This window comes from Cellvibrio sp. BR, assembly GCF_000263355.1.
GTDB lineage: Bacteria > Pseudomonadota > Gammaproteobacteria > Pseudomonadales > Cellvibrionaceae > Cellvibrio.
This window is the reverse complement of record NZ_JH668200.1, coordinates 576715-692057: the sequence shown is the minus strand read 5'-3', so window position 1 is coordinate 692057 and position 115343 is coordinate 576715. Positions and strand designations below refer to the sequence as shown.

The 115343-nt window shown below is 50.8% G+C and carries 93 protein-coding genes (1 of these 93 running past the window's edge); 23 read left to right on the top strand and 70 right to left on the bottom strand.

From position 1 onward, the window contains the following. The 4 genes from coaBC to slmA form a co-directional block, all read left to right on the top strand. A protein-coding gene (gene coaBC, locus O59_RS02865) for a bifunctional phosphopantothenoylcysteine decarboxylase/phosphopantothenate--cysteine ligase CoaBC (protein ID WP_007639318.1) crosses the window boundary here: on the top strand, positions 1–487 show its 3' end. 722 nt of this gene lie to the left of the window's left edge; 487 of the gene's 1209 nt are visible here — the last part of the coding sequence; the start codon falls outside the window, past its left edge; it ends in the stop codon at positions 485–487. Positions 488–516: 29 nt separating this feature from the next. Next, entirely contained in the window at positions 517–3027 is a 2511-nt protein-coding gene (locus O59_RS02860; RefSeq protein WP_007639316.1) for a phosphomannomutase/phosphoglucomutase, read from the top strand. A 64-nt stretch (positions 3028–3091) separates the two neighbouring features. Then, positions 3092–3997 (top strand): acetylglutamate kinase, encoded by a 906-nt coding sequence (argB, locus tag O59_RS02855; protein ID WP_007639314.1) that lies wholly within the window; start codon positions 3092–3094, stop codon positions 3995–3997. 57 nt (positions 3998–4054) lie between these two features. Continuing rightward, the gene (gene slmA, locus O59_RS02850; RefSeq protein WP_007639312.1) at positions 4055–4669 is read left to right on the top strand and encodes a nucleoid occlusion factor SlmA; all 615 of its coding nucleotides are present in this window, start codon (positions 4055–4057) and stop codon (positions 4667–4669) included. Positions 4670–4721: 52 nt separating this feature from the next. On the opposite strand, the gene O59_RS02845 is transcribed toward slmA, so the two are convergent. Both O59_RS02845 and pyrE read right to left on the bottom strand, forming a co-directional pair. Continuing rightward, complete coding sequence (locus O59_RS02845) at positions 4722–5324, bottom strand: hypothetical protein (protein WP_007639308.1); 603 nt, start codon at positions 5322–5324, stop codon at positions 4722–4724. Positions 5325–5369: 45 nt separating this feature from the next. Next, on the bottom strand, positions 5370–6020 hold the full coding sequence (pyrE, locus tag O59_RS02840; protein ID WP_007639306.1) for an orotate phosphoribosyltransferase: 651 nt from the start codon (positions 6018–6020) through the stop codon (positions 5370–5372). 212 nt (positions 6021–6232) lie between these two features. Here pyrE and O59_RS02835 point away from each other — a divergent pair, with 212 nt between their 5' ends. Then, the gene (locus tag O59_RS02835; protein ID WP_007639305.1) at positions 6233–7003 is read left to right on the top strand and encodes an exodeoxyribonuclease III; all 771 of its coding nucleotides are present in this window, start codon (positions 6233–6235) and stop codon (positions 7001–7003) included. A gap of 93 nt (positions 7004–7096) precedes the next feature. Here O59_RS02835 and O59_RS02830 read toward each other — a convergent pair whose 3' ends face one another. The 19 genes from O59_RS02830 to O59_RS02740 form a co-directional block, all read right to left on the bottom strand. Further along, entirely contained in the window at positions 7097–7510 is a 414-nt protein-coding gene (locus O59_RS02830; RefSeq protein WP_007639303.1) for a Dabb family protein, read from the bottom strand. A 161-nt stretch (positions 7511–7671) separates the two neighbouring features. Next, a complete protein-coding gene (gene hemW / locus O59_RS02825; protein WP_007639302.1) occupies positions 7672–8880 on the bottom strand; it encodes a radical SAM family heme chaperone HemW in 1209 nt (402 codons plus the stop codon). Next, complete coding sequence (locus O59_RS02820; RefSeq protein ID WP_007639301.1) at positions 8880–9482, bottom strand: XTP/dITP diphosphatase; 603 nt, start codon at positions 9480–9482, stop codon at positions 8880–8882. Before O59_RS02820 ends, hemW begins: the two co-directional genes overlap by 1 nt. Before the next feature lie 73 nt (positions 9483–9555). Then, on the bottom strand, positions 9556–10017 hold the full coding sequence (locus O59_RS02815) for a DUF4426 domain-containing protein (protein WP_007639299.1): 462 nt from the start codon (positions 10015–10017) through the stop codon (positions 9556–9558). A gap of 71 nt (positions 10018–10088) precedes the next feature. Continuing rightward, the gene (metW, locus tag O59_RS02810) at positions 10089–10676 is read right to left on the bottom strand and encodes a methionine biosynthesis protein MetW (RefSeq protein WP_007639297.1); all 588 of its coding nucleotides are present in this window, start codon (positions 10674–10676) and stop codon (positions 10089–10091) included. Then, on the bottom strand, positions 10676–11818 hold the full coding sequence (locus tag O59_RS02805) for a homoserine O-acetyltransferase (protein ID WP_007639294.1): 1143 nt from the start codon (positions 11816–11818) through the stop codon (positions 10676–10678). Before O59_RS02805 ends, metW begins: the two co-directional genes overlap by 1 nt. A 105-nt stretch (positions 11819–11923) precedes the next feature. Beyond that, positions 11924–13948 (bottom strand): dynamin family protein, encoded by a 2025-nt coding sequence (locus O59_RS02800; protein WP_040391084.1) that lies wholly within the window; start codon positions 13946–13948, stop codon positions 11924–11926. A 283-nt stretch (positions 13949–14231) separates the two neighbouring features. Then, entirely contained in the window at positions 14232–14822 is a 591-nt protein-coding gene (locus O59_RS02795; protein WP_007639288.1) for a PEP-CTERM sorting domain-containing protein, read from the bottom strand. Between the two features lie 210 nt (positions 14823–15032). Next, positions 15033–17108 (bottom strand): TonB-dependent receptor, encoded by a 2076-nt coding sequence (locus tag O59_RS02790; RefSeq protein WP_232283024.1) that lies wholly within the window; start codon positions 17106–17108, stop codon positions 15033–15035. 7 nt (positions 17109–17115) lie between these two features. Then, on the bottom strand, positions 17116–18249 hold the full coding sequence (locus O59_RS02785; protein WP_007639283.1) for a HupE/UreJ family protein: 1134 nt from the start codon (positions 18247–18249) through the stop codon (positions 17116–17118). 2 nt (positions 18250–18251) lie between these two features. Then, positions 18252–19385, bottom strand: a complete 1134-nt coding sequence (locus O59_RS02780) for a lipopolysaccharide assembly protein LapB (RefSeq protein WP_007639282.1) — start codon at positions 19383–19385, stop codon at positions 18252–18254. Between the two features lie 133 nt (positions 19386–19518). Next, positions 19519–20019 carry a cadherin-like domain-containing protein gene (locus tag O59_RS02775; protein ID WP_007639280.1) on the bottom strand — a complete coding sequence of 167 codons (501 nt, stop codon included), beginning with the start codon at positions 20017–20019 and terminating at the stop codon, positions 19519–19521. Between the two features lie 9 nt (positions 20020–20028). Beyond that, positions 20029–21618 carry a DUF4331 domain-containing protein gene (locus O59_RS02770; protein ID WP_007639279.1) on the bottom strand — a complete coding sequence of 530 codons (1590 nt, stop codon included), beginning with the start codon at positions 21616–21618 and terminating at the stop codon, positions 20029–20031. 172 nt (positions 21619–21790) lie between these two features. Continuing rightward, a complete protein-coding gene (locus tag O59_RS02765) occupies positions 21791–22633 on the bottom strand; it encodes a Bro-N domain-containing protein (RefSeq protein ID WP_007639278.1) in 843 nt (280 codons plus the stop codon). 111 nt (positions 22634–22744) lie between these two features. Further along, the gene (locus tag O59_RS02760; RefSeq protein WP_007639277.1) at positions 22745–23455 is read right to left on the bottom strand and encodes an anti-sigma factor domain-containing protein; all 711 of its coding nucleotides are present in this window, start codon (positions 23453–23455) and stop codon (positions 22745–22747) included. After that, the gene (locus tag O59_RS02755; RefSeq protein WP_007639276.1) at positions 23452–23994 is read right to left on the bottom strand and encodes a sigma-70 family RNA polymerase sigma factor; all 543 of its coding nucleotides are present in this window, start codon (positions 23992–23994) and stop codon (positions 23452–23454) included. Before O59_RS02755 ends, O59_RS02760 begins: the two co-directional genes overlap by 4 nt. Before the next feature lie 247 nt (positions 23995–24241). Beyond that, the gene (locus O59_RS02750) at positions 24242–24841 is read right to left on the bottom strand and encodes a YggT family protein (RefSeq protein WP_007639275.1); all 600 of its coding nucleotides are present in this window, start codon (positions 24839–24841) and stop codon (positions 24242–24244) included. Positions 24842–24928: 87 nt separating this feature from the next. Beyond that, on the bottom strand, positions 24929–25777 hold the full coding sequence (proC, locus tag O59_RS02745) for a pyrroline-5-carboxylate reductase (protein ID WP_007639274.1): 849 nt from the start codon (positions 25775–25777) through the stop codon (positions 24929–24931). 29 nt (positions 25778–25806) lie between these two features. Further along, on the bottom strand, positions 25807–26508 hold the full coding sequence (locus O59_RS02740; RefSeq protein ID WP_007639273.1) for a YggS family pyridoxal phosphate-dependent enzyme: 702 nt from the start codon (positions 26506–26508) through the stop codon (positions 25807–25809). 75 nt (positions 26509–26583) lie between these two features. On the opposite strand from O59_RS02740, the gene O59_RS02735 reads away from it, so the two are divergent. After that, positions 26584–27618 (top strand): type IV pilus twitching motility protein PilT, encoded by a 1035-nt coding sequence (locus O59_RS02735; RefSeq protein WP_007639272.1) that lies wholly within the window; start codon positions 26584–26586, stop codon positions 27616–27618. A gap of 90 nt (positions 27619–27708) precedes the next feature. Next, positions 27709–28854, top strand: coding sequence for a PilT/PilU family type 4a pilus ATPase (locus O59_RS02730; protein ID WP_007639271.1), 1146 nt, complete (start codon positions 27709–27711; stop codon positions 28852–28854). Between the two features lie 123 nt (positions 28855–28977). Here O59_RS02730 and O59_RS02725 read toward each other — a convergent pair whose 3' ends face one another. The 13 genes from O59_RS02725 to O59_RS02660 form a co-directional block, all read right to left on the bottom strand. Next, positions 28978–29703: a 16S rRNA (uracil(1498)-N(3))-methyltransferase gene (locus O59_RS02725; RefSeq protein ID WP_007639270.1), complete on the bottom strand. Its 726-nt coding sequence runs from the start codon at positions 29701–29703 to the stop codon at positions 28978–28980. A gap of 40 nt (positions 29704–29743) precedes the next feature. Continuing rightward, positions 29744–30829 (bottom strand): hypothetical protein, encoded by a 1086-nt coding sequence (locus O59_RS02720; protein WP_007639269.1) that lies wholly within the window; start codon positions 30827–30829, stop codon positions 29744–29746. Continuing rightward, positions 30826–31539, bottom strand: a complete 714-nt coding sequence (locus O59_RS02715; protein ID WP_007639267.1) for a class I SAM-dependent methyltransferase — start codon at positions 31537–31539, stop codon at positions 30826–30828. The genes O59_RS02720 and O59_RS02715 overlap by 4 nt, the downstream gene beginning before the upstream one ends. After that, positions 31526–32911, bottom strand: coding sequence for a glycosyltransferase family 4 protein (locus O59_RS02710; RefSeq protein ID WP_007639266.1), 1386 nt, complete (start codon positions 32909–32911; stop codon positions 31526–31528). The genes O59_RS02715 and O59_RS02710 overlap by 14 nt, the downstream gene beginning before the upstream one ends. Before the next feature lie 90 nt (positions 32912–33001). Beyond that, positions 33002–34090, bottom strand: coding sequence for a DUF5924 family protein (locus tag O59_RS02705; protein ID WP_007639265.1), 1089 nt, complete (start codon positions 34088–34090; stop codon positions 33002–33004). Positions 34091–34751: 661 nt separating this feature from the next. Then, positions 34752–35786 carry an alpha-L-glutamate ligase-like protein gene (locus O59_RS02695; RefSeq protein ID WP_007639262.1) on the bottom strand — a complete coding sequence of 345 codons (1035 nt, stop codon included), beginning with the start codon at positions 35784–35786 and terminating at the stop codon, positions 34752–34754. Then, positions 35783–37366: an inactive transglutaminase family protein gene (locus O59_RS02690; protein WP_007639261.1), complete on the bottom strand. Its 1584-nt coding sequence runs from the start codon at positions 37364–37366 to the stop codon at positions 35783–35785. The genes O59_RS02695 and O59_RS02690 overlap by 4 nt, the downstream gene beginning before the upstream one ends. 66 nt (positions 37367–37432) lie before the next feature. Continuing rightward, a complete protein-coding gene (locus O59_RS02685; protein ID WP_225318518.1) occupies positions 37433–38227 on the bottom strand; it encodes a RimK/LysX family protein in 795 nt (264 codons plus the stop codon). A 95-nt stretch (positions 38228–38322) separates the two neighbouring features. Continuing rightward, positions 38323–39210, bottom strand: a complete 888-nt coding sequence (locus tag O59_RS02680) for a lysophospholipid acyltransferase family protein (RefSeq protein WP_007639259.1) — start codon at positions 39208–39210, stop codon at positions 38323–38325. A 143-nt stretch (positions 39211–39353) separates the two neighbouring features. Beyond that, positions 39354–42782 (bottom strand): glycosyl hydrolase, encoded by a 3429-nt coding sequence (locus tag O59_RS02675; protein WP_007639258.1) that lies wholly within the window; start codon positions 42780–42782, stop codon positions 39354–39356. Between the two features lie 420 nt (positions 42783–43202). Continuing rightward, the gene (locus O59_RS02670; RefSeq protein WP_007639256.1) at positions 43203–43769 is read right to left on the bottom strand and encodes a CBS domain-containing protein; all 567 of its coding nucleotides are present in this window, start codon (positions 43767–43769) and stop codon (positions 43203–43205) included. Positions 43770–43975: 206 nt separating this feature from the next. Further along, on the bottom strand, positions 43976–44521 hold the full coding sequence (locus O59_RS02665; RefSeq protein WP_007639255.1) for a cytochrome b: 546 nt from the start codon (positions 44519–44521) through the stop codon (positions 43976–43978). A 62-nt stretch (positions 44522–44583) separates the two neighbouring features. Beyond that, on the bottom strand, positions 44584–45195 hold the full coding sequence (locus tag O59_RS02660) for a hypothetical protein (RefSeq protein ID WP_040391080.1): 612 nt from the start codon (positions 45193–45195) through the stop codon (positions 44584–44586). A 334-nt stretch (positions 45196–45529) separates the two neighbouring features. On the opposite strand from O59_RS02660, the gene glyQ reads away from it, so the two are divergent. The 4 genes from glyQ to O59_RS02640 all read left to right on the top strand — a co-directional run bounded on the left by glyQ (position 45530) and on the right by O59_RS02640 (position 49983). Further along, the gene (gene glyQ / locus O59_RS02655; RefSeq protein ID WP_007639249.1) at positions 45530–46480 is read left to right on the top strand and encodes a glycine--tRNA ligase subunit alpha; all 951 of its coding nucleotides are present in this window, start codon (positions 45530–45532) and stop codon (positions 46478–46480) included. Beyond that, a complete protein-coding gene (gene glyS, locus O59_RS02650) occupies positions 46480–48558 on the top strand; it encodes a glycine--tRNA ligase subunit beta (protein ID WP_007639247.1) in 2079 nt (692 codons plus the stop codon). The genes glyQ and glyS overlap by 1 nt, the downstream gene beginning before the upstream one ends. Before the next feature lie 79 nt (positions 48559–48637). After that, entirely contained in the window at positions 48638–49225 is a 588-nt protein-coding gene (gmhB, locus tag O59_RS02645; protein WP_007639236.1) for a D-glycero-beta-D-manno-heptose 1,7-bisphosphate 7-phosphatase, read from the top strand. An 11-nt stretch (positions 49226–49236) separates the two neighbouring features. Further along, positions 49237–49983, top strand: a complete 747-nt coding sequence (locus tag O59_RS02640) for a 1-acyl-sn-glycerol-3-phosphate acyltransferase (RefSeq protein ID WP_007639235.1) — start codon at positions 49237–49239, stop codon at positions 49981–49983. A 4-nt stretch (positions 49984–49987) separates the two neighbouring features. Here the strand turns inward: O59_RS02640 and O59_RS02635 are convergent, their stop codons facing one another. From O59_RS02635 to pilG, 9 genes are all read right to left on the bottom strand, one after another. Then, positions 49988–50326, bottom strand: coding sequence for an FKBP-type peptidyl-prolyl cis-trans isomerase (locus O59_RS02635; protein WP_007639234.1), 339 nt, complete (start codon positions 50324–50326; stop codon positions 49988–49990). Between the two features lie 50 nt (positions 50327–50376). Then, positions 50377–50862, bottom strand: a complete 486-nt coding sequence (locus tag O59_RS02630; protein ID WP_007639233.1) for a chemotaxis protein CheW — start codon at positions 50860–50862, stop codon at positions 50377–50379. A 47-nt stretch (positions 50863–50909) separates the two neighbouring features. Continuing rightward, positions 50910–51827, bottom strand: coding sequence for a chemotaxis protein CheB (locus tag O59_RS02625; protein ID WP_007639232.1), 918 nt, complete (start codon positions 51825–51827; stop codon positions 50910–50912). Between the two features lie 12 nt (positions 51828–51839). Further along, the gene (locus O59_RS02620; protein WP_007639231.1) at positions 51840–58577 is read right to left on the bottom strand and encodes an Hpt domain-containing protein; all 6738 of its coding nucleotides are present in this window, start codon (positions 58575–58577) and stop codon (positions 51840–51842) included. Between the two features lie 40 nt (positions 58578–58617). Then, positions 58618–59475 carry a protein-glutamate O-methyltransferase CheR gene (locus O59_RS02615; RefSeq protein WP_007639229.1) on the bottom strand — a complete coding sequence of 286 codons (858 nt, stop codon included), beginning with the start codon at positions 59473–59475 and terminating at the stop codon, positions 58618–58620. A 57-nt stretch (positions 59476–59532) separates the two neighbouring features. Beyond that, positions 59533–61692, bottom strand: coding sequence for a methyl-accepting chemotaxis protein (locus tag O59_RS02610; RefSeq protein ID WP_040391078.1), 2160 nt, complete (start codon positions 61690–61692; stop codon positions 59533–59535). Between the two features lie 99 nt (positions 61693–61791). Then, positions 61792–62334, bottom strand: coding sequence for a chemotaxis protein CheW (locus O59_RS02605; RefSeq protein WP_007639224.1), 543 nt, complete (start codon positions 62332–62334; stop codon positions 61792–61794). Positions 62335–62458: 124 nt separating this feature from the next. Continuing rightward, a complete protein-coding gene (gene pilH / locus O59_RS02600) occupies positions 62459–62821 on the bottom strand; it encodes a twitching motility response regulator PilH (RefSeq protein WP_007639222.1) in 363 nt (120 codons plus the stop codon). 156 nt (positions 62822–62977) lie between these two features. Next, positions 62978–63373: a twitching motility response regulator PilG gene (pilG, locus tag O59_RS02595; protein ID WP_007639219.1), complete on the bottom strand. Its 396-nt coding sequence runs from the start codon at positions 63371–63373 to the stop codon at positions 62978–62980. Positions 63374–63729: 356 nt separating this feature from the next. Between pilG and gshB the strand changes: the two genes are divergently transcribed. The 4 genes from gshB to ruvX all read left to right on the top strand — a co-directional run bounded on the left by gshB (position 63730) and on the right by ruvX (position 66762). Then, positions 63730–64683 carry a glutathione synthase gene (gshB, locus tag O59_RS02590; RefSeq protein WP_040391073.1) on the top strand — a complete coding sequence of 318 codons (954 nt, stop codon included), beginning with the start codon at positions 63730–63732 and terminating at the stop codon, positions 64681–64683. A gap of 61 nt (positions 64684–64744) precedes the next feature. After that, entirely contained in the window at positions 64745–65665 is a 921-nt protein-coding gene (locus O59_RS02585) for an energy transducer TonB (protein ID WP_050976932.1), read from the top strand. A 61-nt stretch (positions 65666–65726) separates the two neighbouring features. Beyond that, positions 65727–66323: a YqgE/AlgH family protein gene (locus tag O59_RS02580; protein ID WP_007639211.1), complete on the top strand. Its 597-nt coding sequence runs from the start codon at positions 65727–65729 to the stop codon at positions 66321–66323. Positions 66324–66339: 16 nt separating this feature from the next. Then, the gene (ruvX, locus tag O59_RS02575; protein ID WP_007639209.1) at positions 66340–66762 is read left to right on the top strand and encodes a Holliday junction resolvase RuvX; all 423 of its coding nucleotides are present in this window, start codon (positions 66340–66342) and stop codon (positions 66760–66762) included. A 33-nt stretch (positions 66763–66795) separates the two neighbouring features. Here the strand turns inward: ruvX and O59_RS20850 are convergent, their stop codons facing one another. The 6 genes from O59_RS20850 to O59_RS21920 all read right to left on the bottom strand — a co-directional run bounded on the left by O59_RS20850 (position 66796) and on the right by O59_RS21920 (position 74239). After that, on the bottom strand, positions 66796–67560 hold the full coding sequence (locus O59_RS20850) for a GNAT family N-acetyltransferase (RefSeq protein WP_007639207.1): 765 nt from the start codon (positions 67558–67560) through the stop codon (positions 66796–66798). A gap of 15 nt (positions 67561–67575) precedes the next feature. After that, positions 67576–68016, bottom strand: coding sequence for a DMT family transporter (locus tag O59_RS02565; protein ID WP_007639205.1), 441 nt, complete (start codon positions 68014–68016; stop codon positions 67576–67578). After that, positions 68013–68639: an NAD(P)H-dependent oxidoreductase gene (locus O59_RS02560; RefSeq protein ID WP_007639198.1), complete on the bottom strand. Its 627-nt coding sequence runs from the start codon at positions 68637–68639 to the stop codon at positions 68013–68015. Before O59_RS02560 ends, O59_RS02565 begins: the two co-directional genes overlap by 4 nt. 76 nt (positions 68640–68715) lie before the next feature. Next, complete coding sequence (locus O59_RS02555) at positions 68716–69306, bottom strand: Crp/Fnr family transcriptional regulator (RefSeq protein WP_007639197.1); 591 nt, start codon at positions 69304–69306, stop codon at positions 68716–68718. 141 nt (positions 69307–69447) lie between these two features. Then, positions 69448–72030, bottom strand: a complete 2583-nt coding sequence (locus O59_RS02550) for a CBM35 domain-containing protein (RefSeq protein ID WP_007639196.1) — start codon at positions 72028–72030, stop codon at positions 69448–69450. A gap of 100 nt (positions 72031–72130) precedes the next feature. Continuing rightward, positions 72131–74239, bottom strand: a complete 2109-nt coding sequence (locus tag O59_RS21920; protein ID WP_007639195.1) for a CBM35 domain-containing protein — start codon at positions 74237–74239, stop codon at positions 72131–72133. A gap of 143 nt (positions 74240–74382) precedes the next feature. Here O59_RS21920 and O59_RS21655 point away from each other — a divergent pair, with 143 nt between their 5' ends. From O59_RS21655 to O59_RS02520, 5 genes are all read left to right on the top strand, one after another. Continuing rightward, complete coding sequence (locus O59_RS21655) at positions 74383–74670, top strand: hypothetical protein (RefSeq protein ID WP_157152439.1); 288 nt, start codon at positions 74383–74385, stop codon at positions 74668–74670. A gap of 161 nt (positions 74671–74831) precedes the next feature. Further along, positions 74832–76553, top strand: a complete 1722-nt coding sequence (locus O59_RS02535; RefSeq protein ID WP_007639193.1) for a DUF3592 domain-containing protein — start codon at positions 74832–74834, stop codon at positions 76551–76553. Positions 76554–76975: 422 nt separating this feature from the next. Beyond that, the gene (locus O59_RS02530) at positions 76976–78184 is read left to right on the top strand and encodes an RtcB family protein (protein WP_007639191.1); all 1209 of its coding nucleotides are present in this window, start codon (positions 76976–76978) and stop codon (positions 78182–78184) included. 19 nt (positions 78185–78203) lie between these two features. Beyond that, complete coding sequence (locus tag O59_RS02525; protein WP_157152438.1) at positions 78204–79130, top strand: hypothetical protein; 927 nt, start codon at positions 78204–78206, stop codon at positions 79128–79130. Positions 79131–79142: 12 nt separating this feature from the next. Further along, entirely contained in the window at positions 79143–79424 is a 282-nt protein-coding gene (locus O59_RS02520; protein ID WP_040391070.1) for a hypothetical protein, read from the top strand. An 82-nt stretch (positions 79425–79506) separates the two neighbouring features. On the opposite strand, the gene O59_RS02515 is transcribed toward O59_RS02520, so the two are convergent. The 3 genes from O59_RS02515 to O59_RS02505 form a co-directional block, all read right to left on the bottom strand. Then, positions 79507–79866 carry a VOC family protein gene (locus O59_RS02515; RefSeq protein ID WP_007639186.1) on the bottom strand — a complete coding sequence of 120 codons (360 nt, stop codon included), beginning with the start codon at positions 79864–79866 and terminating at the stop codon, positions 79507–79509. A gap of 19 nt (positions 79867–79885) precedes the next feature. Then, positions 79886–80605, bottom strand: coding sequence for a KHM family subclass B1 metallo-beta-lactamase (gene blaKHM / locus O59_RS02510; protein WP_007639185.1), 720 nt, complete (start codon positions 80603–80605; stop codon positions 79886–79888). Positions 80606–80683: 78 nt separating this feature from the next. Beyond that, positions 80684–81565, bottom strand: coding sequence for a LysR family transcriptional regulator (locus tag O59_RS02505; protein WP_007639182.1), 882 nt, complete (start codon positions 81563–81565; stop codon positions 80684–80686). Between the two features lie 101 nt (positions 81566–81666). Between O59_RS02505 and O59_RS02500 the strand changes: the two genes are divergently transcribed. The 3 genes from O59_RS02500 to O59_RS02490 are packed head-to-tail and all read left to right on the top strand — an operon-like array spanning position 81667 to position 83253. Further along, on the top strand, positions 81667–82293 hold the full coding sequence (locus tag O59_RS02500; protein ID WP_040391068.1) for an NADPH-dependent F420 reductase: 627 nt from the start codon (positions 81667–81669) through the stop codon (positions 82291–82293). Positions 82294–82326: 33 nt separating this feature from the next. Continuing rightward, the gene (locus tag O59_RS02495; protein WP_007639178.1) at positions 82327–82995 is read left to right on the top strand and encodes a hypothetical protein; all 669 of its coding nucleotides are present in this window, start codon (positions 82327–82329) and stop codon (positions 82993–82995) included. Positions 82996–83004: 9 nt separating this feature from the next. After that, positions 83005–83253: a 2-hydroxymuconate tautomerase gene (locus tag O59_RS02490; protein WP_324257552.1), complete on the top strand. Its 249-nt coding sequence runs from the start codon at positions 83005–83007 to the stop codon at positions 83251–83253. 8 nt (positions 83254–83261) lie between these two features. Here O59_RS02490 and O59_RS02485 read toward each other — a convergent pair whose 3' ends face one another. From O59_RS02485 to O59_RS02400, 18 genes are all read right to left on the bottom strand, one after another. After that, positions 83262–83606, bottom strand: coding sequence for a Na+/H+ antiporter subunit G (locus tag O59_RS02485; RefSeq protein ID WP_007639175.1), 345 nt, complete (start codon positions 83604–83606; stop codon positions 83262–83264). Positions 83607–83616: 10 nt separating this feature from the next. Then, the gene (locus tag O59_RS02480) at positions 83617–83886 is read right to left on the bottom strand and encodes a K+/H+ antiporter subunit F (RefSeq protein ID WP_040391064.1); all 270 of its coding nucleotides are present in this window, start codon (positions 83884–83886) and stop codon (positions 83617–83619) included. Next, on the bottom strand, positions 83868–84410 hold the full coding sequence (locus tag O59_RS02475; RefSeq protein ID WP_007639173.1) for a Na+/H+ antiporter subunit E: 543 nt from the start codon (positions 84408–84410) through the stop codon (positions 83868–83870). Before O59_RS02475 ends, O59_RS02480 begins: the two co-directional genes overlap by 19 nt. Continuing rightward, positions 84407–85972: a monovalent cation/H+ antiporter subunit D gene (locus O59_RS02470; RefSeq protein ID WP_007639172.1), complete on the bottom strand. Its 1566-nt coding sequence runs from the start codon at positions 85970–85972 to the stop codon at positions 84407–84409. The genes O59_RS02475 and O59_RS02470 overlap by 4 nt, the downstream gene beginning before the upstream one ends. Further along, positions 85969–86361 carry a Na+/H+ antiporter subunit C gene (locus O59_RS02465; protein ID WP_007639170.1) on the bottom strand — a complete coding sequence of 131 codons (393 nt, stop codon included), beginning with the start codon at positions 86359–86361 and terminating at the stop codon, positions 85969–85971. The genes O59_RS02470 and O59_RS02465 overlap by 4 nt, the downstream gene beginning before the upstream one ends. After that, positions 86361–89186 carry a monovalent cation/H+ antiporter subunit A gene (locus O59_RS02460; RefSeq protein WP_007639168.1) on the bottom strand — a complete coding sequence of 942 codons (2826 nt, stop codon included), beginning with the start codon at positions 89184–89186 and terminating at the stop codon, positions 86361–86363. Before O59_RS02460 ends, O59_RS02465 begins: the two co-directional genes overlap by 1 nt. Before the next feature lie 706 nt (positions 89187–89892). After that, on the bottom strand, positions 89893–92712 hold the full coding sequence (locus O59_RS21915) for a pectate lyase (RefSeq protein ID WP_232283023.1): 2820 nt from the start codon (positions 92710–92712) through the stop codon (positions 89893–89895). Positions 92713–92859: 147 nt separating this feature from the next. Beyond that, entirely contained in the window at positions 92860–97041 is a 4182-nt protein-coding gene (locus tag O59_RS20840) for a hypothetical protein (RefSeq protein WP_050976931.1), read from the bottom strand. A gap of 681 nt (positions 97042–97722) precedes the next feature. After that, positions 97723–99690 (bottom strand): polysaccharide lyase family 1 protein, encoded by a 1968-nt coding sequence (locus O59_RS20835; RefSeq protein WP_081489621.1) that lies wholly within the window; start codon positions 99688–99690, stop codon positions 97723–97725. A 98-nt stretch (positions 99691–99788) separates the two neighbouring features. Then, positions 99789–103142, bottom strand: a complete 3354-nt coding sequence (locus O59_RS02440) for a pectinesterase family protein (RefSeq protein ID WP_007639155.1) — start codon at positions 103140–103142, stop codon at positions 99789–99791. Between the two features lie 123 nt (positions 103143–103265). Next, on the bottom strand, positions 103266–106067 hold the full coding sequence (locus O59_RS02435; RefSeq protein WP_007639154.1) for a fibronectin type III domain-containing protein: 2802 nt from the start codon (positions 106065–106067) through the stop codon (positions 103266–103268). An 87-nt stretch (positions 106068–106154) separates the two neighbouring features. Further along, positions 106155–109109 carry a TonB-dependent receptor gene (locus O59_RS02430; RefSeq protein ID WP_007639153.1) on the bottom strand — a complete coding sequence of 985 codons (2955 nt, stop codon included), beginning with the start codon at positions 109107–109109 and terminating at the stop codon, positions 106155–106157. Between the two features lie 691 nt (positions 109110–109800). Next, a complete protein-coding gene (locus O59_RS02425; protein ID WP_007639151.1) occupies positions 109801–111093 on the bottom strand; it encodes an ATP-binding protein in 1293 nt (430 codons plus the stop codon). A gap of 6 nt (positions 111094–111099) precedes the next feature. Further along, positions 111100–111801 carry a winged helix-turn-helix domain-containing protein gene (locus tag O59_RS02420; protein WP_007639146.1) on the bottom strand — a complete coding sequence of 234 codons (702 nt, stop codon included), beginning with the start codon at positions 111799–111801 and terminating at the stop codon, positions 111100–111102. A 66-nt stretch (positions 111802–111867) separates the two neighbouring features. Further along, a complete protein-coding gene (locus O59_RS02415; protein ID WP_007639144.1) occupies positions 111868–112593 on the bottom strand; it encodes a hypothetical protein in 726 nt (241 codons plus the stop codon). An 11-nt stretch (positions 112594–112604) separates the two neighbouring features. Next, positions 112605–113762 (bottom strand): hypothetical protein, encoded by a 1158-nt coding sequence (locus O59_RS02410; RefSeq protein WP_040391061.1) that lies wholly within the window; start codon positions 113760–113762, stop codon positions 112605–112607. Positions 113763–113807: 45 nt separating this feature from the next. Continuing rightward, entirely contained in the window at positions 113808–114233 is a 426-nt protein-coding gene (locus O59_RS02405; RefSeq protein WP_225318519.1) for a DUF3019 domain-containing protein, read from the bottom strand. A gap of 19 nt (positions 114234–114252) precedes the next feature. Then, a complete protein-coding gene (locus O59_RS02400; protein WP_007639141.1) occupies positions 114253–115170 on the bottom strand; it encodes a MipA/OmpV family protein in 918 nt (305 codons plus the stop codon). Positions 115171–115343: the final 173 nt, after the last annotated feature.

Below are 115343 nucleotides of genomic sequence, written 5' to 3'. Positions count from 1 at the left end.
AACACCGCCGCGGGTGCAGCGCATTGATGTCACCAGCGCGCAGCAAATGTTCGACGCCAGCATGGCCGCTGCCGACAGCTGCGATGTGTTTATCGCCGCTGCCGCCGTGGCCGATTATCGCCCCGCGCAGGTTGCGCCCCAAAAGCTTAAAAAAGGTGCTGATGAAAGCATCACCCTGACCCTGGTCAAAAATCCGGACATAGTCGCCAGCGTTGCCGCTCTGCCCAAGCGCCCTTTTACCGTCGGTTTTGCCGCCGAGAGTGAAAACCTGCTGGACTATGGCCGGGCGAAGCTGGTGCACAAAAAGCTGGATCTGGTGATTGCCAACAATATCAGCGACAGCCGCATTGGCTTTAATAGTGATGAGAATGCCGTAACGGTGATTGATGAACACTCAAACCACGAACTGAGCCAGCGCAGCAAACAGCAGCTGGCACGGGAATTGATTGCACTGATCGCACGCAAAGTGACAGCACCTACACAATAACGACGACTGAATTAGCAAAAGGTAACTACGTGAAACCACGGGATATCACTATAAAAGCAACAGGTACGGCGCCCCTATCACGCAGCGCCCAACGTGCACTGGAGCAAGCCAAACGCAAAGCAGCGGTGCAGCAAAAAATCCTCCTCACCCTGCTGGGAATTGCGCTAGTGGTTAATTTGTTGGCTGCCTATTTCCTGCACCAGCAGCTGGTAGTGGTAAAAAATCACGAAAACCTGCAACGGCTTACCCAGGAAACGGTCAATGAGCGCAAAAGTGCGCTTGAAAACCATTTGCGCGAGCAGGCCAATGCGGTTGAATTGCTGGCCAATAACCCGGCCTGGCTGGCAGCGCTGGATAGCAGCAACCCGGACAATAGCGATGAAACGCGCCAACAATTAACGCAGCGCCTGGCGGCCGACAACCCGGGGATCCTGCATATCCGCCTGACCCCGACGGGAACAGCGGCCCTTGATCGAGAGGCTGAATTCCCGGTGCGCTATCTGGAATTGGACTTGATCCAGCGTGCCGAGCAGCGCAAACCCGCCCTGCCTGAATTGATCGAACTGGATAACCGCTGGATGCTGCAATGGGTAAAACCGCTGGCAGCCAACCCTGAGTCCGCCCCCTTGGGTACGCTCCTCATCACCACTGATGCCAGCCAACTGGTGGAACTGTCAGCCGGTGGGAACCAAAGTGTGGGCGAGACAATATTGTTACAACAGTTCAGCGGCAGCCCGGTGCAGACCATTCGCAAATCCGGCAGCGGCAACGCGGGAGCCAAAGCGAGCGCCAATATCGACCAAAGCCACCTTGTGGTGCAATTTACCCCTTCTGAACAACTTAAAAACACCGCCGAAGAAATGCCAACACTCTGGCTGCTGGTTGTCAGCCTGATCGCCGCCGCCAGTTTGGCGCTCTGCTGGTTCCTCAGCAAAGTGATTACTCGCGCCACATTTAAAGATACAGATAGCCCAACACCTAGCCTGCAAGACACAGTGAAAGCCAGTAAAGATTCTGTGGACGAAGAAAACCTTATCAATCCACTGTTCCAAACCCAGGACATTCTGGATATTGCGGTTATCGATGAAGATGAGGATATCCTCGGGCTGAGCGAAAACTCGGGCAAAAAAGCCAGCAGTGCCAAACGCAGCAGCCTCACCGAGAGTGATGTGCCTCTGGAGATCTTCCGCTCTTATGACATTCGCGGTTTGGTAAACAGCCAAATTACGCCGCAGCTGGCACAGCTAATCGGCCAGGCAGTGGGAAGCGAAGCAATCGATCAGGGTGAACACAGCATTGTGGTCGCACGCGACGGTCGCACTCACAGCGAAGCACTCACCCAGGCGTTGATTAAAGGTATTTTGCGCACCGGCTGTAATGTAATTAATGTGGGCGTGGTCCCGACGCCGCTCATGTACTTCGCCACCTTTCATTTTGACGATACCCACAGCGGTGTGATGGTGACCGCCAGCCACAACCCCAAGGAATACAACGGTTTTAAAGTGGTGATCAACAATCGCGCGCTGGCCGATGACGCGGTAGTGGAATTGCGCTCGCGTATTATCGCGCAGCGCTTCCATCAAGGCTTGGGTGAGGAGACTCCGCGCGCAATTATACCCGACTATATCGAACGCATTTTTTCCGACGTGGCGCTGGCGGGAAATATCAGCATCGTGGTGGACGCCGGCAATGCGGTGCCCGGTTTGGTCGCACCGCAATTATTTGAAGAATTGGGCTGTGATGTCACATCGCTTTTTTGCGATCTGGATGGCGAATTCCCCAATCACAATCCCGATCCAACCATCGAAGAAAACTTGCAAGCACTGATCGCCAAAGTCAAAGAGGTCAAGGCCGATATTGGTGTCGCTTTCGACGGTGATGGCGACCGCTTGGTGGTGGTCACTCCCAAGGGCGATATTATTTGGCCCGACCGTTTATTGATGTTATTTGCCAAAGATATTCTCGCGCGCAACCCCGGCGCCGATGTACTGTTCGACGTAAAATGCTCACGCCAGTTGAACCAGGTAATCAGCAGTTATGGCGGCCGGCCGATCATGTGGAAAACGGGTCACTCACCGATGAAAGCGAAAATGGAAGAGACGCAAGCGCTTATCGGCGGCGAATATTCCGGCCATATTTTTATCAAGGATCGCTGGTACGGCTTCGACGACGGTATCTACGCCATGGCCCGTCTGTTGGAAATTATTACCCTGCGCGATCAAAACATCGATGACATTTTTGCCGGTTTCCCGCAGTTGCATGCAACACCGGAAATCAAGATCAACATCAGTGATCAGGACAAATTTGGCTTGATTAAAAAACTCGCCGAAACCGGCGATTTTGCCAATGGTGCACTCACCACTATCGATGGTTTACGCGTGGATTACACCAAGGGTTGGGGCTTGGTGCGCGCGTCAAATACCTCACCCGCACTCACCCTGCGCTTTGAAGCGGAATCACCCGAAGCACTGGAAAAAATACAACAGATTTTCAAACGCGAATTAATTAAAGTTGATGCCAATCTGCACATCGATTTTTGAATTATTAGCGGTTATCAAACACTTTTCATCAACGACTTTTTATTATTTACAGGATATTTGAGTTATGTCTTTAAACCGCGAATCGGCAATGAATATCGCCAACGTATTAACCGAAGCCCTGCCCTACATCCAACGTTTTACCGGCAAAACGGTGGTGGTGAAATTTGGTGGCAATGCGATGGAAGGCGAAGAGCTGCAAAACAGTTTTGCGCGCGACATAGTATTGATGAAACTGGTGGGTATGAACCCGGTAGTGGTTCACGGCGGCGGGCCACAAATTGGCAGCCTGTTGGAAAAACTCAATATTAAATCGGAATTCATCAATGGTATGCGCGTGACCGACAGCGCGACGATGGATGTAGTCGAAATGGTATTGGGCGGTACAGTCAATAAACAAATCGTCAGCTTGATCAATCGCAATGGCGGCCAGGCGATTGGTTTGACCGGTAAAGATGGCAAATTAATTCGCGCAAAAAAACTCACCGTTACCCATAAAACACCGGAAATGTTAGCGCCGGAAATTTTGGATATAGGTCACGTAGGTGAAGTGGAGCATGTCAATACCTCGGTCATTGATATGCTGATCAACAGCGATTTTATTCCGGTGATTGCACCCATTGGTGTGGGCGAAGACGGTGCTTCCTACAATATCAACGCCGATTTGGTCGCGGGAAAAATCGCAGAATTTTTGCGCGCCGAAAAATTAATGCTACTCACCAACGTGTCTGGCCTGCAAGACAAACAAGGCAATGTATTAACCGGCTTGAGCACTGAACAAGTAGACGGCTTAATTGCCGACGGCACGATCTACGGTGGCATGCTGCCAAAAATCGCCTGCGCACTGGATGCCGTAAAAGGTGGTGTCACCAGCGCCCACATTGTGGATGGTCGCGTCAATCACGCCGTGCTGTTGGAAATTTTCACCGACGCCGGTGTGGGTACACTAATTACCAATAAAGCCAAAGCGTAATGAAATGGCAGGCTGCATTGGCAAAAGCAGGTGCAGCCTGCGATGAATGGAGGCTCTATGATTAAAACCCCAAACACAACAACACCGCGCCGTCAGCAAATATTGGAATGTCTGGCGCGGATGCTGGAAGCCAGCCCCGGCGAGCGCATTACCACGGCGGCACTGGCGAAAGAAGTCGGCGTGTCGGAAGCGGCGCTCTATCGCCACTTTCCCAGCAAATCCAAAATGTTTGAGGGTTTAATTGAATTTATTGAAGAGACGATTTTTTCGCGTATTACGCTAATCTTGGCAGATGAAAAATCCACCCTTAAACGCTGCGAAAAGATTCTTTCCCTGCTACTTAATTTTGCCGAGCGCAATCCGGGCTTAACACGCTTGCTCACCGGCGATGCTCTCACCGGTGAAACCGAGCGACTGCGCACACGCATCGAACAATTTTTTGATCGCATCGAAACCCAACTCAAACAAATTTTGCGCGAAGCAGAATTGCGTGAGGGCGTGCATCCCCAATTGCCCATCGCCGCTGCGGCCAACTTATTAATCGCCTTGGTGGATGGCCGAATCGCCGAATTTGTACGCACCGGTTTTCGACGCCGCCCTACCGAGCACTGGCAAGAACAGTGGCAATTAATCGCCCAGGGATTTTTAGTGTCCAGTGCAGTACAGGCGTAAAAAAACCGGCAATTGCCGGTTTTAATTACTACTAGATGAAGATGCAAAATACTTATTGGGTAATTTCAATAAACCGTTTGCGATCTTCATCAAACTTTTTAGACATCTCACTGTATTCCTGCTCGCGCTGCTGGATTTGCAACTGAATATCCTTTTCTTCCTGGGTGAGATTGTTAATGCTTTTAAGCAGGTCTTCCGGTAGTTGACGGCCGCTGCGCTCAACCGCTGCCGCTTGCGATTGATAATCCTGCAAGCGTTTATTAGCTGAGTGTAAATTGGCTTCCAGAATGCTGATATTGCCGCGCAAACTCTCAAGGTTACGCTGCTTGGCAGCATCTATATCACCGACATTGCTATAGCTGCGGCGCAACTGTATATCCTCGCGCTCGCGCTGTTCGCGCAATTGCTTTTCGTGCAGCGCACGCTTGGCAGCATCGCCCTCGGGAGCGGGCGGCACCACTTCAATCACCTTGCCGCTAATACTGACAACTTCATAACCCTTACTGACAAACTCAGCGGGAATATTACTGTCCATCACGGTGACACCTTCGCTGTTTTTGTAGCGATAGATTACCTTGGCTGATTTGTTAGCCTGTGCCGCAACACCCTGCGCAAACATCACTCCAATAGCAAACACCACCAACAGTTTACGCATCTGGATTCATCACCTCGTTAGCGTTATCGACAACAGAATGGTAGATCACGCCAGATCCACACCGTAGGTTGCACGATAAGTTTTAATTTTTTCCACCATCGCCTCTTGCCCTGCCTGACCTTGCAGATAATCGATGATGTGATTCAAATTGATAATGCTAATGACCGGAATCCCAAAGGTCTGTTCCACTTCCTGAATGGCCGATAACTCACCCTGGCCTTTTTCCTGACGGTTCAAACCAATCAATACGGCCGCTGGTTTGGCACCGGCCCCATTAATAATAGTCATCACCTCGCGCACCGCGGTGCCTGCGGTAATTACATCGTCCACAATCAGAACTTTTCCCTGCAGCGGCGCTCCTACCAAGGTGCCGCCTTCGCCGTGATCTTTGGCTTCTTTGCGGTTATAGCAGTAGGGCAAGTCGCGTCCGTGCTGGTCAGCCAAGGCAATCGCGGTGGTGGCTGCCAGAGGGATGCCTTTATAAGCCGGGCCAAAGACTATATCGAATTCCACGCCAGATGCCGTGATCGCCGCCGCATAGTAACGTCCCAACTCAGCCAGTGCCTGACCGGTTTGAAAGCGGCCGGCATTAAAGAAGTAAGGGCTGGTGCGCCCGGACTTGAGCAAAAACTCACCAAAGCATAGGGCTTGATGTTTGACTGCCAGCTGAATGAAGTCAAATTGGTATTTTTCCATGCAAAGTATCCGACTATGAACTAAGTTTGAGGTGACAAAAATAAATACAACGAGGTCTCAACCATGAGTGAGACCCGCATTTGGATCAACCCGCCGAGCCAAATGTAAGGATGTGAAAAATAGTAACACCTACCACAAAAAACCCAACCGTAGCGGTAACACAATCACACCAAGCTCGGGTATGATACACAGTCCGTAATCAAGGGGCTAACATGAGAGTTATCAGTCTTAGCGTCGATGGCATTTTTCAGGCGGCGCAACGCGGCCTATACACTTGGCTCGCGAATCAGGATGCAGATTTCATCTGTCTACAAGATCTTCGCGCGCTTGAGCGTGAACTGGAAAAACCCGAGTTCCAACTCAAGGGCTACCACGCCTATTTTTTCGATTCAGGTACCAAACACTACAACGGTGTCGCTATTTATTCGCGTATGCAACCCAAAGCACTAATTTACGGGTTAGGTTTTGCGTCGGGCGTGGATATGGAAGGCCGCTATTTACAAGTCGATTTTGAGCAGTTGAGCATTGGCTCACTGCTCGCGCCAAGCGCCAGCTCGGAATTGGAATCGCAAGAAGTCAAAATCAAATTTTTTGACGACTTCCAGGCCCATCTGGACAAAATTACCCGCAAACGCCGTGAATATATTTTCTGCGGCAACTGGCAAATGGCCCACACGCCCAAAGATGTGAGTAACAGCGCGGAAAACCAACACAACTCCGGGTTTTTACCCCACGAGCGTCAATGGTTGAGCCAACTGTTTAACCAAATTGGTTACGTCGATGCCTTCCGCAAGGTCAACAAAGACAGCGATGAATACAGCTGGTGGCCGAATGGTTTAAAAGATGATGGCGACGGTTGGCGCACCGATTTTCAAGTGGTGTCCAACAGTCTCGGCGGCAAAGTGGAGTATGCGGCAATTTATAAAACCCAGCAGTTCTCCAGCCATATGCCGGTAATTATCGATTACGACATAGAGCTGTAAATCGCACCCAATTAAATACCGTAAAATGTAAAAAAGCCCGCTGCGGTAATCCGAAGCGGGCTTTTTTATTATCTGCCATTTGGCAAAAATGGTTTAAACCGCAAGTGCGTCGTACACCACAACTTTGCTCCACAGGTGTTTATGCTCATCGATAAACTTTTGATGCAGTGGATGAACCTGATAAATATCCTGCCCCGCCACATCATCAAAACCGAGCAATTCGGAAACATGGTAGGAGTTATCCACCACGTCACGCTTTTCCGTAGAGGCAGGCACACCCACGTGGATGCTGCGCACGGTTTCAATCGCCGCAAGTGATTTCACCCCAGCTATTAATTTTTCCAGATCTTCTTTTGAATCCGGATTTTTCAACCAGAAAAAAACATGGTGCAACAATTTCGGCATAGCATTGGCTCCGGCTACAGGTTTGGCGAGTGCATCGCCCGCCACCAACGCGGCACCGGCGATAGCACTGGTGGTAAGAAAATCACGGCGTGTAGTTGTCATAGTCGCTCCTTTTTATCGATTCATTGTCATTAACGAATGTGTTTTGATAGAGCAGTAAAGTTGCCGCGAATCCCCCTTTGACGCAAAGTTATTTACGCAAGATTACCCAATCAGCACCACAACACAGCTTACCAAACCCGCACAGGTGCGAGCGGCTGTGTTTATTCACTGATAAAAGTTTGCAATACCCGATTTAAAAAGCGACGCCCTAAAGCGGTTGGGCGCGCGCAGCCTTGTGCAATTTCTACCAAACCTTGTTGCGTTAATGTGTGCCACTGGGGCTCAAGTTGTTGCCAATCAAGGCCGGTGCGCTCAGTGAAATAATTTACTGGCACTCCCCCGTGCAAGCGCAGTGCATTCATCATAAATTCCAGCGGTAGCGCTGCAGGCAGCAACAAATCGCTGCCGCCGCCAAATGTATTTTGATGACCGCCAAGATTGGTGGAGATTTTTTGGGAAGTGACCGCATCCAAATAATGTTTGGGTAAGCGGGTTTTCCATAAGCGCAGAATTTTATCTTCGGCAGGTAAAGTAATTTTGCCGTGAGCGCCCGCCCCTATTCCTAGATAATCGCCAAACTCCCAGTAATTGAGATTGTGGCGTGCGTATTTTTTAGCGCGCGCATAAGCAGAAATTTCATATTGCGCGTAGCCAGCCGCAGCTAATAATTCCACCCCTGCATCCTGAATATCGGCGAGGATTTCCTCTTCCGGCAATACCGGCGGTGCGGAATAAAAGGCGGTGTTTTGTTCGATGGTGAGTTGATACCAGGAGAGATGCTCCGGCGCCAAGTCAATCGCCTGTTGCAAATCCGCCTTGGCAGCAGCAACGGATTGTTCCGGTAAACCGTGCATTAAATCCAGATTGATATTGTCGAACCCGGCAGTGCGTGCAACACCTACAGCGCGCAGTGCTTCTTCACGACCATGTACACGGCCGAGCAATTTTAATTGTTGATCATTAAAACTTTGAATGCCGATGGATAAACGATTCACCCCTGCCGCGCGAAAACCGGAAAATTTTTCCTGCTCAAACGTACCGGGGTTTGCTTCGAGGGTAATTTCTATATCAGGTTCAAAACCGATAATTGTTTCTGCATCTTTTAATATCTGCCCAATCGCCTGCGCCGACAACATACTGGGTGTACCGCCGCCAAAAAAAATGCTGGTGAGTTTGCGACCTTGCGCGAGCACTTGATCCTGTTGTAAATCCAAACGCAGTGCATTTACATATTCTGCTTCAGGAATATCATTGTTGGCTTGATGTGAATTAAAATCGCAATAAGGGCATTTGCGAATGCACCAGGGCACGTGGACATAGAGCGCTAGTGGTGGTAATTGTAGTGATAGCGACGGCAGTATCAGTGACATTATTGGCTCTTCAGTGCAGATAATTTTTGTAACATTTCCTGCATGGCTTTACCGCGATGACTGATGCGATTTTTTTCGGCTTTATCCAATTCAGCCGATGCACAATTGTGGCTGGGCACAAAAAATAACGGATCATAACCAAAACCACCGTCGCCGCGCGGTTCAGTAAGAATCACGCCCTCCCACACGCCGTGACATAAAATCGGCGTTGGATCTTCTGCATGGCGCATAAACGCCAGCACCGCATGGTAGCGCGCCGTGCGTTTTTCTGTAGCAACGCCATTTAATTCCTGCAAAAGTTTTGCATTGTTGTCTGCGTCTTTTGCAGCTTCACCCGCATAGCGCGCGGAATAAATGCCGGGGCGACCATTAAGCGCATCAACTTCAATACCCGAGTCATCAGCAATGGCTGGCAAGCCGGTTTTGGCGCAGGCATAACGCGCTTTGATAATCGCATTTTCAACAAAAGTTAAACCGGTTTCTTCCGCGTTTTCACTAAAAAAATCAGATTGCGGTACCACCTCAAAACCGCAGCCATTGAGTAACTGCTGGAACTCACGCAATTTACCTGCATTGCCACTGGCCAATACTATTTTTTGCATTGCATTTTTTCCTGAGAATCATCATTAGAAACAAAAGGCGCCCGCAGGCGCCTTTGTCATTCAATAGGTGCTGTTATTTATCCGCATAAAGTGTGCGATTAAAAGTAATCTTAAGCGGCCGCGCCGCGCCATCCACATTTAATTCGATATCAAAATGCAATAACTCTTCATTGTTAAAAACAAAGGGGGCTAAATAATAGGTGGCGTCACCTTCGCTCACTTCAATAAATTTTAGCGTTTGTTTTTGCTGCATTAAATTGCGACGCACACCACTGACCTGTGCTGGCAAACCCAAACTCGTTGCACCATTTTCAGTTTTGGTCACACTGATATTGACCAGCGCCCGATCCTTACCGCGCACCAACTTATAGGCTTCCGCTACGTTTGCCGGAATATCAGTGCTGTTAAATACGTTGTAATGCACGGTGTAAACACCAAACTGCTGCTGGGTAGCGATTTCTTTGGGTTGATCAATTTGGGCCTGAGCTGTTAGGGCAATCAGGCTTAACAAAAAACCCTGTAGTAACTTTTTCATAACAACACTCCTGTAATGAATGAATCACGACGGTACAGGTAAAAATGCAAAGTAGTATTTGCCTGAAGCCATTATTTACTTAAATGATAAATCGCCGTCTCACCGAACAGATTGGGCATAAAATCTTTGAGCGTCTGACCGGACTGTTCGTTCACCACCTGGCGATGGATCACTTTGATATTACGCTCGCGGCACAGCACTTCAAAGTCTTTAAACGTACAGAAGTGAATGTTGGGTGTGTCGTACCACTCGTAGGGCAGCAAGTCTGATACCGGCATACGGCCGCGCGTCGCTAAATAGAAGCGCGCTTTCCAGTGGCCAAAATTGGGGAAGGTGACAATACATTCTTTGCCCACGCGCAACATTTCATCCAATACCAAATGGGGGAAATGCAGGGTTTGCAGCGCTTGGGTCATGAGCACTGTATCAAAACTTTTATCGGCGAAATTGCCGAGGCCGCGATCCAGGTTTTGCTCGATTACATTCAAGCCTTTATCGATACAGGTATTGATTTGCTCTGCATCAATTTCCAAACCATAACCTTGCACTTGTTTGGTATCGATTAAAAATTTTAGCAGCGTGCCATCGCCGCAACCCAAGTCGAGAATGCGGCTGCCTTGGGTGATCCAGTGTTGGATTTCATTGAGATCAATACGCATCAGATTTCCACTCCGGCAAGGTAGCGACTAAACACTTGCTTGTAGCGTTCGTCCGGCAATAAAAAGGCATCGTGGCCGTGTTTGGATTCAATTTCCGCGTAGGTCACTGCACGATTAGCGCCCACCAATGCGTTGACAATTTCGTGCGAACGTTCGGGTGCAAAACGCCAGTCAGTACTGAAGGAAATCACCAAATAGTTTGCCTGGGTTTGTTTAAAGGCGAGCACCGGGTCGTCGTTGTATTCGCGCGCCAAGTCAAAATAATCCAGCGCTTTGGTAATGCGGATATACGAATTGGCATCGAAGGCATTGGCAAAACTATCGCCCTGATAACGCAGGTAACTTTCGATTTGAAATTCCACCGGCTCCGCGATGCCCAGTTCAAAACTGCCGCTGCGCAAATCGCGGCCGAATTTTTCACCCATCGCATAATCCGACAAGTAAGTGATGTGGCCAATCATGCGCGCGACTGCCAAACCGTTTTTGGGAATGGTGTTGTGCGCGAGGTAATCGCCGTCAAAAAAGTTGGGGTCGCTAACAATCGCTTTGCGCGCCGCTTCGTTGAACGCGATGTTTTGCGCCGAGAGTTTCATTGCCGAGGCGATCACCACTGCATGGCGAATCCGCTGCGGGAAATCCAGCGCCCAGCGCATCACTTGCATACCGCCGAGGCTGCCACCAATCACGGCGGCCCAGACATCAATACCCAATACATCGGCCAAACGCGCCTGACTGGCGACCCAATCGCGCACGCGGATCATCGGGAAATCTGCGCCCCAGGCTTTGCCTGTTGCGGGGTTGATGGAGCGCGGCCCGGTGGAGCCATGACAGCCGCCGAGATTATTGAGCGCAACGACAAAAAATTTGTTGGTATCAATCGGTTTGCCAGGGCCGATATAGGCATCCCACCAGCCGGGGCGTTTGTCGTCCATGCTGTGATAACCTGCAGCGTGATGATGGCCGGAAAGCGCGTGGCAAATCAGTATCGCATTGGATTTTGCCGCATTTAACTGGCCGTAGGTTTCGTAGACCAATTCATACTCATCGAGCGTGCGCCCGCAGGCCAGCAACAGCGGCGCCGTGAAGTGATGAGTCCGGGGAGTAACAAGACCCACCGAATTGGCGGGTAGTTCGTTTGGCATGGTGATCTCTTACCGCAAGCAGTGGGCGCGCCAGTGGCGGCGCGCTCATCGACATTAAATGATGCGACAGTCTAAAGAGAGCACCTGCCTGCTGCAAGGTAGAGTTTATGAGTTGCCCTGCAACACCGCTTTGCTTTTGGCAAAGGGCAGCACACGCGCGCCGGTGGTGTCGGTGGTGGCAGGTAGATCATCCATCAATTCTGGCTCCAGGGGTTCGGCCAGAATTTCGCGGTAGAGCGGTTCGATACTCATCAGCGCCGATTGCAACTGGTAAAGGTTGGTCTGCAGGGTTTGCAACTGCTCGGCGTGACTATTGCGCTGGGACTGCATTTGCGTCAGCCGCAGCATGTGGTGTTCCAGCAGCTGCTTTTGATATTGGTTTTGATGGAACAGCGGCGCCAATGCTTCCTGCATCCAGTGATTGATGTGCTGATGCAGATCCATATATACCGCGCGCACCTCCTGCACCAACGTATTGATAAAACGGCTGATCAGCGCACTTTTATGGGTGAGTACGGTAGTGAGCGACTTGCGGAACTCCTCGGCGCGGGTCTGTAACTGACGTAACTGGCGGCGCTGCTTCTGGATTTTAAGCAGGTGCCGCATCATCAAATCATCACCCGACAGGCTGTGCTCCGGGCGTTCGTAAATGGAGGTGAGCACGCGGTTACAGCGCTCAATCTCCCGCTCAAGGTGATTAATGTTGCTGTCCACCGCGTCAAAGAAACTGGCGATGGCGCGCGCTAACCCCAAGGTTGTCCAACTCTGGGCGAGGTTGCTGTGCGCCTCCTCGATTTGCCGGTCCAGTGACGGCATGCCAATCGGGCTTAACAGCGACAATTGCTGGGATTCCAATAAGCGCTGACTGGTGCGCAGCGACAGTGCTTGTTTATGGTATTCGTGATGGGTGCGCCGAATAGTGTCGCGCAAAGCCTGTAACTTTTCGTTAGCTTGCTCGGGTGCGGTAGTCCGCAAACTCTCCAACTCTGCCTCGCACTCGGCGATGCGTTTGGCCAACCCGCTGCGGGTATTGATCACCATGGCGTAGCTGTCACCAATCAGCGCGTGGCCGATAATTTGTTGCTGGTTGCGCAATACCGCTTCCGCAAGCATGGATTCCAACTGCGGGAAGTTGCTGCGCGCCAGTTGCGCCTGATTGCGCCCGACTTTGCCGAGCAGCCCCTGTTTGGCCGACACCGCCACCACATGCTGTGACGCGAGGCCAAGCTGATGCGCCGTGAGCTGACGCAGGCGATCGATGCTCGCCGCCACTTCATCGGCGGGAGTAAGGTCGTCCCACAGGCTATCGATTTTGTTGAGCAGGGCGATGACGGCGGTGCAGTTATTGTCGCGCAGGCCCTGAATATGCTCGCGCCAGATCTCCATATCGCTCGCAGTCACGCCAGCATCGGCAGAGAGCAAAAACAGAATCGCCTGGGCATCGGGCAGGGTTTTTAAGGTGAGTTCAGGTTCGTTGCCCAGCGCGTTCAGGCCGGGGGTGTCCACAATGCGCAGACCTTGGCGCAGCAATGGGTGATCGAGGCTAATCAGCGCGTGGCGCCAGGCCGGGAGAGTGACCATGCCCTGGGCATCGCGCTCACCCAGCTCGTCCTCGGCAAAGCCTAATTTAATTGCATCGGCCACGCTGACCTGTTTACTGGCTGAGACTTGATTGATCGCCGCGCGGGTCTGTTCGTAATCCCTGGCATCAAACTGAATAGTCACCCACTTTTGCGGGATTCGCTTGAAACTCTGCAGGCTGGTATTACTGCGGCGGGTTTCGATGGGGAGCAGGCGCACGCAATTGGCGGGCTGGCTAGCATCCCAGAAAATTTCGGTCGGGCACATGGTGGTGCGGCCCGGTTGCGATGGCAACAGGCGACGACCGCCGCCAGCGTAGAGCAGCGCGTTAATCAGCTCGGTTTTACCGCGCGAGAATTCGCCGACGCAGGCGATGGTAAAACTCTCGCCGCGCAACAGCTGACGGGCGCGGTGCAGGGTTTTGTCCATGCTCTGGCCAAACAGGCTGTGCGCCTTGCCCCAATGCTCAAACCGCTGCAGGCGCTCATCCAACTGGCGCTTCCAACGGTTGTAATGGGTCATTTGGCGATGCAAGGATCTGACGTCCATAACGCGAATCTCGTCTGTTGTTAGTAATAACCCAGCGAAATAACCAAAGGGTGATTACATAATTATTTTAGGTAGAGAAGCATTAAAGCCGAAAAACGCGCCATTGGCTAGAAGTTGAGCAGCCAGCGGTTAATTGCGGGGGCTGAGTGGCGGCTAAATTGCGACTTTACAACATCTTTCTGTCAGGGAATTGCGAAGCGCACCGCTCGCGATGAGGGAATTGTTGGGGCAAAAAAAACGCAGCGAGCTGCTGCGTTTTTCAGGGTTTGCAAAGCTGTCTTACTTAGACATTTTGCTTGCGACGACGCAGGCAGACCAATCCAGCCAATGCAATCGCCATTAACACCAGGGAGGATGACTCTGGCACGCTGGTGCTATTAATCTGGATATCATCAACCAGAAAATAATAGCTGGAGGTGATTTGCAAGGTATCGATATTGGCGAAGTTCAGCGCCACGTTCTGCCAGGGGCTACTGAAACTGACTTCAACCATATCTACCAGGCTACCATTGAACCAGCCGATAACAGCGCCGGTTTGCCATTCAGCTTGCCAACCGTGCAGCCACAGGTCCTGCACGCTGAAGCTACCGCCGCCCTGCTGGGTCATGAACATATCATCGCCATAGTTGTTCAACGCAGCAAACTTGCCACTGTGGCCACCACCGGTACCAGTACCCCACCAACCACCGGTTTCACTTACATCAATCACATCCATATTAGTGCTGAATACAAAACCTGAGTCCACAAAACCAGCACCGGAACTTGGCCCAAAAGTACCAGGCGCGACCTGGCTGTCAAAATCAATAATGGTGGCGCTGGCGCTAATGCTGACCAACAACATAAAGGGAATTAATAAGAGCTGCTTCAGTTTCATAGGTATGTCCGTTTATAAGCATCTAAATAGAATAGTTAATATTTCTACTAACTATAATGAACCCCCTTTTATATGCAAAAAATGATCCACGCGCCAAATTCGGTTTTCTAGATAAAATAAATCCTTAATAATCATTAAGTTAAATAAATTTCACTGCAGTGGATAAAAGCTTGAAATATCACAATCTGTAAAAAAAACCGACACCCGCAATCAAAAATCCAGCTGCACCGACACGCGTAGGCTGCGCGGTTCGAGCGGATGAAAATGCACATCCTCCACCCCCTCGTCCACCTCGCCCGGCAGGCGCGAGGGGTAAAAATAGGTGATGTCGTGATCGCGGCTGTTGGCCAGATTGAGCAGATCCAACCCCAGCGACCACTGCGCCCAGCGATAGCCTAGACCCAGGTTAACCACACTGGTGGACGACGCGCGCTGCTGATTAAAACTGTCCAAAACCCGCGCGCCAAAATAGCGGTAGCGCAAATTGCCATGAAAGCCCTGTGCCGCCGGCGCATAACTCACACCGGCACTGGCGACAAACGGCAGCGAACCATCCACATACTTGCCCTGCCCGGTTTGTTGTTCGCTAAAACGCGAGTGGGTCCAGGCCAGTTCGGTATCCAGGCTCCAACCCTCGGCAAACCAGACATAGCTGGCGATTTCGATACCCGAGCGCTCAGAGGCGCGACTCGCCTCGGTATTGCCCGCATCGCCCACAAACAATAATTCTGAATCCAGCGCCAGGTACCAAATCGATGCGGAAATACTGTAGCGCCGGTTATCGAATAATTTTGCCCCCAACTCTGCCCCTTGTGAGCGCGATAATAAATCCACCGGTTCACTCAGCTCACCCGATAGCGGATCAATCACAATTGTTGCACCGCGTGCATCGTTGGAATGAAAACCCTGACCGAGGTTTAAATAGGTTTCAACATTATCGCTAAAGCTATAACTCACACCCGCTTTAATATTAGTGATGTCATCTGATGCCCTGCCGGAGTTTTGTGCAAGATCGCTATCTACCTCCACTTGCAGATAATCATGACGCAAGCCCAGATGAGCACGAATTTTCTCGCTTAGTTGAATATCACTCTGCGCAAAAAGCGCCAGCGATGTTTCATCAATTGCATCCACGCGTGTCGCTGACAAACGTTCGCGCGCGCGGGTTTTATACAAGCCCACTTCATCGATCGCATCGTGGCGAATTTGCACACCGAGTTTATGGGTTGCGGATTTTCCGGCGAGGCTGGTTTGCCAGTTGCGCACCAACTCACCGCCGAGCAGTTGCCGATCATCCACTTGCTCAAACTCATCACCGTTAACCGGGTCATCCAAAAAATAGGTGAAGTTGGAAAATAAATGTAATGTTGAATCAACAAGGTAAGCGCTGATCGACCAATTGGAGTTCAGCCATTGTGTTGACAGACTGTAACGGCTGGCATCACCGCCCACATGGGTATCCAGCGAGCCTAGTGCATCAATCATGCCCTGCTCCACCGCGCGCTGTGGAATTTGATCGGCCGAGTTCCAACGATTGCGATAGCCCATCGCTGTAAGTGAAAATTCACCGCCGGCAAGGCGCGATGAATAACGCGCAAGCAGATTGGTTTTGCGCAGGTCTTCATCAATATCTTTCCAGGGGCCCGCGTAAGCTTGCGCCTCTATTCCAACTAATAAATGCCCATCATCAATAATGATTGGTGTCGCGCTGTATAAACGCTGATAGCCGTAATCACCTGCGGTAAGCGCGAGTTCACTGTTATCCAAGGTATTTTTTACTACAAACACTGCCGCTCCTGCACCGGAAAAATCACCGACCTCGGCGTAATAAGTGCCTTTGCGATAATGAATGGTGTGAATTAATTCAGGGATAATAAAATTTAAATCCGTATAGCCCTGACCGTGACCGTGGCTGCGCATATTTACCGGCATAGTGTCGATGCTGGTGGCAAAATCAGTGCCGTGATCCAAATTAAAACCGCGCAAAAAATATTGGTTCGCTTTACCGGAACCACTGTGCTGGGTAACCACCATACCGGGAACCATTTCCAGAATTTCACCGGTGCGCGCAAGTGGTCGGTTGGCAATTTCAGCACTGCCGATAACACCCTCTGCGGCCGCCAAGCTGCTGCCCACTAAATTCAGGCGATGGCCGTAGACCACTAAATTCTCCAGTGCTGGCATTGGCCTTGTCGCGGTGGCAAGCGCAAGTCGCTCCGGCTCACTGGCGCTGCCGTAAAGTGGAATAACAATCGCTGCAAAAAAATACTGTATTTTTTTCATCATCACTTTCCTAGGCTGCCCAGCGCTGCAAAATCCATTGCACTGCCACCAACGCAATCACTGCCGAGGTGCCTCCCAAGGCATAGCGCGCATACCAAAAGTAATGGCGCAATAACATCAACACCGGTAACAGCAGTAATACGATTGTCATTTGCCCCAACTCCACGCCCAGATTAAAGGCCAACACCGCCAACAGTTGTTGATCGGCAGGCAAACCCAATTCACCTAACACGCCGGCAAAACCCATCCCGTGTAGCAAACCAAACCCAAAGGTGAGCCAACCCAAACGCAGCAACAGCGGGAAAATATTATTGAGGGCAACCAGCAATACCGAGACTGCAATACCCAATTCCACCCAGCGGCTCGGCAGTTGAATAATGTGTAGCGCCGTAAGTGTCAGGGTGATGGAATGCGCGAGGGTAAATGCAGTGACAATCCAGCAAGCGTTAATAATAATTTGCCGATTATTGCTGACCGCCTGCCAGCGATGGTTGCGCCGCTCCACCACACAGGCGACTAACAACAACAGCAAAAATAAAATATGGTCCAGTCCAATCCAAATATGCAGCACGCCCTGATAAATAAATTCACCCAGCGTCGCAAGTTTACTGCCCTGCTCCGCCTGCCAGTTTATCTGGCGCTGTGTATCGTCCAGCACTCTGATACTGGATGATTTGTTATTGCTGGTACTGGAAAGTGTCAGCAATAATTTATGGTCGGCATCGTCTTTAAACATTGCGCTGTAGTGAACAGCTATATCGCCAGCAAGTGAACACTGCGCACGCAGCGGAATTACCACATAAGCTTCATTAAAATGCGCATCAATTTGCCAGTCATCACCCAATACCACCGGGCACTCGCTGCCGCGCGTCAATTGCAAGTGGTTGGTTAAATATTTTTTTACGGCATCTGCACGATTTTGTAATTCTTGCCAGCGCAATTGGCCGTCGCCATCCACATCCACCAGTAGCGCACGCTCCAAATCATACAGGCGCACTTGCAGCTCACCGGTTACTAATCCCTGCGAATTAATTTGCACATTCGCGTAGGCGGTACTGAGTTGGTGGGCCGCAGCGTGGTTGGTAAAAGCCCAGCTGATCAACAGCAATACAAAAAATCGATGCAACATTTTTATCTGCGTCATGCTTAACCCTCCTGCTGCAAATGAGTCAGGTCAAGCGCAACGGCTTGTTGCGCACGTTCCAGCAATAATTTATCGCTTGCTTCCCGCGCCAGTTGCCAATTGCGTTCAGCCCAGTAGAGCGCTTGTTGTGCATCCGGTTGCACTTGCAAAAAAAACAGTGCCACTTCAGCGGCATGCGCTTGATCATCGCGTGCAATACGCAACTGCATTCGCTGCGCAAGCTGTTCGTGTATTGGTGAATCCTGCAGCAGATTTTTTTCCGCTATCACTAGGCGCAACAACAGCGCATCATCCTGCTGCGGCGCATTATTTATTAAAGGCGTTAATTGCTGGATTACCGCAGGCGAATCGCCCAGCGCCAGATTAATATCAGCCCACTGCACCCAATAGCTGAGGGAATTTTTATTACTAACCTGCTGTAAATGCTGCAAGGCGCGCTCGGGTTGATTCAAACGCAGCGCCATATCCGCCAACATTTGTAATAGCCAGAGGTTGCGTTCATCCGTGGGTAAACCTTGGCTCACAATTAATTGTTGTAACTGCGCATAGCTTTCGCGCAATGCCTGCTCACTTTCACTGCTGCGTACTTCCAAACTGCACGCACCCAGGGACACTAAATCCACTTTGCCGAGTAAGGCCATACAGGTTTTTTTGGCGGCGGATAATTCGCCCTGAATTAAATGCAAGCGCGCTTTTAATAACAGCGCCGTTGGTTGTGCTGCGTCTTGCTGCAAAATAAGGCTGAGGGTTTGCTGCGCCAAACTAAAACGATGTTGATGTTGTTGTACCTGCGCCCAGGCCAGGAGTATTGGCAAGTGATTACTGCCGGATTCAACCTGCGGCTTTAACACTGCTTCAGCTATACCGTAAAGATGGCTATAACCCGGTTGTGATGCTTTGCTTAAATAATCATTCGCTAATTGGCTGATGCTATCAGCATTCATCACCCGCGTTGTGTTAGTTACTTGCGCGGCAGTTGTATCCCAACGCGCAATAATTTGCTCTGGTGAGTGGGGTTGATAACGTGCGTTTGATTGGGTCAATGTTTGTGCATTTGTTGTCGCCAACACATTGGCGGTTGGCAACAATAGGGCAAGATAAAATCCAACCCAGATTAACAAAGATAATGTTTTCATCGGTCACACCCGCTGCAATTCAGCTAATAAAATAGAGTCGTTTTTAACGGAGATATTTTTATGAATTTTAAAAAGCCTGCCATCCATAGCGGGCATCAAGGTAAGGAACTTTTTAATCAACAACTATTTCACGTTAAGGCGCCAACAGATCATCAAACGCGTTCTCATCACTTACATCTTGCGTGATGTTGCGGCTGTTGAGTGACAAGGGTGTATCGTTGGGCTGTTGATTAAATACCGTGCGGGTATAACTGCTCATGGCAACCGTCAGTAAATCAATAGTGATATTGACTGTGGCTACCGCCGAGCTGGTTTTGCCATCGCTCACACTAAAGGTAAATTGATCAGCACCCACAAAATCCGGCGCCGGGGTGTAACTAAAACTACCGTCGGTTTGCAGGCTAAGCATGCCGTTTTGTGGTGCTGTCACCACTGCAAAACTGAGCATGTCTTTATCCAAATCACTCGCCATTAATTTTCCGGTAAATGGCGTGTCGGCCTTGGTACTGAGCGCCGCATTATTTGCCGTGGGTGGCGCATTGACTTTTGGTTTTTTAGCGCCGTCACCACCACAAGCCGTGATGAATAAACTGCCCGACAAAATCAGCGGTAAGAGTGCGTTAGAAATTTTCATGACAACTCCTTAGTTAGAACCGGGCAGTGGATCGGCCAGATAAGGGAAGGAATTTTTCATCATCATCGCGTTAAGTGGTGCACCGTCGGTGAAAGGCACATTACCCACATTGGCGTCTTCGGGTTTACACAATCCCAAATCGGTATCTACACCGCCAACAGGAATTGGATAACACAAACGCCCCATAACAACGCGCAACGCAATATCCACCACATCGTCACCCGGGCGACGGCCATTGGGGAAACCGGCCAAGTCATTTCCCGCCACACCAAAATTGGATTGCTCCGCTTGTGCCGTTGCAGTAATGCCAGTGTTCAAGCGCAACATTTCTGACGGCGTAACGGTTTTTAACTGATTGACGCCGGGGAAACCGGTGAGAAAAGCAGTGACTAAATCCATGCGCGGGAAATTAGTGGGCGCAAGCGTGGGCAAATTGGCACCGAGCGTGGTGTTAACCGCATCTTTAAATAAAATATTTAATAATTCAGGTAGCGAGGGATGTGTAACGTAATCGGCAAACTGACCATCATTTTTTGGTTCGGCAGTGGAAAAGCGATCCTTATCTTTTAAACCAATCACCAATTCATTCACCAGTGGGTTGCCCAAACGCGACACCTGGGTGAGCGCACCGCCATTTACTTCCGTTTTATTAAACGATGCCTGCGGATTTAAAATACGCGCCTGTGGCAAGCTTGCAGTTGTCCAGGTACCTATCACACCATTGCCACTGCCCACCAAACAACTTTTGGGAATTTCGAGCGAAATGGCGGTGACATTTTTATCGAGCAAATCATCATTCATTGCCGATTGGGTAATACCACCGGGGAAGCCGCCGCCGTCGCCAGCACCGGCGCTGCTATCGCCCTCCACAGGAACATAATTGACTAAATCAAAAGTTTTTCCGAGATTGACCACAAAGGGATCTTTGCGCTGACCGACAAATACTTTGCCGTTGGCACTACAGCCGGGAATCGCAATTTCATAAATAAAACTGTTGGCGTAGCTTGCATATTCTGCCGGTGAAGTGAAGGTTTTATTACCGATAAAATCCAGTGGTTTGTTAAATGTCATACCCATGCCCGACGCCATAGTGACATCGGCACGCATACCGGTTTTACGATCACCTGTGCGCAATTTAACGGTATAACTTTCACTGAAATTAGCAGCAGCCATATCGCTTGCAGAAATGCCGCCGACATTTTTCAAAGGAACCGCAACTGAACGGCTGTTACCTTCCGGCCCTACCGTCAGCTTTACACCTTCACCGCCTGCCAGTGCCTGGCTGAAACGAAATTCAAAGGTCAGGTCTTCTACTGCATCGCCGGTGTTATCCACGTGGATGCTATACACCGCGTGTGGGTCCATCGCAAAATAATTGGGGCCGCCGTAAGCATCCTGTAGCGGAATATAGTTGGCGATCAGCGTGACATAATCTTCGCGCCCGCTTTCATAGGAATTAAACGCGTAAAAATCGGTTGAATCGAGCGCGGGTGCGCGGGTGATATTCGGCGCTTCGCGGTGGGACGATGCAAAACTGCCCGTGGCAAGCAGGCTTGCACAGAGGGTACCAATAACGGCCGATAAATAATTATGTTTCATGATGACTCCGTTGGTTGTTGTGACATTCACAACAGCAAACGGCTCAAGTTGATTTTTGGATTCAACTTTTTGTGATTATTTTTTAATTATCGTGTAAGTGCGCAAAAATATTTTTTAGCGGGCATAAAAAAACCCGCGCGGGGCGGGGTTTGGATACAACAAAATCAACACACTATTCTTTTTTGGGCTTGGTATTAATAGTTTTAGCAGTAGGCGGTAAAAAATTGGTATCGCTAATTACCGACTTACCGGTCTTTTGCTCCAGTGCAATACGCGCCTGTTTGGCAATGCCACCGCCCTGACTGGCTGCGGCTTTATTTTCATCCATACCGGTTGCATCTTCTGCTTCCGCTATTTGGCGAGTAGATAATTCGGCCAGTGCGGTAAAAATCAGTTCGGCTTCACTCATATGATCGCGCAGATTTTGGCTTTCCAAACCTTTCAGCGCTTTATGCTCCTTGACATTCACATCGGCCCACTCGCGGTGAATAATATTCGTCAGGATGGCAAATTCATCACCTTTATTAACACCGTGACTTGCCCAATAATCAGTGAGTTTATTGCGCGTCTCCTGCCCCGTCATGCGCTGCTGAATCCACTTTTCGCTGCGCCCCTGCTGCTGCCAGGTTTCGCGGGCACGATTTAGCGACAGCCCCGGATCTGACATTTCCTGCATACGTTCGTAACCGACCTTCGCCAGCCAGAGTTTGATGGGTTCGGCTTTAGGGCTGGGAATGGATTGCACAATGCGCAGTAAGCTTTTTGCAGTTGCCGCGTCAGTCAGGCGTTGCTTGCCATCAGAAGCAGGCATTTTCAACTGTCGACAAAATGTCGACAGTTCAACACCGTCCTCTTGATGTACACGCAGCTTCATTTTGAACCAGTAATCCCGGGCATTGACGCTATCAGTCAGCACCTGCACCACATCAATCACCGAGAACCACCAGGTTTCAGTTTCTTCGTCGTAAACGCGACGAATAGGTTTTCCATCAAATTCTGTTGGTAAGATTTTCATCTATTAACATCCTGTAAATTGTTGTTAGCACATCGAAATACTGTCCGGTTGATAAGCAAGATCACCAACCGGACAAATCAGGAGTCTAACTTTTTATCCCTGCAAAAACACTTACATCGCCACCAATTCCGCCGTGTACAACACTGTTGTCGGTTGGCCCGTAGGCGAGCCGCCCAGCGGTTCCAAACTCACTGCGAGTGCGGCGACTTGTAGCTGATCGAACAGTGCCGAACGCGGCAAACTCAACTTGCCAGTTTTGGGGAGCAGGCCGAGTGAGATTGGCGCGCGACCATCGGCGGCGACCATCCACAATTCATAGTCCTGATTGTCCAGCGGGGTGAACTTGTCGGTGGCGCTCACCACTAGTTGGTCCTCGCGTAATTCAATCAACCACAGGGCTTGGGCTTTTTCGCTTTGCACCACGGCGATTTGGGCCGGCGATAAAGGTTCGACCGGTTGCAGATTCACCAGCAAGACCGCCATCAGGATTGCCGCGGCGGTGGCTAACCCGGCGAACCATTGCAAGGCGCGTGGTTTGCGTTGCGGCAGTGCCAGCACATTACTGACCCTGTCGGTGCTAGCACCGGTGCTGACAAAACCCAACTGCTGTTGGATACGCTCCCACACCTCGGGCGCGGGCTGGACATTGGGCAGTGCAGCACCCAACTCATTCAGGCGACTCTCCCAGCGCCACAGGCTGGAGCGCAGGCTTGGGTGTTGCATCAGCAGTCGCTGGTAGCGAATACGCGCAGGGCCTTGCAAGCTGCCGAGCACATATTCCGCCGAGAGTGCATTTTGACGTTCATCGGTAAGGTAATTCATGATTCAAGGCACCTCTTTAAACGTTCCAATCCGCGACGAATCCAGGTTTTGATGGTGCCTAGTGGCAGCTCCATCCGGGCGCAGACTTCCACGTGGGTCAAACCGCGAAAATAGGCCAGTTCGATGGCGCTGCGCTGGCTGTCTTCCAACCGATCCATGCAGCGGTCGATGCGCACCCGGTCGCGCTGCTCATACAACTCTTGCTCGGGTGTCTGATGATGAACTGCCTCTTCCAATTCCTCGGCGCCAGTCTCGCGCCGACTCTTGGTGGCGCGCAGCATATCCAGCGCGCGGTAGCGCACTATGCTGATCATCCAGGTGAGCACTTCGCCCTTCTCCTGCTGATACTCGCCCGCGTTGTGCCATATCCGCACAAATGCCTCCTGTACCGCCTCTTCCGCCAAATCGCGACGGCGCAACATCTGCAGGCTGACGGCGTAAAGTTTGCCCGCACTGCGCTGGTAGAGGTTGGCGAAAGCCTGCCTATCGCCCTGCGCGGTGGCGCTGAGCAGCTGCAAAAACTCCTGATTCGGATCCATAGTCATTCTCGTTGTTATCAACCGTTAAGGATTCATCGGGCCACTGGACTCCGCCAGAATGTGGCCCATTCAGTTGCTTTACGGCCTGCCGCGGGTTTTGGATTCAATTTTTTTACAGAATTGCTGAAGTGAGACGCCCTGCGCACTCGCAAGGCAGTATCGGAGGAATAGAAAAGAAGGGAGATAGCCGCTGGCAGTTGCATAAGCGCCACTGCCAGCAGGTAATGAGGGAGCAACAAGAAAGAAACTAGTACCAGTAACCCAGCACCACTTGCGGGTTGAGTTGCAGCCAAATGGCCAGTTCACGGATCAGGATTTTCTCCACGATCTGCAGGCCGAGCAGCACGACAATCGGCGAGACATCAATCACCCCACCTAGCGGTGGAATCACTTTGCGGATAGGTTTGCAGAGCGGATCGATAATTTGATTGGCGAGGCTGAGCAGCGGGTGATGGCTCATGGGCGCGATAAAACTGCCGATGATGCTGATAATCATGCACCAGAAGAACACGTTTACGATGATGGTGAGCGCGCCCACAAACCCCCAGGTCAGCAAGATATGCGGCAGCGCAATCAAACCGGTTAAGCCCATAATCAGGCACAAAATCGCACTGGCAATAAATTGCACCAGCAGGATCAACACCACCGAAGCGGTATCTATACCCAAAATGCTGGGAATCACTTTGCGCAGCGGGCGCAGCAGCGGCATGGTGACTTTTACCAGCGCCTGGGAAATAGGGTTATAAAAATCGGCGCGCACCAGTTGGAGCAAAAAACGCAGCACCACAATTAACAGAAACAGCGACAAGAGGCTGTAGGCAATCAAATGCAAAATATTGGCAAACATGCAAAGCTCCGGTGATGAAAGAAATTCTGGCCTGACAACAGACGCTGTTACTTACCTACAGGCGCCGTTACTTACCTACAAGCGCCGTTACTTACCTAATAGTTCCGATAATTCCACCGCGCGATTGCTGCAGGCCGTCATGGCGCGTGCGACAACGGCGCGGATATTATCCTGCTCAAATGACAATATCGCCTGCTCGGTAGTGCCCTTGGGCGAGGTAACGCGGCGGCGCAGCTCGGCCACATCATACTCACTTTCCTTGGCGAGCATGGCGGCACCCAGCGCGGTTTGCAAGGTCAACTCCGTCGCACATTCACGGCTCAACCCCAGCTCCACACCGGCATCAATCATGGCTTCCATCATTAAAAAGAAATAGGCGGGGCCGGAGCCGGAGACGGCAGTGACCGGGTTTAATAAGGCTTCGTCATCCAACCATTGCACTATGCCAACAGCACCCAAAATCGCATTGGCGAGGGATTTATGTTCATCATTCACACGACTGTTAGCAAATAAACCACTGGCACCGGCGCGCAATTGTGAAGGCGTGTTGGGCATGCAGCGCACGATGGGCAAGTCGCCGTCCAACCAAACGCCGATACTGTCGGTGGTAATGCCCGCCGCGAGCGAAATAACCAGCGGCTGATGCGACAGCGAATCGCGCAGCGCCAGAGTCACTTCTTTAAGCATTTGCGGTTTAACCGCCAGCACTATTACATCCGCCCAGGCCGCCGCCGCGTTATTGTCAGTGGTGGTTTCAATAGCAAATTCCTGCTGCACTTTATCCAGCGTTTCCTGACGCGGGCCGGCAGCGAGAATCTGGCTGTGATTAAAACCTTCGGCAAGCAGGCCGCCGATAATGGCCTTGGCCATATTGCCCGCGCCGATAAAGGCAATCTTGGGTGCTGTCTTGGGTACTGCGATTTTTGGTGTAGCCACAATAAATCCTTAACAAAAAGTAAAAGTAATCACGCGGTCGCCGGTTTGGCGCGCGCGCCAAAAATATCGGTGCCGACCCGCACATGGGTCGCGCCTTCGGCAATGGCCGCTTCCATATCGCCGGACATGCCCATGGACAGGCAATCCAGCCCATAGCCCTGCTGGTTCAATGCTTCCAGCGCCAGGCGCAATTTGGCAAAGGCCACACGCTGCTGATCGGTATTATTCGTCGCCGCCGGAATTGCCATCAAACCGCGCAGCTTTAGGCGATTCAACGGCGCTATGGCGGCAACTAACGCGGGTAATTCGATGAGGCTGATACCCGACTTGGTGGTTTCATCGTCTATATTCACCTGCACACAGATATTCAGCGGCGGCAGGGATTCAGGCCGCTGCTCATGCAAACGCTGGGCGATTTTAAGCCGGTCGACCGAGTGCACCCAGTCAAAGTGCTCGGCAATCGGGCGGGTTTTGTTGGATTGAATCGGGCCGATAAAGTGCCATTCGATATCCGTCAAACCCGCCAGCTGGACTTGTTTGTCCAGCGCCTCCTGCAGGTAGTTTTCACCGAAGGCGCGCTGGCCCCAAGCATAGGCTTCGCTCAAGGCTTGTGCAGGTTGGGTTTTGCTCACAGCGATCAACTGCACAGTTTGCGGATTTCGCCCGGCAGCTGTGGCAGCTTGATGAATTCGTGCGGTGACTTTCGCGAGCTGGTCGTCTATCTTGTGCATATTCCGTTTTCTTAAAAATCGCTGAAATTGCCCACAAACGTCTGCGGCGCAGACGAATAACAAAAGGTTGCTCTGATGGATATCACCGAACTGCTGGCGTTTAGTGCCAAACAAGGCGCGTCTGACTTGCACCTCTCGGCGGGTTTGCCGCCGATGATTCGTGTCGACGGCGACGTGCGCCGTATCAACCTGCCGCCCATGGAGCACAAGCAGGTGCACGGCTTGATTTACGACATTATGAATGACAAGCAGCGCAAGGACTACGAAGAATTTCTGGAAACCGACTTCTCGTTCGAAGTGCCCGGTGTGGCGCGCTTCCGGGTTAACGCCTTCAACCAGAACCGCGGTGCCGGCGCCGTGTTCCGTACCATTCCCTCCAAAGTATTAACCATGGAAGAATTGGGCATGGGCAATGTGTTCCGCGATATCTGCGCGGTACCGCGTGGATTAGTGTTAGTGACCGGGCCGACCGGTTCGGGTAAATCCACCACGCTCGCAGCGATGATCGACTACATCAACGACAACAAATACGAACACGTACTCACCATTGAAGACCCGATTGAATTCGTACACGAATCCAAAAAGTGTTTGATCAACCAGCGTGAAGTTCACCGCGATACCCACGGTTTTAACGAAGCACTGCGCTCGGCACTGCGTGAAGACCCGGACATTATTCTCGTCGGTGAGATGCGCGATTTGGAAACCATTCGTTTGGCACTCACCGCCGCCGAAACCGGCCACTTGGTATTCGGTACCCTGCACACGACCTCGGCGGCCAAAACCATCGACCGTATCGTGGACGTATTCCCCGCGAACGAAAAATCCATGGTGCGTTCAATGTTGTCGGAATCGCTGCAAGCGGTAATCTCACAAACCCTGATGAAGAAAAATGGCGGCGGCCGTGTCGCGGCGCACGAAATTATGCGCGGCACCTCGGCGATCCGTAACCTGATTCGCGAAGACAAAGTGGCGCAAATGTATTCGGCAATCCAAACCGGCGCATCGCTCGGTATGCAGACCATGGATCAGTGCTTGGCCGATTTGGTCGCGCGCCGTATTATCAGCCGCGATGCCGCCAAATCCAAAGCCAAATTCCCGGAAAACTTCTAACTAAAATCCCCTGAAAACGTCTAGTTAGAAACAAAAGGTTTAATCATTTTTTGCGGCACAACTTTTCAATAATATTTAAGGTGCATTGTTATGGATTTTGATCGGTTATTGTCCTTGATGGTAGAAAAAGGCGCGTCGGATTTATTTATCACCGCCGGTGTACCGCCTTCGATCAAAGTCCACGGCAAGGTTGTGCCCGTGACCGCCACACCACTCGCGCCAGAAAAAGCGCGCGAGCTGGTGCTGAGTGTAATGAATGAAAAACAGCGCAATGAATTTCTGGAGAAAAAAGAACTCAACTTTGCGGTAAGCGCACGCGGTATTGGCCGTTTCCGCGCCAGCGCGTTTTACCAGCGCAACCTCGCGGGCATGGTATTGCGCCGTATTGAAACCAAAATTCCGCAAGTGGATGAATTGGGCCTGCCAGAAATTATTAAAGAATTGGCCATGACCAAACGTGGCCTGATTATTTTTGTAGGCGCGACCGGCACCGGTAAATCCACGTCACTCGCTTCCATGATTGGCCATCGCAACCAGAATAGCAAAGGCCATATTATTTCCATCGAAGACCCAATTGAATTTATCCATCAGCATCAAGGCTGCATCATCACCCAACGCGAAGTGGGTATTGATACCGAATCCTTTGAGGTTGCACTGAAAAATACCCTGCGCCAGGCGCCCGATGTGATTTTGATTGGCGAGGTGCGCTCGCGCGAAACCATGGACCACGCCATCGCCTTTGCGGAAACCGGTCACTTGTGTTTGTGTACGCTGCACGCCAACAACGCCAACCAGGCGCTGGACCGTATCATTCACTTCTTCCCGGCGGATCGCCATCGCCAATTGTGGATGGATTTATCACTGAACTTAAAAGCGATTGTGGCGCAGCAATTAATCCCCACACCCGACGGCAATGGCCGCCGCGCCTGTCTGGAAATTATGATCAACACCCCACTGGCGCAGGATTTAATTCGCAAAGGGGAAGTATCAGAATTAAAAGAATTGATGAAACGCTCCACCGAATTAGGAATGCAGACCTTCGACCAAGCGCTTTATGCACTCTACGACGCCGGTGAAATCACCTACGAAGACGCGCTGCTGCACGCCGACTCACCCAACGACTTGCGCCTGATGATTAAACTCGCCTCGGAAACCGATTCAAATTATTTGTCCCATGCGGCAGATAGTTTGTCGATCCAATCTGACGATCAAAATAATCGCGGGAAAATGTTTTAGCCTTCCACGCTTACATAATTATTTTTTTGTAATAACCCCGCTAGGATTTTCCGGCGGGGGAGTTAACTCGATAGCCTACATTCGATAACCAAAAAAGTAGTTATTATCCACCCAGATCGATTACTAAAAATCCCCCCACAAATACTGCACCAAACTAATTGCCGCAACCGGCGCAGTTTCTGTGCGCAATACTCTTGGCCCGAGGGTGAGCGCGTTAAAATTTTTCGCCAAGGCCTGTTCGATTTCACTCTCGCTTAATCCACCTTCTGGACCAATCAACAAGGTAATGTTTTGCGGTTTTTGTTCAGCGGGTAGCGTTTTGCTGTCGCGGTGATGTAAGACAAAACGCAAATCGGAATTGACGCTAGGAAGCCAATCGGAAATCTGGATTGGGGCGGATAATTGCGGCAATAAATTGCGTTGGCACTGCTCGCAGGCGCTGATGAGAATATGTTGCCAGCGATCATGCATTTTTTCCTGGCGGTCACCATTCACTTTGACTTCGGTGCGTTCAGTAATTAACGGGGTGATTTTTGTTACGCCCAACTCGGTAGCTTTTTGTAGCACCCATTCAAACCGTTCACCGCGCGAAATACCAATCGCAAGCTCCAGTTTCAATGGCGATTCACGGTTGTCGGCGCTGTGTTCTTGCACACTGACGATAACGTGTTTTTTAGTGACTTCATGAATGGTTGCAGCGAATTCTCCACCGGCGCCGTTGAATAAAATCAATTCGCGCCCGGCTTGCATGCGCAGAACTTTGCTTAAATGGTGCGAAGCGGATTCTTCCAGTTCGATCTGTTCGCCGCTCAGCAAATTTTGTTCGGTAAAAATTCGTGGGATTCGCATAGTCGCTAGTTTCTTAAAAGATCAATTAATTTCGCAAAAATCAATGCTCGGTTTTGGCATGCAGTGATTGGTCTGTATCATCCAATACAGATTCCATTAATGCAGATTGAATAAATAAGCGCGCCGCGCCTGTGTGTTCGGTGAGCGCATCGGCGGCTAATAAAATTGCGCCGGTGGTCCAGGTAGTTTTTTCGCGCGGCCAGATTACGTCATCGCGGAAATTGTAGCCGGTCCAGTAGCCACCATCTGCGTCCATAAATTGGAATAACCAGCTAAATAAATTTACCGCTTTGGCGTGTTCGCCTGCTGCTAATAATGCGAGTGTTAATTCACAGGATTCTGCAACGGTTACCCAGGGTTCATCGCTTACGCAGCGGCAGCCGATATTGGGTTCAACAAAAGTATGCCATTTACTGTCGATGCGTTGCTGCGCAGATTTGCCCTGCACGATTCCCGTGAGAATCGGATAGAACCAATCCATGGAGAAACGGGTTTTGGGTTCCCAGGTGCGGTCAAAACATTCGGGATGATGACGCAATGTATTTCCGAGATGTTGATACGCTTTATACCAATGCGTCGGTTCTTCGCCGAGCGTTCGTGCAATTAAAACGGCGCATTCAAGACTTTTATAAATTGAACTGGACGCTGTTACCAACGCATCTTTTTTTGCGCTGCCATCTTCAGCGACTGCCCAATAGATTTCGCCCGTCGGTGCCTGGTAGCGCAAGACAAATTCAATCGCTTTTTTTACCGTCGGAAAAAATTCGCGCAGAACGCTTGCATCTTCCGTCACTAAATAATAATGCCAAACGCCAGTGGCGATATAGGCAATAAAATTGGTTTCGCGATGATTTTTATCGACAAGCTTTTCATCTAAATAATTCGCCCACCAACTGCCATCTTCCAGTTGTTCTTGCGCAAGCCATTGATAGGCGCGGCGCGCAGCTGCTAATTCACCGCCAATGGTTAAACCCATGGCAGCTTCAATATGGTCCCAGGGATCAGCTTTGCCGCCGGTGAACCAGGGAATACAGCCGTTCGGCAATTGCGTTTGCAGAATATAATTAACCGTGGGGCGCAGAAGCGACTCGGGGAAAAATCCTTTAGTGAGTAATAAATTTTTCATTGTGAATTCTCTTTCCTGAAATACATCACCACACTTTTTCCCATAATCGGATTCAGCCATTTTTCCAGGGTTTGTGTTAGCAAGGGTTTTTCCATTAAATCCCAAACTAATAAACGATGATAGCTTTTGATCAGCGGATTGGTATCCTGGGTTTTCCACCAGAGGCATTTTAGCCACCAAAAAGGTGAATGCAGTGCATGCGCCCAGTGGCGTTTATAAAATTGAAATGATTGTTTTTCTATTTCGCGACGCAGATGTGATCCATTAAAAATGCGGATATGGCCACCTTCGACTTGATGGTATTCATGACTTAACCACCAGCAAATTCTTTCCGGCCAGGCGCGTGGTACGGTGATAGCCAACAGGCCGCCGGGTTTTAAAATGCGTTCGATTTCGGTTAGCACACCTTGGTAGTTGGGAATATGTTCCAGTACTTCGCTGCAAATAATTTTATCGATACTGTGATCGGCAAATGGCAATTGGGTTGCATCGGCTTGTTGCAGATAAAATTGTTTATTACCTGAAGCTTGTGCAAAAGGTAAAAAGCGTTCGCGGCTGGTGAGTAAATCGCGGTGATTTAAATCGACACCGATGGCGGTGACATCGCCGTGCAAATAGGCGTTGATCACATGACGGCCTTCGCCGCAGCCGAGATCCAACACCAGATCGCCGTCATTGAGCGGAAAATCGCGAAAATTAATCGTAAGCATTTTGTACCTGCCCGCGCGATAATTGACGATCTTCTACTGCTTCACCCTGTGCTTGTTGCTGCAAGACCTGATAGTAATAAGCTTCCATTTTTTTACCAACGCAATCCCAACTCAGTTGTTGCAGTATATGCGCACGACCCTGGGCACCTAATTGCTCACGTGCATTTTCGTCGATTAATAATTCGTGCAGCGCGGTTTGAAGATCATCCACATTGCCAGCGCGCACCAACCGCGCTGCATTACCTACCACTTCCGGTAACGCGCCACCGTCGCTGCAAATTAATGGCACGGCACAGGCCATAGCTTCTGCAGCGGGCAAACCAAAACCTTCATAAAGCGAAGGTACTATAGCTATACTTGCCTGCGCATATTCTTCGACTAGTTGTTGGTTACTGATGCCGGATTTAAATTGCACCACGTCTTGCAAATTTAGCGCCTGCAACTCCTTTTGTGTTTCACCATTTTCTTTTAATTTTCCGATCACGATTAAATGCAGCTCGGGAAATTCACTGCGCAATTGCGCCAGCGCACGCAAAAGTACACTCAAGCCTTTTAAGGGTTGATCCGATGAGGCGGTGGTTATTAAACGAAAAGGTGTGCGCGAAATATTGTCGAGCGGTTTAAAAATACGGGTATCCACACCGTTGGGAATCACCTGAATGTTTTGCGCCGGGCGATCAAATGCGGCGGCGATATCGCGCTGCGATTGCTGCGATACGGTGATCACATGGCTGAGTTGCTGCACCACGTTTTTTTGCATCGCAAGAAAACTGTACCAACGATTGATCAACCAGCGCTGGCCTTTTTCCGTCGCCGCGGCCAGTGCAAGATCGCGGTCTTGCGTAATGGGGTGATGCACGGTGGCGACAATATTCACTCCGCGTTTTTGCAAATCTAACAAACCATAACAAAGGCTTTGATTGTCGTGGACGATATCGTACTGCGGTTTATGTTGCTTAAAGTGCGCGCACAACCGGCGACCAAAACTATAAGGCTCACCAAAAGCGCCACTCAATTTGCTCCACCACTCGTAAAAATCCGCGAGCGATAAAAAATGTTGTGGCCGCAACGCGCGCGTGGGATTGGGGTGTGCGTATAAATCGAGACTTGGCAATTGGATCAAGCGCACACGCGGATCTAATTCAGGATAGGGTGGGCCGGAAATGACATCAACGCTGTGCCCCAGCTCCACCAGCGCTTTGCTCAAATACTGCAAGTAAATCCCCTGCCCGCCCACATGCGGATGACTGCGATAGCCCAATAACGCAATACGCAAGGCACGCGGTTTAGCCGGCGAAACATCGGCGCGTGCTGCAGACGGCGCTGCGCCAGTAGTTTTGGGCTGGTCATTGGTGACGGGGAAATAAGACATGGACAACAGACACCTGAATGTTTTGTGCATTATAGGTGTTTGTTGCCAACAGGTGTTTGTCGGTGCTGCCCGACAGTTTTCTGGCTGGTGCTATTCGCTGGGTAGAGATTCGGGCGCGGTAACAGGTTCCTTACTCGGTAATTTCGTAGCAGGGGCTGCAACAACCCGAAAGCGCAGGATACCAATGACCTGATTGGCTTCTGTTACCACCCGGATATTCCAACGCCCGACGGAATCCTCGGGGAAATTTTCTTTACGCGACCAGGAGCGATAGCCCGCCTCGCGCGCACCGCTGATATGCAGCGCCACTTTATCAATGACTTTGCCGTTATGAGTCCACACATGGTAAATGCGCTCATTTAACCCGCGCGGAGCGTGGATCGCCGTGTAGGCATAAATACCGTTACGCAGCTGCTCAGCGGACACCTTTTTATAGACACGCATCGGTACGCGATCTTCGGTATTCATTTCATCGGTAATCGCCACCTCGGTGAGCCAAAGCGTCGCCGGTGGAATCCAGGGGCGCATCAATAATCCCAAGGCACCAGCGGCAGCCGCCAGCAAGATCACCGCAAAAAAGCGCTTCCACCACACTAATTGCAGTGAGCGCGCCACATTGGGCAGGGTGAGCGCTACCGCAATAAGTAGCGAATAGAGATACGCCTTGGGTGTTGGCAGTTGGAAAATAATCGGCAAGGCGGTGAGCGATACCGCAAAAATCGTAACGCCGTGATAAATAAAATACAGCCAACGACGCGGCGCCAGCCAGCGATAGTAAATAGGGTCAACAATCGAGACGAACGCGGCGACGATTAAAAATGCAGTAAATACCATCTGCCCGCTATTCCAGGCAGTGGTGATAAAAAAGAAGGGAACAACAAAGAACAGGCTTTCCTGATGCACCATCTGCGTGGCAAAACTGACCAACGCGGGCGGTAACTTAAAACCAAACCAATGAAATATGCCGCGCGTTAACAACACCTCTGATGCCAGCCATACCCAACTCACCAGCATCAGGATGGCAATGACTTTCACCAACTCCTGATTGCGCTCCACCATCACAAAACTGAGCACACCTGAGACAAAACCAAACAGCGCTATCGCAAACGGATAGCGCTGCGCAAACGCAAATAGCCACTCAACTAGCGCTGTAATTCTCGCACGCACCGACAACATCATTCGCTATTACTCGTTGTTATCGACAAAATAGCCAATAAGTCACTGCAGTGTATAGGTTAACCGCTGCCGGGCTGTGAACTATCGCAAAAGTTAGTGCTCGCGCCCCGCATCAAAATGTTTATCCACCGCCGCAAGCGCCAAACCGCCTACCAACAAGAGTACCAACACAGCCACTAAGGATGCAGTTGCAACAATACCTGAAATTAACATGGTGATTTCTCCATCGGTTATTGCACTGGTCTGTTAATGGAAAGACAGTGCCTTCAGGAGTAGATTGCGCGCGTCAGGACCGGGTGTTGTTGATCTCGATCAATTGTGCGTGGCCGCACTTGCACGCGCGCAATATTATTTGATCCAGCACAAATTCCACTTGTGCCAGTATTGCGCAGAGCATTTGGTGGAATTTAATTTGCGCATAAAAAAACCGGGCTTAAATGGCCCGGTTTTTTATCTATCACTTGTGTTCAATCGCACATGCATATTAATGCTCGCGCTTTGGCTCCAGGCGTTTTTCAACGAATGAGAGAGCAAAACCGATGAGGATGATAAGTGCAAACGTACCCATTAACAGGCCAGGCCCAACAATAGCGGATGTCGCCATGATTACTACTCCAGTCAGGTTTAGGGCGATAGTCGCCGCTGATTAAAAAATTACGCCAGATTACAAACCATCTGCCGTAAACGTCTTCATTACATAATCCACCCGCTGTTCGGCGGTGCGGTGCATGCGTTCTTTGAGCGATTCAACATGGCGCAGGCGCGGCAATAAACCGCGGCCATTGGCTACTTGAATTGCGAGACCCGGGCGAGCGTTGAGTTCAAGCAGTTGCGCGCCGCGCACTTTGTCCAATACCAGATCGGTGCCGATATAGCCGAGGCCGGTCATTTCGTAGCACTTGGAGGCCAGCAACAGCCAGTTGCGCCAATCGGCAATCTGGATCTCGTTGAGTGCGCGCTTGGTATCCGGGTGATGGGTTACCGGTTTGGAGTGCTGCACCGCTTTGAGTGCGCGGCCAGTGGCGATATCCAAACCCACGCCCACCGCACCTTGGTGCAGGTTGGCTTTGCCGTCGGACTTGTGGGTCGCGAGGCGCAGCATGGCCATTACCGGGTAACCTCTGAAGATGATGATGCGGATGTCCGGCACACCTTCATAGGAGTAATCCTTGAAGTAGTCATCGAACTGGATCAGGTCTTCAACGATCACCACATCCGGCTTGCCGCCCAATGAATAGAGGCCAGCAAGGGCATTGGTCATATGGCGGCGAATATCTTCGATGGTGATTTCCACACCCGACGATTTGATGAACTTGTCGCCACGGCGGCCAATGATGACCAAAATCCCCTTGCCGCCCGAACCCTTGGCGGGTTTCACCGCAAAAGCTTCCAACGCCATCAGTTTGTTTTCAATGGTGGCGATTTCATGCTGCGCATTGACCACAAAAAACAGCTGGGGAGTGGCGACTTCGTACTCTTCCGCGAGCAGTTTGGTTTTGAGTTTGTTATCCACCAAGGGAAACAGACTGCGCGGGTTGTAGGTAGCAATAAAGTCGTGGTTGCGGCAATTCATGCCGAGTATGCCCATGCGCTTTAAACGCCAGGGGCTAACCCAGGAGTTCCACCAGCGCTTGATACCGTTAGGTGCTGCCGGTGCCAGTGGTGTAGTGCTGCTTGGTGCAGTGGGAGCCTGACTCATGCATCGGCTCCTTTGGCTGGGTCAGCGGCTTTGGTTGGCTCGTTTAATTTGCCCACCTCGGCGTTATCCACCATGGCGCGGAAACGACGCAATTCGGAAAGTTTGTAGCCGGTGTATTGACCCATCAACATAATCAGCGCGAGTGCCACCAAATTCAGTTCGGGGAAGTTGAAGGTCAGGTGCCCCACCAGCGACAGCTGCATCAGTGCATAGGCCAAGACTGCTACCAGCAAGCTGCCACCGCCCTGCACCAATACTTCTTTGGGGCCCTCTTCTTCCCACAGGATCGACATACGCTCAATCGTCCAGGCGATGATGATCATTGGGAAGAAAGTGATGGTCATGCCGGTATTCAGGCCCATTTGATAGCCGACCAAACTGAGCACCGAGATGATAAAAATCACCAGCACTACCAGCGTCGCAATCCGCGAGATCAATAACAGGTTGAGCCGTGACAAGTAGGTGCGCAGCACCAAACCCATGGCCACCACCGTCACAAAACTGACCACCCCCAATACCAATGAAGTCTGCAAAAAGGCCATGGCGATCAGGATCGGCATAAAGGTGCCCGAGGTTTTAAGGCCGATAATGATGCGCATAAACACCACCACCAACGCGCCCATAGGCAAGAGCAGCAGCAGTTTAAACATGCTCTGCTCTTCAATCGGCAAGTGCTGGATGCTGAGCACACTGAAAGCGCTGTCCTTATTCTGTGCATTGACAAGATCCAGCGCCGGTACGGTCTGGTGGATCATGGAGAAGCTGACCCGCGAACGGTTGCCGCCGGCCACATCCAGAATCGATTCACTGCCGGTGTGCCACAACAGCAGGTTGTGGGGCACGCCTTGCTCCCCGGTATAGGGATTGAACAGCACCCAATGTTTATCATCGTAAACCTGCACCAGACGGGTCAGGTTCTGGTGGCGGCGTGCGTCTTCCAGATACAAACCCAGCGCCGGGCGCGCGGGTATGCCCGCTTGATTGAGCAGCTTTTCCAGCAGCTGGGACTTTTCACTCTGGGCAGCCAGCAACAGGGCGGCATTTTGATCCAGGGTTTCGCTATTGAGCAGTTTGATCAGTTCCCGTGCCAGGCTGCGCGGGCTGCTGGATTTTGCCCAAGCGGTATCCAATACCTGCTGGGCTGCGGTCTCCTGCGATGAACCGTCCCAATCAACCAGTCGGCTCAGCGGCTCCTCCAGCACTTCATCGGCCTGGGCGTCTTCCGCTTCCATAAATTGGGTTTTGTAGTAAATGGTCTGCGGGCCCACGGCTTCGCGCTTGGACCACTCCCCGCGGCGCACACCATTTTCACTCACTACCGAATAGCCATAACCCGGTGCAGCCGCTTGCTCACTGAAGCTGCGATAGCCGGGTGGGCTGTCGGGCAGACCCAAGCGCGCCGTCACCGGTTCGCCAGTGGCGTCAAAGTCGATACGCGCCTCAATCAACCACACCGGTTTTTGCACACCCGGCACAAAGGGGATTTCCATTTGGCTATGGCGCATCCAGGCGGTTACCACACCGACCAGAACTAACAGGCCGATCACGGTGTAAAAGGGAGCACGGGAAGGTTTTTTCATTGGGGGATCCTTAACAGGCGGGTCTTGCACGGCCGGTGCGGTGCACCGGCCTGGGATTAATCGGTATTAGTTTTTCCCGGCGTCATCGCTGCGCTGGAGTGGTGCGAGGTTATTGCCACTCACATCTACCAGCATCACATCGCGCAGCAAGTTGCGGCCAATCAGGATGGGAAACTCAGAGTCGCTGCGATCTGCCAGCACAAATTCACCGCGCTGGCTGAGCTTGCCAATGGTGAAACGGATCTCTACCACCGGACGGCGGTCAGGGTTAGCACTGGTGGCGGTTTGCACAGTTTGGAAACGCAGACGTTTACGTTCCAGTACATGGGGCTCTTTGGTGTCGGGGTTGTAGATGGTAAAACGCACCCACTCTTCGCTGTTGCGCTCAAACATTTGGATGTTGCGCGCATCTATCACCGAGTGCGGCACATTGGTACTGATGCGCGCCTGCATCACCACGTTCAGACCGGCGATGAGCGCTTGCTCGCGCAGACCGACAATTTGTTTATCGCTCAACGGCGGCTGGCTGCTGAGGAACTTTTCGGGCGGTGGTGGTGGCGGGCAATCGGTTTTGGGCTGCGCCGCCATTTGGATCACTTGTGGACGCTCTGCCAGCATAGTCTGCTGTACGTTGAGTTGGGTTTGTACTTTCTGCAGCTGTTCCATTAGCGTCGCCTGTTGCGACACCATCAACTGGCCCTGCTGTTCCTGTTTGACAAGGCACTCGCGCGCGCTGGTTAATTCAGTTTGGGTTTGCACCAGTTTTTGCTGGGTGCAAGCACTTAGGGATACCACCGCCATCGCGGCCAAGGTCAAGGTGCGCGCCGAGCGACCTGCCATCAACAGAGTTTTTTTATTCATCACCACAACCGGAAGTTTTTAGAAAAGCGTTATTGAGATTACAAGTGCGCTAATTGTAGCCGCTGGTGTTTGCTAAAACACCCTCGCCACAGGATTTATCCTTTAAATCTATAGTGTTTGGGGTACTCGGGCGGCAGGCGACGAAAGCGTTTGTATTCCCATTGATACTGGGCCGGAGCGCGCTGCACACAGGCCGCCACGCTGGCATTCAAACCAGCCACCGAGGTGAGCTGATCCTCGCTGTAAATCGCCGGGTCAGCTTCCATCACCACCATTTTGAACCCCCCGGCAACACGCTCGGCATAACATGAACACACCGCGCAGCCGGTACGCTGGATTAACCCGTGCACCAGCGTCATGGTCAGCGCAGGCTGCCCCATAAAAGGTGCCACTTCGCCGCCGGCATCAGCAGCGGGCACTTGATCGGGCAAAATACCCACAATAGTGCCGCCCTGCAGCGCCTTGAATAACATCATTACACCTTTGCGATTGGTGGGCGCCATGGAGATGTTTAACTTGCTGCGCCCCGCCAGAACCAGCGCATCCATTTTGGGATTTTCCACCGGTTGATACATGGCCGTAAGCCGTGCCACGCTCGCCAAATAGGGTGCCACCACTTCCCAGTTGCCATGGTGCGGAGCGAGTACTAATACGCCCTTCCCCTCCGCCAATTTACGGCGCAGCAAATCGTCGCCCTCTTTGGTGACAATTTTGCTATCCAGCCACTCCCAGGAGTTGCGCCAGATAGCGCCAGCTTCCATCGCTGTTTTGGCAGTTTCCTGCAAACTTTGTTTGGCCAGTAAACGCTGCTCGGCAGGCGATAATTGGGGGAAACACAAACGGATATTTTCAGTAGTGATTTTGGCAGCGCGACCATTCACCAGCCACCAGCAGCGCCCGAGTGTGGCGCCGATAACACGCAAAAATCCCAGCGGCAGCAGCGCAAATAATTTAATTAACAATGGAGCTATGTTGTCTTTCATGGTGCAACTACCCGATCAACACAAAGTGCGCGCAGCTTACCGGAAAAACACCGCAGGTACATTATTCCGCCAGAAACGAGGCGCATAAAAAAACCGGCGCTGTCATGCGCCGGTCAAGCGGTTGGAGGAGAAAACTGAAGGGCTTACTGCACAATCCACTGATGTGGCTGATTGTTATTGTTTGCCTCACCGCGGGTGGCGGTGCTTACCGTGAAGTAATAGCTGATCGCTGTACCCGGAGCCACATTGGGGATAGTCACCTCAAAGCTATTGCCTTGTACCCGTGTCATGTTGTTCCAACCGGGGGTGAATACCCATGCCCAGTTGAGGTTTTCACTGGTAGTAAAGGTGATTTTCACCCCGCCGTTGCTGTAGTTCGCAGTAGTGGTGTAAGCCACTGGCGCGCCATTCGGCATTACCGCGTTCGCCGAGTAGCCGGTGGTGGCGGAGGACGAGGAGCTGGAACTGCTTGATGACAGCGATGAGCTGGAAACGCTGGAGGGTACCGATGAACTGGATACACTCGAAGGTGCCGACGAACTGGAGCTGGATACACTCGATGCCGAAGAAGCTCCCGCGTAGGTCATTGCCGTCCAACTATTTTCGATTGGCCCCGGGTAGAACAGCTGGCCGCTCGCTGGCGTGAAGGTATAGAAGCGCGCCTCGACCAAATCACCTGCCGCATACACACCACTGCGGCTGGCTTGGTAGGTGTAGGTGCCATCGCCATTATTGATTTCACCACCAGCTTGCGCATGCAGGTCAATTCTCACAAAGTCCTGCGCACCATTGCGACGGGCAAATAAATGCACTTGTTGTTTACGCTCTGGCAGACGGATGCTGAATTGCATACCGCCGCCCGCCAACGCGGTCATTTGCACCACACCCGTTGTCACTGCCGATGAAGACGAACTGGAGACGGATGAAGTTGACGACATACTGGAGGCAGACGATTCGCTGGATGAGCTGCTCATTGAGGTGGCCGAACTGCTACTTACCGAAGACAAACTGCTCGCTGACGACAGGCTGCTCAGGGAAGACGCACTGCTTGGCGCCGAACTGCTGCTGGAAGATACAGGTACTACCACCCCGGTATAAACCTTCAGCTCACCCGGGCTGACCAGCAGGCTGGTGCCATCGTTAAAAGTCACGTTTTTGGCATCGGTAGCACTGGCGTTGTAGGCCACGTAGGTGCGCTCATTGTCCTTGCGGAACACCGCAAAGGTGGCGTGATTGGTGGCAACTACCTCGTTGTCGATACGACCAAAGCGGTGGAAGGTTTTGATCCAGGCAAAGGTATTGGCCAGTGAGTTGCCTTCCTCGGTGTAAGACGCCGGGCCAGCAACCGAATTGCGCATCCGCCCTTCGTTGGCATTAAAGTTAGCCAGCGCAGTGGTCGGGTCATACACCGCTTGGTAGGCATAGAAAATCGCATCCCACATAGTAAACATGGTGCGACCGTTTGCCATGTAGTCAAAGTTTTTGCGCGCATACTCGGGGTATTGGCCCAGATAGAGCGAACCAGACTGGATCGGCAGCAGAATAATGCCGTGCATGGCTTCTGCCAGCGGGCTGAACCAGGTGGCGTAATCTGTTTTGCCGCCCCACACCAGCGACGCCATGGGGCGTTTGTAGGCGGGGTGGTAGTTCTCTTCGTGCACGTTGTTCCAGTATTCCTGGATGGCAGTCATCTCGGTGGTATAAAGGAAGATACCGGCATCACGCACAGCGGTATTACCGGTTTCTTCGCCCCAGAGGATCATCGCAGTCCAGGCATTCATCGCTTCAGAGGATGACTCGTTGTTATTGCCCGCACCAAAACGCGCATGGCCTGAAGCCCAGGAATGGCCGGCATAAATATCGAAGTTGCGCAGGAAGGGAAACATTTTACCGGTAGTGCCGGTAGCCGGATGACGTGGACGCTCCCAGTTGCCGTAGTCGCGCATCAGCAATTCAATCATGCCGCCAAACTGTTGGGGTTGCGCCCAGTTTTTGTCGTTGCGTGCCACTTCAGCCGCCGCTCGCACAAAGTAACCATAGTGGAAGTGGTGATCGTTCAGCTCTTTTAAACTGCCGAAGCTGCCATCAATACCAAGCAAAGTGCCCCAGTTACTGTTGTAGTAGAACAGGTTTTTGGCGAAGGGCGATGGCTCCAAATCATCGATCACATCCGCCTTTAACCAGCCTTCCAACCGCCACTTCAACTCATCTTTAAATTGGGTTTCGGCGGCGGTATTGCCCGCCTGTTGTGCCAGTGGGATAAGGGTTGCCACCTTGCCCAGGCGCTTACCGGTGTAATAGGTGTCGCGGTTGCTGAATACTTCCGAGCGCACATTGTTAACCAGACCGGATAAACGGGTTTTGTCCGCCTGATCGGTCAGGGCTGGCAGCGAGGGAATCACCCCCTGGTAGGTAATGGCGGTAGTGAACGAAGCACCCTCAGCCAATTTCATATAACCGCGAGGAGTGAAATAGCTGTCGCCCGTCAGGCTGGCGCCACCGGCCAGTTTGCGCCACTGGTGCGGGTACAGGCCCATCAGGGTGCCAGTGCCGGTTGATTCGGGGTAGTTGTTGGTTGTTACCGCATAGGTACTAAGCAACTTGCTATTGCTCGCTTGATAGTTCCAGCTCACTTGCGATCCGGTCACGTGGTTGTAGGCATATTTGCTCACCACAGGCAGAGCCGCACGACTGGGAAGCGCCGCCACCGAGAAGTATTTTTTACCTGCTGGCAGGTTGGCGGTGATTTTGGAGGTGCCAAGCCCGGACCAAGTGGTGCCAGCCGGAGCAAAAGCAGCGTAGTTGCGGCCCTGTACCGAGAAACCGATAACCGCCGAACTGCTATTGCCCGACCAGATTTCCGGTGTGCTCGCGGCGACCGGGGCGGTGCTGTGGGTGGCAAAACTCAGGGTGGGATTACCGTTGCTATAGTTAGCAAACACGTAGGGCGAGCCATGACCAAAGGTCACATCCATCGCCGCCGTACCCGCCTCCATACGGGTGGTGACATACCAGTCGCTGTAGTCGTGCACCTTGGCCGTAAAGTTGCCGCTGGCCGCGCTGTTACCCAGCACAAAATCGAGTTCTTTAAAGTAAACCGTGTCGTGCATAGGCTGTTCTACACCGTTTACCCACTGGGTGGCCGGTGCCGGCATGGTGCCCACAAATGCGTAATCGATAGCCCAAAAATCCTCCAAGCGTGGCGAATAGAGACGAATACCGTTGATTTCCGGCTTAATCGCAAAGGGGTGGGCGTAACTCACATTGTGTGAGCCACGGGTGCCCCAATCCTGCCAGGGGGAGTTGGTGCCTTCCCACAGAATCGAGCTCCACCAGGAATTGGTGGGCATGGGTTGGTTGGCCAGGTTGCTGGTGATGTGTTTGGTGGTTTGCACATCGCGGTTATCGGGAATCGCCAAATCGATGCGGCCATCCCAATTGGTCAAATAGCTACCGCTTCCCACCGCTACCGGGTTAATGGTCGGGGTAGTGCTGGGTGGTGGGTTGGGTACTTGCGCTGTTAATTGTGTTGCCGTCAGCAAAAGCGCTGCAGCCGAAATGATTGCTTTCATGTTCACCTCATCAGTGACAGGGAGTCGTTATCTATTATTTGAATACACCGTAAGGGGTTATCGCGCCCTGTGAGCCTGTCGCAGTGGCTGCTGCGACCTGTTGTTATGGGTGGAATGACTCACGAATCAATAACCCTGTGTTAGCAGAATCTACCTCTGCCGCACCAGCGTCGTCCCAGTTTTGAACTGCACCCCAAGGTGGCATTGGCAAGCTGCAGAAATGGAAAAATAGACAATAAAATCAAAAAGATAGGCTAGTTACCGGGGGTAACAGCCGGTAGCAATATGGCATCGGTCTCAACCCACGCCAGAGGCGCTTACCGCCTTTAGGACGAGTGCTGCACAAGTTGGGACAAAAAAAGAGCGCCTTGCGGCGCCCGTAAAGGAGTATGCGAACCGAGGGAAGTAAAATGCGGGGGTTTAGTGCGCTTTGACGGCGGAGAAAATATCCATAAAGGTGAGTTCTTTTTCGATCTCCACCGGTACATGCAAACGGCTGGCGATGTCGCGCGCCGCAACTATGCCGCGAATATGGTGCGCCTCTTTGTCCACCACCAGCAGGTATTCCTGATGGGATTTTTTAAGGGTAGAAACCACATCGCCCACAGTGCATTTTTTGAATTGGTCAAAATCGATGGCGCGAATCTCGCCGCGGGGGTGCATTAAATCGCGAACCAGCAGCTCATCGTGTTTCAATTGCAGCGCCATTTGTTTCAGCAGCATTTTGTGATGTGACAGGTCATCCACACTGATCACCCCCACAAACTCTTTATGGTCATCTACCACCAGCTTGATCCGGACATCCTCCGCACGCATCAGCTCCAACGCTTCAGCGGCTTCCAGATGGCTATCCACCATATGCGGTTTGTGGCTGCGAAAGTCCGTCAAAATGGCCAGTGCCGGCGTGGCCGGTTTAATGTCTTCAAACTCTTCTGGTTGAACCAGGTGATCGTTAAACGCCAATGCAAACACAGATAAATTTTTCATGATAAGTCCCGAAGTTCCAAGGGCGCGCCTGTTGTTTGGCGCCGTAATACCAACATAGGCGCTCATCACCCCAATTAAAACCCGCCCAACCCGGCTTTTACGCGCCCTTTACTCGCACTTTACGAGGCGTTTACTGTGTTTACGCGGCTGTTACTCGCTGTTTACGCGCGTTTTACTCACCCGGACTTTTACTCACAAATTTCCGTTTAACGCCCGACCATGCGCAGCAAGGTGCGATCCTTATCAAACAGATGATGCTTGAGCGCGCCCGCAATATGCAGTACGACCGCCACCACCAATAAATAGCCCAACCATTCATGGGTAAAGGCGCCCAACTGCGCTAGACCGGCGTGGATGGGTTCGGTCTGGCCGGTAGCGGGATTTTTGTTGCCTGCCACCATCACCCAGCCAAACACTTTGATGCCGTATCCCCCCAAACCGGAATACATCATGCCCGAGATCGGCATCAATACTGTGCCCACAATCAGCACCCAATGGGTCGCCCGCGCCAGCCGATGTTCCAGCGCCGGATAAGCACGCACCGGCACCGGCCAACCGTTTCTCATCCGCCACCAAACCCGCAGCAATATCACCGCAAAAATCACTACGCCGATGGATTTATGCCAGTCGTACAGCGGGTAATACTCGTTGATCGACATATAAAAACCGATGCCAAGCATGGCGATTATGGTTAACGCAATCACCCAATGCAGGGCGATGGTCAGGGGGCTTAGGGTTTGTTGGGTATCCATAATTGTTACTCAATGACAGGTAAGGATGCGGACCAAAAGCCCGCAGCAGAAAATAGAAACGCCTAACGGACATCCCAAATAGCTAACAGCCGGGATTCATCAAAAATGGCGAAACCGCCAACTAATATTCCATCAATAATCTGTGCCTCTACTAGAACTTGTGCGTTTTTATCAGTCACCAGTAACAGCGGAACTCCATCTACAAGTTCCGTTTTTCCAGCGAGAGCTTCCTGTAGGCGCGACAATGTTGCTGGCGGGTTTTGCAGGTCAATAGCTCCCGTTGCAAGTGGATAGATCACTAAACCAGTGCCTTTTTGCTCGATTAACCCGGGGAATAACCATGGAAAATCCAATGGGGTTTGCCCATCAATATCAATGGTCAGATCTTGCTTTATATCCCTTGCCGTAAACGTTTCAATCAGAGAGTCACCGCGCGCGCCCAAATTACCGGATGCAAACCCTCGATAAATTCTCAGCTCCGCTGGAGCAAAGAGTTCTACAAATTTTTCCCGTTCTTTATTTGCAAGCACATCACTAAATTGCCTGATAACTGTCACATCTGCTTTTTGCAGGGTTACCGGCTCTTTTTGCCCCCCTTGTTGCTGTGAAAAACAGCCCGTTGAAGCTAGTGCTAAGGTGACATACAAAAATAGTCCTAATATTTTTTTCATCATTTTAAATTCCACTTGTTCATTATCGTGATTAATTTCTCCAAAAATTGGTTCTTGCCGGTTTATCTACCGAATAACTCAATTCATAACCCTTCTGCTTGTTAATTTCAAATTGATCAAAAACTTACGATCATCGCCGAAAATATGTGCTGAGGAGCCAAGTTTCATTTTAAACAGGAAATTGCTGTCCATTTATCCCATATACGCAAAGACAAGCCCCTACAGGAAAGAACTAGTGATAAACCTCCGTTTTTGAACATACAAACCCCCTTCTAATACCGCTATAATCGCCGCCATTTTCCAATTTCTTCGATCACTTTTCTTAACTGAGTCTGCCATGTCTGACAAACGCTATGACGTAAGCACCTTCCAGGGTTTGATTCTCGCCCTGCAAGATTATTGGGCGCGCCAGGGTTGCGTGATTCTGCAACCGCTCGACCTTGAAGTCGGCGCCGGTACTTTTCACCCTGCGACTTTCCTGCGCGCTATTGGCCCGGAAACCTGGAATACCGCCTACGTGCAGCCCTGCCGCCGCCCGAAAGATGGCCGCTACGGTGAAAACCCCAATCGCTTACAGCACTACTATCAATTCCAGGTGGCGATGAAACCCTCGCCCGCCGATATTCAGGATTTGTATTTAGGTTCACTGCGCGAAATGGGTATCGACACCAACGTGCATGACATTCGCTTTGTGGAAGACAACTGGGAATCGCCCACCCTCGGCGCCTGGGGTCTGGGTTGGGAAGTCTGGTTGAACGGAATGGAAGTAACGCAATTCACTTACTTCCAACAAGTTGGCGGCCTTGAGTGCTTCCCGGTGACTGGCGAAATCACCTACGGTATCGAGCGTATCGCCATGTACCTGCAAGGTGTGGATTCAATTTTTGATCTGGTATGGACGATTAATCCTAACGGCGACAAAGTTACCTACGGCGATGTGTTCCATCAAAACGAAGTGGAGCAATCCACTTACAACTTTGAAGAAGCCGACACCACATTCTTGTTCAATAATTTCGATTTCTACGAAAAAGAAAGCCAGCGCTTGATGGAAAAAAACCTGCCGCTGCCCGCTTACGAAATGGTGATGAAAGCCTCGCACGCCTTTAACTTGCTCGACGCGCGCCACGCAATTTCCGTTACCGAGCGCCAACGTTTTATTTTGCGCGTGCGCACACTGTCCCGCGCTGTTGCTCAAGCTTACTACGATAGCCGCAAAGCCCTCGGCTTCCCACTTGCGCCTGAAGCCCTGCGAAACGAAATGCTCGCTGCAATTGCGGAGGAAAAATAATGTCTGCCGATTTTTTAGTTGAACTGGGTACCGAAGAGTTACCGCCAAAAGCATTGAAAAATTTGATGACTTCGTTTGCTGAAACTATCGAAGCGAATTTAAAAGCGGCTGAATTATCGTTCACCGCAATTAAACCTTTTGCTGCACCGCGCCGCTTAGCCGTGCTGGTGGAAAATCTCGCCAGCGAAACCCCATCAAAAGAATTGGTTGTTTGGGGCCCACCAGCAGCCATCGCGTTTGATAAAGAAGGCCAGCCCACCAAAGCAGCGCTCGCCTTTGCTGAAAAAAATGGCATCGCTGCTTCTGAATTAAAAGCCGAGAACGATGGCAAAGCGGAAAAACTGGTTGCACGGATTACAGCCGAAGGTAAAAAAACCGTTGAATTGCTTGAAGCCGTTGTCGCCGATGCCTTGGCAAAATTGCCCATCGCCAAACGCATGAAATGGGGCGCAAAACGCGAAGAGTTTGTACGCCCGGTTCATTGGTTGGTGATGTTGTTTGGTAGCGATGTAATCAACGCATCCATTCTTGGCTTAACGGCTGGCCGCACCACACGCGGCCACCGCTTCCATTACAACAACACCATCGACCTTGCTAAAGCGAGCGATTACGCTAGCGTATTAAAAAATACCGGCTTTGTTGTCGCTGATTTTGCTGAGCGCGGCGCAACCATCAAACAACAAGTGGAAGCCGAAGCGAAAAAAGTCGGCGGTGTAGCGGTTATCGACCCTGCCCTGCTCGATGAAGTTACTGCCTTGGTTGAATGGCCAGTCGCGCTGACCGGAAAATTTGAAGAGCGTTTCCTCGCTGTTCCAGCGGAAGCATTAATTGCTTCCATGAAAGAACACCAAAAGTATTTCCATGTGGTAGATGCCAACGGCAAGTTGAAAAACAATTTCATCACCGTAGCCAATATTCAAAGCAAAGACCCGTCGCAAATTATCGACGGTAACGAGCGCGTTATTCGCCCACGTTTATCCGATGCGGCCTTCTTCTTTGAAACTGATAAGAAAACCACGCTCGCTTCATTGCGTGATCGTTTAAAAACGATCGTGTTCCAAGCGCAGCTCGGCACCATTTACGATAAAACCGAACGCGTCGCTGGCCTGGCAAAATTAATTGCCGGTAAATTAAATGCTGATGCCGCATCAGCAGAACGTGCCGCACAATTGTGTAAGTCTGATCTGGTCACCAATATGGTCGGCGAGTTTGACGATATGCAAGGCATCGCCGGTTACTACTACGCGGTTAACGACGGCGAAAATGCCGAAGTCGCCGCGGCGATGAACGAACAATATATGCCGCGTTTTGCGGGCGACCAATTACCGGCAACCACCACCGGCGCGATTATCGCGCTTGCAGATCGCCTCGATACCATCACCGGTATTTTTGGAATTGGCCAACAGCCTACTGGCTCAAAAGACCCGTTTGCTTTGCGTCGTGCGAGTATTGCTGTTTTGCGCATTCTTGTTGAGAAAAATCTCGCGTTGGATTTGCGTGATCTGCTGACCTTCGCTAAAAACCAACACAAAAATCTTACCGTCGGCGACGAGTTGGTCGAGCAAGTATTGGCTTATATGTTGGAACGTTTCCGTGCCTTCTTTGAAGATGCCAATATCCCTGCCGAAGTTTTCCAATCGGTAACCGCAAAACAATTGTCGCAACCTTTGGATATCAACCAGCGTGTACTCGCGGTCAATGAATTCAGCAAATTGCCGCAAGCACAGGCGCTCGCTGCGGCGAACAAACGTGTATCCAATATTCTTGCTAAACAAAATGCGACGCTTAGTACGGAAGTTAATGCTGCACTCTTGCAAGAAGATGCAGAGAAAACTCTCGCTGCAGCAGTAAGCGCAAAAGCCGCTGTAGTGGCTCCGCTGTTCGCTGCACGTGAATACACCAAAGCACTCGCGGCACTCGCCGACTTGCAACAACCGGTAGATGCATTTTTTGACAGTGTGATGGTGATGAGCGATGACCCAGCGCTGCAACAAAACCGCTTGGCGTTGTTGCAACAATTGCGCGGATTGTTTTTGGAAGTGGCGGATATTTCGTATTTGGTTCCGGCGAAAAATTAATTGGCATTAAATCTGGGCGTGATAAATCACGCCCCTACGTAAGGGCGCAATTTATTGCGCCCTATACATTGGGAACGGCATGAAACTAATTATTCTCGACCGCGACGGTGTGATTAATCACGACCGCGATGACTATGTAAAATCCGCCGATGAATGCGTGCCGATTGAAGGTAGCATTGCAGCAATTGTACGTTTAAATAAAGCGGGGTTTACGGTAGTTATTGCAACGAATCAGGCTGGCCTCGCTAAAGGTAAATTTGAACTGGAAGACCTGGAGGCGATGCACGAAAAAATTACGCGCCTGGTTGAAGAACAAGGCGGCGAGTTGGGTGGTATTTTTTATTGCCCGCATCATCCGGATGATAAATGTAAATGCCGCAAGCCTATGCCGGGCATGCTCGATGCGATTGAAGCGGAGTTTAATACCTCGGTGGAATCGAGTTATTTTATAGGCGATAGTTTGCGCGATTTGCAAGCGGCAATTACCAAGGCGTGTAAACCTGTTTTAGTACGCACCGGCAATGGCATAAAAACGCTCGCACAGCTCGCCGATGCCAAACTGCAAACAGACGCGCCCCTGCTCTCTCCAGATCATGTACAAGTTTTTGATAATCTTGCTACCGCTGTCGATTTTATTTTGGCCGAATCTCTCTCACCAAATGCATAACAGGATTTAACGTGCTCAAACTTCGCAGTTTACTTTTTACTATCGGCTACAACGTTAGCAGCGTATTAATTGGTTTTATCGGTGTGATTATTTGGCCGATTTTTCCCTACGCCTGGCGTTGGCGAATTGTGACTCTGTGGAATCGGTTTGTGATGTTTTGGCTGCGGGTGTGCTGCGGGATTCGTTTTGAAATTCACGGCGAGCGCCGCCGCGATGTGTTTCCCTGTGTGGTTATGGCCAAACACCAAAGCACATGGGAAACCATGTTCTTGCAATATTATTTTGGCCCGGTCAGCACCATCCTGAAAAAAGAATTGTTCCGTATTCCTTTTTTTGGTTGGGGCCTCGCCAGCTTGCGCCCGATTGCAATTGACCGCAGCAACCCTATGCAGGCATTAAAAGACATTAAACGTATTGGCCTGCGTCGTTTGCAGCAAGGCAATAATTTACTGATTTTCCCTGAAGGCACACGCACCCCTGTAGGCCAAATTGGCAACTACGCACGCAGCGGTGCCGATATTGCCATCAGCGCCGGTGTACCTATTGTCGCCATAGCGCACAATGCCGGTGAATGTTGGCCAACCAAACATTTTATTAAATATCCCGGCACTATCCGGGTGGTGATCAGCGAACCTTTTGAAACAGCAGGCAAGGATCGCAAACAACTGACCGAAGACGTGAAAAACTGGATTGAAAGCGAAATCGCCAAAATGCCACCGGCTAGAAAAGATGGTGTGCGGGTATTGGCAAGCGAATAATCACTTAATCTTCCCGCGTTAATACTTCCAAGAGTTCAATCTCGAATACCAGATTCGAATGGGGTTTGATATGGGCGCCGATCTGGCGCTCGCCATAGGCTAGATGGGCGGGAACGTAAAGTTTACGTTTACCGCCGACTTGCATGCCAATGAGGCCTTGATCCCAGCCTTTAATCACTCGACCGGTGCCAATCACACATTGGAAGGGTTTGCCTTTGCGGTGGGAGGAATCGAATTCGGTGCCGTCTTCAAGCCAGCCGGTGTAATGAGTGGTGATCAGCGCGCCTTTGACCAGGGTTTTGCCGTCGCCTTGGTGCAAGTCTTCAATAATCAATTCGTTCATAAACTTTCGTATCTGCTGCCCGCAGGCATAGCAGTAGTTATCCAATAGGCTTAATTGTCTAAATGCAGGTAATCCAAAAACGCGCGCTCCATGGCTTCCACATTAGGGATCACCGCTTCTTCGCCCGCCCAGGAGACGTGCATTAGCTCAAAGGCTTTGTTATCGGCGTCTTCACGCGCGGTGATTTCCTCTTCCGTCACACGTGCAAGACGCGGCAAGCCCTGGGTGAGAATGGCGATAAAGGGCAGTGACTCGTTGACGCCGGTGGTGTTGATTACGGCAAAACGCGAGCGCTGGGCAACACCGGGTTTGTCTTCGCCGTTCATGACTTCAAACGACAGCAGGGGAATAGTCTGTTCGCGCCAGGTGCAGTTGCCCAAATACCAGGCCGGGGCGTTTTCTACCGGGACAACCTGTGCCACCGGTACGATTTCGGCGATGGTGACGTTGGGGGCGAGCAGCATGCGGCCCTGTAGCGGGATTAGCAGGCTGGCGACTTCCTCAATTTTTTTCTCAATGCGTTGCGGCGCTCTCATGAAAATAATGTCCTGCGGTCAATTGGTCTTGATCAATTATTAGGAATTCAGGCCAAGCGGCGAGTTTGCACCAGCGCCTTGGCCAGATATTCGGGTGTGCCGCTCAAGCTGACACAGCCAGTGGCCAGCGCCGATACGGGCATGGAATCGCTGGTGCAGTCATCCGGGCTTTGTACCCAGACTTTGCCGCCAACCTGTTTGATCAGGCGACAACTCGCGGCACCATCATCCCCCATGCCGGTAAAAATTATCAGGTTACAGCGCTCGCGGTAAATTCGCGCGGCGTTGGCTGTTATCTGGTCGATGGAAGGTGCGTAGCTGCCTTTCCAATGCTGGCCGTAGTTGAGCATGAGCGTACCGTTGTCGAGCAATTCCACCGGGTCGCGCGCGGTAATCAGTGTCAAGCTGTTGGCCGCTAGCACTAGCCCCTGGGTTGCCACCATCGCCGGATAGTGCCCAGCGTTGCTCATCATGCGATTAAGCGTGACGGCTTGCTGGGCATCGATATGCTGTACATACAAAAAAGCGACCCCCAGATTGGCAGGCAATTCTGCCAAAAACCGCTTCACTGCGGCTGGCCCACCGGTGGAGGCGGCGAGCAGCCAGAGTTCGCTGGCGGGTGTACTCTGCTGCAGGTTGATATCGCTACGCAGCCGTTGCAGGCGCATGCCTATGCGACGCAGCCAAGCCGTATGCCCCTCGGAACCAACCGCGAATTCACTGCTATCGCTGAGGATAATAGGTATCCGACTCTGGGCGAATAAGGTATCCAGATGCTGCCCGTCGTGGCTCTCTTCAGCTACATCCACTAGCCAGGCATCCAGCTCCGCGTGGGCTTCAAGCGGGGCGTCGGTATTACCTTCCAACACCACACTCAACCCCACTTTATGGCCTGCCTGTGCGACCAGTTGCGCCAAGGCTTTTTGTTTGGTGGTGTTATCCACCAGTAACCCCAAGCGCAGCATGGCAGCCCTGCCTTATTTGGTGCGAATGTGCAGCAATTCCTGGATGTTGCTCAGCAGCAGATCTTCCTGATACGGCTTACCCAGATACTTGTTCACGCCCAGACTAAAGGCGCGCTCGCGGTGTTTTTCACCGGTACGCGAGGTGATCATAATGATCGGCAAATCTTTCAGGCGCGAGCTGGTACGGATATTTTTGGCCACTTCGAAACCATCCATACGCGGCATTTCGATATCGAGCAACATCACATCCGGCATATGGTCTTGCAATACTTGCAGCGCCTCTACCCCGTCTTTGGCGGTGATTACGCGGAAACCTTCGCGCTCCAGGAAACGGCTGGTTACCTTGCGTACTGTTACCGAGTCGTCCACCACCATTACCGTCTTCTCGCTCAGGTCTTCGTCTTTGAGCGCTGCCAAACTGAGCGGTTCGAGCTGGATAGCGTTTTGCAGGCCCAATGCCAGTTGTTCGCGGATCATGGCGTGCAAATCGAGAATTACTACCACATTACCATCGCCCATGACTGTGGCGCCGGATACTCCGCGCACCGCACTGAACTGGGCGCCAAGGGTTTTTACCACAATCTCGCGCGAGCCCAGCAGGCGATCCACCTGCAGCGCTACGGTGTGTTCGGTACTGCGCACCAATACCACCGGTAGCGGCAGCATCTGGCCATCGAGCTTGGGTTGGGCGCTGGAGTCCAGCAGGCTGCCGAGGTAGCGCACCAGATACTGCTCGCCCGCGTAATCAAAACGCGCGGTTTCGTCCTGGTAATAATGCTCCAGCTCAAAGGGGCTGACGCGCACAATACCTTCAATCGAGTTGAGCGGGATGGCGTAGAGGTCATCGCCAATCTGCACCATCAGCGCGCGGTTAACCGATACGGTAAACGGCAGGCGGATGGTAAATTCAGTGCCTGAACCCCAGTTGGAGTCGATAAACATGGCGCCGCCGAGCTGTTTGATCTCGGAGTGCACCACGTCCATGCCTACGCCGCGACCGGAAATCTGGGTGACTTTGTCGGCGGTACTGAAACCGGCGTGCAGGATGAATTGAATCACGTCCTGATCATTGAGCTGGGCGTCAGCAGACATCAAACCGCGCTCGATGGCTTTTTCACGCACGCGCTTGAGGTTAATACCGCGACCGTCGTCGATCAGGCGCAGGATAACATCGCCCCCTTCGCGTCCGAGGGTAAGCAGAATGCGGCCATTCGGATTTTTGCCGGCAGCGATACGCTCATCCGGCATTTCAATACCGTGGTCAACCGCGTTGCGCAGCATATGTTCGAGCGGCGCAACCATACGCTCAAGTACACTTCTATCCAGTTCGCCTTCGACGTTGTCCAGCTCAAAATCCACCTCTTTGCCCAGTTCGGTGGCGGCTTGGCGCACGATCCGGCGCAGGCGCGGCACCAGGCGCGAGAAAGGCACCATGCGCGAGCGCATGAGACCCTCTTGCAGGTCGGTGTTAATGCGCGACTGTTGCAACAACAGGGTTTCGGTGTCGCGGGTTTTATCCGCGAGGGTGAATTTCAAGTCCATCAAATCCGAGGCGGACTCAATCAGCGAGCGCGACAGTTGTTGCAGCTGGGAATAACGGTCCATCTCCAGCGGGTCGAATTCTTCGTGTTGCGCCATCTGCTCCTGGCGGAACAATACTTGCGCTTCAGTTTCAATATCGAGTCGACGCAGCTGTTCTTGCAATCGCTGGATGGTGGCATCCATCTCTTCGATCGAGCCGCTCAAGTCGCTAACCTGCTGTTCCATACGGCCGCGGCTAATGGAGGTTTCACCGGCGAGGTTAACCAATTCTTCCAGCAATTCGGCGGAGACTTTAACCACTTCCTGCGGGCCGGTGCGGCGCGCTGCCAAATGCTGTACCTGGGCAGGGCCGGTATTACCGGAGCGCAGGCCACCACCATATTCACTGCCGGGAATCTGTGGCAGGTTGCCCGTGGCCGGTTTGGCCTTGGGCGCAAAAGTCAGCACATTCGGTTTTTCACTGGGTGTGCCGTCGGTTTCAAATGCGCGAATTTGGTCGGCGCGGGTATTGTCGACCACCACCGTGGGTTTGCTGTAAACCGGCTGAGGTTCATCGGCATCGCTAACCGTATAACCCTGGGTCAACTCATCCGCCTCATCGCCCAGTTCAACACTGGTATCGAGCAGTGGAATATCCAACTCTTGCGCTTCGCTGGCCGTGGGCGCTGCGCCCATTGCCGCCGGAGTAGTGGCAGCTGTGCCATTCAGAAGTTTGCTCGCCTGTTCCACGCCACTGTGCATGCGATCCTGGAAGTCGTGCAGGCGCGCAAAAAAGGCCTGATCCAACTCGGCGTCCTGATCCATCTCGATCAGCATGGTCTCAAAGTCGTGGGACAGATCACCCAGCGCCATCAAGCCAGCCAGACGCGCGCCACCTTTGAAAGTGTGCAGCGAGCGTTTTAGCTGCTCAACACAGTCGCTATTGTTCCAATCGTCCTGCCATTCGTTGAGTGAACCGTCGATTTCCTCAAGGATTTCGCCCGCTTCCTCAATAAAGATTTCCACGATTTCGGGATCGTAATCCTCGTCGAACCCGGCAGCATTTTCCGCATCGTGAGTGGTTGGTTCTGGTTCTGGTTCTGGTTCTGGTTCTGGTTCTGGTTCTGGTTCTGTTAGTAATTCTGGCTCGGCCCCGATTTCCACCAGCGGTAAATCGAGAAGGTCCGACGTATCTGCAGCCATGTCATAACCGGCCACAGCATTTTCCAGCGCAGGGTAATCGTAATCTTCTTCGGCTTGCGCAACCTCCACCGGAGGGTAATCAATCAGCTCGATGCTGTCTTCGTCGCTATCGCCAGTGTCGTCAACCAGCTCTATCCCGGTGTATTCGCTGTCAGTGTCGGTTTCGGTGTGGCTATCTATTGCGGTATAGCTGTCTAGCCCGGTATAGGTATCTACAGCATCGCTATCGATTAAATCTTCTTCCACCGCTTCCATGAGCGGAATTTCTTCGTCAAATCCACCCAGTTCGTGGGTGCTCAGGGCCGTGAGCGTCACAACTTCGGTGCTGAGCAAATCGTCCAGGGCATCGTTGATGCTGTCGGGGATGCCATTGAGATTCTGGCCGGCGGCGATGGCGTCCACCATATCCAGCAGCGCAACATGAGCCAGGTTGAGTGAACTGCAAACCTGTGCTGAACAGCTGAGCTGATCGGCAATGATCGCTTCATAGACACTGTGAATCTTCTCGCTCAGCTCCGCCATAGCTGGCAAGTAAGCATGGGCCGCCGCTTTGGTGAGCTTGCCCAGCTCATCCATCACGGGAATCAGCTCAACTGTGTCCGCCGGGTTGGCTTGCCACTGGGCAATAATCTTGTCTGCATCCAGCAGCAGGTTCATTTCCTCGGCCATAAAGATAGCGAGTAATTCCGGGTCAACCGGGCGCTTGCCGGTTTCGTCCAGTTCCTGCTGGCGTACCAACGGTGCGACGTGAATGTCGCGCAGCTCATTGACGCGTGCAATAAATTGCTGCAAGCGCGGAATATTGACGGTTTCACCGTCCTCGATTTGTTGCAGGGCAATTTGGGTATAACTGACGGCATCACGCAACAGTTGGAGGATATCGTCGTTGATATTGACGTGATAAGAACGCAACTCTTTAGCGAAACGCTCCAGTGGCGTCGCCAATTCAGCCACTTGGGTAATTTCCGCCATATGCGCACTGCCCTTGAGGGTGTGCAAGGCGCGCTGCATTTCTTCACTGGGCGGTTCGTAGATGGGGGCTTCGGCCTCCATCCGCGCGATAAATTCTTCCACCACCTGCAGATGAGTAATAGCTTCAGCGCCAAAAATATCCCACAGTTGGGCATCCGGATCGTCTAGATCCAGCGCCTCATCGACAGACTCTTCAACCATTAACAGCGGTGGAGTTTCGGCATCAAGTAGCTCTTCATTTGCTGATTCGCTGTGCAAATCCTGCTCCAGCTGGAGCTCGTCGATGACTGCATCAACCAGATCTTCCTGTTCGCTGATTTCATGACCCAGATCCAACACATAGGCATCTGCGTCCTCTTCTTGCTCCGGTAATTGATCCTCGGCAATCGCCGTCAGCAGATACTCATCGTTATCTGCCGAATCGTTGAGACTGATCTCTTCAGATTCAAACTCCGCCTCGGCAGCCACTTCCTCTGGAGTGGCTTCGAAGGTGTTGTCGGTTGACGATTCCTGTGCATCGCTGTCTGACTCTTCTTGCTCCAGCGCGTCGGGAATAATCCCCTGCGACAGGGATTGGGCTTGCTGGCGATAAGTTTCAGCCAGGGCCGCTTGCGGGTAGAGTTCGTTGTCGCGGAAGGCGGCAATCATGCCCGGCAGCAAGCTGCAGACATTTTCAATAATGCACACATGCGCCGCTTGTGGGCTGATCGTGTGATCGAGCACGCGATTGAGCATATTTTCAATCGACCAGGCCAGCTCGCCGATCTCATTGGCGCCCACCATGCGGCCACTGCCTTTGAGGGTGTGGAAGGCGCGACGGAATTCAATCAGCGCCTCGCTATCGTCGAAATTCTGCGCCCAGCGTGGGAAATATTCACTGATAGTTTCAGTGACTTCGGTGGCCTCTTCGATGAAAATCTCGATAATTTCATCGTCGATGTCTTCATTATCGCGCTCAATCACCGGCGCATTGTTGGTGGCAATCAGGGTGGGTTCGGGATCTTCTTCGACCTCTTCCTCTACCTCTTGATCAATCGCTTCTTGCCACTGATCACTTGGGGCCGAAGTAGTTTCGGCTGCCTCAGTCGATTCAATGTTGTACTCCGTCACCTCAGGCAGCGAGTATTCAATGGTTTCACTTTCACCGCTGGGCACATCGCCGGTAGCGCTGGCATACACCGCTTCCAGATAGGCGGATTCATCTTCGGCAGCCACCTCATCAGCTGCGCTTTCGCTGCCATGCGCTTGTTCATAGGCGGCCGCTAACTCAGCTTCTGCCGCACTAACTTCACTGCTGGGCGATACGCTTTCCAGGGCAGCGGCGGGCTGTTCATCGCGCTCAATATTACTGACTTTGGCGACGGCATAACCCAGGGTGGCAACACTTTCTTCCGCCACAGTGAGGAGTAAGTCGATTTCCTCTTTACGGCCACCACTGCTCAGTCGCTCCAAATAGTATTCAACGCTGGTAATAGCGTCGGCCAAGGTGTCCAGGGTAGACCATTGGGGTGTGGTGTCCTGCGCCAGTAACTGCTCTTCAATAAAGCGGGCGCAGGCGCCAAGAATTCTGGCGGGGCGGGGCAGCGGCATAATATCCAGACCGCCGCGAATTTCGCGCAAAGTAGTAGGCACCGCTTGCAAATGCTGGCGGTTCCACTGGGAGGCAATGTATTCAATGATCGCGTCTTTGGCATGCTCCAGGCCATTGCGCGATTCGCGCAATACTGATTCCTTGGCGCGACTCAGGGTGATATCGCCCTCATCGCCACCAGCATCCTGAGCGCCGTATTCAGACAAGCTGTCGAGTGAGTTTTCGATGGAAATAATCTGGCTGGCCACGGCCAATAGTTGCTCATCCGACAACTGGCTGTCGGACTCAACCACTAACTCCAATGCCGCGCCCTGCTCCAGCAAACGCTTGCGTAAATCACCCAAACCAAGAACCGCCATGGTATCGGCAACCCGCTTGACGATAGGCAGTGCTTCTTTGAGCGTGTTCTGGGTATTACCGCCCGCGAGGCATACATCCAGACCGTTTTTGATCAGTCCCAATTCTTCTTTGATCGCGCCCACGACCGAGCGCATCGCGTCTGCGTCCGGCACCGAAATCATGTCCTGGATTTCTTCGCCGGTCTCTTTGCCCTCCAGCAGCGCCTCTTCCAGCTGATAAGTATCGTAAATACGTTGCAGATGGGAGTTAGGGGGGAAGCCGGGTGCGTGTTTGCCTGCACGCGCCACGTAATACAGCAGGTTTTTGATCAGTTCATCATTGGTGAAACTATTCAGCGCTTTGGTGCCGTGTACTGCCAGCACTTTGATTTCTTTATCCAATTGACGCAGTAGGTTTTTAACGGCCACGCTCATCTCAATCGCATCAATTTCGATGGCTTCCACCAGCGCAAGGCAGATGTCCCATAGCGCAAAACGCGCGGTGCCGTGGGTCAGTTTTTGCAGGCGTGAGAAGGCTTTTTGCAGGTAGGCAAGATTTTCTTCCGGGTTTACGCCGCGGATAAACCCCGAGGCGGCGTATTGGTACATCTGGCGCAGTTTGAGCACCATGGCCTGGAATTGCACATTGTCATTAGTAACCGGCAGGCGTGCGCCGCTGACCTTTTTGGCGGGCGTTAAATTGGGCACAAACAGTTTGGTATCGGTGAGCAGGCTTTCGCCGCGCACTGCACGCAGGTCGTTGAGCAGTGGCAGCACCACCAGCGGGTTGTCTTTGCGGGTGGCTTTGACCTGATCCAGATACAGCGGAAATTGCAAAATAGCGCGCATCAACACTTCCTGCGCTTCGCTGCTATTGCCCACAGTACCGGCGATCATCGCCTGGGTGAGCTGCTCCATCTCGCTCGCGAGCATCGCGGCGCCATAGAACTCCACCATCTGCAGGCTGCCATGCACCTGATGGATATGGGTCAAGCAAAAGCGGATACGCGCAGCATCTTTCGGATTTTCAACATAGCTTTCGAGGGCTTGGCGCGCTTCTTTCAGCGTCTCACTGATCTCGTGGATCAACCAATCCAACGCGGCAAAATTGCGATTGTCTGCCATGCAGAGCTTTCCTCTCGTTATTCTCGCTCGGTGCGACTTTTTAGCGTTCTACGCGAACGTAGGCTTGCACTTGATCATCGTCAGTGCGCTGCATTTCGGGATGTTCCCAGTCCATCACTTCACCCAGGCCGACTACTAACAAGCCGCCCGGTTTTAACCGTTCCACCAAGGCATTCAGTACATCGCGGCGCAGCCAGCGACGGAAATACACCAAGAGGTTTTGACAGAAAATCACATCCACACTCACCTGGGGTAATTGGCGCGCGTGGATAATATTACTTTGGGTAAAACACACGCGGTCGCGCAGCTTGCTCACTACTTCATAGCTACCGTCAGTACAAACCTGCAGATAGCGTTTGGCTTCGTCCGGTTTTACCTGCTCGGTGCGACGTTTGCTATAACGCCCCTTCCGACCGGCTGCCAGCGCCGACGAACTGATATCCATAGCGGTAATGCCGTAGTAGGGGCTAATCGCCGCCAACTCAAAACAGTCGTTTACTACCATCGCCAGCGAGTAGGGTTCCTCACCCGTCGCACAGCCCAAACTCCAGACATCAAAACTGCCTTGCAGCGACTGATTGTTAATCTTTTGCTGTAAGTAGCTGCGCACATACTCGATAGATTCACGATGGCGGAAAAAGCTGGTTTCCTTGACCGCGATTCGGTCAATCAAGCGCGCCCATTCGAGCTTGGAATCGATACTGTCCTGCGCCACAAAGTGATAATAGCTGTCGTAGTCGTCATAGCCCAGATCGCGCAAGCGCGAGTAGATCTGCGACTCCAGCCAGGCTTTTTGTTGAAAAACCAGTTGGATACCGGTGCGCTCCTCCAGCAGTTTGCCCCACTGGACAAACTGGTCCTGGCTGAGTGTCGGTAGTGTGCGTAGAGACCAGGCCATAGGTACTTTCTGTAAGTTACAGGCTGCGCCGCCAGGATCGCTGGCGGCGACTGCTTATCAGGCTTTTGAGGCGTTGGCGAAGATATCGTCGTCGGGCAACAACTCTTCATCCAAATCAATGACATCCGCGTTCTGGTCAAAGTCCATGGCTGGAGTAGTCGCCATGGCTTTGCGCGCGGCATTAGCGCGGCCTTCCGACATGTCCTCTTCCGGCAGTTTGAAACCAGCTACGGATTCACGCAGGTCAAGTGCCATTTCGGCGAGGTTACCAATCGACTGCGCGGTAGCAGAAGTACCGGCAGAGGTTTGGGTAGTAATTTCTTGAATAACATTCATCGTGTTGGAGATGTGACCCGCAGACGATGCTTGTTGGCGCGCGGCATTCGAAATGTTCTGGATCAATTCCGCCAAGCTTGAAGATACGTTTTCAATTTCTTCCAGTGCCACACCCGCATCCTGTGCAAGGCGCGCACCGCGCACCACTTCAGAAGTGGTTTGTTCCATCGAAATTACCGCTTCGTTGGTATCGTTCTGAATGGTTTTTACCAGCGCTTCAATCTGCTTGGTTGCGGCTGCGGAACGTTCCGCAAGGCGTTGAACTTCGTCCGCTACCACCGCAAAGCCGCGGCCCGCGTCACCGGCCATCGATGCCTGAATTGCCGCGTTAAGTGCGAGGATGTTGGTTTGGTCCGCAATGTCGTTAATCAAACTTACGATATCACCGATCTCTTGTGACGATTCACCGAGGCGCTTAATACGTTTGGAGGTGTCCTGGATCTGTTCACGGATGGTATCCATCCCGTGGATAGTATTTTGTACCACTTTCGCGCCGTTGCCCGCGATCGATACCGCGCGCTCCGCTACCGCTGCCGATTCGGCGGCGTTGGCCGATACCTGGTCGATGGTGACCGCCATTTCGTTTACCGCGGCGGATGCACCGGCAATTTCTTGCGCCTGATGTTCAGAGGCTTCAGCGAGGTGCAACGCGGTTTGCTGGGTTTCTTGCGCAGCGGCCGATACGTTTACCGCGGTTTCGTTGATTCGCGCTACCAGAATACGCAGCTGGTCGATGGTGAAGTTGATAGAGTCAGCGATCGCACCGGTGAAGTCCTCGGTTACGGTTGCAGTAGTGGTCAAGTCACCGTCCGCAAGGTCGGCCAGTTCGTCGAGCAGACGCAAAATCGCAGTCTGGTTACGTTCGTTGGTTTCGGTGGTTTCGTCAGCGCGTTTACGGGCGCCGCGATACTGGTTGAAGCCGAGGAAGAAGAGTGAAATCAGGGTGATGGCAGCAAACACAATTACCCAGGTGTTGTTAACAAAGGGGCGGTTATCGGCTTGCTGGGCAATTTTATCGGAGATAGCGGCCAGACTTTGCAGCAGCTGGGGAGTATCAACCAGCAGTGCATCGGCGGCTTGACGAGCGCGGGTCAGGGTTGCAGAACCATCAACCATTTCCTGAATTGACTTGCTTACACCATCAAACAACAGTGTGATTTGATCGAGACTGGCGCGGGCTTGCGGATCAGATACGCGAGTGATGCGCAGTGCCGGGTCGCCCTCTTTCATCGCGCTCAGTACACGGGCATAGAAGTTGGCATCGCGGTTAAACTGGTCGGCCGCATTGCCAGCATCGGCATCACCGCGCAGCATTTTATCCACGTTACGACCAATACGTTCGGCGCGCCAGGAGAGCAGCTGGGCCTGAATCGCCTGATCGGCAGGAGCGCCGGATTCGAGCAGGATATCCACAATATTATTGTGTTCGGTCTGCAGCGTTGGCAGGTTGTCATTCAGGGTATTACCCACATTGTTGAGCGATACAATCAGATCCTTGTTGGTGGCTATATCCTGGGCGTTGTTTTGCACACCCTTCCAGATAGCACCGAACTTATCAAACTCGACACTGAGTGCCTTGCGAGTGCGCTCGTCGCTAGTGCGCAACATGTCCCAGGTGCCGCTCATGCTGCTCACCACCCCGGTCAACTCACCAAAGGCTTGTTCATCGCCCGAGGTGGCGTCACGTGCCAAAGACGTCAGGCGATACGCTTGCGCACGCAAGTCACTCGCCTGTTGCAAGTAGCGTTGGTCGTTCGTTTTACCCTGGTTAATCAGCACCAGGAGTACTACCGCCGCCACAAACGATCCGATCAGCAAGACCGTAGCGATGATAGTCGCGGGTTTCGCCCGGAAAGCGGCAATTTTTGACTCAGTTTTCATCTACACACTCCTACACCAGCATTCGGTTTTATTTTTTCTGTCCACTATGCTTTTTGCGCGGGTCAAAAAGCCTGATATTGCCTTGCGATTGTGAATCTACTACGACTTGGCCGCGTTGGTGAAACGCGGATCCTCGGCCAACAATGCAGGTCTGAATAGCGACCAGCGCTCGCCTCCTTGAGGATAACTGCCCGTGACAAACGGCAGGATGGCATTAGGTACAGCGCCAGCCTGTTCAGTGTATTCATCCATGGGGAAATGTTGCATACCAAACACCTGATCGACGATAAGGCCAGAATAAAGTGTTTCGGTTTCGAGAATTAAGACGCGACGGTGTTTGCGTGAACTGCCCAGGCGATCGCCAAAAAACATCGCCAGATCAAACAGCGGCAGCAGACGACCGCGCACGTTAGCAACGCCTTTGACCCAGGGCTGAACACCGGGCAAGTGCGTATGATTGGGAACTTCGAGCATTTCCGACACTTCGCCGATGGGAGCGACAAAATAGCTGCCCATCAGGGAAAAGCCAATGCCGCTCCAGTGGGGGCGAATATCTGCCTGTGCCGGCAAGCCGCGCGCGGCGGCCCGGCTGCGCTGGGCTAATGTAAGCAGGGCCTGAAACGCGGCCTGTGGTTCTGACATATCTCTGTCCATAACTGTCGTGCATCAACACAGAGATTTTCGGCCCGGCGAGCCTGAGGTCGGTGAATGATGCTTGTTGTTATTGTCTATTCATCATCCCGGATGGTGACAAGCTTGTCCTTTATTACGCCAGTACTTCGGCCATAGCGGCCATCAGCACTTCCTGGGTGATCGGTTTGGATAAATAGGCTTTGGCGCCTTGGCGCATACCCCAAACACGGTCAGTTTGCTGGTCTTTGGTGGTGACGATAATCACCGGAATATGGGCAGTTTCCGGGGTTTTGGACAGCTGGCGAGTCGCCTGGAAGCCGTTTAGGCCAGGCATCACCACATCCATCAACACTACATCGGGTAGCTCTTTTTGCGCCATGGCAATACCGGCTTCACCATTATCGGCCGTCATTACAACATGGCCGTTTTTTTCCAACATGCTGGTGAGCTTGTAAGTTTCGGTGGGTGAGTCGTCAATAATTAATACTCTGGCCATAAATGCTCCAAAAAAACATATTAGGTAGCCGCAGTGGTTGCGGTTAATCGTCAGTAATTATTTGGATGAAGCCCCAGCTGACCCTGTTGGTATTATTGCGTTTGAGCACAGCGGGAGAACAACCAAACTCGCCCCGAGAGGATCGGGGCTTGCCTATCAGGATGCTTTCAAATGCTTGACATGGGCTTCAATGGCGCCCAGCAACTCGCTTTTACTAAAGGGTTTGGTGAGGTATTGATCGGAGCCGACAATACGCCCTTTGGCTTTGTCGAACAGACCGTCTTTACTGGACAACATGATTACCGGCGTAGTCTTGAATTCACTATTATTTTTGATTAACGCACAGGTTTGATAGCCGTCGAGGCGCGGCATCATGATGTCGACAAAGATGATATCGGGGCGGGTGTCGGCAATTTTCGCCAGGGCATCAAAGCCATCGGTAGCGGTAATCACCATACAGCCTGCTTTTTTAAGCAGTGTTTCAGCCGTGCGACGGATGGTTTTACTGTCGTCTATCACCATCACTTTGAGGCTTTCGTAAGTTACTTCCATACTCTGACCTTGCCTTTTGTTATTGCCACAGCTGATTTATTGACTGTAGCTGCCAGATATACGCGTGATTTATTGAGATCTATGGACGCGCCAGATAGTCACCGGTTAGCAGGCGTCAAAATAACGCCACTAAAATGGAGCTAAACTTTTAACATAGTTTTTAGGCTTGCGCCATAACTAGTTGAATATATGAGTAATCCGTACAGTTTTTATAATCATTTGAGAGGTAGAAACACGCGGCAATAACCTTGCTTTAATTCTACCTAGCCTTTAACTTTAGTTCCCACTTGGTGCGCTGCAGGGTTTTTATGCCGGCGGCAAATCCCACTTTCCGTATTTTCAGTTGAGCATCCTTTATGGCTATCTCTCTTGGCGTGGTGATGGATCCCATCGCGGATATTACTTTTTATAAAGACACCACCCTCGCGCTGCTATTGGCGGCGCAGGAGCGCGGCTGGGATTTGCACTACATGGAGCAGAAAGATCTCTACCTATTACAGGGTGAAGCGCGCGCCAGTACGCGCAATTTGTTTGTCGCCGATAACAGCGACAGCTGGTACGAATTAGGGCTGCAAGAAGATAAAAAACTCGGCGATCTGGATGTGATCCTGATGCGCAAAGACCCACCGTTTGACAATGAGTACATTTATAGCACTTATATTCTCGAAGCAGCGCAACAGCAAGGTGCGCTGGTGGTGAATGACCCACGCAGCCTGCGCGACTGCAACGAGAAAATCTTTGCCACCCAATTTCCGCAGTGCTGCCCGCCGGTGTTAGTGAGCCGCGATATGCTGCGCCTGCGCGAGTTCCACAAACACTATGGCGATGTGATTTTTAAGCCGCTCGATGGCATGGGCGGCAGCCGTATCTTCCGCTGCCGTCAGGACGACCCCAACGTAGGTGTGATCCTTGAAACCCTGACCGAATTTGGCCAGCAGTTGATTATGGCGCAGCGTTACATCCCCGCCATCAGCGAAGGCGACAAGCGTATTTTGGTGGTGGACGGCGAAGCCGTGCCCTACTGCCTGGCGCGTATTCCCGCGCAGGGCGAAACCCGTGGCAATCTGGCGGCAGGCGGTACCGGTGTCGCCCAGCCACTGACTGAAAAAGACCGCTGGATAGTTGCGCAAGTTGCGCCCGTATTAAAAGCCAAAGGGCTGATGTTTGTCGGCCTGGATGTGATTGGTGAATACCTCACTGAAATCAATGTCACCAGCCCGACCTGCGCCCGTGAAATCGATAAGGCCTACAACACCGGAATTGGGTCACGGCTTGTCGATGCCATAGCGCGTAAATTAGCGCTCCGTTAAACCTGCCCCTTCAGTGACACGCCAGAACTAGTCGCCGGTGAAAAAAACCAGAGTCAGCAGCATGAATCAGGCCATTGCCTTTGAACAGCAAACCTTAGCGACCGCACCGGTGGATAGTGGCGATCGCCTGAGTTTTACCTTTTTTCTGGCGATAGTGGTGCATGCATTATTGATTCTGGGCATCAGCTTTAAATTGCCCGATCACAGCAATACCTCACAGACCATTGAAATTACCCTCGCCACTCACAAAGCGGCGCGCTCGCCGGATGACGCCAATTTTTTAGCCCAGCACAATCAGGAAGCCAGCGGTACGCTGGATGAAGCCAAACAGCTCACGACCGAGCGCCAGGCTGAATTTGCCGATACACAAGTGCGCGACGTTAACCCGGTGCCACAGCAAGCCGCTGCCACCCAAAAACTCAAAGAGCAGCAGCTGATTACCACCCAGTCGCGCAGCACCCATGTTGCGCAAATGACGCAGAACCCGGATGAGCGCACGGAAGTGCAACAGCGCGAAGGACTGACGGACGATCAACTGATGGTTTCCGCCGAAATTGCCAGCCTGCAAGCCAAATTGGATAAACAGCGTCAGGAGTACGCCAAGCGTCCGCGGGTACGCACCCTGACCTCGGTATCCACCAAAGAATCTTTCGATGCCAAATACCTGCATGACTGGAGTACCAAAGTTGAGCAGGTTGGTAATCGCAATTACCCCAAAGAAGCGCTGAACCGCAAAATAACCGGGCATTTGCGCCTGTCGGTGGTAATCAACCCCGATGGCACCATCTATGAAATTAAAGTATTACAGTCCTCCGGCCAGCGCATTCTGGATGATGCCGCGCGCCAAATAGTGCGCCTGTCCGCGCCCTTTGCCCAATTTCCCGCCGAGATCCGCAAGCAGGCCGATCGCTTGCAAATCATCCGCACCTGGAATTTTGAGATCACCGGCAAACAATCGACCATCACGACCACAGCCAATTAGGGACAGGAATAAATTTTCCCCCAGCGCTTGTTTTAGCTCCTGTTGGCCTCATACTGAATCCATGAACGATAAACCTGACTTTCCAACCGATATTGACGAGCTCACTCCCGGCAGCCTGCGCGATCACTTTTTGATTGCCATGCCCGGGCTCAACGACTCGTCTTTTGCGCACACCGTGACTTACATTTGTGAGCACAGTGAACAAGGCGCCATGGGCGTAGTGATTAATATGGCGACACCCATGTTGCTCAAAGAAATTTTTGCGCAAATGGCACTGAGCGATGTGTCCGATCTGGGTGAGCAAATTGTGATGAGCGGCGGCCCGGTGCAACCGGAGCGCGGTTTTGTATTGCACAGCCCGGATACCAAATGGCAATCCACACTGGAAATCTCTCCCGAGATCAGCCTCACTGCCTCGCGCGATATTATCGTGGCGCTCGCCGAAGGGCATGGCCCCAAGCATTCGCTGATTGCACTGGGTTATGCCGGTTGGGGCGAAGGCCAGTTGGAAGCAGAAATTGCTGCAAACTCCTGGCTCACCGTGCCAGCGGACAAAAATATTATTTTCAACACCCCACTTGAACAGCGTTGGACGGCGGCGGCCCAAGCCTTGGGTATTGATGTGAATTTAATTGCCAGCACCGCTGGTCACGCCTGATCGATACCCATCCTCCATGACGATTAAATCCCTGCTCGCGTTTGATTACGGCACCAAAAATATTGGTGTCGCCACCGGTCAAACCATTACTCGCTCCGCCAACGCCCAAGCGCAATTAAAAGCCCGAGATGGCGTACCCGACTGGACCCAGATCGAAAAGCTGTTGCAGGAGTGGCAACCGGATTTGGTATTGGTAGGCTTGCCACTCAATATGGATGGCAGCGAAAGCGAATTGAGTACACGCGCACGCAAATTTGCCAACCGCCTGCATGGCCGCTTTGGCGTAAAAGTGGAATTGGTGGACGAGCGCCTAAGTAGTTTTGAAGCCAAAGGTGAAGTGATGGAACAGGGCGGATCACGTCACTATAAACATAACCCGGTGGATTCTATTGCCGCGCGCTTGATTTTGGAAAGCTGGTTTGAGCGGCAACCTGCCTAAAATTACCGCTCTGCAATTGCGCTGCTGCGTTTTTTATTTTTCAACACGCTGATAATTTTTAATCACAAACTGCGCCACAAAACCCAGGTTGCGATACAGCGGCTCACCCGCTGCTGAAGCCTGCAAGGTCAAATATTTTCCACCCATCACCACCGCTTGCTGAATTACCAACAGCATCAGATTTTTGGCGATGCCCTGCCCGCGAAAATTCTCCCGCACCCCCACCAAATGCGCACCAATAATTTCACCGGTTTTATAAATCAACGCTGTTGCTGCGGGCTGATCATTTTTTTTGACGAGCAATAACTGGACATTGCTGTCGGCAATTAAGGGTTGCAGCGCATTGATATCGATCCAATAACCAAATGCTGCACTAGCAGTCTCCGTCCATGCAATCAGTTCTGGTGTCGTTTGCACTTTAATAATATTCAAGGGTGAAAAGTCTTGTTGCGTTAGAGTTTGAAAGTCTTGTTGCACAATTGTTTGCAAATCAAGATACATCGCCAACTGCTCAAACAAAATTTGAAAACATTCATCCTGTAAATACCGCTCCAACTGCGCGGCTTGTTCACCTGCGCCAGTCCACACCGGAATTACCGCGCGCGTAGGCAGGCAATGTAAAAAATGGTTGAGCTCATTAATTTGTGCCGAGGTTGCATGCCATTCAAACCAAAAACGATTGGGCCAGGTGGGCGAAATACTTAATCCATCAGTAGCAAATTCTGAATGATCTTCCACGCCCATTTTTTGCCACAGCGATGTCAGGTTAGCGATATTCAATTGATCTAATGCTTGCATATTTATCACTCTGCGTTAACGTCGATTAATTAATACGATTCCTGCAATCATGGCGAGTACACCCATCGATTTTGAAAAGGTGATAGATGTTTTGGGTAAATCAAACCAACCATAATGACTGATTAACATCGCAATCAATAATTGCCCGGTGAGTGCAAAAGACATCATCGGGCCAACACCCATGCGCGGAATCAAAAAATAAAAAGATGCGACACCAAAAGCGCTAATTGCACCGGAAAACCATAAATAACCCGGCACAGTGTAAATGCTTGTCGCCGATGGAAATTGACGCGCAGTCATAGCAGCCACAATCAGCGCACAACCACAGGCCACCATAAAAGTCACCGCTGCCGCAAGCAGCGGACTTTTTAATAACACCCCCAACTGCGCATTCATGCCCGCCTGAATTGCGATAGCGGCGCCCGCTAGCAAGGCAAGCAACGCAACATAATTCACAGCCTTGTCACCATGTCCTGTAGTTCAAAGCGCACTTTGCGCTCCTGTGCAGTGCGATCTTGCGGGTGGCGTTTACCAATCGGGCAAACCGCCGTAGTGGTAAGATTTTTTTCGCGCAGACCTAATACCCAATCGTAACCTTCAGCTTCAATACCGGTCATTGGGCAAGTGTCAATTTCCAGTAGCGCGGCGCAGGTAAGCAAATTTCCCAATGCGATATAAGCTTGTTGGTGCGCCCACTCCTGTCGCTGTGCATTGTTCATTTGCGCCAACGCCGCTTTGTAGTGCTGCGCCATATTGTGTAGCTGTGAGGGGACAACCTCGCGCACAGCTGAAAATTGTTGGATGTAGCGATAAACCGTTGCATCACCCACATTCGTATGCGCGGCAAAAATAATTAAGTGAGAACAATTGGCGACTTTGTCTTGCCCGAAAGAAAATTCAACTAATTGCTGGCGAATCCTGGGTGATTCAATCACCAGCAAATGATAAGGCTGCAAACCGTAAGAGGACGCACTCAAGCGTGTTGCTTCCAATAATTGCTGCAATTGTTCGGGGGCGATGCTATCGCTGGAGAATTCACGCACGGCGTAGCGCCAGTGCAAAGCCTTTATCAAGTTCATTCGTTATTCCTGCTGTGATAGTTGTTAATCAGCATAAAGAGCGAACAAACCCAAATCATTTACATAGGTTGATAAATTACAGTTTTTTGCGAATACGGCTGAGTTGGGTGGGGGTAATTCCCAAATGTGAGGCGATGTGGTGTTGTGATAAGCGTTCAAGTAAAAAGGGATATTCGCGCATAAAACGCAAGTAGCGCTGGGTGGCATCTTCCTGAACGATTGCAATTTCGCGCGCATCCTTGGCGAGCAACCAATTGCGTTCCAAATAATAGATCTGGAATAGTTTTAAATCATCGCGCTGCAATAAGAGTGCGCGATAGGCGGGAAAATCAATTTCAATAATCTGCGCAGGTTCAAGTGCAACAATGGTAAAGGCCGAGGGAGTATGGCGCAGCAAGGCTACCATTGAGCCGGGAAATGTGCCTTCGTAAAAAAAGTTTTTATTGTACTCAGCACCTTTTTCGTCGGTGATAAAAGATCTGAACAGCCCGGAATAAACAAACGAAAAAGAAGGTGGAATTTCACCCAGGGCGTACAGCACCTGATGTTTACTGAGCGTGCGAAATTTGCAAATCGTAACCAATGCCGCCCAGGTCTCCGGGCTAATGGGCGCGTAGGATTCCATGGTTTTTTTCAGTTCATTAAACGCATCAGCCGTTGCACTCATTCACTCTTATCCAAAAATCAGCGGGCGTTGATTCTAGGGAGTTTATGCAAGGTCATTCAAGGCGTGAATGCCATAAAAAATAAAAGAAAATAAAAAGCCCCGGTGTTGTGCACCGGGGCTGTTGTTGTCATGCGTTAAACCTTATCGAGTTTGGCACGGCACCTTGCCCAGACCCAACACGTAATAACGGTCGCCCGCCAATGGTGAGTTGTAGGGAATCTCGCCGTTTTTACCCGCCGTTGCACTCACGTAATCCACCAGATCCTGACCGGCGGCAAAGCGCCAGTTGTTGATAGTCGTCTGTGAAGCCGCGTTGTAATTGTTGGCAAGGTTGGCGACGGTTCCATTGTTCGCGGTGAGCGCGGTTTGGGTAGCTGCCGTTAAATTGCAGGCGGCGTCGCCGAACCAGAGGAAGTTGCGGTCGTTACGGAAGTAACCGTCGGCAATGTCTTTAAACAGGTTGACGCTGATTTCTGCGAGCGATAATTCCACTGTGCTCTTTTCCTGATGCTCGGCGTTCACCATAAATACACTGTCCTCCATCAGCGCACTGGCTCCAACCCGCAGGCTCAAAATCTGGTTGCGATAATTCACAAATACATTGTTGAACATGTGGGTGGTGCCGCGACGCAATAAGGGTACACGACGCAGGGTATTACCCAGCAACATGTAACTGTCGTCGGTGGTGACAAAGGCATTGTTGTGCATGGTGGTGGTGATTTGTGAATTGATGGTACGGCTGTCGCTGGAACCGTGCAGTACCGCGCGCTTCACATTTACCAAGCGGTTGAATGACATCGTTAGATCGTAAGCGCCGACTTTTACATCAAACGCCGAATCACCGGTGGTATCGAAGGTGTTTTTGTGGATCCAGATATCGTGCGATGCGCCGGTGGAGCGAATCATATCCGGGTCGACATAATGGTCTTCGGTGTGGCCTGCGCCCTGGAATTTCAGGTGGGTCAGGATCACGCTCTCGGAGGTTTGTGTCGGCACGCCGTTGCTGTCTTTACCGATCGCAAAACCGCTGAACAGGAAGTAGGCCTCACTGCCGCGACCATCGAGCGTTTTGTTAGAACCAATGGCCGGGATTCGAATCGGAATACTGCTCACGTTCATCGCCTTGTTGAAGAACTCGGTGCGACAAGTCGCCAGATCGTTAAAGCCTTTGCGTGCACACCATGAGTGATAGTCGATGCATTCCGCCTGACTTGCGCCCAGAATCGATTGCACTGTCGCGTTATCGCAATAGGTGCGATACATGCCCACTTCGTGCGGCTGTGCGAACTGGATTTTGTCGAACACAATCCAGTTGTGCGCGTTATCGGTTAAGGCATCCAACAATTGCTGCTCAACTGAAACGCTGCCATTTTTGGTGATGATGGTGAGTTTGCTATTGCCGTTAGGGTCGTATCCACCCTTGGCGTTTTCACCGTAACCCACCGGTTTGCCCAGGGTTTTGGACAGACACTCTACAATCGCCTGATCCGATTGCAGCGAAGTATCGCGCCAGTTCACCGAGGGGTTAGTCGCCAACTGGATACACTCGGCGCTGATGGCACCGCTGGAGGAATTCACCGAGGATGCGCTGCTGTTGACCTGGCTGGAAGCCACACTGGAACTGCTCTGAGCGGTTGATGAAGGTGCAACTGATGAAGGCGTTGAGGAGGCCACCGATGATGAGGCCGGTGTGCTGCTCGGCGCTACTGATGAAGCTACCGATGACTGGCTGCTGGAGGAGTTGCCCACCACCGTTCCACCGGTCACTGATAACTGATCCAGATTCGGGCCGCCATCGCTGGTGGTGGATACCGCGCGAATCACATTGCTACCGGCATTCAAATTAGCCGTGAGCGATTGTGTCGCCCAGGTAGCCCACGCGCCGGTGCCGTTAAACGCCAGCGCGGAATTGATCACCGTGCCATTGACACTGATCGCCATGGCGCGATTGCTGGTGGTGCCATTGGCATAGCGGAAGGTGATAGTCGCGGTGCCGGCACTGGCTTGATTGACGGTCCACTGGGCGGAACTGCCGACCAGATTGTCGAAGTTCACAAACCCGCTGCCGTTGTAGCCTGTGTGATTGGATTCCACTGCCGCTTGCGACAGGCTGCCACTCTCGGCTTCGTAGCTCACTGTCTGGCTCGCGGGTGCGCTGCTGGAAGCCGGGGTACTGGATGCGGCAATACTGGACGGCGCTGAACTTGAGGCGACGGCACTGGAAACAACTGAGCTGGAGCTGGCAGTACCACTGGCGTTGTACACCTCAATCTCCGCCATGCGCAGGGGTGAGCTGCCGCTGACAATCAGGTTCAGTTTTTTCATTGACACCGAACCCAGATTCACAGTGCGCGCGGCGCCTATGCCAGAACCTGTCGCCAATACCGCGCCGGTATCGTTGTTCACCAGCTCCCAGGCGCCCACGGTGCTGCCTGACTCGCGCAGGATCACCGTATTAAAGTTCACTGCACTGCCCCACTTAACCGAGACGCGTTGGTTGGAGGTGCCGCTGGCTTGGGTATAGGTGCCGGTGTCGCCATCGCGTACCAACTTGGTGTCGTTAAAACCCGAGCCATCGGCGCCCGCGCTGGGGCCGGTAATGGCAAGGTTGGTGCCCAGGGTTTGTGCGTGTACTGCAGTGGCAAGCAAGCTGGCGGCACTGAGCACCAATCCCCGGCTTAGCCAATGCATGCAGTGCTTGGACGTGTGTTTGAAAATAGTCATCTCGATTACCTTTGAATTTATTGTTTATCGAAAACGATTGGCGTCACTGCGAGGGGCAGCGCCGAAGCGGATGCCCCTGAAGACGGATTGGTAAAATCAATTACGGCGAGATTTTTCCTACCCCGGCATTGGCCATAACGATGGCCGGTACATTGGCAGCGGCATCCATTTGTACCGCGTAGGGCACCGACACCGAGCAAGTGGATTGCAATTGGCCACTCACCACTTCCGGAATAACCAAAGCGCCATTACCCACCGTGCGGCTGTAGTAGATGTAGGGCAATACCGTATTGTCGTTATTGGTTTGCCAGCAGCCGGCAACATCGGAATCGTCGGAGGCCAGCAACGGGTTGTTGACGTTGTAGAAGTAGTTGCTCTCCACCAGCGCCTTGGCGTTCATACGCGAGTTAATGGCATGGAACATGTGGTCAATACTGTCGTTCGACCAGTAGTTGTTGTACATGTGCACTAACGCGTGTCGGATCAGCGGGGTGCGCTGTTCGATGTTTTTGTACCAGTTGTGATGGAAGGTGATGTTGGTATTTTTGTTGTCGCTATCGCTCGAGCCAATTAATCCCGCACGGCTGGAATCGTTGTAGAGGTTGTAGGAAACCGTCACGTTAGTCACCCCAGCTTTCATATCCAGCAGCGAATCGTAACCGTCTTTTTCGCCACCCGAAGCTTCCAGCCAGTTGTGGTCGATCCACACGCGATCCACATTGGTTTCCAGGCCGATAGCATCACCGCCGTTGGAGGTGGGTGAACCGCTCTTCTTCACATTACGGATATGCACGTTTTGGATGATGATGTTGGATGCATCGCGCACATGGATGCCCATTTCATCAAACAGCGCATTGGTGCCCACCCCTAGAATCGAGATGTTGCTCATCGCCTTGATTTCAATCACATCCGCCTGGGTATTACAGCCCTGGGCAGTGGTATTGCCGTGATTGATAGTGCCATTGACCCGGATCACTATAGGTTCACTCATGGTGCTGCGACCGCAGAGCGCCGCATTCAATTCCGTACCCGTCGACACGGTAACGACGCTACCTCCGGCACCGCCAGTTACACCGGCATGGGCAGCAAAACCTTCCATTTTCGCCGGGCGAATCGCCCCATTGTTAGAGGATGCACTGCTGGAGGTGTTAGCCACCGAGCTGCTGCTTGGCGCAACCGATGAAGCGGGCACACTGCTCGGTGCAACGGACGACGCCGGTACACTGCTAGGTGCAACCGATGACTGGCTGCTGGAAGAGTTAACCACCACTGTTCCACCGGTCACTGACAGCTGATCCAGATTTGGGCCGCCATCGCTGGTGGTAGATACCGCGCGAATCACATTGCTGCCGGCATTCAACTGGGTTGTCATGCTTTGCTCAGCCCAGGTTGCCCAGGCGCCGGTGCCATTAAACGCCAGCGATGAATTGATCACCGTGCCGTTGACACTGATCGACATAGCGCGATTGCTGGTGGTGCCGTTGGCATAGCGGAAGGTGATAGTCGCAGTGCCCGCACTGGCTTGATTGACGGTCCACTGGGCGGAACTACCCAACAGATTATCGAAGTTCACAAAACCGCTGCCGGTAAAACCGCTGTGGTTGGACTCCACTGCCGCTTGCGACAAACTGCCGCTTTCAGCTTGGTACACAATCGTTTGGCTGGAAGGTGCGCTTGAAGCGGGGGTACTGGACGCGGCAACACTGGATGGGGCGGCGCTGGAAGCTGGCGCCGACGAAGCCGTGCCGCTGGCGTTATAAACTTCAAATTCGGCCATCGCCGGGGCGCTGGTCGCATTCACAATCAAATTGATTTTTTTGGTGCTGCGTGTGCCTAAATTTACCACCCGCTCGGCGCCGATACCGGTGCCCGTCGCCCACACAGTGCCGGTGTCGTTATCGACCAAACTCCAGCTGGTCACTTTGCTGCCCGCTTCACGCAGGATCACCGTATTAAACGTCACCGCACTGCCCCACTTGACCGACACGCGCTGGTTGCTGGTACCTGAGGCTTGGGTGGCGGTGCCGACATTGCCGTCGCGCACCAGTTTGGTGTCGTTAAAGCCGGAGCCATCGGCGCCAGCGCTGGGGCCAGTAATGGCAAGGTTGTCACCGAGTGTTTGTGCTTGAACGGCACTGGCCAGCAAACTGGTTGCCGCCGCGAACAGGGCGTAACGGCCCAGTGAGCGCACAGGGATATTGTTTTTCATTGTTGATACCTATTCCACTTTTAGTTATTGGTTTCTGCGGCGTCTCGCCCTGCACAGGTCAGGACTTGCAGCCGATGTCGTTAGGACATAGCGATAACACGGCCAATAAAGACCGGACGAGGTAGTGACCGAGGAGCCGATAGGTGCATACCAAAGGTCGCACCAGGCTTGAGGCTGCTGGGTTACAGCGCAGCACTTGTGGGGTATTGGTGTTCGTCTGTGAACGGGACCCGGGAATCAACCCACGGGGCTTTTTGAGCGACAGGGTTAAACCCGTCGTTCTGCCAAAGCTGTGGATTTGGGGCTTGCCGGTGCAGTGGGATTATTATGTTTTTACCCATCACACCCAGCGGGTGGAACTGAACGAAATGGTGCGCCTGACCGCTCATAGCGTCAAGAGGGAAATTGCCGTTTTCAGCCATACTTTGTGATGAAAACAACATTAACCGCCACAAAAACGATTACATATTTTAATAATAATTAATGTAATCGTTTACTTGTTTTTTGAAGAGCCGCTGGTGAAGGCGCCAAAGCGTCACATCAGCGGGCAATCGCCGCTACACTGCCAGGCAGAGAATTGAAGGAGTAAGCCATGCTAAAAACACTCAAACACAACTGGTTTATGTTGCTCTTTGCCCTGCCCTTTGCCGGGGTTGGCATCGGTTTACTCCTGTTCAGTATTATTCCCAACCTCTATACATGGCAGCAGATGAAATCCTGGCCGCAAGTGCAGGCGCAACTGCTGGAGGCCAATTTATCGGTCAATCGCGGCGACGATAGCAATACCTACCAGGCCACTGCGCGCTACACCTATCGCTACCAGATGCTGGACTATACCGGCGAGCGGGTAGCCATTATGGGCGGCAGCGACAACATTGGTGACTTCCAGCAACAGCTGGCCGCCCAGCTATCCTCTGCGCTGCAAAACCAACAGCCCGTTCCCGCCTGGGTCAACCCCACAGACCCCACCGACGCCGTGCTCAACCGCGACCTGCGCTGGAGCATGCTCGGCTTCAAACTGATTTTTGTGCTGGTGTTTGGCGGCGTAGGTATCGGCCTGATGCTGTGGACACTGCTCGCCAAAACCGGCGCTATCAACCACCCCGAGAGCACCAGCAAACCCTGGCTCGGGCAGCAGCAATGGGCAAACCGCGAAGTGACCTGCAATGGCAAAAGCGGCCTTTGGTTTCTCTGGGGCTTCACTCTTATTTGGAACCTCATCTCGCTACCCGCCGTGATTGCGATTCCCGGCGAACTGGATAAAGGTAACCAGCTAATCCTGATGGTTTTATTATTTCCCCTCTTCGGGGTGATTATGCTGGCGTGGGCCATCAATAACACCCGCAGCTGGCGCCGTTTTGGCCAGTTGCGTCTGATGCTCGACCCCTACCCCGGCCGTTTGGGTGGACAAGTGGGCGGTACCCTCACCCTGCCCCTGGCCTACAACAGCCAACAGCGTTTTCCCGTCAGCTTGCAATGCCTGCGCAGCTACGAAACCGGCAGCGGCAAAAACCGCAGTCGCCGTGAAACGGTGATCTGGCAAACCATCGGCTTGGCGCACACAAAACCTGCACCCGCCGGTGGCACCTTATTAGCGGTGTGTTTTGACGTGCCCGCCGACCTGCCCGCCTCGGAAACCTACAGCAGCGACTATCGTTTCTGGCGCCTGGACTTACATGCCGATTTACCCGGCGTGGATTTGCAGCGCCAATTTGAAATCCCTGTCTTTGCCACCGCCGAACCAGCGCACACGGCACTACCGATGAGCAGCCAACACCCGCAACTCATGGATGAGCGCGAAGCGCAAATTGAAGCCGTCGCCAATATCGAACAAATCCCCGGCGGCGTGCGCATGCATTTCCCGATGCTTCAAAACGCGGGCACTAACCTGACTGGGTTAATCGTGGGCGTATTTTTTGCGGGCGCCGGTATTCTCATGCGCCTTAAATCCGATGCCCCGGCAATCATGGTGTGGGTATTCACCCTGCTCGGCAGCCTGGTCACACTTATCTGCCTCAAACTGCTCTTCACCAGTTTGCGCGTCCAGCTGGATCACAATGGCCTGATCAGCAAACGCTACTGGCTGGGAATTCCCATTGGACGCAATCAAATTCCGCGCGCAGAAATTAGCAACTTACAAATCGCCACCAGCTACAGCACACAGAGCAGTAAAGGTCATCAAGAAATCTGCAAAATCATTGCCCTCACCCACAGCGGCAAAAAAATTCCCGTCGCGATCAATTTACAAGGCCGCGAAACAGCGCAGCTGGCGTTGGAGGCGATTGGAAGTTTGAGTGGGTATGCGATTGGTTAGGTCGATATGAATCCGCAATAAATTAAATAGTAATTGCAACAGTGCGACGGATATTTTTGAAAAGCATCGGGTAAAAAACCCATCCCGTGAAATAAAATTGACAGCTCAAAAAAACGGCGTATTATCGCGCCCAATTTCCAGAGTGCTAAAAACACTTTGCTGTTCAACCCGACAACTTGTTTGTCACAACTTATGGAGTACTCAATGATGACCTACGCGAACTATACCAACCGCTAACAACCTTTTGAGTATTCAGACTTGGAAGGTGATAACAAAACCTTCCAGTCAGGCGCAACACTAAAGCCCTGATTAGGAAACTAATCGGGGCTTTTTCTTTTCTGCGATTTAAAAAGCCAACTCGAAGGTTTCATTTTTTTAGTAACGCAAAGTGATTTATCAAAAAAGTCACTTAAGGGATTTCTATGCCTGTAAAAATTGAATTAAACAAAAATGCGGGGAATGGTTTTAAACCCGTAAAAATTTACACCCGCGATATTGAAAATGAGGCGCTGACGCAACTGAAAAAAATTGCCGAGTTGCCAATTATTCATTCGCATATAGCGGCGATGCCCGATGTGCATTTAGGTATTGGTGCGACCGTAGGCGCGGTGATACCGACCTTAAATGCCATTATTCCCGCTGCAGTGGGTGTGGATATTGGTTGCGGGATGAGTGCTGTGCGACTTTCGGTTAAATCGTCGCAACTGCCGGATAACCTCGCCGCAATGCGCAGTGCGATCGAACGTGCAGTGCCAGTAGGTTTGCAAGCGCATAAAACGGTGAGCATTCGTGAAAGCGCATGTAAACAAATGACAGCCGGTGTGGAGTGGCTTTTTGAAAAACATCCCACAGTGATGAAAATGTTAAAACAACCGAACACCCTGTGGACCAAACAAATGGGCACGCTCGGTAGCGGCAATCATTTTATTGAAGTCTGTGTGGATGAAAACAAAGACGTGTGGATCATGCTGCACACTGGCAGCCGTGGAATAGGCAATGCGATTGGGCAGTATTTTATCGCCCTCGCCAAAAAAGATATGGGCAAACAGTTTCACAACTTGCCCGATAAAGATTTGGCCTATTTCACCGAAGGCAGTGAGCACTTTGTGGATTACGTTACGGCGGTCAATTGGGCACAGGAATACGCGCGTCTAAATCGCAATGAAATTATGGGCTTGGTATTGCGTGCAATAGCGCCATTTTTGCCCAGGTTTCAGGCCGATCGCCACGCGCTTAACTGTCACCATAATTATGTGAGTCGCGAACATCATTTCGGTGCAGATGTAATTGTTACGCGCAAAGGAGCTATTAGTGCACGTGAAGGTGAGCTGGGAATTATTCCCGGCAGTATGGGCGCTAAATCTTTTATTGTGCGCGGAAAAGGCAATACCGATTCATTTTGTTCCTGTGCCCACGGCGCCGGTAGAAAAATGAGCCGCACTGCTGCACGTAACGCGTTTACCAAAGAAGATTTAATTGCACAAACCAAAGGCGTTGAATGTCGCAAAGATAAAGCAGTGATTGACGAAATCCCTGCGGCATACAAAGACATCGACGAGGTTATGCAAAACCAATCTGACTTGATAGAGGTGGTTCATACACTCAAACAAGTCTTGTGTATAAAAGGATAATGTTATGGACGATAGATTATTGGATGAAGTCATCGCCTGCCTTCCCAAGGAGCGCACGCAGTTTTGCTATTTTAAGGATCAGTATGCAGTTTATTTACTCAAACAGTATTTAAGCACTGCTACAAATAGTGATATTCACGGCATCAAACAATCAAAGCTGAAAAAGCTTTTGGATAAACCACTCGTGAAAGACACCCTTAAAAAATCAGGAAATGGACGGCTTGAGATAGCGCAATTGGATAGTGTGTGGTCAACACAAACCGAACACTATGTATTAACGCTCGGCAAGTGGGGCCACAAGAAACGTTATTCATGGAACCAAACATCGCGCCCCGGTGCGAACCTGGTGTTGCAATTAAATTTGAGTAATCAATTTGATGCAATGTTTAATGCAGTAACCGGTTGCCATTTGAATAGGCTGACAACCTCGGCTCACCCTAAAAGCCGGAAGCGTATGGCAACACTCGCATGGGCAAGGTTGGATATGGATTTCAATACCGGAGAAATTCTGATTGAAGAAATTCAATCCGATTTAATCCGGGACTTGGAGTACACCTACAAGCGAGCATTAAGTACAGGGAGCGGTAATGAAATGCATTTCTATTGGAGCCGCACTAGCCTAGACCGAAACAAGGTGGCGGCTTACTGCGAAAATGTGATCGCGGAGCAAAAAAAGATTTGGTCAGAAGCCATGATGACGGCAACGCTTTGGTTTGTGCAGCAGGAGCTGGGGTTTAGCAAAGTTTATTATCACACCTTCGATACCGGAAAAGTAATGAAGAAGATAAATGGCAGCGCACCACCCCGCTCTCTCTACACAGATTTACCAGAGAAGTTTTGTTTTGAAACTACAAAACAAGCGCCGCAATTTATCGCCAATGATGCAAAAGCAAAACGCCGCTTAAAAGCGGCAAATAATCCAGAGTGGTTTTTACTAGCCAGTTAACAGGAGGCAATCATGCCCAATCAGCAAGACGACAGGAACACAAAAGGTAAGAAACAGGAACGGCGCAACGGTCATGCATTTCACCCCATTATGAGCAAAGGTGGTGTGCATGAAAAAACGGAAAAGGCTAAACGTAAGGCTGCCAAACATGAAATAAAACGCAAAGTTAACGAGTGGCTCGATGTAAAAGGAGGGTCATCGGCCACCCGTTCACCAGCGCGGAGCAGAATTAGTGTTAATAATTTCGATACGCAAGAGAGCAGCCCAAAGCGCGCGATAATCACCCTGCACTAAATGAAATCCGTGTTTTGGACTGCTCTGCTTGTACTCGTGTGAAATTGGCACTGCATAAACCAGTGCCATTTAGTTACAGCGATTAATTTTTTGCTTCCGACCAAACCGCAAACTCATTGCCACTCGGCTCGGTAAAATGAAACCGGCAACCGCCGGGGAAATCGAACAACGGTTTGATAATCGTGCCGCCGCAATTAATCACTTTTTGCAAAGTTGCTTGAATATCCGCGCTGTAAAAAACCAGCAATGCAGCGCCATTGCTGGTTTGGCTGCACATATCCGCTTGATAAAAACCACCATCCAAACCCTGATGGGAAAACGCGGTGTATTCAGGGCCATAATCGACAAACTCCCAACCGAATACGGCGGAGAAAAAGGTTTTGGTTGCCGGTAAATCACGCGCGGCGAATTCGACGTAGTTGAGTTTTTCGTGGTTATTCATTAATCACTTCTTTTGAAATTTACTTTTTAGCTGCTGTAGCTTCAAATGCTCGCTGCTTGGTTTTTTCCAAGAACGAAGCATCGCCAACTTTGCCATGCCCTGGCACAACTAGCTTTGCAGTGCCGTAGCGAGTGATAAGTTTTTCAGCGGAGGCAGGCCATTCTTCTATTACTGCGTGGCTAAGATTGCCGAGACCTTCGGGTTTGACAAAACAGCCGCCGAATAGAATTTTCTGCTCTGGCATCCACACCACGACATTATCTGAAGTGTGACCAGCGCCGGGATAAAACACTTCTATTTTTTTATTGACCAACCAAAAGGGATTTTTGATAAACGAATGAGTGGCTTGTGCTTCGCCTTTATTTTTAAGCAACTTGTTAGTTAGCTTGGAGGCGTAAGTTGGAATGGACTTTGAATTGAGAAATGCGATACCCCCACTACTGTCGCTGTGGAAATGGGTGGAAATACTTGCCTTGGCGGTCAAGCCCTGCGCGTCAATCCATTGCAGTAATACTTCAGTATCTTTAGCTGAAATAGGTGTATCAATCAGGTAAGCATCTTTGTTATCAAGCACGACTAATCCGTTAGAGCCAACAAGCCCCCAGCCTTCAATTTTTTCGTAAGCGGTGTACAGATAAACGCCCTCTTCGATTTTTTTAATTTCCAGCTCGGGTAAAGGGTCTTCAGCAAAAGTGATGTTTGATAAAAGAAATAAAATTGCTGCTAGAAACGCTTTCATTTTATTGAATTCCTTTAATTTATTGAAAAAGATGCTGCCTATAAATACTAAGATCAATACACCTGATCATGACTCATCTCAGCCAAACTGCTCCACCGCAAAATCAATAAAGCTACGCAACTTGGGCGTGATGCGGCGATCCGGTGCATAGAGGACATGCATGGGGCGGGTAGGGATTTTGTATTCAGGCAGCAGCGCAATCAAGCGACCAGTGATTAATTCGGCGCGCACCAATTCCATCGGCTGCAACAAAACACCCATTCCGGCAACGGCGATGGACAACAGTGCTTCTCCGCTATCCATCACCAAGCGCCCGGCGATGGGCACAACCATTTTTCCATCGGGGCCTTCGAAGGTCCAATGACTGCGCAGTACCGGATGCGAAAACGCCAGGCATTCATGGTGCTGCAAATCCATTGGGGTATTAATGGGTGGATGAGTTGCGATATACGCAGGCGCGGCGCACACCACTAGTTGATAAGGTGCCAGACTGCGCGCAATCAAACCGCTGTCGGATAAGTCGCCCACCCGAAAGATGGCGTCGTAGCCCTCTTCGACAACATCCACAAAACGATTGGACAGGGTCATTTCCACTGACACTTCCGGGTGACGCGCCAAATAATCTGGCAATTTTGGCGCTAAAGCATGGATACCAAAACTCACTGGCGCGTTAATTTTCAAACGTCCGCGCGGTGCGGTGCGCGCTTCGGCGGCAAGGCTATCCGCCGCTTCAACTTCCGCCAGAATAATGCGCACCCGTTCGTAATAGATTCTGCCCGCATCGGTCAGGCTCTGGCGCCGGGTAGTTCTATTCAGTAAACGAAGCCCCAGTTGTTGCTCCAGCACATTAACGTGTTTAGCCACCAACTGCGGCGACATAGATAAGGCTTCCGCCGCTGCCGAAAACGACCCCAAATCTACCGATTTGGCAAACACACTCATGCTGGTTAAACGATCCATTAACAACGCTCTGTTTAAAGTAAACCAATGAAATTGGAATTTATCCCATTACATTGTCAATTTATAGTGATTTCACATTAAACCCAGTGGAGATCACCCAAATGAAAGTCGCAATTATTGGTACCGGAAACATGGCAACAGGACTGGCTCAAGCATTGAGCGAAGCTAAGATTAACCTGGTTATTGGCAGCCGCGACCCAGCTAAAGCAGCCGAACTGGCGGCGAAAACTGGCGCGAATATTGAAGGCGGTGGCATTGCCGCCGCAGTGAAACTGGCCGATGTAATTATTCTTGCCCTGCCCTTTGGCGGGGTTGCAGACAGCTTGCAACAAGCTGGTGATCTGACCAACAAAATACTGGTGGATATCAGCAACCCCATCAGTGCCGATTACAAAACGCTGGTGATTGGCCATACTACTTCAGCCGCTGAAGAAATTCAGGCGCTCGCACCCAACGCAACAGTGGTTAAAGCGTTCAACACTATTTTTGCGCCCTTGCTGCCGCAGTCAGCGCGCCTGAGTAAAACACTGCAAGTGTTTATCGCCAGCGATGATGAAGATGCAAAAACGAAAGTTACACAACTTACAAAAGCATTAGGTTTTGATGCGGTAGATGCAGGCGCATTAAGCAATAGCCGCTTTATAGAACCCATCGGGGAGATGAATATTCATTTTGGATTTTTTCTCGGTAAGGGCACTGGTATAGCACCAGCATGGGTGACCTTATAAGTTAAATCCCGTATTTTTCAGTGAGGAGGCATCATGAAATTTTTTATCGCAGTTGTTATCAGTTTTTTACTGCCAACATTAAATGTTTTAGCAACTGAAATTAATTTAAATACTGCAAGATTAACAGCAGTCGATGTCTCTTATTCACTGGAAAATATTGATGACGTTAAGGCAATTAAAGTTGTTAAAAACCCCAAGGTAACAAAGTTTGATGAACCAACATTTGTGCGCATCCAAGGAGCTGATTTCAAAGACGGCACTATTGAAATCAAGGTGTTGAGCCGATTACTTGCCGATGCACCGGATTATGCACGCGGTTTTATTGGCATAGCATTTCGCATTAACAAGGATAACTCTGTATTTGAAAGTATCTACGTTCGCCCAACCAATGGACGTAGCGAGGATACAAAAAGGCGCAGCCATGCCACCCAGTATTTTTCCTATCCGGATTTCAAATTTGATCGATTGCGTACCGAGTTTCCAGGTCGCTACGAGTCACCTGCCGATATAGGACTGAATGAATGGATTCAATTAAAAATTGTGGTGACAGGTCGGCTAGCAACATTATTTATCAATGGTGCCGATAAGCCTTCGCTAATTGTTGAGGATTTAAAACACGGCGCAGATTCAACAGGTGCTATCGGATTATGGGTAGACATAGGTACCGAGGGTTATTTTTCCGATCTTCGAGTTTATCCCTGATTTTTCTGAATTTTTTATCTCCCGAAACACAACTCCATAACTGAGGAAAACGATATGCCGGTAGTTACTATCTCCATGTTTGAAGGCAGAAGCGATGAAGCAAAACAAAAGATCGCCAAAGACGTCACCGAATCGCTGGTAAAAAATACCGGTGTTGACGCCCATTATATTTACGTCATCTTTGAAGATGTCGCCACCAAAAACTGGGCAGTCGGCGGCGAGATTTATGCGGAAAAGGTTAAAAAGCAGGAATCATAATTAGCGTTTTATTTCCACGGTTTCCCCCGCGTCCGCTCCACTGCCTCCAAACGCAAATGCAGTGCCGCTTTGGCAACTATGTGGCAGCTAACGGGCGCAGTGATGAAGAGGAATAACGCGATCAGTAATTCATGCAGGCTCAGTCCATCGCCCTGGGTGGAGAAGAAAATCACTGAGCCGATGATGATGCCACCAACTCCCAGCGTGGTGGCTTTGGCGGGGCCGTGCAGGCGGAGGTAAAAATCCGGCAGGCGCATCAGCCCGATGGAGCCGATGAGCGCGAAGGCGGCACCGACGAGTAGGAAGAAGCTGATTAGGCCTTCCAGTAATGCAGAGTCGAGCGAAACAGGCATAAATCTCCCCTTATTCAATAATGTCGCCGCGCAGCAGATATTTGCTGAGCGCGACCGTGCCGACAAAACCCATCACCGCGATGAGTAGCGCCGCTTCGAAATACAACATGCTGCCCTGATAAATGCCGAACAACACCAACAGCGCGATGGCGTTGATGTACATGGTGTCGAGCGCGAGTATGCGGTCGGGCAATGAGGGGCCGAGTATCAGGCGCCAGAGGTTGAGGGCGATGGCGATGCCGAGCAGCAACATGGCGATGCTTATGGCTGTGGTGAGCATTCAAATACCTCCTTTAACGGGGCTTCGTAGCGCTGTTTCATTTCGGTTATGGCGGCGTCTATATCGGTCACGTGCAGGCTGTGCACCAGCAGGTAGCGACGGTCCAGACTCAGATCCGCCGACACAGTGCCGGGGGTGAGTGAAATAGTGCTGGCAAACAGGGTGATGGTGAATTCGTGGTGGATATCGAGCGGCACCTGCATAAAAGCCGGTTGCAGTTTGTTAATCGGGCCGAGGATGCGCACCGCCAGAATCAAGTTGGCGATGAGGATGTCCCAGAACACCACCAGCACAAATTTGATCAGCACCAGCGGGTGACGCAAGCGCAAGGACTCGGGCCAGAAACCTTGTGTAAGCCAGGGGATCACCCAAGCCAGAATACTGCCGAGTACGACTTGGCCGACGCTGACATCGTTCGCCAGCAGCAGCCAGAGCAAGAGCATAAATACACTCAACCCCGCGTGCGGAAACCAGCTGCGCACTTTAGGCGCCGTTGAGGAAGGTGTTGCCGGTTGTGGTTTCATTGTGAGTTGCCCTCAATTGCGGTGAATTCATGCATGGCTTGAATGTAAGCCTCGGGCGATAACAACTGGTGCGCTAGCGCCTGGGTGTAATCCAGCACAGTCGATGCGCCCAGCGTGACCATAAAAATAGAAAGTAGAAGCCCGATCACCGCCAATAGTTCACCTTTTTGCGCTAGGGGTTTACCCGCATCGAGACTATTCGCAACTGGACTAGTCGAGCCCCGGGTAGAAACTACATCGCCCTCTCCACGCCAGAAAAAAGTGGAGCCGCTGCGACTGAGCGCCATCAGCGTGGCGAGGCTGCCGGCGAGCAATAGCACCCACAGCCAGATTGCATTGCCTTGAGTACCAGCGGCGCTGAGCAACAATAACTTGCCGATAAACCCACTGAGCGGCGGTAGGCCAATCACACTCACAGCGGCGATAAAAAACAGGCTGCCAAGTAGTGCCGATTGCGCCATGCGCGGCCCTTTGGTGATGCGATCGCCCAGATCACCGCGTTGGCGCTGGATAAGATTGGCCAGCAGGAACAGTGCACCACAGATCCATGTCGAATGAATGAGATAGTAAAAACTCGCCGCCAGCGCCGCTTCGGTATTAAGCGCGATACCGGCGAGCAGTGTGCCGACCGACACCACCACCAAATAGGCGATCTGGACGCGTAGTTCGCGTGCCGCGAGTGCGCCCAGCAAACCCAGCGCCAGGGTAATCAGCGCTAGTGGCCAGAGCCAGGGCAACGCGAGATTTGCCAGCGGTCCAGCGCTATCGCCAAAGATCAGCGTGTAAGTGCGTACTATGGTGTAAACACCCACTTTGGTCATGATCGCAAAGAGCGCGGCCACCGGCGCACTGGCCGAGGCGTAGGCGCGCGGCAGCCAAAAATACAGCGGCGCTATGGCGGCTTTCAAGCCAAATACCACCAACAACAACACACCGGCGGTGGCGGCGAGGGGGGCATCGGCGGGGTCGAGTTGGGCGATGTTGGCGGCCATATCGGCCATATTGAGGCTGCCGGTAATGCCGTAAAGCGCCGATACCGCGATCAAAAACAGCGCCGAGCCCGCCAGATTAATCACCACATAATGCAAACCCGCACGCGCCCGCTCGGCGCCACGGCCATGGAGCAAAAGCGCGTAAGAGGCGATCAGCAGCACCTCGAAAAATACAAACAGGTTGAAAAGGTCGCCGGTCAGAAACGCGCCGTTCACCCCCAGCAACAGGAATTGCACCATGGCGTGCAGTTTGTCGCCGGGGCCGTCGGTACCGCGTGAAGCGTAGACGAGGCTGAACAGCGCGAGCACCGAAGTGACCAGCAACATCAATGCGCTCAGGCGATCCAACACCAGCACGATTCCGAACGGCGGTATCCAATTGCCCAAGGCGTAAAGGTGGATTTGACCGTCGTTGGCGATTTGCAGCAGGGCAACCGCAATCGCCACTAGCAGCGCGGCGGAGATGACACTGAGGCTACGAATCAGTAACAGCGAACGGCCGGAGAGGAAAATCAGCAATACCGCCGTCAACAACGGCAGCAGTAAAGGAGCGATCAGTAAATGACTCAAACTTCGTCCTCCTCTAGTGGGCGCACCGGCTTGACCGGTTTTTCGCCCAAGCCCGCCGTGCCGTCTACATGGTCATTACCCAGTTCGGCGCGGGCGCGCAAGGCGAGTACCAGCAGGAAGGCAGTCATCGCAAAACCGATCACAATCGCGGTGAGTACCAGTGCTTGCGGGAGTGGATCGGCATAGTTGAGGGTTGAGCTGAGGCTGTCGCCCTTGTTCACCACGGCCGGCGCGCCAGTGCGCAGGCGACCCATCACAAAAATAAACAGGTTGACCCCATAGGACAGCAGGGTCAGACCGAGAATGACCGGAAAGGTACGGGCGCGCAGCAGCAAGTACACACCGCAGCTCACCAATACCCCAATCACCAAAGCAATCAGCGCTTCCATTAGTGTGCCTCCTCTGAATCGCCATAAGCTGTACCGGACGATGTGTTGTAGGTGGTTTGCGCCAGATTGCCCAGCTGCGCCAGCATTAGCAGGGTCGCACCCACCACGGTGACATACACACCCGTATCAAAAATCATCGCCGTCGCCAGTTCAAACTTGCCCACCAGTGGCAAGCTCACGTAGGTAAAACTGGTGGTAAGGAAGGGGTAACCGAATAGCCAACTGCCAATGCCGGTGAGGGTGGCGATCAACACCCCCAACACCGCCACACGCCCGTAATCCAGCGGCAAGCGCTGTTGCACCCAGGCCGAGCCGCTGCACACATACTGCAAAATCAGCGCGATGCTGGTGATCAAACCGGCGATAAACCCCCCGCCCGGCTGGTTGTGGCCACGCAGGAAAATGTAAACCGAGACCAAAAGCGCGAGCGGCAGCAGAATCCGCGACAGCACCGTGAGGATGGGGGGATAAGGATCGCGCGCCCAGCGGCGGCCATCGCCGTCGGCACCCGGCAGCGGCAACTGCAGACCATTGAGCATCAGGTAGACACCCAAACCGGCGATCGCTAATACAGTGATTTCGCCGAGGGTATCAAAGCCGCGGAAATCCACCAGAATCACATTGACCACGTTAGTCCCGCCGCCGCCGCTGACACTGTTAGCGAGGAAGAAGTCGGCCAGACTTGTATCGTAGGGACGAGTGAGAATCGCCAGGGTCAGCAAAGCCACCCCCAAACCAGCGCCGCCCGCAAGCAGGATATCGCGCACAATCCGGCTCTTATCGGAATCGTGCGGGGTGATTTGCGGCAGGAAGTAGAGCGCCAGCATCAGCAGGATAATGGTCACTACTTCCACCGAGATTTGCGTGAGCGCCAGATCGGGTGCGGAAAAGCGCACAAACGCGAGCGATAAAATCAGCCCCACCCCGCCCAGCACCAGCAGCGCTGCAACCCGGTTGTGATGGATGATCACCGTCACTAGTGCAGCGATCATCATCACCACCGCGAGCAACAGACTGACCCAATCGACCGGGCTCAGGGCGACTTTGCCCAGTAGTTGCCCAAGCGGCCAGAACTCCACGGCGGCCAGCAGCAGCGCGGTGCCGATCAAGAGAGCGACCGAGCGCTGTAATGAGCCGTTTTCGATGGCATCCGTAAAGCGCTGGGCAAAACGCACCAGACTCTGGATGCGTTTTTCAAACTCTTCTTTTTGATCCACCCGATAGCCACGCTCATAAAACGCAAACAGCCCTTTGCGCTGATAGTAGAGCAGCAATCCACCAAGTAGCGCGCTGACACTCATCGCCAACGGCAGGTTGATGCCATGCCAAATGGCGATGTGATAGTCGGGAATACCCTCCCCCAACACCGCGTAACTGGCCGCCTCCAAAATGGGCGCGACCGTGAAATTGGGCAGGATACCGACCAGCAAACAAAGCACCCCCAAAATCGCCATGGGCAAGATCATAAAACCCGGCGGCTCGTGGGGCGGGAACTTGGGCAGGTTGATGGGTTGGCCGTTAAAGAACACATCGTGAATAAACCGGTAGGAATAGGCCACCGCAAAAATCCCGGCGAGCGTCGCCATCAGCGGGATAATCCAATCGAACCCGCCCATCAATTCCACCTGCAAGGTCTCGGTAAAAAACATCTCCTTACTCAGGAACCCGTTGAGCAGTGGCACCCCGGCCATGGCCGAGGCCGACACCATGGCCACGGTCGCGGTGATCGGCATGTACTGCCACATACCATTGATGCGACGCATATCGCGGGTGCCGGTTTCGTGGTCGATAATGCCCGCCGCCATAAACAGCGAGGCCTTGAAGGTCGCGTGATTGACGATATGAAACAGCGCCGCCACCGTCGCCAGTTCGCTGCTAAAACCCAACAACATGGTGATCAACCCGAGGTGGCTGATGGTGGAATAGGCGAGCAAGCCTTTGAGGTCGTGTTTAAAGAGCGCGGTATAGGCGCCAAACACCAGCGTTGCAAGGCCGGTAAAGGTGACAATGTAAAACCACAAATCCGAACCCGCCAATGCGGGATACAAACGCGCGAGCAAAAATACGCCCGCCTTCACCATTGTCGCGGAATGCAAATAGGCCGATACCGGCGTGGGTGCCGCCATGGCATGAGGCAGCCAGAAGTGGAAAGGAAACTGGGCTGATTTGGTAAAGGCGCCGATCAAAATCAGGATCAGCGCAACTGGATAGAGCGGATGCGCCTGGATTAAATCGGCCGAGTTAGTGATCACTTGCAAACTGTAAGAGCCAGTAATTTGGCCAAGAATCAACGCGCCCGCGAGTAACGTCAGCCCCCCTGCCCCGGTAATCGCCAACGCCATACGCGCGCCTTTACGCGCCTCACTCTTCTGGGACCAATAGCCAATCAGCAGGAATGAACTCAGGCTGGTCAGCTCCCAAAACACCACCAACAGCAGGATGTTATCGGCCAATACGATGCCGAGCATCGCCATCATAAACAGTTGCAACAGGGCGTAGAGGCGACCGAGGGAATCCTGTTTATCCAGGTAGTAGCGGGCGTAAAAAATCACCAGCAGGCCAATCACAAGGATCAAGAGCGCGAACATCATGCCCAGCCCGTCAAGGCGCAGGCTTAAATCCATACCCAGCTGCGGCAGCCAATCCAAATGGAAGAAAAACAGCTGCCGCTCAAACAGTGCGGGCAGATAGGACAGCAATAAGCCCAGCGCCAATAATGGCCCTATCGCCGCCGAAAATGCGCATATATTGCGCCCAAAGCGCTCGCATAAGGGCGGCAAAAACGCGCCCAGCAAGGGCAGTAAAATGATCCACAACAATTCCATGCGATATCCCCGGAATGCTTGATGACAATGCACAATCAATGCACAACAACAGCCAGCGCAACAGGCTGACTATAGGCATAAAACGCAGACGAGTTTTAGATTAACGCAGGTGGGTCGGTAAAAAAGGGATGGCGCTGACACAGCGGCGAGCGGCTGCGCAGCCAGAAGGCATTGGTGTACGGATGTTTTGCATCCGATGTGTGGACAAAACAGGAAGTCAACATGCTTCTGTTATACCCATTTTGGCGTGCAGATGCCAGTCAATGGCGTTTTTTTTCACAGTTCCTTACGCCCAAAAACACAAAAGCCACAGCCCCCTGATTGAGAGGTGGCTGTGGCTTTGCGGCCCTGGTTTTCAGTTAAAAAACTTAGGCAGGAGCTAATGCAAAAACAACGACGTGTGCAGTAATCAATAACCCGCAGAGCATGAGCTGCTGACGAATACTGAGAGTGGACATAAAGGGTACCTGCTAGGAAATCGGGCCGTGACCCGTGTCTATGTTTCTATTCTTATTAAAATGATCTGCAATCAATACGTTACCGCAAACGGAAAAGTTGATTGTTGCAAACCATGCCATTCCCTATAGACAAGTCATTTATAACATACAAATTTTTACAGACAAATATCGATTGACTATATAGACCATAGAAAATGATGAATATTGCGCCATTTCGCTATATAGCCAATCGTTTTGTCCCACTGCAATTACTGACAGGTCACCTTACCCAAACCCAGAACATAATGACGGTCGCCCGACAAAGGCGAATTAAACGGCACCTGACCATATTTACCTGCCGTAGCGCTCAGGTAATCCACCAGATCCTGCCCAGCCGCAAAATGCCAACTGCCCAATAGGCCCTGCGAGGTGGCGGAATAGTTCTCCGCCAAATTAGCCACTGCACCCGAGCTAATGGTAAAGCCGGTTTTGGTGGTTTCATCGAGATTACAGGCAGCGTCGCCAAACCAAACGAAGTTGCCTTCGCCGCGATAATTACCGCCGGTTACATCGCGAATCAAGTTCGTTTGTAACTCAGTGAGTGATGCAGCCAGATCCGCTTTTTCCTGATGGATGCGGTTAACTACAAACATATTGTCTTGCTGCAATATGCTCGCACCCACACGAATGCTGAGCAGGTCTTTGCGATAATTCACAAACACGTTGTTCAACATATGCGAGGTACCACGGCGGATCAGCGGTACGCGGCGCAAGGTATTGCCGAGCGCCATGTAACTCGCATCGCGTGTCACAAATAAATTGTGGTGCATGGTGGTTCTGATTTGCGCGTCGATTGTGTGACTGTCGCTGGAACTATGTAGCGTTGCGCGTTTCACATCGAGAATTTCGTTGAATGACATGGTGATGCCGTAGGCGCCGACTTTCACATCAAACGCGGAATCGCCGGTGGTATCAAAGGTATTTTTGTGAATCCAGATATCGTGTGATGCGCCGGTGGAGCGAATCATATCCGGGTCAACATAATGGTCTTCGGTGTGGCCTGCGCCTTTAAAGTTCAAGTGCGTGAGAATCACACTGGTTGCGGTCTGTGTCGGTTGGCCAGTGGAATCTTTACCAATCGCAAAACCGCTAAACAGGAAGTGCGCCTCGCTGCCGCGACCATCGATACTTTTGTTGGAGCCAATCACCGGATTGCGAATCGGGTTGTTGGATTTATTCATCGCCGTGTTAAAGAAAGTGCTCACACACGCCGATTCACTCACACTGTTTTTTGCGCACCACTGTTCGTAATTCACACACTCAGCTTCGGTTGCACCGAGAATGGATTGCACAGTCGGATTGCTGCAACCCAAACGGTACATACCAATTTCTGTTGGCTGCGCAAATTGGATTTTGTCGAACACTATCCAGTTGTGCGCTTCACCGCTAATTGCATCCAACACTTGCTGTTCAACCGAGGTGCTGGAATTTTTAGTGATGATAGTGAGTTTGCTGTTGCCGTTAGGATCGTATCCGCCTTTTGCATTTTCACCATAGCCCACTGGAGTACCGAGGGTTTTATATAAACACTCCACAATTTCCTGATCGCTTTGCAAGGCAGTATCGCGCCAGTTTACGTTGGGATTAGTGGCGAGAATAATACAGTCCGCACTCAGGTTTACATCGCCGGGAATATAAGGTGCGCTTGATGATGAACTGCTCAGGCTCGATGAAATAATCGATGAATTAGCACTTGAACTTACCCCGCCTGCCGCAGAACTGCTCGCACCTGCATTACCTGTGGATGACGCACTGCTGGATGAACCCGCCGCATCGGTATATTCAATGACCAGATTATCAATCGTCAAAGTCGCGGTGCTTTCTGCTCTAATCTGTATAAAAGAATTCGCCGTGCTATCGCTAGCGCTCAATACAAACCGTTGACCCACAACCAGAGTATTGGCATTTTCATTAAAGATTCTATCGCCGGAGGTGTTGGCGTTATCCACAAAAATCTGTACTTTTCCGGAACCGATGGCTTGCATCACATCAAATGAAATTTTGTAGGGCTTGCTTAAATCCAGATCTTTACCCACTTCACCAATGGTAAAACGCGCACCGGTTAAGGTAATGGTGCCATCTGCAAACACTGGCGTACCACCGGATTTTTTATAGAGCGATTGACCGCTGCCGTTAACGCGATAGGTTGTGTAGAAATTACTGGCAGTAGCGCCTTCAAAGGTTTCCGTAAAAAATACTTCGGCCACATTACCTGCAGAACTTGATGCAATAGGTTCTTCACTGCTAGCTGCAGAGGAACTGGATTCAACAACTATTTCACTACTATTAACTGAGGAACTTGAAGCAACAGCACCTTCACTACTATTCATAGATGAACTGGATTCAATAATCAGCGTTGATGATTGGCTCGAACTACTGGACGATGGCCCGTTAATTAATTCCAAAGTAGTTTGAAAATGCGCTACGGCTTGTTCCGCAGAAATCAGTTCCTGATTAATGCTACCGGATGCTTGCAATAATGCTTTTACCGCCGGTGATTCAGCAAACACTTCCGGCGCTGTAGTGAAATCCAAAACTGTTCCGGCTGCAATTGCAGCGGCAGTAATTTCAATACCGTTGCTTGCGTCACCATCCGCATCAAGGCTTTGTAATAAACGCAGTATATTAATGAGTTGGTTATCGGTAAGGCTTTCGGTGTTGACTATATCCAGCGGCGTAATAATGTCTTTTGCCACTACAATGGGCAATTCCAACCCACCAATAAAGAATGTAATTAATTCACCTATGCGATAGCTGAATTCACCATTAGTGTTGGTAAAACCTTCTTGGGTTTCCGTGCGGTAACCAATATTGGCAACCGCTGCATCGAGAAATACGCCTGTTGCTACCGGCGCCTGGCTACTGGTCTGTGCTGAGTTAGCTTCTGAACTCGCGATACTGCTTACAGATACTGTCAAACTGGAGATTGAGGATGCAACAGAACTCGTATTACTACTACCTGACCCAGAACCACCACAGGCGGTCATCAATACGCTGAGCATAGTGACTGAAATAATTAATTTCTTCATAGTTTTTCCTGATAAAACATTGTCGTTTTTATTGATTATCAAGACCAATAACTATTGCTGATTGATATGAGCCAATACTTGGCTTCTTTTTTTAGGGGGATAAAAAACGCCCGGAATTACTCCGGGCGTTTGTTTTTCTTTCAAATATTAATTTTGGGTGATTGAGATATCTTCAAAAATAAACGTTTGACTTGTTGCACCTGCAGCAGAGAAAGCACCAACTTTTAAGCTTGTCGGCAACGGTGCAGTAAAGGTTCCACTATTTAATAGAGTGTAGTTAATACCACCATCGGTTGAAAAGGACGAAATATAGCCAGTTCCTGAGCGTACCAATTTCAGATACAGAGTTTCACCGGGTGTAACACTGCTAGCAGCGTTGTTTTTTGCATAGCTGCCAGCGTCTGCAAGTATATGTCCATAAGCAGGTAATAGATTTACGGTAGTATCTGTAGTTTTATCAATTAACCCAGCTAATGCCATAACTTTAGTTCCTGCATCTGCAGCATTACAGACACACATAATCAGTCCAACAGGAAGCTGTGATGACGTGCTCTCATTTACTGTGCCTAACTGTTTCACTTTAGCAGTCAATACAAAGTCACCTGATACGGGGGTACTCACCAGATAAAGTGCTGTTTTGCCAGACTCAAACTTACCGCCCGTCGCTGTAAAACTTAGTGCTGTATCACTGGAGCTATCAACAGATCCACTAACATTGGTTGTGCTTCCACTAAGCTTCAACGCTTCGCCAGTCCAAACAATTGTGGATCCACTTGGCTCTTCCGGCTCTTCGTTCGCGGCTACTGGTGTACCACTTGCACTCACACTGTACTCACTGCTGCCGCTAGCATTCACTGCTCGAACAAATACAAAGTAAGGAGTGTCATTGGTTAAACCTGTAATGACTGCATTGGTACCCACAACAGGATTATTTTCAAATGCTGTTGCGCCATCCACTGAATCCACTGTGTTATAGAACACTTCGTAACTGGTAGCGCCGTTAACGGCACTCCAGGTTGCAGAGATTTGTGCATCACCAGCAGTTACCACGGGTGCATTGGGTGCAGCAGGTGTAGGTGCAACGCAAGTTTCCACCGCCGGTTCAGTGCTAGTGTCGGCTTGGTAACCAATCCACAGGTCGTCGATAGTTACCGATCCGCTGCTATCCGTACGAATTTGCACAAACGAATTCGAGTTACCAGTATTGGAGTTAATTACCACTCGCTGGCCTACGGCTATGCCACTGATGGACTGACTGTATATGCGACTGGCATTACCTTGGGCAGATGCACCTTGTGACGTAGTGTTGTTATTCACATACAACTGCAGATTACCCGCTGCATTGCTGGCAGAAACACAGAAAGAAATACGATAAGGCTGACTTAAATCCAGTTCGCCAAATGTTTCTGTATCTGTACCAAGGGTAGTCACAGTTGGTGTGGTATTACCCAAAGTAAAGCGAACACCTGCCACGGTAATTTTTCCATCAGCAAAAGCCGGTGTACTACCGCCACTAGTGCTGTAGTAAAAAGGCGATTCCTCTGTAGCCAATGCTTTGTAACCCACACTAAAGAAACCAGCAGCATCTACTACGTTGTCAAAGTTTTCTGTTAGCGGCAGCTGAGTATTCACAATGCTAGCTGATGAACTGCTTGATGATGCTTCACTGCTCGATTCAGAAGATACTTCTGAACTGGATGATGATTCAGCTTCACTGCTAGCGACTGAAGAACTTGAAGAGGCTTCTTCGCTGCTTACTGATGATTCCGCTGCGCTTGATTCAGCTTCACTGCTGACTGACGATGAACTTGAAGACACTGCACCACCCGCAGAAGATTCTGAAGACTCAGATGAACCTTCATCCAAATATTCCAGTTTCAAATTATCAATTGTAACGCTGGTAGAACTTTCGGTGCGGAATGCAATAAACGACGTTGCGGTGCCTACAGTGGGTGTAATTTCAATCAACTGTCCAGCAGTCAGGGTATTCACTGCTGCATCAAATACTCTGGAGCTACCTCCATGCATTGAGTTAGCAACGCTTGTCGTATTGTTATCAACATAAACTTGCAGCTTACCTGTACCGGAAGTAGCCACTACATTAAAACTGATGCGGTATGGGCGACTTAAATCAAAATCACCATTTGCACTGGTATCACTTGCCAAGGTATTAGTGCGCGGTGGACGATGACCAATAGTGAAACGGCCAGCAGAAATAGTTAACTCATTATTCGTTACAGTAATGCCACTATTGCCTCCAGTAACAAAGTAGCGTGCTGCGCTTGGATCGGTAGAAATGGATTGATAGGTCGCACTGAAGAGTGTGGCTTTATCAACATTAAAACTTTCATTCAGCGTACCCGCAGTACCTACTGACAAGGCACTGGATGACTGCTCACTTGATTCATTACTTGAGGTATTTGCTTCCGATGAATTTGCAGAAGAACTGCTAGTCGCTTCACCCTCATTGCCAATTTTACCCACACCCGCATTCGCCATCACAATTTCTGGTATAGATGCGGCCGGATCCATTTCGACAGTGTAAGGCACAGTTACTGCGCAGGTTGATTGCAATTGGCCATCAATAACTTCTGGAATAACCAAGGCACCATTACCGACGGTACGGCTGTAATAAATCGTCGGCAGTACTGTGTTGTCATTATTGGTTTGCCAACAGCCTGGTGTAGGTGAATCATCTGATGCAATCAGCGGATTATTGGTGTTGTAGAAGTAGTTACTTTCCACCAATACTTTTGCATTCGCACGCGAATTAATACCGTGGATCATGGTATTAATGTTGTCGTTCGAATAATAGTTGTTATACACATGCACCAGCGCATTGCGAACCAAGGGCGTGCGCTGCTCTATATTTTTATAATAGTTGTGATGGAAAGTAATATTGTTGTTGGTGTCGCTATCGTTAAAACCAACCAAACCTGCACGGCTCGAATCGTTAAACTTGTTGTAAGACACAGTTACGTTAGTCACACCGGATTTCATATCCAACAGTGAGTCATAACCATCTTTTTCGCCGCCCGATGCTTCCAACCAGTTGTGGTCGATCCAGACGCGATCCACATCCGTCTCCATACCAATGGCATCACCACCATTAGATATTGGTGAACCACTTTTCTTCACATTCCGGATATGTACGTTCTGGATTATGATGTTGGAGGCATCGCGCACATGAATGCCAATTTGATCAAACAATGCGTTGGAGCCTACACCAATAATCGAGACGTTACTCATTTGTTTTATTTCAATCACATCGGGCTGGGTATTACAACCCTGCGCAGTAGTATTACCGTGATTGATGGTGCCGTTTACCAAAATTATAACCGGTGCGGTTTTATTGCTACTGCGTACACCACACAATGCCGCATTTAATTCAGTACCTGTAGTCACAGTAATCACTGGACCACCAGCGCCGCCAGTCACTCCTGCATAGGCGGCAAAACCTTCCATTTTGGCAGGGCGAATCCCGGTGCTGCCACTATCAATACTGCTTGTCGATGAAGCGGAGCTGACTGCGGGTATTTCACTAATAGCACTGGAGCTGGAGCTCGCAACTACAGTTTCACTGGATGATGAACTTACAACAGACGCGCTGCTCACCGATGACCCTGGCACTGCAATTACGTCTTCGCTGGTGGCCGATGAACTGCTTTCTGCAGTTTGACTGGAACTGCTGGAAGACGTGCCGTTAATAAATGCCAACGTCTCTTGAAAGTGCGCGAGCGCCTGTTCGGTAGAAATCAATTCCTGATTAACACTTCCGGATGCTTGCAACAGCGCTTTTACGGCAGGCGATTCTGCAAATACATCGGGTGCTACAGTGAAATCCAACACAACACCGGCGGCAATCGCGGCGGCGGTAATTTCAATACCGTTTGAGAGATCGCCATCGGCATCGAGGCTTTGCAATAAACGCAAAATATTAATGAGTTGATTATCGTTAAGGCTTTCGGTATCGGCGATATCCATGGGCGTAATAATGTCGCTCGCTATTACACTGGGTAATTCCAACCCACCGATAAAAAAGGTAATTAATTCACCAGCAAGATAATTAAATTCGCCATTGGTATTGGTTACACCTTGCCGGGTTGCAGTGCGGTAACCAAGATTGGCCACGGCTGCATCGAGAAACACGCCGGTCAATACCGGTGCTGAACTACTTGCCTGATCTGAACTAGCAATACTGCTGACAGATACAGCAGTGCTGGATGATAACGATGAAGCTGAACTGGTGTTTTTACTGCCTGAGCCTGAGCCACCGCAACCAACCATCAACAGGCTGAGCACGAGGGTTGATACAATTGATGTTTTCATTGTTGATTCCTGATAAATCGCTGTAATTTTTATTGTTTCAACAACAAGAATTACTGCATTTGCATGCAATATTCTTGTTATTTATCAAGACCTTTTACTACTGCCGTTGTTACTGAGCTGGTTAGCCAACTTCTGCATATAAAAGCGTTAACACTCACAAAGCCTGCGAGTATTTATTGGAAAAATTATTCTATTTTTTTGAAAGTTAAAAATCGGGGGGGATTAATATAAGACAGTCTTAAAAAGACTATATGCAAACTGCATGGCTTGATAAACGATAAGCAACTATTGGCAAGAGAGAACGAACGCAGAAAGTATAAATTGGATAAATTAGTGCTGCTATCACAAGCAGCAAAAATTGACAGAATCAGTAGTAGAACTTTCATTGGTCGTTTTCTCTAGGTTATTGTAATAATTTGATAACCAAACCAATGCCGAGGTATTCGGGAACGTCCCTCCCAATTATATTTCTGAAGTTATTTTTATATTTTTCCGCCTTTGTTGGCGGGTGACTCGACAATTCTTGAATTTTTTAAACTATTAATCAAGTCACATTTCAATCTGTAAAGGGTTACAGCGTAAGATAGTATTTTGATGTTACATATCTACTCGAATTCACCGTTTTATTTGTCTGGCATTTATAAAAACGGCCAGCATGTACTGGCCGTTTTTAAGTAGAAGTTACTGGGTAACTTCAATATTCCAGATACGAATGCCACCGCCGCTGTCACCATTGCGGCTCATTAAAATAAACAATTCAGAGATAGTCGCATCGGCAATGGTCACGCTAACGGTTGATTGCTCCGGATTGCTGCAAGATGATGCGACCTTCCAGGTTTTTCCTGTCTGATCAACAATTGCTATTTGGCCATTTTGACAAGCACCTGCTGCTGTAGCACTGGCATTTGAATAGGTTACGGTCATGGTGATGGGATTACTGCTTGGCGCAAAAGCATAGGATACATAACGCGAAACGCCCGTCGCACCACTGAGCAAGGTTGGATTTACTTGGCCACTAGTGCCTTCCACCAAGGTGGTTGGCTCTGTGCGCAAAGATGATCCGTTGTAGTTAATCGCATAATCAGTACCTGCACCATTCAAATGCAATCGTAAATTGCCGGCACCAGATGATTGGAAATTGAAATCGCCAATTTTTATCGGTGTTGATGCTGTTGCATTGAAATTGGTATTTTCATTCGCTCCAGGTTGAGAGACAACGGCGGACGCTAACTCGGTATGGCTAGGCTTCCAATTAATGGCGATCCCGCTGGGAGCAGATGAAGATTGGGCAGAAGACGACGAGCTGCTGGCCTCCGGCAAATTCAAACAACTGTTAATTTTGTTGCGCCCGGCATAAGTCTGTACATGGTTTTTTACATCGGCACTTGCCATAACATTGTAGGTGTAAGGCGGTTGGTAATCTGTAGTAACAGAATCATTAGTACCGGCATAACAAGGTGCTGTGCTGCAGGATGCTACAGGGGTGTCGCTCCAAGTGACGCTGGTGAAACTATTACCCGTTGCATTCCAGTAACCAATGCTGGAACTATCCACTGACAGAATAGGATTTTTTACGTTTTCAAAAACGTTGTTATCAATACGTATCTTCGCACCCATGCGCGAGTTAATACCCGTACCCGTTACGTTCTGGTAGTAGTTGTTCCAGATATGGCCTTCGCCGAAACGGAAAAGTGGCAAACGCGATACCACATCTTTCCAGTGGTTGTGATGGAAACTGATTGTGCGGCCTACATCTTCCGCAACTGCATCATCTGAAGAACCCCAGAGGGAGGTTTTTTGACTATTGCGCAACAGGTTATAGGAAATAGTCACATTTTTAACATCACTGCGACCACTGACTAGCTCGTCATAAAGATCTTTATCGACGGTCAGATCGTTGTAAAACTCGTTGTGATCAATCCAGATATTGCTAACCGCGCCGTCTTGCCCATCCAGATGAATATGATCGCCTGCGCCGTTAGCTTGCGGTACTTCATGCATCAGTAAATTGCGCACAATAATATTGCTCGCACCGTGGCTAATGCGCATACCTACACCATCAAATTCGCCGCTATTTTCCAAACCAATAATAGAGACATTACTGCGACGCACACGAATTTCGGTATTGTTGGAATTCGCCCAGGTGATCGGCCCATCGATATACACAATTAAAGGCAAATCTTTGTAGGTCGCGTTGGTTGCACTTAACACACTATTTAATTGCACACCGTTGGTCACAGTCACTGTGTTATTGCCCAAACCGGTATCTGCACCACCAGTCACTCCATTGCCAGCCGCCGCAAAACCTTGCGCAGTATTAAAGTTATTACAACTGGTGAAGTCGAAAGCTACGCTGCTAGTACTGCTACTACTTAACGCTGCACTACTAACTGAGCTAGATGATAAAAGACTGCTGCTAGATTCAGTAACAACGCTAGAAGAGCTTGCGGTACTAGCAGCCAATGACGAGCTGCTCTCCACAGCTAGCGATGTGCTACTTACCACGGACGACGGGGTGGATGAGGCCGCTGGTGGACTAGAGCTAAGTTGAGCGGCAGATGAGTTACCTCCACTGCTACCACCACCTCCGCCGCAGGCTGTTAATGCAACTGCGGCGGCAAGACTGAGAACAAGATTACTGTGTTTCATAAAATATCTACCTCTATTACTGCTGTAGGTTTTGCATCCCAGCCTAAATACAAAACGATCGGACAATGCCGATCGTTTTCTCGGATTAATGTAAAATTTTATTTAGTGATTTCAATTTTCCAGATACGAATGCCACCACCACCGTCACCGTTGCGGCTCATTAAGACAAACAATTCGGATACTGTCGCATCAGTAATTGTGACACTGACCGTTGATTGCGCTGGATTACTGCAAGAGGATGCAACCTTCCAGGTTTTTCCAGTCTGATCAACAATAGCGATTTGGCCGTTCTGACATGCCCCTGCTGCAGTAGCACTGCCATTTGAATAGGTCACCGTTAAGGTCACTGGTGTTGCAACAGGTGTAAAAGGTACGGATACAAAACGGGTTACTCCACCGGCTAAATTCAGCGCGGTTGGATTGACCTGACTACTGCCTTCCACAAAAGTAACCGGATTGCCAGACGTATCGTCTTTGGCAGAGGTGCCGTTGTAATTCACGGCATACTCAGTGCCAGCGCTATTCAAATGTAAACGCAAACTACCTGAACCAGAGGAATAGAATTTAATTCCTCCGATGGTGACTGGGGCAATAGTCGCATTGAAGTTGGCATTGTTGTTAGTTGCTGGCGCAGCAGCTACCAGCGCTTGCAGATCGGTATAAGTAGGCATCCATGTCGTAGTCACTGGAGCCACACTGCTTGATGAACTGCTTGCATCACTTGAAGACCCACCTACCATGTCTGAGCTGGTTGATGAGCTGGCTTCACTGGAAGTCGCTGCACTGGATGTGCTGCTGCTTTCAGTAGACGACACGCTCGAAGCAGATGATGAAGTCACTACACCTTCTACATTCACACAGTCACTGATGTCATCCGGCAATGGATTCCAACCAGCGCCGCTGTTGTAGGCAGCAAATACTTGCGCACGGCTGCAATAACCCGCTGCTTCCGCGAGCGATAATGAATAGCCAAACTGACGACCAGTCAGACTCAGCGGTACACCACTCGAATCCATGCTGTTGTATTCGCGCCAGCCAGTGGTCGCAGTGCCCGTTGCCGGATTAGCGGCCGGTTGCGAATTGATACCTAAACCCGCCCAACCAATTGCATTAATGTGCGAACCGACTTTGGTATTAACAAACACGATGTTATCGAAGGTAGTTGTGCCACCTGGGCTGCGCGCCAAGTAGTGAGTGCCATCGATTGGCGTTTCACCGGTTGGACCTGCACCACTGGTCAGGCTGGAGTTGAGAAATACAAAACCTTTATCGCCCGCCGCTTCAACGCGCGCTTGCAATACATAACCGCCATTGTTGTTACCAGTAGAGCGACCCAGGGAGCGGATTTCACTTTTCTCAAACAATGAAGCCTTACTGTAACCCCAAATAAAATCCACATTCCCCGCAACCAGTGAGTTGTAGAACCAAGTCCAACCTTTTAGCAACAAGGTATCCTGCTCACTGATAAAGTTGGCGTTCTTCGCCACCAAACGGCCGTTAGTGCTATTGAAATAAATTGTTTCAGCCTGACCACCGGCACCAATTAACGTGGTGTTTTTCAGGGTGAGGTTTTCCAGCGTCAACATGTCTGCTGTTTCCACCAAAAATAACGCGCGCCCGGTAGAACCGGAGTTGAGCAATTCGTTGTTGGGATATTGAATCACCGTGTTATCGCGCGACTCACCAATCAACGTCACATTATTTTTGTTGCGCAGATACAGTGGCTCTTCATAAATACCATTATTGATGGTGATAGTGGCCGCATCGTCCAACGCGATATTCTTCATCGCATAATTCAGCGCACCTTGCACCGAACGGAAATGCGCGGTGGTGCCATTGTCATCCACCACCAAACTGGTTAACCCTGCTGCAAGCGCCGGGCGGGTGGTGAAATTCCAGTTGGCATTTTTACCCAAGCCTGTAAACGCTTGACCCGCTAAAGTTGCACCGGTAAATACTGATTCACTAATCGCTACATAGTAGCTGGTGCCAGGTTCCAATTTATTCGCGTGTAAACTAATGCTGGCGGTATTGCCGCTGATGCGAATGGGTTTGGTTTTCAGGTTGCGTAAAGTGCCAAAACCAATTGCATCACTTTCATCCACCAAGGCAATTTTATCGACCAATGAATCGTCGCTGGTTTTAAAAATGCGCACGCTACCGGCGGTTCCCAAGGTGGGAGCAGAATCAAACGTCAATTTCAGCGTTGCATCTTCATAGGCATAGGTTTCACCAGCAGCCGGTGAAAGCTGGTTAGTAAAAGTGTAGCTAGCAGTAGGCATCACAAATTGCGGTGCAATAGTCGCGGTAATGGTGCGCACCAAACCAGAATTGCTGGTGAAAGTGAGTGTTGCACTGCCCTCACCTACGGGCGTAAGTGTGGCAGTGTTGCCCGTCGTGCTCACACTTACCACCGCATTATCGCTGGATACCACTGTCACACTATCGTCAGCACCGGCATCGGTTTTAGCAGTGATGGTAATTGCACGGGGTGCATCGCCCACTTCCGCCGCATAGCTATTGGCTGCAGGTGAAATTAACAGTGATGCCGGTTTTTCATTGGCGTTACCCACTTTTACATCGTCAATTTCAAACGATTTATTCGCGGTCCATAAACCGATTAAACCGGCGGCAGTGAAATCTGCGTCGGTGTGAGTCGCGATGGTTTCGCCATCCAGATACACCGTGAGGTTACTGCCCAACGCTTCAATGCGCAGGGTATACCACTGGCCATCCAGCATTCCCAAGGTGCCTTGCTCAATGGGCTTTTTCACTTGTTTAGGCCGGCTGATGGAGCCGTCTTTCATCTTGGCAATTTCCACTTGGGTGCTGGTAGTCGCGTTTTGCACATTGAGTGCACCGGCATACCAGTTATTGCCATCCACATAGCGAGTGATCAAATAAATTTGTTTGTTACTGGTAGTGCCGTTAGCACGCGGGCGAATTTTTGCTTCGACGTAATAGTCAGCCGAGGTCACACCGGCAAAGGCTTCTGGTTTAACCAGTGCAATCACACCACCAACACTGTCAGCGGTATAACGTAATGTGTAGTTGCCATTGTCATCGGCAATATCAAATGCACCGGTGGGCACCAAAGTATTTAGGGTGGTGGGTTTTAAATTCCATTTGTCGCTGTTGTTCAAGCCAAAATCATCGCAGAAATACAGACCTGTTGCCGGGCACGCCCACGCAGTTGCAGGAGCAGAACTGCTCACGGCACTGGATGACGCTTCTTCACTGGAACTGCTTACCGAGCTGGACTCACTCGATTGTTCGCTCGATTGTTCACTTGATACCTCCACACTGGACAGCGCCACGGAGCTGCTGCTCAGGGCAGCGCTGGAAAGCTGAGCGCTGGAACTTGAGTTTGAATTGGATGAATTATTAGAACCGCCACAGGCAGTCAATGCACCTGCAGCACATAACAATGCAATCAGAGATGTAGTTTTCATAGTCGATAATCTGCTTTTATTATTAATCTTACGAACGTTTTTTGGTGGAAAAATAAGCCGATAAAAATCGGCTTATTTTTCGCAGTTAATTTCCCGATGCTAAACAGGACAAGGATTGATTTATCAGTTATAAGTTTTATCGATTGACGTGAGGTGCATACCGCCCACACCACCTTCGCGCGAGAAAAGTATTTTCACTTCTGTTTGGACATGGCCTGACGGCAAACTAAATGTTGTTGTAGTCGCCGCATTCACAGCAGCAGCAGATTTGTAGAGAATTGTGCCGTCACTACCCACAAACACAATAGATTCAGGGCCGCTACCAGCACTTGAGTTGCGATGTACAAGAGTCAAAGTCACCGCTCTGCCAGCATCAACAGGCACACCAATAAAGGCTCTCATTTCTGCAGCCACTTCACCCACTGCAGTTACAGGGTTACCAGAAGCCCAGCCTGAACCATTGAAGTTCCATTCGGGTGCCGTTCCACGATGCCGCAGGACTGTTGTAGCCTCTGCAACGTTATGGAAGAAAGACAGTCCATTTATACTGTGTGCAGTTGCCTGACGCTTAACCGGGTTATTACCTGAGTCTACGGCGTTGACCAAAATGCTGATGTAAGCATCATCCTCAAAACTCGCCCAGTTAAAGTTTGCGTCTGCACCACCAACCGGTGCGCTACTGCTGCTTGAACTAGCGGGAATGGAACTGCTTGCTGGCGCCGAAGAGCTCTCCGCTTCCGAGCTACTGGAAGAAGACGAGCTTGTTACAGGTGTCGAAGAGCTGGCGGCTTCTGAGCTTGATGGTGCTGAACTGCTCGCTGGAGTGGAAGAACTGGTTGCAGCTGAACTGGAAGATCCAGCAGTATCTTTTACGGGAGTTGTACCCAGATCAACTACTTTAAAGCTACTCAGTACAACACCCACTTCTCCACTTGCACCATCGGTATTCAACAAGAAAAACGAATTGGCTGTACCACGATGATTTGAGTCAACAAAATCCACACACTGCTCAGTATTAAGTGGAATATCTGTAATGGTTTGGTTGATCAAGCGGCTTGCTGTACCGTGAATGGAATTACCTGAAGTAGTAGACGTGTTATCAACATATACGCGGAACAACCCAGCAGTATGCTTTTCAACAACTGTGTAACAAATTTGATAGTTGTTGGTTAAATCAAACGTACCGCCGACAGGTGCAACATTTGCTGTGGTTGCTGTGTAGGTATAAGAGCCGTCTTCTTGTTTAACACCAGCAAGACCGATACTGAAGCGCGCGTTAGCAACACGCAGTCCATTTTCAGTCATCATCATGCGGCTCTCACCAGCCATCGCCAATGCAACTGCCTGGTCGTTGTCCAAACTAATGGTTTGCACCGCGGGAGTTGCAGCAAAAGCTGTGCTGGTTGCCGAATCAAAGAATTGTTCGCGAGTTACCGCAAAATTCGCTTGATACACATCGAACGCTGAAGGAGTTACTACTTGAGCTGCAGAATAAGGACTGCTACCAATCGCATTTACTGCTTTTAAAAACACATAGTAAGGAGTGTTGTTAACCAAATTTTTCAAGCGGAAGTTGGTATTGGTAATACCATCTGTCACGGTGGCAGTGGTCGTTTCATTTTGGGTGTTCACCGCCAATGAATAACTTTCTGCACCATCAGTTGCAGCCCAAGTCACCAATGCACGCTGATTATCGCCATAAACTGTTAAACCAGTTGGTGTTTGGGGTGCCGTTGCAGGCATTTCCGGTATTCCCACTGCACTGGGACCAAACGCACTTTCTCCACCAGCATTTATGGCTTTTACAAATACATAGTAGCTAGTGCCATTTTCTAAACCAGTAATGAGGGTGCTAGTACCAGTAATTCCTGCCAACAAGGTAGCACCTTCCAGTGAGTCAACGGTGTTGTAGGCAACTGTGTAGCTGGTTGCACGGGCTGGTGCTAACCAATTAACACGCAACTGATTACTACCTACTTCAAAAGTCGGTGCAACCGGTACATCTGGTGGTGGTGCAACATTCCAACCGGGCACACGCTCACCTGCGGTACAGGTACTGGCTGCTGGTTCTGTAGAAACATCAGCTTGGTAACCAACCCACATCTCACTCATAGTGACGACAGCCGCGCTAGGCACACGCAATTGAATAAACGATGTAGTTGTACCAGGGTTTTGCAGTACCGAGTCGATGCTTGCTCCACCAACCAGTACATCGCCAGGGAAGTTAATTTCAACACGCTTGCCAGCGGCAAAGTTAGTCACGTTAAGTTGTTTCGCCAAACTTTTGGAACCGTGAATCGAGAAGCTGGCATTCGATTGGTTGTTATCCACATACACCATAAATTGCTGGTTACTATCTGAACCAGGCAGCGCTTCGAATTCCTGTACACAGAAAGAAATTTTCCAGGGATTAGTTAAATCCAGCTCACCCCAGGTAGTAGTGGTGGGGAAGTTAGCAGCTGTACCATCGGTAGTGGTACCAGTTTTGTAATCAGCAGGCAAAGCTTCTGGATTGATATGGGTACCGGTAGTTTGTAGGCGTTGGCCCAGGGAAAAACGCGCATTACCAAAGGTCAATTTGCCCGGGACGCTGACAATACGGCCGGAATCCAACCCCGAGGTTGAGTAGTAAAATGCAGGGTTCAAGTCTTCTGTGTCAGGGTTTAACAAACTTTTATAGCCCTGCGTAAAAAATTGCGTGGCATTAGCAGCGGCAAAGGTTTCGGTAATCGGCAGAATGTTATTGATTGGTGGTGCAACTGAAGCAGCTGACGATGAAGTAGATGATGGAATTACCACCTGATTACAGTTAGTAACATTCAATTCGCTACACAAGTCGGTCTTGGCTGGGCTACCTGAGCCGCCACCACAAGCTACGAGGGCTGAGCCCAAGAGGGTTGTGCTGATTAAGCTGAGTTTTTTCATTTTTTATTACCTGTCTTTTTAACGTTTTGCGGTTAAACCCGCTCCGAAAATGGTGTGTCTCAAAATGCCACCGAGGCGGCACACTGATTACATAAATTTGTAATTGAGACCCACTTGGAACGAGCGACCGTAAACCTCAGAGTGATACATCATTTTTCCGCCTGAATATTCGTTACCGGTGTAATAAGTAGTCATGTACTCATCGGTGATATTCATCGCGTCGAAATAGACTTTCAGCTCATCCGTAATTTGGTAGGTAGCCTTAAAGTCCATGCTGAAGGTATCGCCAAGATACTGGTCAGCCCAAACTTTACAGGTGGTGCCAGAATTGCTCGGAGTAGAGATCAAGCGACCTTCGGAACCTGTTGGACAAGAACCGATACGCTTGAGGATTTCACTGGTGTAGTTACCAATCAGACGCACTGAGGTGCCGTCTCTTTCCCAACCTACGGTCAGGTTGCCAGTCGTATCGGCTTGATCAGGCAATTGAATTTCGCCTACACGAATAGAGTCACCCGCTTCCGCGGTACTGTTCATAAAGGTGGCGTTACTTTGGAAGAAAAACCCCGAGTCAAAGTTATAGACGTAGGTCAATTCAATACCGTATACCTCAGCCTTATCACCATTGGTGGTCCAGTTGACGTTATTCATGACCAGATCTTCAGGGATGATAAAGCCCGTCACACCCTCAACTGGCAAATCCATTGGCAGTTCATTCAGCGCAATTTGTGAACCTTGAACCTCAACAATGAAGTCGGTGATGTCCTTGTAGAACACCGCTGCTTGTAAGAATTGGTTGGAGTCGGCGTACCAGCCGATGGACGCATCCAGGTTTACAGAGTTCATCGGCTGCAGATTGGGGTTACCTAATTCCATGGCGCTGTCCGGGCCAAGCGTATAACTTGCCAGGTCTTCTGCGGTCAGGTTGGGTGAATCAGGGGTTGCGCTACAAACACCCGTCACTGGATTACACAATTGGAAATCGCTAGCGATAGTGGCGAAGGCGCGCGCTTGATCGAACGATGGACGAGTGAAGCTGGTCCAAATCGACGAGCGGATCAACACATCTTCGCGCGGCTCAAAGCGATAATGAATACTGGGGTATAAGTCGTCGTACTTATTCGCTTCTGCTTGGAGCGGAATTGAGTAGTCAAAGCTGACGGTATTACCTGAACCAATATCAAAGGCATCGTTGTTAATCGCGAAGTAACCAGTTGAACTGAATTCGGTTTGCTCCCAACGTACACCGGTGATCAAGGATTGATTCTCGCTCAGGCGGAACTCACCCATTACGTAAGCTGCGGCAGTATCTTCAGTGAGGGTGTAATCACGGAACACACTTTCCAAACCTTGTTGGGTACCTTGATTGGCGATGGCACGCACACTGGAAATTAACTGCTCGGCACCTGCTTTGGTAATCGCTGGATAAACGAAATCCGGTTGGCCAGGCATGGCGTATTCATGATCAGTCAGATTACTTTGAATATCGTAACGGCATTGCGCAACATCAGGCGCACCAGCACACTCAGGGCTGAAATCTTTTGGTACCAGACTCCAACGATCCTGATTGCGATCTCTTACACGGTTTTTAATGTTGAAACCGACTTTCCAGTAGCTTAGCCAACCGTCATCAAATTCACGCTTAAGGTCTACTTTAATCGCTTCCAACTCATCGGCACGTGAAGAGTTTTCCAAAAACAGGTTGTCGAATTCAAAACCGGCAAGGCTGACACCTTGAGCGCTGTAACCAGAAACTTGATCGCTAATAAAACCGGCACCTGTATAGGTAGTTCCCATGAGCGCTGCCAAATCATTGGGATTAATCGCCTGTGCCACAATCGACTCTTTGCCTGCACGCGCAATCAAGGGTACATCGCGCTCACGGAACTGCACCCGTTGGCCATCCGGTTTTTCATAGGTACTTTCTGACCAAGAATATTCGTAATCCAGTTTGTATTGGCCGTTGCTCATATCAAAATTATTTTTTCCACCCAGCGCGTAGGAGGTCGTCTTGGACGTACCATCCTGGATAAACATCTGCTGCTGGATATCGGCATCGACAACACCAAAGGTATTGGTTGCACGATCGATGTAAGCGATGTCATCCGCACCCGCTTGACCAAAACGATAGTATTCACGCCAGGCCACATCCATATCGGTGTATTCGGTATAGGAACCACGGGCGTAGTATTCAGAGTTTTCAGTTGGGCGATAACCAAAATCCAACGACAGCGCTGTACGCTCACGGTCAGCTACTTCCTGACGATTTTGGAATTCAAACGGGATCAGCATATAGCTGTCGAGATTTTCAACATCAGGTACAGACGTCAGCGTATCTTCTTGCACGTAACGTGGATCAGTAGTCTCGTGATGCAGCATTTCGTAGGTAACGGTTTTACGCTCTTCCCAAGAAGCAGAATAACCAATACCGATGGTGTCATCGGCAAACAAATTAGTGCCTTGCAGAGAAATCTTGGGCGAGTGCTCTTCACGATAATCCTGATAATAATCCTGAATATTCAAACGCAATGAGTCTTTCTTGCGATCAAAGGCGCTCACGGTTTTTACGTTAACCACACCACCAATCGAGTTCAAATCCATATCCGGGGTGAGTGATTTAAATACTTCAATCGAGCTCAGCAAATCAGCGGGAATCGCATCCAACGCAAAAGAACGGTCATCTGAACCAGCGGTTGCCAACTCGGCACCGTTTTGTTGAACCGTCACAAAGCCTGGGCCAAGACCGCGCACAGAAACGAACTTTCCTTCACCTTCAGACTTCTGCAACGTAATACCAGGCAAGCGCTGTAAAGATTCCGCCACGTTTTGGTCGGCGAAGTTACCCGCATCATCCTGCGAAATAACCGAGCTGAAAATATTTTTAGCACGCTCTTCTTCGCGGGCATTTAACTCAGCAGCACGCACACCGGTAACTTCAACCTCCTCAACAACATCGTTAGAAGATGATTCATTGGTTTGTGCATACAACTGGCCACTCGCGACCAACGCAATACACAGTGGTAATAAACGTTTCTTATGCATAGTCTTCCCCTCTTTTACAGCTTGAAAAAATTGTTAAATAATTTTTAACAGAGGGCTGTTACTGGTGTGCGTATTAAACAGGCGCAACAAAACAGCCCTGAAGAGCGGCACAAAGAAGGACGAGGGAAAATACAGCGCAAAGGTATACTCGGGGCTTAGCAATGATGCTAGCCAAGGCGAACCAACCTTTGAAGGTTGAAATGTAGTTGATGCTGTTTTCATTTATCTCGTGGCTTTTTTGCAAGCTCTGGAATTCAGAATGCTTAGGAGCCACCACCAAAATCAGTGGTGATTTTGGTATTAACCGAGATAGAAATTACATTGCCAGATTTTAGTTTTATAGTGCCAGGCGAATGGCGGGAGCATTGCTCCATGGTGCTCTAGGGCACTCTGATTATTAATTTTCTTTGCCGAGGGATTGAGTAATACGACCGGGACAACTCTTATTATTTTGCAAATCGAGACATCGATCACAGGTGATGGATACTACACCTATCATTTAAAAATTGACTAGCTCGATACCCGATTCTGGTGAAAATAGTGCAATATTTCAACAGAAAACGAAAAATGCGCCATTTTTTGATATAAAAGTGTTTCGATTGGAAACATTTTTGTCAGCTAAATCTACTATTTGTTCAGTTACTGGCGCTCCAGCTGCCGACAGAAGCGCTCATCACACACTGCTGGACACCTATTTCGGCCACCGAATCTCCGCCCGCGCGCCGCTCAGGGTCTGGGGGTCAACAAATACCGCGCCACCGTGATGCCACTGCATAATGCGTTTTACTATGGCAAGACCCAGGCCAAAACCGCCAGTGGCGGTATTGCTGGTGCTTTCGCCATAAAGGCGTACAAAGGATTCAAAAACTTTGTCGCGTTGTTCGGCAGCAATTCCGGGGCCGTCATCTTCTACCGCAACACAATAGTGAATAGCAGTTTGTGTCAGCTCCACGCGAATGGTGTGAGTGGCGTAGCGCGCGGCATTGTTGATCAGGTTTTGCAGCACGGTTTCCATCAGCTTCCACTCGCAGCTAAATTCCTGGCCTTGGGTTTTGTCGATAATTTCCAACTGCAACTGCCGCTCATTGTGGCGATGAAAACGCGCGCCGATCTCAGCGAGCATATCCATCATATGTCCCGGTGTTTGCTGCAGTTGTTGGGTTTTTTGTTCAAAGCCGGCATACATTAACAGCGCGCTAATCAGTGCCTCCATTTCCGCCACATCCTGCTCCACACTGCGCAATTGACGGCGATTTTTTTCATCGAGCTGTTGTTCATCGAGTAATGCCAAAGCAAATTTCATCCGCGCCAGCGGCGTGCGCAATTCGTGGGATACAGCGTTGGTCATTTCGCGGTGCGAAGCAATTAATTCGCGCAACCGCTGCGCCATGTGATTAAACGCTTGCGCCAGAGGGTAGAGGGTAGAGGCAGGGGAAATTTTTAGGGTGTCGGGCACACCGTCTTTGCCCAGAGTGCGGGTTTGTAATTCCAGTTTTTTACTATCGCGCGAGAGTGGCCACACCCAAATATAAATCACCAGCGCAATCGCGAGATAAAACAAAATTAGCAACAGCCGATACAAAGGCGCGCCGCTTTCATCGCCTAAGGGCAACATCAACATCATCACTTGATCAGTTTGCGCAAGGCGTTGATACCAAATGATATGACTGTCACTGCGACTCGCCAGAATTTCACCGGCGTGCAATTGCTGCAGCGCGGCCGATTGCGCCACATCGTCCAGCGATAATAACTCCAGATCCACCGCGAGGTGCGCGGCAATTTGCTGCGCGCGCTGTGCATAGCCATCATTTGGCTGTGGTTGTTGGCTTAATAAATCCTGCTCGATCAATTGCAGCAGCGCCACGATTTCCGCTGTCGGTTGCTGCTCGGGCGCGAGGTTTTCCCAAAATTGATTGAGCCCCCAGCCAATTAATACTACCGAGGCGACAATAAAAAAATACAGGGAAATAAAGGCGCGGTTCATCAGAATTTATTGCCAGGCATCAGCAATAAATAAATAGCCCTTACCCCAAATGGTTTTGATGCGCGTCGGGTTATCGGGATTATCATTTAATTTTTTGCGCAATTGGGAGATGCGTACATCGATAGTGCGATCAAGGCCATCGTACTCGCGGTTGTATATATGGTTAAACAAAAATTCGCGACTGAGAATTTGCCCCGCTTGCGCGGCGAGCGCGAGCAGTAAATCGTATTCATGACTGGATAACACCACTTCCTGCCCTGCCAATAATACTTTACGTGCGGTGGGCTGAATGCACAATTCACCAAAGTTTAAGGCTTCCTGTTCACGCGGATCATTTTGGTAATAGCGGCGCAGCAGTGCGCGAATTCGGGCAAGCAATACACGTGGCTCCGCCGGTTTAATCACATAATCGTCGGCGCCATATTCCAAACCCAATACTTGATCCACATCGGAATCGCGCGCGGTGAGCATTAAAATCGGGCCTTTGAATTGCGGGCGCAATTCTTTGCACAGGGTCAGTCCATCTTTACCGGGCAACATCAAGTCCAATACGATCAAAGCGGGATTCAAGTTTTGCGCTTGACGCAATACCCGATTGCCGTTTTCCTCAATTGCAACCTGAAAATCATTGCTCTCTAGAAAATCTTTTACCAGCTGCGCCAGACGGCGGTCATCTTCAACCAATAAAATTAAATTGTTGTGCGACATGGAGCCAGACCCGGAAGATAGAAATAGATTAATCGAAATACTGTTATCAACGAAAATTTTTACCGGCTAGTTACCTTTCAAACAAGCAAGCAATTTTTGTTTTGCCATCTGACCGGAATGCCACTCAACCTGTTCGATAATGTCGCCATTATACTCCAGCCGAAAATTGATTTTTTCTTCCATCGTTTCCAACGCCGCCTCGATGGTGGGTACCGCAAATACAATCAGGGGTTTTTCATCGCCCACTAAATCCTCCTGACCAAGATCCCAATGGAATGCTTTTACTTTTGCGGGTTGGTCAGCATTTTGATAGAGCGTGAGTTCGATAGTGCCGGGTTTTTCCGGTATGGGAAATTTGCCACCGCCATTAGCGGTATCGGCAAGATTGGAGAAGGCCAGTAGCGCGCCTTTGTAAGAACCACCGGGGCCCATTAACGCCACTATGTTGCCCTGTTTATTAAATAACGCCGTGCAATACTCGCCTTTTTTTGCCTTGGAACTGGCCTGAAAAAATTCCCAACTGCCCTGCTCCCACGCTTTGTACTCCGCGCTCTCCAAGGCATTTTTTACATTGCCATCGATGGCTTCTTTAACATTAATTTCTTTTTTGCTGGTGTCCATAATACCGCCCAGGACATCAAAATTGCTGTCTGCAGCCGCTGTTTTTTCTTTATGGTCAGCTACGCAATTGGTTCCTTGTGCCACCATACCACCCGGACAATTGGCACTGGCGTGGGTAGTAATTAACAGCGTGAAAAAACTGGCACCAAGAATACTGATTACATATTTCATTTTATCTCCTATTAATCTGGAACTTCTGCAAAACCGCTACAGGTAAAACTGCTATCACCACTGGCCCACACCCGGACATCCGCAACCCGCCACACAGAACTTTGGTCAGGGATAAAAATAAACTGAAAATTGCAGCGCGAATAAATGCCCTCTTCCCACGCAGCGCCAGACTTCATGTCCATCACTACTGATTTATTATTGAATTCATTGGCGTAGTCCAAAAAGCGCATATTGCCCGCTTCATTGACTATGGGGTTGCCCATTTTTGTGACGACTTCTGTTTCTGTTTTACCAAGCCAGACTTGAATTAAATGCACCTCAAATCGATTCAACTTCCGTTTACCCTGAATTTTTGCAGCCTCTTCCTTAAAATCAAACTCGGCTTGCATGGTGTTGATGCTTGCCTCCAGGTCCTGTTTCATCGTTTGCGCTGCCGACTGAATAGTGTTTTCTATTTCCGCCATTTTTTTCTGATATTCAGCCCACTCTTTTTTGGTGGGATAACTGGACCATCTGCCGGTTGGATCAGGGCGTTTTTTTGGCCACCAGGCTACTTGCCAGGCAAAATCCAAAAATTCTGACGCTGTTACATAACTCACTAAATAAAAATCGGCGGGCAATCCAATTTTTTGAATCTCTTTGTTGAATTTCTCTAATTCAAATTGCTCGGTTTTTTTGTTTAGTGCGGCTTTGACTGCCGTGTGCATAACATCATCATTACAGGCGATTTTTGCGGCCTTTAATAACATTGGCGAATTGACTTGTTTCCAGTCACTCGTCGGTACTGCCTGGCTTTTTAAATCAGACCGACGCAGCATGTAACTATTCTCGGCCATGCGCATATTCACCGGATCACTAAAACCCGGCTGCTTGGGAATATTTTTCTCATCGAAGGAAAATTTATTGACGCACTCAAACTGCAAACGCATTACCACGTATTCCGGTTTGGCAGCATTTTCATACACAGCGGTCACATCCAACTCTTTTACACTGAGCGGGCCGAAAATCATATTCATTGGTGTCCTATCTGACACCACCCTGAAATCTGCAAAATACATTTCGCGATCACCCATTTCACCTTGCATATGAAACAAAGCGGTTTGGGCCAAAACCGGAGTTGCCAACAGGAATAGACAGGCAATCGCTTTGTGAGCTAATGCTTGAAACATATTGAACACCCTATATAAGTCCATGGGTTGCGGGGGGGAACAGAACTAAAAAAAGCTCCAGGGGTTGCGCCGCGCCCGGCGGTATTTTTTGTCATTGTAGACCACTTGAAAACGCTGATCGCTCACCGCTGTTCCCGTGTCTATTTCGCGCAATTCAAAATCGGTGCTTGCACTGGCGGTTAATTCAAATTGATATTCACCTTGCGTGGCCTCTTGCCAACAGCGCAGCGGTTCGGTTTTATCCGACTGATACAAACACAGGGAACGCACCGCAGCGGATTGCCATTTAACTTCCAGCTCGTCGCGGCACACTTCTTCGCCGGCATTCAATACACACAAACGCGGTTTGATGGAAAACTGGATCAGCGGTAATGCGGATGAACCCGCGCCGGATAAATCGCTGGCGAGCGCCGTGCTTCCCAGCAGCTGCGCTGCAAAGAATAAACCGGATGCAACCGAGGTTGCGGTCAAGCGGTTCAGCACCGGGCCATCAGAAATGGTATACCCCTCCAACGAAAACCGTGATCACTTTATTATCGTTAATTAATGGGCTCGCTGAAATCTCGTCGGGTAAAAAACGGTAACTGGCGAGCACACGCAAATCCCAGCGCGCGCTTAACTCGTAATTCCAATCCAAACGCAGCAGCGGCGAGAGCGCCGCGTCCGTAATATAAGCACCGCGCTCATCGGCCTCAGCATCACTTACGCCGTAGTAATAATTCACTACCTCGCGGCTCTGCCAATTAGCGCCCACCGACGCCAGCCACTGGTGTTTGCCATAACGCCACTGTTTGGCAAGGGCGATACGCAGTTCCTCGCCCGAATGAATTTGGGTGAAGTCGGTTAAATACTGGATCTGTAGATCAACCAAAGAACTGGACCAACTATATTCAATACCGGCAAGGCCAGCCATGTGGCGATCGCGCAAATCGCGCTCGCGCAATGGCATAAATTCCGGCGCAACCAATTCGCGGTCGCCGCCATCACCCTCGGTCACTACCGGGTTCTTGCCGCCGCCAGTATCTTTTCCCGCAGTCGCCAGCGTACTGCCTTCAATAAAAAAATTGCTCGGACTCCAGCGATGAAAAAAGACCTGATCGTAACTGGGAGTGGCGAGCAGGTTCAGCTGTTGGGTTTCACTCTGCCAAAGGATCATACCCAAATCCAGGTTTTGGATAAAAAAGCGCTCACCCTGATAATTAATCTGCGGGACTATAAACAGCGGAATATCGTCACTATCGGCCAGTGGATTGGTGCGCACTCCAACACCCAAACCAACACTCACTTCCCATTTACCTACCTCCACACAATCGCCCTGCCCCTGCTCACAGGCAAACGCAGTCGCCGCCAAACAAGGCGCAACCAAAGCGGGCAAGAAAGTGGTGAACAGTTGGCGGATCAGGGTCATAAGATTGCACAAAAGAAGAGAGGGATAGCTTATTTATAAACCAGCGCGCGGTATAGGGTTGTAAGGAATTGTAGCTGTTATCCGGCGACAAAAAAAATCCCCTCGCTGTTACACTTTTTTACCAGTCGCTACATATCCACCACAGACGCTGCCACAAGCGCTGCACACAATAG

Bases quoted from the DNA above. Each gene is read 5' to 3' on its own strand.
- O59_RS02420 (WP_007639146.1), bottom strand. From the start codon at position 111,801: ATGTCGCACAACAATTTAATTTTATTGGTTGAAGATGACCGCCGTCTG.
- O59_RS02845 (WP_007639308.1), bottom strand. From the start codon at position 5,324: ATGCGTAAACTGTTGGTGGTGTTTGCTATTGGAGTGATGTTTGCGCAG.
- gshB (WP_040391073.1), top strand. From the start codon at position 63,730: ATGGCTATCTCTCTTGGCGTGGTGATGGATCCCATCGCGGATATTACT.
- O59_RS20840 (WP_050976931.1), bottom strand. From the start codon at position 97,041: ATGAAAACATCAATTGTATCAACCCTCGTGCTCAGCCTGTTGATGGTT.
- O59_RS02755 (WP_007639276.1), bottom strand. From the start codon at position 23,994: ATGGATCCGAATCAGGAGTTTTTGCAGCTGCTCAGCGCCACCGCGCAG.
- O59_RS02410 (WP_040391061.1), bottom strand. From the start codon at position 113,762: ATGTTTCAAGCATTAGCTCACAAAGCGATTGCCTGTCTATTCCTGTTG.
- pilH (WP_007639222.1), bottom strand. From the start codon at position 62,821: ATGGCCAGAGTATTAATTATTGACGACTCACCCACCGAAACTTACAAG.
- O59_RS02730 (WP_007639271.1), top strand. From the start codon at position 27,709: ATGGATTTTGATCGGTTATTGTCCTTGATGGTAGAAAAAGGCGCGTCG.
- O59_RS02710 (WP_007639266.1), bottom strand. From the start codon at position 32,911: ATGTCTTATTTCCCCGTCACCAATGACCAGCCCAAAACTACTGGCGCA.
- O59_RS02485 (WP_007639175.1), bottom strand. From the start codon at position 83,606: ATGCCTGTTTCGCTCGACTCTGCATTACTGGAAGGCCTAATCAGCTTC.
- O59_RS02415 (WP_007639144.1), bottom strand. From the start codon at position 112,593: ATGAAATATGTAATCAGTATTCTTGGTGCCAGTTTTTTCACGCTGTTA.
- O59_RS02805 (WP_007639294.1), bottom strand. From the start codon at position 11,818: ATGCCAAACGAACTACCCGCCAATTCGGTGGGTCTTGTTACTCCCCGG.
- pyrE (WP_007639306.1), bottom strand. From the start codon at position 6,020: ATGGAAAAATACCAATTTGACTTCATTCAGCTGGCAGTCAAACATCAA.
- blaKHM (WP_007639185.1), bottom strand. From the start codon at position 80,605: ATGAAAGCGTTTCTAGCAGCAATTTTATTTCTTTTATCAAACATCACT.
- O59_RS02750 (WP_007639275.1), bottom strand. From the start codon at position 24,841: ATGTTTGCCAATATTTTGCATTTGATTGCCTACAGCCTCTTGTCGCTG.
- O59_RS02760 (WP_007639277.1), bottom strand. From the start codon at position 23,455: ATGAATTACCTTACCGATGAACGTCAAAATGCACTCTCGGCGGAATAT.
- O59_RS02725 (WP_007639270.1), bottom strand. From the start codon at position 29,703: ATGCGAATCCCACGAATTTTTACCGAACAAAATTTGCTGAGCGGCGAA.
- O59_RS02635 (WP_007639234.1), bottom strand. From the start codon at position 50,326: ATGAACGAATTGATTATTGAAGACTTGCACCAAGGCGACGGCAAAACC.
- O59_RS02720 (WP_007639269.1), bottom strand. From the start codon at position 30,829: ATGAAAAATTTATTACTCACTAAAGGATTTTTCCCCGAGTCGCTTCTG.
- O59_RS02830 (WP_007639303.1), bottom strand. From the start codon at position 7,510: ATGACAACTACACGCCGTGATTTTCTTACCACCAGTGCTATCGCCGGT.
- O59_RS02680 (WP_007639259.1), bottom strand. From the start codon at position 39,210: ATGAAAGACAACATAGCTCCATTGTTAATTAAATTATTTGCGCTGCTG.
- O59_RS02610 (WP_040391078.1), bottom strand. From the start codon at position 61,692: ATGAAAACTGAGTCAAAAATTGCCGCTTTCCGGGCGAAACCCGCGACT.
- O59_RS20850 (WP_007639207.1), bottom strand. From the start codon at position 67,560: ATGCAAGCATTAGATCAATTGAATATCGCTAACCTGACATCGCTGTGG.
- O59_RS02555 (WP_007639197.1), bottom strand. From the start codon at position 69,306: ATGAGTGCAACGGCTGATGCGTTTAATGAACTGAAAAAAACCATGGAA.
- O59_RS02480 (WP_040391064.1), bottom strand. From the start codon at position 83,886: ATGCTCACCACAGCCATAAGCATCGCCATGTTGCTGCTCGGCATCGCC.
- O59_RS02835 (WP_007639305.1), top strand. From the start codon at position 6,233: ATGAGAGTTATCAGTCTTAGCGTCGATGGCATTTTTCAGGCGGCGCAA.
- O59_RS02670 (WP_007639256.1), bottom strand. From the start codon at position 43,769: ATGAAAAATTTATCTGTGTTTGCATTGGCGTTTAACGATCACCTGGTT.
- O59_RS02785 (WP_007639283.1), bottom strand. From the start codon at position 18,249: ATGACGCAGATAAAAATGTTGCATCGATTTTTTGTATTGCTGTTGATC.
- O59_RS02435 (WP_007639154.1), bottom strand. From the start codon at position 106,067: ATGAAAAAACTCAGCTTAATCAGCACAACCCTCTTGGGCTCAGCCCTC.
- O59_RS02800 (WP_040391084.1), bottom strand. From the start codon at position 13,948: ATGGACGTCAGATCCTTGCATCGCCAAATGACCCATTACAACCGTTGG.
- O59_RS02790 (WP_232283024.1), bottom strand. From the start codon at position 17,108: ATGATGAAAAAAATACAGTATTTTTTTGCAGCGATTGTTATTCCACTT.
- O59_RS02430 (WP_007639153.1), bottom strand. From the start codon at position 109,109: ATGCATAAGAAACGTTTATTACCACTGTGTATTGCGTTGGTCGCGAGT.
- pilG (WP_007639219.1), bottom strand. From the start codon at position 63,373: ATGGAAGTAACTTACGAAAGCCTCAAAGTGATGGTGATAGACGACAGT.
- O59_RS02615 (WP_007639229.1), bottom strand. From the start codon at position 59,475: ATGGCCTGGTCTCTACGCACACTACCGACACTCAGCCAGGACCAGTTT.
- slmA (WP_007639312.1), top strand. From the start codon at position 4,055: ATGATTAAAACCCCAAACACAACAACACCGCGCCGTCAGCAAATATTG.
- O59_RS02400 (WP_007639141.1), bottom strand. From the start codon at position 115,170: ATGACCCTGATCCGCCAACTGTTCACCACTTTCTTGCCCGCTTTGGTT.
- O59_RS02530 (WP_007639191.1), top strand. From the start codon at position 76,976: ATGCCTGTAAAAATTGAATTAAACAAAAATGCGGGGAATGGTTTTAAA.
- O59_RS02740 (WP_007639273.1), bottom strand. From the start codon at position 26,508: ATGCACAAGATAGACGACCAGCTCGCGAAAGTCACCGCACGAATTCAT.
- O59_RS02770 (WP_007639279.1), bottom strand. From the start codon at position 21,618: ATGAAACATAATTATTTATCGGCCGTTATTGGTACCCTCTGTGCAAGC.
- O59_RS02820 (WP_007639301.1), bottom strand. From the start codon at position 9,482: ATGCAAAAAATAGTATTGGCCAGTGGCAATGCAGGTAAATTGCGTGAG.
- O59_RS02580 (WP_007639211.1), top strand. From the start codon at position 65,727: ATGAACGATAAACCTGACTTTCCAACCGATATTGACGAGCTCACTCCC.
- O59_RS02560 (WP_007639198.1), bottom strand. From the start codon at position 68,639: ATGAACTTGATAAAGGCTTTGCACTGGCGCTACGCCGTGCGTGAATTC.
- O59_RS02780 (WP_007639282.1), bottom strand. From the start codon at position 19,385: ATGAAAACATTATCTTTGTTAATCTGGGTTGGATTTTATCTTGCCCTA.
- O59_RS02690 (WP_007639261.1), bottom strand. From the start codon at position 37,366: ATGAAAAAACCTTCCCGTGCTCCCTTTTACACCGTGATCGGCCTGTTA.
- O59_RS02660 (WP_040391080.1), bottom strand. From the start codon at position 45,195: ATGATGAAAAAAATATTAGGACTATTTTTGTATGTCACCTTAGCACTA.
- O59_RS02665 (WP_007639255.1), bottom strand. From the start codon at position 44,521: ATGGATACCCAACAAACCCTAAGCCCCCTGACCATCGCCCTGCATTGG.
- argB (WP_007639314.1), top strand. From the start codon at position 3,092: ATGTCTTTAAACCGCGAATCGGCAATGAATATCGCCAACGTATTAACC.
- O59_RS02620 (WP_007639231.1), bottom strand. From the start codon at position 58,577: ATGGCAGACAATCGCAATTTTGCCGCGTTGGATTGGTTGATCCACGAG.
- O59_RS02505 (WP_007639182.1), bottom strand. From the start codon at position 81,565: ATGGATCGTTTAACCAGCATGAGTGTGTTTGCCAAATCGGTAGATTTG.
- O59_RS02515 (WP_007639186.1), bottom strand. From the start codon at position 79,866: ATGAATAACCACGAAAAACTCAACTACGTCGAATTCGCCGCGCGTGAT.
- ruvX (WP_007639209.1), top strand. From the start codon at position 66,340: ATGACGATTAAATCCCTGCTCGCGTTTGATTACGGCACCAAAAATATT.
- O59_RS02500 (WP_040391068.1), top strand. From the start codon at position 81,667: ATGAAAGTCGCAATTATTGGTACCGGAAACATGGCAACAGGACTGGCT.
- O59_RS02605 (WP_007639224.1), bottom strand. From the start codon at position 62,334: ATGTCAGAACCACAGGCCGCGTTTCAGGCCCTGCTTACATTAGCCCAG.
- metW (WP_007639297.1), bottom strand. From the start codon at position 10,676: ATGCGTATTGATCTCAATGAAATCCAACACTGGATCACCCAAGGCAGC.
- O59_RS02675 (WP_007639258.1), bottom strand. From the start codon at position 42,782: ATGAAAGCAATCATTTCGGCTGCAGCGCTTTTGCTGACGGCAACACAA.
- O59_RS02460 (WP_007639168.1), bottom strand. From the start codon at position 89,186: ATGGAATTGTTGTGGATCATTTTACTGCCCTTGCTGGGCGCGTTTTTG.
- O59_RS02535 (WP_007639193.1), top strand. From the start codon at position 74,832: ATGCTAAAAACACTCAAACACAACTGGTTTATGTTGCTCTTTGCCCTG.
- O59_RS02465 (WP_007639170.1), bottom strand. From the start codon at position 86,361: ATGGAAGCGCTGATTGCTTTGGTGATTGGGGTATTGGTGAGCTGCGGT.
- O59_RS02765 (WP_007639278.1), bottom strand. From the start codon at position 22,633: ATGAAAATCTTACCAACAGAATTTGATGGAAAACCTATTCGTCGCGTT.
- O59_RS02775 (WP_007639280.1), bottom strand. From the start codon at position 20,019: ATGAAAATTTCTAACGCACTCTTACCGCTGATTTTGTCGGGCAGTTTA.
- O59_RS02550 (WP_007639196.1), bottom strand. From the start codon at position 72,030: ATGACTATTTTCAAACACACGTCCAAGCACTGCATGCATTGGCTAAGC.
- hemW (WP_007639302.1), bottom strand. From the start codon at position 8,880: ATGTCACTGATACTGCCGTCGCTATCACTACAATTACCACCACTAGCG.
- O59_RS02815 (WP_007639299.1), bottom strand. From the start codon at position 10,017: ATGAAAAAGTTACTACAGGGTTTTTTGTTAAGCCTGATTGCCCTAACA.
- O59_RS02695 (WP_007639262.1), bottom strand. From the start codon at position 35,786: ATGAGTCAGGCTCCCACTGCACCAAGCAGCACTACACCACTGGCACCG.
- O59_RS02425 (WP_007639151.1), bottom strand. From the start codon at position 111,093: ATGAACCGCGCCTTTATTTCCCTGTATTTTTTTATTGTCGCCTCGGTA.
- O59_RS02440 (WP_007639155.1), bottom strand. From the start codon at position 103,142: ATGAAAACTACATCTCTGATTGCATTGTTATGTGCTGCAGGTGCATTG.
- O59_RS20835 (WP_081489621.1), bottom strand. From the start codon at position 99,690: ATGAAACACAGTAATCTTGTTCTCAGTCTTGCCGCCGCAGTTGCATTA.
- O59_RS02475 (WP_007639173.1), bottom strand. From the start codon at position 84,410: ATGAAACCACAACCGGCAACACCTTCCTCAACGGCGCCTAAAGTGCGC.
- O59_RS02585 (WP_050976932.1), top strand. From the start codon at position 64,745: ATGAATCAGGCCATTGCCTTTGAACAGCAAACCTTAGCGACCGCACCG.
- O59_RS02495 (WP_007639178.1), top strand. From the start codon at position 82,327: ATGAAATTTTTTATCGCAGTTGTTATCAGTTTTTTACTGCCAACATTA.
- gmhB (WP_007639236.1), top strand. From the start codon at position 48,638: ATGAAACTAATTATTCTCGACCGCGACGGTGTGATTAATCACGACCGC.
- O59_RS02520 (WP_040391070.1), top strand. From the start codon at position 79,143: ATGCCCAATCAGCAAGACGACAGGAACACAAAAGGTAAGAAACAGGAA.
- O59_RS02705 (WP_007639265.1), bottom strand. From the start codon at position 34,090: ATGATGTTGTCGGTGCGTGCGAGAATTACAGCGCTAGTTGAGTGGCTA.
- O59_RS02685 (WP_225318518.1), bottom strand. From the start codon at position 38,227: ATGAATAAAAAAACTCTGTTGATGGCAGGTCGCTCGGCGCGCACCTTG.
- O59_RS02630 (WP_007639233.1), bottom strand. From the start codon at position 50,862: ATGAGAGCGCCGCAACGCATTGAGAAAAAAATTGAGGAAGTCGCCAGC.
- O59_RS02715 (WP_007639267.1), bottom strand. From the start codon at position 31,539: ATGCTTACGATTAATTTTCGCGATTTTCCGCTCAATGACGGCGATCTG.
- O59_RS02625 (WP_007639232.1), bottom strand. From the start codon at position 51,827: ATGCTGCGCTTGGGGTTACTGGTGGATAACACCACCAAACAAAAAGCC.
- O59_RS21920 (WP_007639195.1), bottom strand. From the start codon at position 74,239: ATGAAAAACAATATCCCTGTGCGCTCACTGGGCCGTTACGCCCTGTTC.
- O59_RS02795 (WP_007639288.1), bottom strand. From the start codon at position 14,822: ATGAAACTGAAGCAGCTCTTATTAATTCCCTTTATGTTGTTGGTCAGC.
- glyS (WP_007639247.1), top strand. From the start codon at position 46,480: ATGTCTGCCGATTTTTTAGTTGAACTGGGTACCGAAGAGTTACCGCCA.
- O59_RS21915 (WP_232283023.1), bottom strand. From the start codon at position 92,712: ATGAAGAAATTAATTATTTCAGTCACTATGCTCAGCGTATTGATGACC.
- O59_RS02735 (WP_007639272.1), top strand. From the start codon at position 26,584: ATGGATATCACCGAACTGCTGGCGTTTAGTGCCAAACAAGGCGCGTCT.
- glyQ (WP_007639249.1), top strand. From the start codon at position 45,530: ATGTCTGACAAACGCTATGACGTAAGCACCTTCCAGGGTTTGATTCTC.